The 114,279-nt window shown below is 55.2% G+C and carries 113 protein-coding genes (3 of these 113 running past the window's edge); 48 read left to right on the top strand and 65 right to left on the bottom strand.

The annotated features are described in order from the left end of the window. The 3 genes in view from holB to H9Q10_RS06345 are tightly spaced (at most 16 nt apart) and all read left to right on the top strand, a layout consistent with a single transcriptional unit that may run on beyond the window. A protein-coding gene (holB, locus tag H9Q10_RS06355; RefSeq protein WP_197903125.1) for a DNA polymerase III subunit delta' crosses the window boundary here: on the top strand, positions 1 to 596 show its 3' portion. 403 nt of this gene lie to the left of the window's left edge; only the last 596 of its 999 coding nucleotides appear in the window; the start codon falls outside the window, past its left edge; it ends in the stop codon at positions 594 to 596. 16 nt (positions 597 to 612) lie between these two features. Further along, positions 613 to 972: a PilZ domain-containing protein gene (locus H9Q10_RS06350; protein ID WP_197903124.1), complete on the top strand. Its 360-nt coding sequence runs from the start codon at positions 613 to 615 to the stop codon at positions 970 to 972. 6 nt (positions 973 to 978) lie between these two features. Further along, positions 979 to 1,746, top strand: a complete 768-nt coding sequence (locus tag H9Q10_RS06345) for a TatD family hydrolase (RefSeq protein WP_197903123.1) — start codon at positions 979 to 981, stop codon at positions 1,744 to 1,746. Positions 1,747 to 1,844: 98 nt separating this feature from the next. On the opposite strand, the gene ftsZ is transcribed toward H9Q10_RS06345, so the two are convergent. The 21 genes from ftsZ to H9Q10_RS06240 form a co-directional block, all read right to left on the bottom strand. Next, a complete protein-coding gene (gene ftsZ, locus H9Q10_RS06340; protein ID WP_197903122.1) occupies positions 1,845 to 3,017 on the bottom strand; it encodes a cell division protein FtsZ in 1,173 nt (390 codons plus the stop codon). 99 nt (positions 3,018 to 3,116) lie between these two features. After that, a complete protein-coding gene (gene ftsA, locus H9Q10_RS06335) occupies positions 3,117 to 4,358 on the bottom strand; it encodes a cell division protein FtsA (RefSeq protein ID WP_197903121.1) in 1,242 nt (413 codons plus the stop codon). A 36-nt stretch (positions 4,359 to 4,394) separates the two neighbouring features. Further along, entirely contained in the window at positions 4,395 to 5,159 is a 765-nt protein-coding gene (locus H9Q10_RS06330) for a cell division protein FtsQ/DivIB (protein WP_197903120.1), read from the bottom strand. Next, a complete protein-coding gene (locus tag H9Q10_RS06325; protein ID WP_197903119.1) occupies positions 5,143 to 6,063 on the bottom strand; it encodes a D-alanine--D-alanine ligase in 921 nt (306 codons plus the stop codon). Before H9Q10_RS06325 ends, H9Q10_RS06330 begins: the two co-directional genes overlap by 17 nt. Positions 6,064 to 6,141: 78 nt before the next feature. Next, positions 6,142 to 7,194 (bottom strand): hypothetical protein, encoded by a 1,053-nt coding sequence (locus tag H9Q10_RS06320; RefSeq protein ID WP_197903118.1) that lies wholly within the window; start codon positions 7,192 to 7,194, stop codon positions 6,142 to 6,144. Positions 7,195 to 7,319: 125 nt separating this feature from the next. Then, positions 7,320 to 8,720: a UDP-N-acetylmuramate--L-alanine ligase gene (gene murC, locus H9Q10_RS06315; protein ID WP_197903214.1), complete on the bottom strand. Its 1,401-nt coding sequence runs from the start codon at positions 8,718 to 8,720 to the stop codon at positions 7,320 to 7,322. 207 nt (positions 8,721 to 8,927) lie between these two features. Next, a complete protein-coding gene (locus H9Q10_RS06310) occupies positions 8,928 to 9,629 on the bottom strand; it encodes a hypothetical protein (protein WP_197903117.1) in 702 nt (233 codons plus the stop codon). A 96-nt stretch (positions 9,630 to 9,725) separates the two neighbouring features. Then, positions 9,726 to 10,820 (bottom strand): undecaprenyldiphospho-muramoylpentapeptide beta-N-acetylglucosaminyltransferase, encoded by a 1,095-nt coding sequence (gene murG / locus H9Q10_RS06305; protein ID WP_197903116.1) that lies wholly within the window; start codon positions 10,818 to 10,820, stop codon positions 9,726 to 9,728. A gap of 9 nt (positions 10,821 to 10,829) precedes the next feature. Beyond that, positions 10,830 to 11,984 carry a putative lipid II flippase FtsW gene (ftsW, locus tag H9Q10_RS06300; RefSeq protein ID WP_197903115.1) on the bottom strand — a complete coding sequence of 385 codons (1,155 nt, stop codon included), beginning with the start codon at positions 11,982 to 11,984 and terminating at the stop codon, positions 10,830 to 10,832. A 113-nt stretch (positions 11,985 to 12,097) separates the two neighbouring features. Then, positions 12,098 to 12,676, bottom strand: coding sequence for a hypothetical protein (locus H9Q10_RS06295; RefSeq protein WP_197903114.1), 579 nt, complete (start codon positions 12,674 to 12,676; stop codon positions 12,098 to 12,100). A 98-nt stretch (positions 12,677 to 12,774) separates the two neighbouring features. Continuing rightward, on the bottom strand, positions 12,775 to 14,118 hold the full coding sequence (gene murD / locus H9Q10_RS06290) for a UDP-N-acetylmuramoyl-L-alanine--D-glutamate ligase (RefSeq protein WP_197903213.1): 1,344 nt from the start codon (positions 14,116 to 14,118) through the stop codon (positions 12,775 to 12,777). Positions 14,119 to 14,289: 171 nt separating this feature from the next. Continuing rightward, the gene (locus H9Q10_RS06285; protein WP_197903113.1) at positions 14,290 to 14,592 is read right to left on the bottom strand and encodes a hypothetical protein; all 303 of its coding nucleotides are present in this window, start codon (positions 14,590 to 14,592) and stop codon (positions 14,290 to 14,292) included. A 63-nt stretch (positions 14,593 to 14,655) separates the two neighbouring features. Further along, positions 14,656 to 15,738, bottom strand: a complete 1,083-nt coding sequence (mraY, locus tag H9Q10_RS06280; protein WP_197903112.1) for a phospho-N-acetylmuramoyl-pentapeptide-transferase — start codon at positions 15,736 to 15,738, stop codon at positions 14,656 to 14,658. A gap of 169 nt (positions 15,739 to 15,907) precedes the next feature. After that, positions 15,908 to 17,044, bottom strand: coding sequence for an MBL fold metallo-hydrolase (locus H9Q10_RS06275; protein WP_238480153.1), 1,137 nt, complete (start codon positions 17,042 to 17,044; stop codon positions 15,908 to 15,910). Continuing rightward, on the bottom strand, positions 17,034 to 18,416 hold the full coding sequence (locus tag H9Q10_RS06270) for a UDP-N-acetylmuramoyl-tripeptide--D-alanyl-D-alanine ligase (protein ID WP_197903111.1): 1,383 nt from the start codon (positions 18,414 to 18,416) through the stop codon (positions 17,034 to 17,036). Before H9Q10_RS06270 ends, H9Q10_RS06275 begins: the two co-directional genes overlap by 11 nt. 126 nt (positions 18,417 to 18,542) lie before the next feature. Then, positions 18,543 to 20,042, bottom strand: coding sequence for a UDP-N-acetylmuramoyl-L-alanyl-D-glutamate--2,6-diaminopimelate ligase (locus H9Q10_RS06265; RefSeq protein WP_197903110.1), 1,500 nt, complete (start codon positions 20,040 to 20,042; stop codon positions 18,543 to 18,545). A 20-nt stretch (positions 20,043 to 20,062) separates the two neighbouring features. Next, positions 20,063 to 21,799, bottom strand: coding sequence for a peptidoglycan D,D-transpeptidase FtsI family protein (locus tag H9Q10_RS06260; protein WP_197903109.1), 1,737 nt, complete (start codon positions 21,797 to 21,799; stop codon positions 20,063 to 20,065). 70 nt (positions 21,800 to 21,869) lie between these two features. After that, a complete protein-coding gene (gene ftsL, locus H9Q10_RS06255; protein ID WP_197903108.1) occupies positions 21,870 to 22,133 on the bottom strand; it encodes a cell division protein FtsL in 264 nt (87 codons plus the stop codon). Continuing rightward, positions 22,126 to 23,082: a 16S rRNA (cytosine(1402)-N(4))-methyltransferase RsmH gene (gene rsmH / locus H9Q10_RS06250; RefSeq protein WP_197903107.1), complete on the bottom strand. Its 957-nt coding sequence runs from the start codon at positions 23,080 to 23,082 to the stop codon at positions 22,126 to 22,128. Before rsmH ends, ftsL begins: the two co-directional genes overlap by 8 nt. Continuing rightward, entirely contained in the window at positions 23,079 to 23,534 is a 456-nt protein-coding gene (gene mraZ / locus H9Q10_RS06245; protein WP_197903106.1) for a division/cell wall cluster transcriptional repressor MraZ, read from the bottom strand. Before mraZ ends, rsmH begins: the two co-directional genes overlap by 4 nt. A 29-nt stretch (positions 23,535 to 23,563) precedes the next feature. Beyond that, positions 23,564 to 23,725 (bottom strand): hypothetical protein, encoded by a 162-nt coding sequence (locus tag H9Q10_RS06240; protein ID WP_197903105.1) that lies wholly within the window; start codon positions 23,723 to 23,725, stop codon positions 23,564 to 23,566. Between the two features lie 67 nt (positions 23,726 to 23,792). Between H9Q10_RS06240 and H9Q10_RS06235 the strand changes: the two genes are divergently transcribed. Continuing rightward, positions 23,793 to 24,944: a class I SAM-dependent methyltransferase gene (locus H9Q10_RS06235; protein WP_197903104.1), complete on the top strand. Its 1,152-nt coding sequence runs from the start codon at positions 23,793 to 23,795 to the stop codon at positions 24,942 to 24,944. A 395-nt stretch (positions 24,945 to 25,339) separates the two neighbouring features. Here H9Q10_RS06235 and H9Q10_RS06230 read toward each other — a convergent pair whose 3' ends face one another. Both H9Q10_RS06230 and rfaD read right to left on the bottom strand, forming a co-directional pair. Further along, on the bottom strand, positions 25,340 to 25,777 hold the full coding sequence (locus tag H9Q10_RS06230; RefSeq protein ID WP_197903103.1) for a GNAT family N-acetyltransferase: 438 nt from the start codon (positions 25,775 to 25,777) through the stop codon (positions 25,340 to 25,342). Positions 25,778 to 26,173: 396 nt separating this feature from the next. Then, the gene (gene rfaD, locus H9Q10_RS06225; protein WP_197903102.1) at positions 26,174 to 27,175 is read right to left on the bottom strand and encodes an ADP-glyceromanno-heptose 6-epimerase; all 1,002 of its coding nucleotides are present in this window, start codon (positions 27,173 to 27,175) and stop codon (positions 26,174 to 26,176) included. Between the two features lie 120 nt (positions 27,176 to 27,295). Between rfaD and hslO the strand changes: the two genes are divergently transcribed. Both hslO and H9Q10_RS06215 read left to right on the top strand, forming a co-directional pair. Beyond that, positions 27,296 to 28,186, top strand: coding sequence for an Hsp33 family molecular chaperone HslO (gene hslO / locus H9Q10_RS06220; RefSeq protein ID WP_197903101.1), 891 nt, complete (start codon positions 27,296 to 27,298; stop codon positions 28,184 to 28,186). A gap of 657 nt (positions 28,187 to 28,843) precedes the next feature. Further along, entirely contained in the window at positions 28,844 to 29,779 is a 936-nt protein-coding gene (locus H9Q10_RS06215) for a dihydroorotate oxidase (RefSeq protein WP_197903100.1), read from the top strand. A gap of 84 nt (positions 29,780 to 29,863) precedes the next feature. On the opposite strand, the gene trpS is transcribed toward H9Q10_RS06215, so the two are convergent. Further along, entirely contained in the window at positions 29,864 to 30,871 is a 1,008-nt protein-coding gene (gene trpS, locus H9Q10_RS06210) for a tryptophan--tRNA ligase (protein WP_197903099.1), read from the bottom strand. A gap of 247 nt (positions 30,872 to 31,118) precedes the next feature. Between trpS and H9Q10_RS06205 the strand changes: the two genes are divergently transcribed. The 21 genes from H9Q10_RS06205 to H9Q10_RS06105 all read left to right on the top strand — a co-directional run bounded on the left by H9Q10_RS06205 (position 31,119) and on the right by H9Q10_RS06105 (position 54,975). After that, positions 31,119 to 32,039, top strand: a complete 921-nt coding sequence (locus H9Q10_RS06205) for a ParA family protein (protein WP_218042256.1) — start codon at positions 31,119 to 31,121, stop codon at positions 32,037 to 32,039. Next, positions 32,036 to 33,652, top strand: a complete 1,617-nt coding sequence (locus H9Q10_RS06200; protein ID WP_197903098.1) for a ParB N-terminal domain-containing protein — start codon at positions 32,036 to 32,038, stop codon at positions 33,650 to 33,652. The genes H9Q10_RS06205 and H9Q10_RS06200 overlap by 4 nt, the downstream gene beginning before the upstream one ends. Beyond that, the gene (locus tag H9Q10_RS06195) at positions 33,645 to 34,247 is read left to right on the top strand and encodes a DUF2857 family protein (protein WP_049258594.1); all 603 of its coding nucleotides are present in this window, start codon (positions 33,645 to 33,647) and stop codon (positions 34,245 to 34,247) included. The genes H9Q10_RS06200 and H9Q10_RS06195 overlap by 8 nt, the downstream gene beginning before the upstream one ends. Continuing rightward, a complete protein-coding gene (locus H9Q10_RS06190; protein WP_049258595.1) occupies positions 34,244 to 34,996 on the top strand; it encodes a hypothetical protein in 753 nt (250 codons plus the stop codon). The genes H9Q10_RS06195 and H9Q10_RS06190 overlap by 4 nt, the downstream gene beginning before the upstream one ends. Before the next feature lie 17 nt (positions 34,997 to 35,013). Next, positions 35,014 to 36,615, top strand: coding sequence for a hypothetical protein (locus tag H9Q10_RS06185; RefSeq protein ID WP_197903097.1), 1,602 nt, complete (start codon positions 35,014 to 35,016; stop codon positions 36,613 to 36,615). Between the two features lie 352 nt (positions 36,616 to 36,967). Next, a complete protein-coding gene (locus H9Q10_RS06180; RefSeq protein ID WP_197903096.1) occupies positions 36,968 to 38,068 on the top strand; it encodes an AcaB family transcriptional regulator in 1,101 nt (366 codons plus the stop codon). Further along, the gene (locus tag H9Q10_RS06175) at positions 38,046 to 38,591 is read left to right on the top strand and encodes a hypothetical protein (protein ID WP_197903095.1); all 546 of its coding nucleotides are present in this window, start codon (positions 38,046 to 38,048) and stop codon (positions 38,589 to 38,591) included. Before H9Q10_RS06180 ends, H9Q10_RS06175 begins: the two co-directional genes overlap by 23 nt. A 164-nt stretch (positions 38,592 to 38,755) precedes the next feature. Then, positions 38,756 to 39,046: a hypothetical protein gene (locus H9Q10_RS06170; protein WP_197903094.1), complete on the top strand. Its 291-nt coding sequence runs from the start codon at positions 38,756 to 38,758 to the stop codon at positions 39,044 to 39,046. Positions 39,047 to 39,170: 124 nt separating this feature from the next. Next, positions 39,171 to 39,410 (top strand): FitA-like ribbon-helix-helix domain-containing protein, encoded by a 240-nt coding sequence (locus tag H9Q10_RS06165; protein ID WP_049258600.1) that lies wholly within the window; start codon positions 39,171 to 39,173, stop codon positions 39,408 to 39,410. Continuing rightward, complete coding sequence (locus H9Q10_RS06160) at positions 39,407 to 39,835, top strand: type II toxin-antitoxin system VapC family toxin (protein ID WP_049258601.1); 429 nt, start codon at positions 39,407 to 39,409, stop codon at positions 39,833 to 39,835. The genes H9Q10_RS06165 and H9Q10_RS06160 overlap by 4 nt, the downstream gene beginning before the upstream one ends. 123 nt (positions 39,836 to 39,958) lie before the next feature. Further along, positions 39,959 to 40,390 carry a single-stranded DNA-binding protein gene (locus tag H9Q10_RS06155; RefSeq protein ID WP_197903093.1) on the top strand — a complete coding sequence of 144 codons (432 nt, stop codon included), beginning with the start codon at positions 39,959 to 39,961 and terminating at the stop codon, positions 40,388 to 40,390. A gap of 58 nt (positions 40,391 to 40,448) precedes the next feature. Next, entirely contained in the window at positions 40,449 to 42,938 is a 2,490-nt protein-coding gene (locus tag H9Q10_RS06150; protein ID WP_197903092.1) for a TraC family protein, read from the top strand. Between the two features lie 20 nt (positions 42,939 to 42,958). Continuing rightward, complete coding sequence (locus H9Q10_RS06145; RefSeq protein ID WP_049258604.1) at positions 42,959 to 43,531, top strand: TrbI F-type domain-containing protein; 573 nt, start codon at positions 42,959 to 42,961, stop codon at positions 43,529 to 43,531. Between the two features lie 11 nt (positions 43,532 to 43,542). Then, positions 43,543 to 44,064 (top strand): S26 family signal peptidase, encoded by a 522-nt coding sequence (locus H9Q10_RS06140; RefSeq protein WP_197903091.1) that lies wholly within the window; start codon positions 43,543 to 43,545, stop codon positions 44,062 to 44,064. A 115-nt stretch (positions 44,065 to 44,179) separates the two neighbouring features. Beyond that, the gene (locus H9Q10_RS06135) at positions 44,180 to 45,091 is read left to right on the top strand and encodes a TrbC family F-type conjugative pilus assembly protein (protein ID WP_197903090.1); all 912 of its coding nucleotides are present in this window, start codon (positions 44,180 to 44,182) and stop codon (positions 45,089 to 45,091) included. 13 nt (positions 45,092 to 45,104) lie between these two features. Beyond that, on the top strand, positions 45,105 to 46,337 hold the full coding sequence (locus tag H9Q10_RS06130; protein WP_080984511.1) for a TraU family protein: 1,233 nt from the start codon (positions 45,105 to 45,107) through the stop codon (positions 46,335 to 46,337). Between the two features lie 10 nt (positions 46,338 to 46,347). Further along, positions 46,348 to 47,400 (top strand): tetratricopeptide repeat protein, encoded by a 1,053-nt coding sequence (locus tag H9Q10_RS06125; RefSeq protein ID WP_197903089.1) that lies wholly within the window; start codon positions 46,348 to 46,350, stop codon positions 47,398 to 47,400. Positions 47,401 to 47,412: 12 nt separating this feature from the next. Then, positions 47,413 to 48,378, top strand: a complete 966-nt coding sequence (traF, locus tag H9Q10_RS06120) for a conjugal transfer protein TraF (protein ID WP_197903088.1) — start codon at positions 47,413 to 47,415, stop codon at positions 48,376 to 48,378. A gap of 12 nt (positions 48,379 to 48,390) precedes the next feature. Then, positions 48,391 to 49,923, top strand: coding sequence for a conjugal transfer protein TraH (locus H9Q10_RS06115; protein ID WP_197903087.1), 1,533 nt, complete (start codon positions 48,391 to 48,393; stop codon positions 49,921 to 49,923). A gap of 182 nt (positions 49,924 to 50,105) precedes the next feature. After that, positions 50,106 to 54,635 (top strand): conjugal transfer protein TraG N-terminal domain-containing protein, encoded by a 4,530-nt coding sequence (locus tag H9Q10_RS06110; RefSeq protein ID WP_205229550.1) that lies wholly within the window; start codon positions 50,106 to 50,108, stop codon positions 54,633 to 54,635. A gap of 10 nt (positions 54,636 to 54,645) precedes the next feature. After that, positions 54,646 to 54,975 carry a lysozyme inhibitor LprI family protein gene (locus H9Q10_RS06105; RefSeq protein ID WP_197903085.1) on the top strand — a complete coding sequence of 110 codons (330 nt, stop codon included), beginning with the start codon at positions 54,646 to 54,648 and terminating at the stop codon, positions 54,973 to 54,975. 46 nt (positions 54,976 to 55,021) lie between these two features. Here H9Q10_RS06105 and H9Q10_RS06100 read toward each other — a convergent pair whose 3' ends face one another. Next, positions 55,022 to 55,486 carry a hypothetical protein gene (locus H9Q10_RS06100; protein ID WP_197903084.1) on the bottom strand — a complete coding sequence of 155 codons (465 nt, stop codon included), beginning with the start codon at positions 55,484 to 55,486 and terminating at the stop codon, positions 55,022 to 55,024. A 340-nt stretch (positions 55,487 to 55,826) separates the two neighbouring features. Here H9Q10_RS06100 and H9Q10_RS06095 point away from each other — a divergent pair, with 340 nt between their 5' ends. From H9Q10_RS06095 to H9Q10_RS06085, 3 genes are all read left to right on the top strand, one after another. Continuing rightward, entirely contained in the window at positions 55,827 to 56,537 is a 711-nt protein-coding gene (locus H9Q10_RS06095) for a lytic transglycosylase domain-containing protein (RefSeq protein WP_197903083.1), read from the top strand. A 64-nt stretch (positions 56,538 to 56,601) separates the two neighbouring features. Then, complete coding sequence (locus H9Q10_RS06090; RefSeq protein ID WP_197903082.1) at positions 56,602 to 57,543, top strand: tyrosine-type recombinase/integrase; 942 nt, start codon at positions 56,602 to 56,604, stop codon at positions 57,541 to 57,543. A gap of 41 nt (positions 57,544 to 57,584) precedes the next feature. After that, positions 57,585 to 57,950 (top strand): hypothetical protein, encoded by a 366-nt coding sequence (locus H9Q10_RS06085; protein ID WP_152907633.1) that lies wholly within the window; start codon positions 57,585 to 57,587, stop codon positions 57,948 to 57,950. Between the two features lie 70 nt (positions 57,951 to 58,020). Here H9Q10_RS06085 and H9Q10_RS06080 read toward each other — a convergent pair whose 3' ends face one another. Next, positions 58,021 to 58,719, bottom strand: a complete 699-nt coding sequence (locus tag H9Q10_RS06080; RefSeq protein ID WP_197903081.1) for a recombinase family protein — start codon at positions 58,717 to 58,719, stop codon at positions 58,021 to 58,023. A 197-nt stretch (positions 58,720 to 58,916) separates the two neighbouring features. On the opposite strand from H9Q10_RS06080, the gene H9Q10_RS06075 reads away from it, so the two are divergent. The 4 genes from H9Q10_RS06075 (at position 58,917) to H9Q10_RS06060 (ending at position 65,706) form a co-directional block, all read left to right on the top strand. Continuing rightward, complete coding sequence (locus tag H9Q10_RS06075; protein ID WP_064087635.1) at positions 58,917 to 59,099, top strand: hypothetical protein; 183 nt, start codon at positions 58,917 to 58,919, stop codon at positions 59,097 to 59,099. 329 nt (positions 59,100 to 59,428) lie between these two features. Then, complete coding sequence (locus tag H9Q10_RS06070) at positions 59,429 to 62,866, top strand: TonB-dependent receptor domain-containing protein (RefSeq protein ID WP_197903080.1); 3,438 nt, start codon at positions 59,429 to 59,431, stop codon at positions 62,864 to 62,866. Positions 62,867 to 63,099: 233 nt separating this feature from the next. Next, positions 63,100 to 64,062 (top strand): Slam-dependent surface lipoprotein, encoded by a 963-nt coding sequence (locus H9Q10_RS06065; RefSeq protein WP_197903079.1) that lies wholly within the window; start codon positions 63,100 to 63,102, stop codon positions 64,060 to 64,062. Positions 64,063 to 64,224: 162 nt separating this feature from the next. Further along, positions 64,225 to 65,706, top strand: a complete 1,482-nt coding sequence (locus H9Q10_RS06060; protein WP_197903078.1) for a surface lipoprotein assembly modifier — start codon at positions 64,225 to 64,227, stop codon at positions 65,704 to 65,706. An 83-nt stretch (positions 65,707 to 65,789) separates the two neighbouring features. On the opposite strand, the gene H9Q10_RS06055 is transcribed toward H9Q10_RS06060, so the two are convergent. The 28 genes from H9Q10_RS06055 to H9Q10_RS05920 form a co-directional block, all read right to left on the bottom strand. Then, positions 65,790 to 66,263, bottom strand: a complete 474-nt coding sequence (locus H9Q10_RS06055; RefSeq protein ID WP_064087639.1) for a hypothetical protein — start codon at positions 66,261 to 66,263, stop codon at positions 65,790 to 65,792. Between the two features lie 145 nt (positions 66,264 to 66,408). After that, complete coding sequence (locus tag H9Q10_RS06050) at positions 66,409 to 67,167, bottom strand: DUF1281 family ferredoxin-like fold protein (RefSeq protein WP_064105327.1); 759 nt, start codon at positions 67,165 to 67,167, stop codon at positions 66,409 to 66,411. A gap of 133 nt (positions 67,168 to 67,300) precedes the next feature. Further along, positions 67,301 to 68,071: a hypothetical protein gene (locus H9Q10_RS06045; protein ID WP_064087641.1), complete on the bottom strand. Its 771-nt coding sequence runs from the start codon at positions 68,069 to 68,071 to the stop codon at positions 67,301 to 67,303. A 290-nt stretch (positions 68,072 to 68,361) separates the two neighbouring features. Further along, positions 68,362 to 69,471: a DUF6094 domain-containing protein gene (locus H9Q10_RS06040; RefSeq protein WP_064087642.1), complete on the bottom strand. Its 1,110-nt coding sequence runs from the start codon at positions 69,469 to 69,471 to the stop codon at positions 68,362 to 68,364. Between the two features lie 219 nt (positions 69,472 to 69,690). Continuing rightward, complete coding sequence (locus H9Q10_RS06035; protein ID WP_197903077.1) at positions 69,691 to 72,045, bottom strand: helicase-related protein; 2,355 nt, start codon at positions 72,043 to 72,045, stop codon at positions 69,691 to 69,693. A gap of 96 nt (positions 72,046 to 72,141) precedes the next feature. After that, positions 72,142 to 72,492, bottom strand: coding sequence for a hypothetical protein (locus H9Q10_RS06030; protein ID WP_064087643.1), 351 nt, complete (start codon positions 72,490 to 72,492; stop codon positions 72,142 to 72,144). Further along, a complete protein-coding gene (locus H9Q10_RS06025; RefSeq protein ID WP_064087644.1) occupies positions 72,489 to 72,821 on the bottom strand; it encodes a hypothetical protein in 333 nt (110 codons plus the stop codon). The genes H9Q10_RS06030 and H9Q10_RS06025 overlap by 4 nt, the downstream gene beginning before the upstream one ends. A gap of 235 nt (positions 72,822 to 73,056) precedes the next feature. Further along, positions 73,057 to 73,650 carry a hypothetical protein gene (locus tag H9Q10_RS06020; protein WP_153717618.1) on the bottom strand — a complete coding sequence of 198 codons (594 nt, stop codon included), beginning with the start codon at positions 73,648 to 73,650 and terminating at the stop codon, positions 73,057 to 73,059. A 6-nt stretch (positions 73,651 to 73,656) separates the two neighbouring features. Continuing rightward, the gene (locus tag H9Q10_RS06015) at positions 73,657 to 74,232 is read right to left on the bottom strand and encodes a DUF3275 family protein (protein ID WP_064087646.1); all 576 of its coding nucleotides are present in this window, start codon (positions 74,230 to 74,232) and stop codon (positions 73,657 to 73,659) included. A 219-nt stretch (positions 74,233 to 74,451) separates the two neighbouring features. Next, entirely contained in the window at positions 74,452 to 74,685 is a 234-nt protein-coding gene (locus tag H9Q10_RS06010) for a hypothetical protein (protein ID WP_064087647.1), read from the bottom strand. A gap of 234 nt (positions 74,686 to 74,919) precedes the next feature. Further along, positions 74,920 to 75,246 carry a hypothetical protein gene (locus tag H9Q10_RS06005; protein ID WP_064087648.1) on the bottom strand — a complete coding sequence of 109 codons (327 nt, stop codon included), beginning with the start codon at positions 75,244 to 75,246 and terminating at the stop codon, positions 74,920 to 74,922. 32 nt (positions 75,247 to 75,278) lie between these two features. Then, positions 75,279 to 75,893 (bottom strand): hypothetical protein, encoded by a 615-nt coding sequence (locus H9Q10_RS06000; protein ID WP_064087649.1) that lies wholly within the window; start codon positions 75,891 to 75,893, stop codon positions 75,279 to 75,281. Positions 75,894 to 75,974: 81 nt separating this feature from the next. After that, entirely contained in the window at positions 75,975 to 76,178 is a 204-nt protein-coding gene (locus H9Q10_RS05995; RefSeq protein WP_049258627.1) for a hypothetical protein, read from the bottom strand. Between the two features lie 877 nt (positions 76,179 to 77,055). Continuing rightward, positions 77,056 to 77,211, bottom strand: coding sequence for a hypothetical protein (locus tag H9Q10_RS05990; protein WP_153716077.1), 156 nt, complete (start codon positions 77,209 to 77,211; stop codon positions 77,056 to 77,058). Continuing rightward, positions 77,208 to 77,474 carry a hypothetical protein gene (locus H9Q10_RS05985; protein WP_197903076.1) on the bottom strand — a complete coding sequence of 89 codons (267 nt, stop codon included), beginning with the start codon at positions 77,472 to 77,474 and terminating at the stop codon, positions 77,208 to 77,210. Before H9Q10_RS05985 ends, H9Q10_RS05990 begins: the two co-directional genes overlap by 4 nt. Before the next feature lie 136 nt (positions 77,475 to 77,610). Continuing rightward, complete coding sequence (locus tag H9Q10_RS05980; RefSeq protein ID WP_231105384.1) at positions 77,611 to 78,276, bottom strand: DUF3577 domain-containing protein; 666 nt, start codon at positions 78,274 to 78,276, stop codon at positions 77,611 to 77,613. A gap of 57 nt (positions 78,277 to 78,333) precedes the next feature. Then, positions 78,334 to 78,912, bottom strand: a complete 579-nt coding sequence (locus tag H9Q10_RS05975) for a YcbK family protein (RefSeq protein WP_081258968.1) — start codon at positions 78,910 to 78,912, stop codon at positions 78,334 to 78,336. Between the two features lie 2 nt (positions 78,913 to 78,914). Next, complete coding sequence (locus H9Q10_RS05970) at positions 78,915 to 80,822, bottom strand: DNA topoisomerase 3 (protein WP_238480152.1); 1,908 nt, start codon at positions 80,820 to 80,822, stop codon at positions 78,915 to 78,917. A gap of 53 nt (positions 80,823 to 80,875) precedes the next feature. Further along, entirely contained in the window at positions 80,876 to 81,205 is a 330-nt protein-coding gene (locus H9Q10_RS05965) for a TrbC/VirB2 family protein (protein ID WP_064087651.1), read from the bottom strand. A gap of 48 nt (positions 81,206 to 81,253) precedes the next feature. Next, positions 81,254 to 81,865, bottom strand: coding sequence for a TraV family lipoprotein (locus H9Q10_RS05960; protein ID WP_081258969.1), 612 nt, complete (start codon positions 81,863 to 81,865; stop codon positions 81,254 to 81,256). Beyond that, the gene (locus tag H9Q10_RS05955; RefSeq protein WP_153717237.1) at positions 81,862 to 83,133 is read right to left on the bottom strand and encodes a TraB/VirB10 family protein; all 1,272 of its coding nucleotides are present in this window, start codon (positions 83,131 to 83,133) and stop codon (positions 81,862 to 81,864) included. The genes H9Q10_RS05960 and H9Q10_RS05955 overlap by 4 nt, the downstream gene beginning before the upstream one ends. A gap of 4 nt (positions 83,134 to 83,137) precedes the next feature. Then, complete coding sequence (locus tag H9Q10_RS05950) at positions 83,138 to 83,950, bottom strand: TraK domain-containing protein (RefSeq protein WP_197903075.1); 813 nt, start codon at positions 83,948 to 83,950, stop codon at positions 83,138 to 83,140. Between the two features lie 14 nt (positions 83,951 to 83,964). Continuing rightward, the gene (locus H9Q10_RS05945) at positions 83,965 to 84,855 is read right to left on the bottom strand and encodes a TraE/TraK family type IV conjugative transfer system protein (protein ID WP_064106238.1); all 891 of its coding nucleotides are present in this window, start codon (positions 84,853 to 84,855) and stop codon (positions 83,965 to 83,967) included. Next, positions 84,855 to 85,160 (bottom strand): type IV conjugative transfer system protein TraL, encoded by a 306-nt coding sequence (locus H9Q10_RS05940; protein WP_049258635.1) that lies wholly within the window; start codon positions 85,158 to 85,160, stop codon positions 84,855 to 84,857. Before H9Q10_RS05940 ends, H9Q10_RS05945 begins: the two co-directional genes overlap by 1 nt. Then, positions 85,157 to 85,678, bottom strand: a complete 522-nt coding sequence (locus tag H9Q10_RS05935; RefSeq protein ID WP_153716080.1) for an OmpA family protein — start codon at positions 85,676 to 85,678, stop codon at positions 85,157 to 85,159. The genes H9Q10_RS05940 and H9Q10_RS05935 overlap by 4 nt, the downstream gene beginning before the upstream one ends. After that, complete coding sequence (locus tag H9Q10_RS05930; protein WP_197903074.1) at positions 85,675 to 86,079, bottom strand: hypothetical protein; 405 nt, start codon at positions 86,077 to 86,079, stop codon at positions 85,675 to 85,677. Before H9Q10_RS05930 ends, H9Q10_RS05935 begins: the two co-directional genes overlap by 4 nt. Beyond that, entirely contained in the window at positions 86,060 to 86,722 is a 663-nt protein-coding gene (locus H9Q10_RS05925) for a thioredoxin domain-containing protein (protein ID WP_064106241.1), read from the bottom strand. Before H9Q10_RS05925 ends, H9Q10_RS05930 begins: the two co-directional genes overlap by 20 nt. Continuing rightward, a complete protein-coding gene (locus tag H9Q10_RS05920) occupies positions 86,722 to 88,023 on the bottom strand; it encodes a GspE/PulE family protein (RefSeq protein ID WP_197903073.1) in 1,302 nt (433 codons plus the stop codon). Before H9Q10_RS05920 ends, H9Q10_RS05925 begins: the two co-directional genes overlap by 1 nt. Before the next feature lie 710 nt (positions 88,024 to 88,733). Between H9Q10_RS05920 and H9Q10_RS05915 the strand changes: the two genes are divergently transcribed. From H9Q10_RS05915 to H9Q10_RS05900, 4 genes are read left to right on the top strand one after another with little or no spacing between them, the layout of a single operon-like run. Then, positions 88,734 to 89,210 (top strand): hypothetical protein, encoded by a 477-nt coding sequence (locus H9Q10_RS05915; protein WP_153717240.1) that lies wholly within the window; start codon positions 88,734 to 88,736, stop codon positions 89,208 to 89,210. Next, entirely contained in the window at positions 89,201 to 91,747 is a 2,547-nt protein-coding gene (mobH, locus tag H9Q10_RS05910; RefSeq protein ID WP_153717241.1) for a MobH family relaxase, read from the top strand. The genes H9Q10_RS05915 and mobH overlap by 10 nt, the downstream gene beginning before the upstream one ends. Beyond that, entirely contained in the window at positions 91,748 to 93,796 is a 2,049-nt protein-coding gene (traD, locus tag H9Q10_RS05905; protein ID WP_197903072.1) for a type IV conjugative transfer system coupling protein TraD, read from the top strand. After that, entirely contained in the window at positions 93,789 to 94,523 is a 735-nt protein-coding gene (locus H9Q10_RS05900) for an IncC plasmid conjugative DNA transfer DtrJ family protein (protein ID WP_064087660.1), read from the top strand. Before traD ends, H9Q10_RS05900 begins: the two co-directional genes overlap by 8 nt. A gap of 190 nt (positions 94,524 to 94,713) precedes the next feature. Here the strand turns inward: H9Q10_RS05900 and H9Q10_RS05895 are convergent, their stop codons facing one another. Beyond that, the gene (locus H9Q10_RS05895) at positions 94,714 to 95,601 is read right to left on the bottom strand and encodes a LysR family transcriptional regulator (RefSeq protein WP_238480151.1); all 888 of its coding nucleotides are present in this window, start codon (positions 95,599 to 95,601) and stop codon (positions 94,714 to 94,716) included. 113 nt (positions 95,602 to 95,714) lie between these two features. Here H9Q10_RS05895 and H9Q10_RS05890 point away from each other — a divergent pair, with 113 nt between their 5' ends. After that, positions 95,715 to 96,296 carry an NAD(P)H-binding protein gene (locus H9Q10_RS05890; protein WP_197903070.1) on the top strand — a complete coding sequence of 194 codons (582 nt, stop codon included), beginning with the start codon at positions 95,715 to 95,717 and terminating at the stop codon, positions 96,294 to 96,296. Positions 96,297 to 96,437: 141 nt separating this feature from the next. Here the strand turns inward: H9Q10_RS05890 and H9Q10_RS05885 are convergent, their stop codons facing one another. Then, positions 96,438 to 96,809 carry a hemerythrin domain-containing protein gene (locus H9Q10_RS05885; protein ID WP_197903069.1) on the bottom strand — a complete coding sequence of 124 codons (372 nt, stop codon included), beginning with the start codon at positions 96,807 to 96,809 and terminating at the stop codon, positions 96,438 to 96,440. A gap of 126 nt (positions 96,810 to 96,935) precedes the next feature. Between H9Q10_RS05885 and hemC the strand changes: the two genes are divergently transcribed. The 3 genes from hemC to H9Q10_RS05870 all read left to right on the top strand — a co-directional run bounded on the left by hemC (position 96,936) and on the right by H9Q10_RS05870 (position 99,286). Continuing rightward, entirely contained in the window at positions 96,936 to 97,874 is a 939-nt protein-coding gene (gene hemC / locus H9Q10_RS05880) for a hydroxymethylbilane synthase (protein WP_197903068.1), read from the top strand. A 255-nt stretch (positions 97,875 to 98,129) separates the two neighbouring features. Then, positions 98,130 to 98,882 (top strand): hypothetical protein, encoded by a 753-nt coding sequence (locus H9Q10_RS05875; RefSeq protein ID WP_197903067.1) that lies wholly within the window; start codon positions 98,130 to 98,132, stop codon positions 98,880 to 98,882. Between the two features lie 8 nt (positions 98,883 to 98,890). Next, entirely contained in the window at positions 98,891 to 99,286 is a 396-nt protein-coding gene (locus H9Q10_RS05870) for a hypothetical protein (RefSeq protein WP_197903066.1), read from the top strand. A 174-nt stretch (positions 99,287 to 99,460) separates the two neighbouring features. Here H9Q10_RS05870 and H9Q10_RS05865 read toward each other — a convergent pair whose 3' ends face one another. Beyond that, entirely contained in the window at positions 99,461 to 100,585 is a 1,125-nt protein-coding gene (locus tag H9Q10_RS05865; protein ID WP_197903065.1) for a polyamine ABC transporter substrate-binding protein, read from the bottom strand. 333 nt (positions 100,586 to 100,918) lie between these two features. Here H9Q10_RS05865 and H9Q10_RS05860 point away from each other — a divergent pair, with 333 nt between their 5' ends. The 4 genes from H9Q10_RS05860 to H9Q10_RS05845 all read left to right on the top strand — a co-directional run bounded on the left by H9Q10_RS05860 (position 100,919) and on the right by H9Q10_RS05845 (position 103,980). Then, on the top strand, positions 100,919 to 101,647 hold the full coding sequence (locus H9Q10_RS05860; protein ID WP_197903064.1) for a metal ABC transporter ATP-binding protein: 729 nt from the start codon (positions 100,919 to 100,921) through the stop codon (positions 101,645 to 101,647). Continuing rightward, entirely contained in the window at positions 101,632 to 102,024 is a 393-nt protein-coding gene (locus H9Q10_RS05855) for a hypothetical protein (protein ID WP_197903063.1), read from the top strand. The genes H9Q10_RS05860 and H9Q10_RS05855 overlap by 16 nt, the downstream gene beginning before the upstream one ends. 46 nt (positions 102,025 to 102,070) lie before the next feature. Further along, a complete protein-coding gene (locus H9Q10_RS05850) occupies positions 102,071 to 102,943 on the top strand; it encodes a metal ABC transporter permease (protein ID WP_197903062.1) in 873 nt (290 codons plus the stop codon). 122 nt (positions 102,944 to 103,065) lie between these two features. Next, entirely contained in the window at positions 103,066 to 103,980 is a 915-nt protein-coding gene (locus H9Q10_RS05845) for a metal ABC transporter solute-binding protein, Zn/Mn family (RefSeq protein ID WP_197903211.1), read from the top strand. Between the two features lie 211 nt (positions 103,981 to 104,191). Here H9Q10_RS05845 and H9Q10_RS05840 read toward each other — a convergent pair whose 3' ends face one another. From H9Q10_RS05840 to ilvD, 7 genes are all read right to left on the bottom strand, one after another. Further along, the gene (locus H9Q10_RS05840; protein ID WP_197903061.1) at positions 104,192 to 104,722 is read right to left on the bottom strand and encodes an SH3 domain-containing protein; all 531 of its coding nucleotides are present in this window, start codon (positions 104,720 to 104,722) and stop codon (positions 104,192 to 104,194) included. 172 nt (positions 104,723 to 104,894) lie between these two features. Then, positions 104,895 to 105,449 carry an SH3 domain-containing protein gene (locus H9Q10_RS05835; RefSeq protein WP_197903060.1) on the bottom strand — a complete coding sequence of 185 codons (555 nt, stop codon included), beginning with the start codon at positions 105,447 to 105,449 and terminating at the stop codon, positions 104,895 to 104,897. A 128-nt stretch (positions 105,450 to 105,577) separates the two neighbouring features. Further along, positions 105,578 to 106,138 (bottom strand): SH3 domain-containing protein, encoded by a 561-nt coding sequence (locus H9Q10_RS05830; protein ID WP_197903059.1) that lies wholly within the window; start codon positions 106,136 to 106,138, stop codon positions 105,578 to 105,580. A 134-nt stretch (positions 106,139 to 106,272) separates the two neighbouring features. After that, the gene (locus H9Q10_RS05825) at positions 106,273 to 106,812 is read right to left on the bottom strand and encodes an SH3 domain-containing protein (RefSeq protein WP_197903058.1); all 540 of its coding nucleotides are present in this window, start codon (positions 106,810 to 106,812) and stop codon (positions 106,273 to 106,275) included. 137 nt (positions 106,813 to 106,949) lie between these two features. Next, the gene (locus H9Q10_RS05820; protein WP_197903057.1) at positions 106,950 to 107,795 is read right to left on the bottom strand and encodes a hypothetical protein; all 846 of its coding nucleotides are present in this window, start codon (positions 107,793 to 107,795) and stop codon (positions 106,950 to 106,952) included. A gap of 98 nt (positions 107,796 to 107,893) precedes the next feature. Then, positions 107,894 to 108,799, bottom strand: a complete 906-nt coding sequence (locus tag H9Q10_RS05815) for a DUF4299 family protein (RefSeq protein WP_197903056.1) — start codon at positions 108,797 to 108,799, stop codon at positions 107,894 to 107,896. Positions 108,800 to 108,915: 116 nt separating this feature from the next. After that, a complete protein-coding gene (gene ilvD / locus H9Q10_RS05810) occupies positions 108,916 to 110,775 on the bottom strand; it encodes a dihydroxy-acid dehydratase (RefSeq protein ID WP_197903055.1) in 1,860 nt (619 codons plus the stop codon). Between the two features lie 442 nt (positions 110,776 to 111,217). Here ilvD and nhaC point away from each other — a divergent pair, with 442 nt between their 5' ends. Further along, a complete protein-coding gene (gene nhaC / locus H9Q10_RS05805; RefSeq protein ID WP_197903210.1) occupies positions 111,218 to 112,585 on the top strand; it encodes a Na+/H+ antiporter NhaC in 1,368 nt (455 codons plus the stop codon). Between the two features lie 356 nt (positions 112,586 to 112,941). Here nhaC and H9Q10_RS05800 read toward each other — a convergent pair whose 3' ends face one another. Beyond that, positions 112,942 to 114,279, bottom strand: the 3' portion of a protein-coding gene (locus H9Q10_RS05800; protein WP_238480150.1) for an anaerobic C4-dicarboxylate transporter. Its footprint extends 3 nt past the window's final position; only the last 1,338 of its 1,341 coding nucleotides appear in the window; its start codon lies off the right edge, out of view — the gene reads right to left on this strand; it ends in the stop codon at positions 112,942 to 112,944. Further along, positions 114,262 to 114,279, top strand: the start of a protein-coding gene (locus H9Q10_RS05795) for a hypothetical protein (protein ID WP_197903054.1). The gene runs 252 nt beyond the window's last position; 18 of the gene's 270 nt are visible here — the first part of the coding sequence; it begins with the start codon at positions 114,262 to 114,264; its stop codon lies beyond the right edge, outside the window. The genes H9Q10_RS05800 and H9Q10_RS05795 overlap by 21 nt on opposite strands.

Genomic DNA, 114,279 nt, shown 5'->3' with positions numbered 1-114,279 from the left:
TGAAAATGCTGGAAGAGCCGCCCGCCGCCGTGGTGTTCCTCTTGGTTACCCACAACAAAGACCGCCTGCTGCCCACCATCAAAAGCCGCTGCCGCCCCTTCCTGCTGCCCGCTCCGAGTGCCGAAGAAGCCCTAGGCTACCTGAAAACGCACGGCTCACACGATGCCGCCCAAGCCGAAGCCCTGCTTGCCTTTCACAGCGGCGCCCCCCTGTTTGCCGCCGAGCCCGAGCAAGACGCCCTGCGCGAAGAATTGTGCCAACTGCTGGCCCGGCCCCGCCTGCTCGCCATGCTGGATTACGCCGCCGCCTTCGACAAGCAAAAATGGCCGCTCGCTGTGTTCCTGGATTGGCTGCACAAATGGCTGGCCGACACCGCGCTCGCCCAGCAAAAGCTGCCCCCGCTATATTACCCGCAACACCAAGCCGCCCTTTTTCAGGTAGCCTCCCGCACAGCAGGGCAACCCCTGTTCGGCCTAGTGCAGCGCCTCAACCGCCTCAGCCCTTACGGCCGGCACACCTTAAGTGTTAGAATGCAGATTGAAAATTTGTTAATCGACTATCTCGCCTTCTGGCAAAACAAACCCTCTACTTACTAAACAACAAGGAAACACCATGAGCACACCCGCCGAGCAAGCACCCGGCCGCATGATGAGCGTCAGCCTCAAAGACAAAGCCACCGCCTACTACAGCTACATGCCCTTTTTAGAGCATGGCGGCATCTTCGTGCCCACCAACGACCAATTCACCATGGGCGAAGAAGTGCTGCTGATTCTCGAACTGCTCGACCAGCCGGAAAAACACTTCCTGCGCACCCGCGTGGTGTGGATCAACCTCAGCCGCACCACCAACGGCCAGCCGCAAGGCGTCGGCCTCGCATTCGGCGACGACGAAACCGCCATCAAATGCAAAAACTACATCGAAGACCAACTGCCCGGCCTGCTACACACCGACCGCGCCACCTACACCATGTAGCCATCCATGCTCATCGATTCGCACTGCCACCTCAACTTCCCCGAGCTCACCCAAAGGCTACCTGAAATCCTCGGCAACATGGCCGAAGCCGGCGTGGGCAAAGCCATCGCCATCAGCGTGAGCCGCCAGAGCTTCGAAGAAGTACACGCCATCGCCCAAGCCCACCCCCTCATCTACGCCACCGTCGGCATCCATCCCGACGACCCCGCAGCCGAAGAATTCAGCCTGGAAGAACTACTGGCGCGTGCCGCCCTGCCCAAAGTGGTCGGCATCGGCGAAACCGGCCTGGACTACCACTGGTGCCAAGGCGATTTGGCCTGGCAGCACCAACGCTTCGCCCTGCACATCGAAGCCGCCAACCGCAGCGGCCTGCCCCTCGTGGTGCACACCCGCGATGCCGCCGACGATACCATGCGCCTGCTGCGCGAACACCAAGCCCATGCCGGCGTGATCCACTGCTTCACCGAAGACGTGCGCATTGCCAAGCTGGCCTTGGATTTGGGCTTCTACATTTCCTTCTCCGGCATCGTTACCTTCAAAAACGCCACCGCCATCCAAGAAGCCGCCCGCTACGTGCCGCTTGACCGGCTGCTGGTGGAAACCGATTCGCCCTACCTCGCCCCCGTGCCCAAACGCGGCAAAACCAACGAGCCCGCCTATGTGCGGCACACCGCCGCCTTCGTGGCCCAACTGCGCGGCGACAGCCTGGAAAACATCGCCCGTGCCACCACTGCCAACTGCCTGCGCCTGTTTCACAAAATCCCAGCGGCTTGATTAGCCCGATTCAATCGGCTTATCGGCTCAAAGGTATGGACACAATAAAAGGCTACCTGAAAATTTTCAGGTAGCCTTTTACTATAAACCAAACCGGCTTAATCAGCCTGGCGACGGATAACCGCCGGAATCTCGAAATCGTCCAGTACAGACTGGTTGGCAAAATCGGAAGCGGCCAGATTCATGGTGCGTGCAGTGCGACCGGAACGGATCACGCTGTCGATTTCCGGGAAGCCGCCGTCGGTGCCAGTGGCCTGGGCGGCTTTCACCATGCGCAGGTTGCTGCTCTGGCTGTTGTCGCCCTGCTCTTTCAGGCCGGTGGCAATGATGGTGACGCGGATTTCGCCGTCCTGCATGTCGGCATCTTCCGCCGTGCCGTATTTCAGCTCGGCATCCGGATGGGCGTATTCGCTCACCACCGACATGATTTCTTTGTATTCTTTCATGGTCAGGCCGTCGGGGGCAGTAGTGATGTTCACCAGCACGCCGCGCGCGCCTTCCAGCGTTACATTATCCAACAGCGGGCTGGCAATCGCCTGCTCGGTGGCCAAGCGGGCGCGGTCGATGCCCTGTGCGAAGCCGGAACCCATCATGGCCATGCCCATGATGCCCATCACGTTGCGCACGTCGGCAAAGTCTAAGTTGATCATACCCGGGCAGGTAATCACTTCGGCAATACCGGCCACGGCGTTGCGCAACACATTATCCGCCGCACGGAATGCCTGGCGCACGGTCACGTCTTCGCCCAATGCGGTCATCAGTTTGTCGTTCGGGATAATGATGAGGGAATCCACTTGGTTTTTCAGGGTTTCCAAGCCTTCTTTGGCAATCTGGATGCGTTTGCCTTCATGCTCGAACGGGCGGGTAACCACGGCCACGGTAAGGATGCCCATCTCGCGGGCGATTTCGGCCACCACCGGAGCGGCGCCGGTGCCGGTGCCACCGCCCATGCCGGTGGTGATGAACAGCATATTGGCGCCCTGAATGGCATCGGCAATGGTTTCGCGGTCTTCCAAGGCGGCATTGCGGCCGGTTTCGGGGTTGGCGCCTGCACCCAAGCCTTTGGTCAGGTTGGTGCCCAACTGGATGCGTTTGGGCGCTTTGTTGCTCTGCAATGATTGGGCATCCGTGTTGGCACTGATGAATTCGACACCCTGTACCGTGTTGTCAATCATATTGTTAATGGCATTGCAGCCGCCGCCGCCAATACCGATAACCTTAATGACCGCAGGACTGGCTGCGGATTCGACAACATCATAAACCAATTGCATTTAACACTCCTTTTGTGCCCCGGAAGGCTACCTGAAAACTGAAATCGCCCGTATTATAAAGGTTTGAACGGATTTTGTGTGCAAGAATAAGCAAAAAGGCTAGAAATTGTTTTTCAGCCATTCTTTCAGGCGGTAAAAGACAGAATCTCCCTCGCCGCCCTGCCGGCCGGCGGGATGGGCGGCATGCTGGCTGCTGCTGTGTTCCGCCGCAGTCTGCAGCAGGCCGATGGCGGTGGCGTAGCGCGGGTTGCGGATGCGTTCGGAGAGGCCGCCCATTTCCTTCGGCACGCCGATGCGCGCGGGCAGGTTGAACACGTCTTCGGCCAACTCCACCACGCCGGAGAGCAGCGATGCGCCGCCGGTGAGCACCACGCCAGAAGTGAGCACTTCTTCCGGGAAGCCGGAGCGGTGCAGCTCATTGCGGGTCAGCTCCAAAATTTCTTCCACACGCGGGCCGATCACGCTGGCCAACACGCGGCGCGAAATCTGGCGCGGGCTGCGGTCGCCCACGCTGGGCACTTCGATCATTTCGTCTAAGCCGTCGCCGGTGGCTAGGGCCACGCCGTGGTTGATTTTGATGTATTCGGCCGCGCTGTAGGGCGTGCGCAGGGCTTGTGCCAAGTCTTTGGTAATCAAATCGCCGGCCACCGGGATCACGGCGGTGTGGCGGATGGCGCCGTTGGTGTAAACCGCGATATCGGTGGTGCCGCCGCCGATGTCGATCACGCACACGCCCAATTCTTTTTCGTCTTCCGTCAGCACGGCGCGGCCGCTGGCCAGTGGCTGCAAAATCATGTTGTCGATGTGCAGGCCGCAGCGTTCGATGCATTTCTGGATGTTCTGCATGGCAGTAACGGCACCGGTAACGATGTGGATGCGCGTGTCCAGCCGCACGCCGCTCATGCCGATAGGCTCGCGCACGCCGGGCTGGTTGTCGATGATGTATTCCTGCACCACGGTATGCAGAATCTGGTGATCCGGCGGGATGTTCACGGCTTTGGCGGTTTCGATGGCACGGTCGATATCGGCCTGCATCACTTCGCCTTCTTTGATTTTCACCACGCCCTGCGAATTCATGCTGCGGATATGGTTGCCGGCAATGCCGGTTACCACGCTGCCGATCTGGCAATCGGCCATCAGCTGCGCCTCTTCCATTGCCTGGGTGATGGCTTGGGCAGTGGCATCGATATTGGTGACCATGCCGGCTTTCAGGCCGTGTGAGGGTGCTTGGCCGAAGCCGATGATGTGGATTTCGTCGTCGTCCTGCACTTCGCCGATCAAAACGATGGTTTTGGAAGTGCCGATGTCCAGCGCGCCTACCAGTTGTTTGTTGTTTGCCATGATATTTGTCTCGCTTGTTGCTTAATGGTGGAATGGTTAGTCGGCCGCCTGATTGCGGGGTGTGGTTTCGTTGTCGTTGTCGTTGCCTTCGTTATCTGCGCCTTGCCGGTAGCGTACGGCAAAGCCGTCGCGGTAGCGTAAATCCACGTAGCGGATGTCGGCGGCACGTTCTTTCAGGATTTCGTGCCAGGCCTGCACAAATCGGCGCAGGCGCATGGGTGCGTTATTGCGCCCCAGATGCAGCCGGATGCCGTTACTCAGGGTCAGCACCCGCGATGAGCGCGAGCTGTAATCCATCCGGGCAATGCTTTGGCTGGCCGGTGCCAAAATGGCCTGAAATTCGGCAAATTCGTCTACCATAATTTTACGCATTCCCGGCGTGCCTGCAAATACGGGGAAATTTTCGTCGCTTGGCGCATCGAAGCCCCTGCCTTCGCTGTCCACCAGGCCGCCGCCTTCCCAACGCGCCACCGGCTTGCGCTCCACCACATGAATCTGCACCGTGTCCGGCCACAGGCGGCGCACTTCAGCTTTGGCCACCCACGGCAACGCTTCAAACGCTTGTCGCGCTTCATTTAAATCGGCTTTAAAAATATTGCCGCGGATGTGCTGGTGCGCGGTTTGCTGCAGCTGGGCGGCGCTCAGGCGCTGGAGTTGGCCATCGATTTTCACCAGTTTAACAGGGAAATACGGCGAATTCATCATCCACATCACCGCCGCCGCCACCAAGCCGATGCCGGCCAGGAGGTAGAGGCTGCTGTTGATGCGTTTTAACGCGCCGGCATTATCCCAAAGTCGCATGGCTCAACACTTCAACGCATAAGTCGGCAAAATCCAAACCGGTTTGCGCGGCAGCTTTTGGCACCAGGCTGTGGCTGGTCATGCCGGGTACGGTGTTGATTTCCAACAGATACAGCTGGCCTTCCTTGCTGCGCAGGAAATCTACCCTGCCCCAGCCGCGCCCGCCGATGGCTTCGAAACCGGCTTTGGCCAAGCGGCGGATTTCGGCTTCGCCCGCCTCGTCCAAATCGCTCGGGCATTGGTATACCGTGTCGTCGCGGAAATATTTGGCGTCGTAGTCGTAGAACTCGGTGGCGGGGATGATGCGGATGCTGGGCAGCGCCTGTTTGCCGAGCACGGCGCAGGTGTATTCGCCGCCGTCGATAAAGCGCTCGGCAATGATTTCGCCGTGCAAGTGGCGTTCGCGCAGCTCGCGGTACACTTTGGGCAGCTCGCCGGGCTGCTTCACTTTCACCACGCCCACGCTGCTGCCTTCGGCGGCGGGCTTCACAAACATCGGCAGGCCGAGCCCGGCCTCCACGGCGGCAAAATCGCTGTCGTCGTGCAGCACGGCGAAATCGGGCACGGGCAGGCCGAGCGAGCGCCAAATCAGTTTGCAGCGGTATTTGTCCATGCCCAGCGCGGAGGCGGCCATGCCGCAGCCGGTGTAGGGGATGCCGATGGAATCGAGCAGCGCCTGCACGGTGCCGTCTTCGCCGTAGGTGCCGTGCAGCACGTTGAAGGCTACCTGAAAACCCTGCGCCTTCAGTTGCAGGATGTCTTGCTCTTTCGGATCGAACCGGTGGGCGTCGATACCCCGGCCCTGCAAGGCGGCCAACACGGCGGCGCCGCTATCGAGCGACACTTCTCGCTCAGTGGAAAACCCGCCGTTCAACACGGCCACTTTGCCAAACTGCTTATTCATTTGCTTTGCTTCTTTCTTACTGACACTTTTTCAGGTAGCCGCTTAGCCGAGCGCCCGCCCGGCAGGCTACCTGAAAACTTAAAACCGATAATGCCGCCAGTTCGGATCGTATTCGCAATCCGCCTGCGGGCCGAGCTGCGCGAAACGTTCGCACAACTCCTGCGCCTTGGGCATCAGCCGCTCCGGCTCGCCGGTGGCGGCAAACACGGTGCGCTCGCCGCGCGTGAGATTGGTAACGGACAGGGTAACGATGCCCTGCTGCCGGTGGGCGGCTTCGGCATCGAGCTCGTCTTGCAGCTGATAGGCGGCGGTAAGCGCCTCTTCGCCGTTGATGCTGCACCGTATCGACACCACCCAGCCCATGTCCGCGCGGCCGAGCAGCCCGTTGGCCGATTCGTTGCGCAGCAGCACCAGCGCGTCGCGGCCGGCTGCTTCGTCTTCGTCGCACTGATAGGCGGCAAACTCCCATTCCGGCTCGGGGTAGAGCGCGTCGCGCCCCAAGGCCTTCCACAACTCGTCCAACTTTTCAGGTAGCCTGTTGAGCGGCACCGTATCCGGCGGCACGTTATCCGCAAAATCCAGCACGCCCACTTTCACCACCGCGTCCCATTCGCCCAGCACATGGTCGAGCATGATCAGCGCCAGGCGCTGCGCGGTTTCCCGATCTTCCTCTTTCGGCGGGGCGGCCAAGGCCATTTCCAGCGCCGGCAGGCCGTGCCATTCTTCGCAGCGCACCAAAATATCCTGCGCCCGCAAATCCACGCCGCCCATGCGGACGGCAAACTGGTCGGGCGAGCCCACCCGCTGCCGGAAACACACCACCGAGCGCTGCGTACCCTCCGCTGCTTCAGCCACCAGCGCCAATACCTGCGGGAAGTGCTCGATGATGCCGTTGGCGCTGAACACCAGCGCGCCATTGGCCGGCTCTCCATCCAGCTCCACCACCACATCGGGGCAGTGACGGTGCAGCAAGCCGTTGGCCTCGGTCACAAAGGCCACGGCATCGGTGAGCGCAGCCAGCCGCGCTTCCTCCTGCCGCCAATCCGCCCAAAAGCGGCGGGCCTTGTCGTTTAACTCATCCAAACGCACGCTGCGGGAGCGGGCGTTGCCGCTAGGCTCTGATGAACTCATGTTTTGTCCTTGCAAAGGCTACCTGAAAATAATGTGTTAACGACTCCGAAACTACGTTTCGACGGAACTAAAATTCAGGGCTACCTGAAAAATATCCATGCCGTTTTACCGCCGCCACGGGGCAACTAAGCCGCGCCCGCCAAATCGCGCAATGCCTGCGGCACTTTGTTGATGCTGCCCGCGCCCATGTTCAGCAGCAGGTCGCCGTCTTGCAGCAGGGCGAGCAGGGTGCTCGGCATATCGGCCACATCGGCGCAGTAAATCGGCTCCTGCCGGCCGCCCACGCGCAGGGCGCGGGTGAGCGCGCGGCTGTCGGCGGCCACAATCGGCTCTTCGCCGGCGGCATACACATCGGTGAGCACCACGGCGTCGGCGGTGTTCAGCACGCGCACGAAGTCTTCAAACAAATCGCGGGTGCGGGTGTAGCGGTGCGGCTGGAAGGCCAGCACCAAGCGGCGTTCGGGGTAGGCACCGCGCGCGGCGGCCAGCGTGGCGGCCATTTCGGCGGGATGGTGGCCGTAGTCGTCGATCACTAAGGCGCTGCCGCCCTGGGGCAGCTTGATTTCGCCGTAGCTCTGGAAACGCCGCCCCACGCCGCCGAAACCGGCCAGGCCGCGCTGGATGGCCTCCACGTTGGCGCCGCATTCCAGCGCCACACCGATGGCGGCCAGCGCATTGAGCACATTGTGCCGCCCCGGCGCGTTCAGCCGCACTTCAAACGGCGCGATATGGCGGTTTTTCAGGTGCACGGTGAAGCACATCTGCGCGCCTTCGTTGCGCACTTCGTCGGCATAAATATCCGCTTCGGGATTGAAGCCATAGGTGGCGAAAGGTTTTTGGATTTGTGGCAGGATGGCGCGCACATGCTCGCTCTCGATACACAAAAACGCCTTACCGTAGAACGGCATACGGTGCACAAACTCCACAAAGGCCTGGTGCAGCTTATCCACGCTGTGGCCGTAGGTATCCATGTGGTCGGTGTCGATATTGGTTACCACAGTGATCACGGGCGTGAGGTAGAGGAAGGAAGCATCGGATTCGTCGGCCTCGGCCACGATGTATTGCCCGCTGCCCAGCTTGGCGTTGGTGCCGGCCGCCATCAGGCGCCCGCCGATGACGAAAGTGGGGTCGAGGCCGGCGGCAGTGAGGATGGAGGCGGTGAGGCTGGTGGTGGTGGTTTTGCCGTGGGTGCCGGCGATGGCGATGCCTTGGCCGAAACGCATGATCTCGGCCAGCATCATGGCGCGCGGAATCACCGGAATCTTGGCCGCGCGCGCCGCCAGCACTTCGGGGTTGTCGGGCTTGATGGCGGTGGAGGTAACCACCACGTCCACGCCCTCGATGTGTTCCGCCGCGTGGCCGTTGAACACCTTGATGCCCATATCGGCGAGCTGGCGCGTTACCGGGCTTTGCGCCTGGTCGGAACCGGATACGTCGAATTCTTTATACAGCACCTCGGCCAGGCCGCACATACCGGCGCCGCCGATGCCGACGAAATGGATGCGTTTGACACGTTTTTTCATAATCTGCCAACTATTTTTGTCTCGCGGCCGCCGCGCGGCAGCCGGTTTGGGGAAAAGCGTTATTGTAAATGCCGCCGCCCAATCATGCCATGTTTTCCGGCAATGAACCTGCGGCCGGAGAGGCTACCTGAAAATACAGGCTTCAACACATTACCATATCCCGGGCCCAATCCGGCCATCCCGATTTTTCAGGTAGCCTGCTGCCCGTTATCACCCCGCGATAGCCAGAACGGGAGCCAACGGAATCAGCACAACCGGAATCAGCACCACGCCCGCCACGCCGCTGATAATCGGCCGTACGGTGCGCTGTTTGGCAACGGTGCTGTATTGCATATTCACCGCCAGAGGCCGCGCCAGCCGCCCCCGCTGCAGGATTTCCGGCCGGTTTTCAACGCGGACGGTTTGGCCGTAAAACCCGATTTCGGCGTAATACAGCCCGTCGGCGCTGATCTTCCGCCCGAGCACGGCCGAAAGCCGTTCGGCATCCTGCGCTTCCGCCAAAGCCAGGCCCACGTGCTGCTTCCTCAGCGCGTCCGCCTGCTCGCGGCTGAGCCGGCGGTAGGTGCGGAAACGGCCGCTGATTTTGTTTTTCGCCCCGCCCTCAACGTTCAATTCGGGAATTTCTACCGCCACGGCGGCTTGGCGCGTGTCGTCGGCCAGCATCCAGTTGAGGGTGCTCATGCATACTTCGTAAACCGAGAGCGACATCTCCCAGCCCGACCCGCCTTCAATGCCGCTGTTGCACGGCAGGGCGCGGTAATCGAAATGCTCGCCCAAGGCATAAACACTGTTGTCATCGCGGGAATAAAACAGGCCGCTGACCTGCTCCCCATATTCCACACGGGAAACGGTTTCATAGCTCACGCAGGCGGCCAGGCAACAAACGACAATCAACAACAGAAGGCGTTTCATCGAATCATCCCCAATCGGCTTGAAAACAGCTTACCCATCATATTCCCAATGCACCGCATCAGCAGCAAAAGGCTACCTGAAAATCCGACGCCGCTTCTATTTTTCAGGTAGCCTCATCCGGCAATCAGCCACGGCCGCCAGCGCCGCTTCCGCCACTTTGGCCGCGCTATCCGGCTTGGCCATCTGCCGCGCGTGTTCCGCCCATTGGCGGCAGGTGCTGCGGTTCAGGCCGGCCAGGGTGGAGGCCAGCTTCTGCGCCGTGAGCTCGCCCTGCGGCAGCAGCAGCCCCGCCCCGCCGGCGGCCACGAAGCGCGCATTGGCGGTTTGATGGTCGTCCACCGCATAGGGATAGGGCACCAGCAGCGCGCCCACGCCCGCCGCCGCCAGCTCGGCGATGGTGAGCGCGCCGGAGCGGCACACCACCAAATCCGCCGCGCCGTAGGCCGCCGCCATATCATCGATAAACTCGCTGCATTCGGCCTGCACGCCCGCCTCGGCATAGCGCTGCTGCAAACCTGCCAGCTTGCCACGCCCGCTCTGGTGGCGCACCTGCGGGCGTTGTTCTTCGGGCAGCAGCGCCAGCGCTTCGGGCAACAGGCGGTTCAGGATATCCGCACCCAGGCTGCCGCCGGTAACCAGCAGTTTCAACCTGCCCTCGCGCGCAGCAAAACGCTCCTGGAGCGCGGGCAAGGCGGCAATATCGGCACGCACCGGGTTGCCCACCAGCCCGTCTTCATCGGCAAAGGCCTTGGGGAAGGCATACAGCACACGGCTGGCCAGCTTGGCCAAAATGCGGTTCGACAATCCGGCCACCGCGTTTTGCTCGTGAATCACAATCGGCACACCGCAGAGCTTGGCCGCGATGCCGCCGGGCACGGTTACAAAACCGCCGAAGCCGATCACGCCGTCGATATGGTGCTGCCGGATAATCCGTTTGGCTGCGCAAACGGTGCGCCACAGCGTGAACGGCAGCGCGAGCTTGCGCTTGAGGCCGTTGCCGCGCACGCCTTTGATGGCCAGCGTTTCGATTTCAATGCCGTGCTGCGGTACGATGCGCGTTTCCATCGCGCCCTCGCTGCCCAGCCACAGCACGTTCTGCCCGCGCTCCTTCAGCGCGGCAGCCACTGCCAGCGCCGGAAAGATATGCCCGCCGGTGCCGCCGGCCATCAGCAAAAATGTTTTGCCGCCCATATTCGTCCTTTACACATTAAACCCGCGCATTTTGCGGCGGTTTTCATAATCCACCCGCAGCAGCAGCGCAAGCGCGATCAGCATCGCCCACAAGGCCGAGCCGCCGAAGGAAATCAGCGGCAGGGTGAGCCCCTTGGTGGGCAAAAGGCCGATGTTCACGCCGATGTTGAAAAAGCTTTGGATACCCAACCAGATACCCACGCCGCTGGCCACGAAGGCACCGAAAAACTGCTCCAGATCGCGCGCCATCTTGCCAATGGAAAACGCACGCCACACCAGCCACAAATAGCAGGCGGTGAGCACCATCATGCCGAGGAAGCCGAATTCCTCGCCGATGACCGCCGTGATGAAGTCGGTGTGTGCTTCGGGCAGGTAGAACCGTTTTTCCAGGCCCGCGCCCAAGCCCACGCCCGTCCAGCCGCCGCGGCCGATGGCCATCAGCGCGTGTGTGAGCTGGTAGCCGCTGCCCAGCGGGTCGGCCCACGGGTCGAGGAAGGCGGTTACGCGCGCCATGCGGTAGGGCGAAATCAGCACCAGCGCGCCCATGCCGCTCAAACCCGCCAGCACCACCACGATAAACCAGCGAAACGGCAGCCCCACCAAAAACAACAGCCCGATGCTGATCACCGACACCACCACAAACGAGCCGAAATCCGGCTGCAACATAATCAGCCCCAGCCCGCCGCCCACCGGCAGCGCCACCCAGCACACCTTCTTCAAATGCTGCAACACTTCCGAGCGGCGCATAAAAAAACCCGAAAGATAAAGGATTACCGCCAGCTTGAAAAACTCCGTGGGCTGCAAATTGATCGGCCCCACATGAATCCAGCGGCGCGCGCCGTTGATTTCGCGCCCCACCACCAGCACCACCATCAGCAGGATCAAGCTGCCCAAGAGCAGCGCCATCGAATATTTCTGCCACACCCGCATCGGCACCAGAAACGCACCCCAGGCCAGCAGGCCGCCGCCGGTGATATAAGACGCCTGTCGGATGAGGAAAAACCATTTGCTGCCGTTGGCCTGCCCGGCATAAGCCACCGAGGCAGAATACACCATCACCAGGCTGAAGCCCAGCATCAGCACCACCAGCCACAGCAGCGATTGATCGACAGTGTAGCCGTGGCGCAGGATTTTGCGGTCGAGGAGTTTGGATTCGGTAATCATTCGGGTGTTTCGGGTTACTTCATAAATCAATGGGAAAACTTTTTCAGGTAGCCTTTGCGGCTGCGGAGGAGGCTACCTGAAAAGTCCGCTGCACTTTGTCAGCCTGCGGCAGGCTAACTGCAAGGATACTGCTTCGGATTTTTAATCGCTTCCGCCAGTAGGACAGCCTGCCGAGCAACTTCCTTATCCTCGGAAGATGCGAAGCCTACTATCAAGGCTTGGTTTGCCGCAAACATTTCTAAAATAGACACATGCAAATAATGCCTGTCTAATGTTTTGGTTATTTTAAGAAATTCATCATCCATCGCGCCATCGAAGGCGGGGTCGAACAATTTTTCTTTAAATGCTTCATATTTCAGCGCTTTGCCCTTGGTTTCTTTAAATGCTTGGGTCTGCGGGGATTGAGTGCTATAGTTTGCCGCCTCAAACAGCGTGCGCATTCCTTTGAGCAGCAGGGCTTTATTCGGCTTATCTTCTGCCAGCAGCGCCAAACAGAGCTTCAGCCCCCAAGGCGACAACTTCACCAGCCAAGCTTGAGATTCCAAGCTGTCTATCAGCTGCTCATAATCCTTTTCTGCAGCCGAACCTGCCAATATATTCAAAATATTCTGCTTTACCCCTTTAGCATGGGATTCATAAGGCGTGGCAAACCGGCGCCATGGGAAGTTTTCTAAAAAGGTGTGTAATACCATTTGTGTTTTCCCAGATATTTAGTTCGTCTGAGAGCACATTATTTTTCAGATAGCCTGTTCAGGTTTCGGCAGAGGCTACCTGAAATTCAACCACCCGCCTACAGCGCCTCAAACGCCTCAATAAACACCTGCGAGCGGTGCGCGTAGCCTTTAAACATATCGAAGCTGGCGCAGGCGGGGCTGAGCAGCACGATGTCGCCGGGCGCGGCCTGGCGGTAGGCGGTTTGCACGGCTTCCTGCAAGCTGGCGCAGTCAATCATCTCCACGCCGCAGCCGGCAAGGTCGCGGCGGATTTGCGGCGCGTCCACGCCGATGAGCAGCACGGCGCGGGCCTTGCCGGGCAGCACGTTTTTCAGCGGGGTAAAGTCCTGCCCTTTGCCCTGCCCGCCGGCAATCAGGAAGAGCGGGCTTTGCAGGCCGGCGATGGCGGCTTCGGTGGCGCCCACGTTGGTGCCCTTGCTGTCGTCGATAAACACCACGCCGTTTTTCTCGCCGATTTTTTCCACGCGGTGCGGCAGGCCTTTGAAGGTGCGCACATGGCGCAGCAGTTCGGCGCGCGGCAGGCCGACGGCTTCGCACAGGGCGAGCGCGGCCAACACGTTGGCGGCATTGTGCAGGCCTTGCAGCGGGATGTCGGTGGCGGCAATCAGCGTTTCCGTGCCGTGTTTCAGGCAGCCCGAGGCGGCGTCAAACCAATAATCGGCCTGCCCTTGCAGCGAAAAACGGCGCACTTCGCGCCCGCTGCGCTTCATGGCGCGGCACAGGGGGTCGTCGGCGTTGAGCACTTGCACGCCGCTGCCGCGGAAGATTTTGTCTTTGGCGTGGGCGTAATCGAGCAGGTCGTCGTAGCGGTTGAGGTGGTCTTCGGAAATGTTGAGCACGGCGGCGGCGGCGGCGTTCAAGTGGTCGGTGTTTTCCAGCTGGAAGCTGGAGAGCTCGAGCACCCACACGTCGGCGCTTTGCTCTTGCCGGTCTTCGTAGGCTTCGAGCACGGGCGTGCCGATGTTGCCGGCCACCACGGTATCGAGCCCACATTCGCGGCATAGGTGGCCGACCAGGCTGGTAACGGTGGTTTTGCCGTTGCTGCCGGTGATGGCGATGATTTTGTCGCGCCTGCCTGCGAGCTCGCGGGCGAGGATTTCCACGTCGCCCAGCACGCGGCCTCCGGCTTGCTTGAAGGCTTCGATTTCGGGCGCGCGCTCGCTGATGCCGGGGCTGAGGGCGAGGATGCCGAAGCCTTCGGCCAGGGCGTTTTTCAGGTAGCCTGTGTGGCAGGCGAGGCCGGGGAAGCGCTGTTGCAGCGCGGCCTGCTTATCGGCGGGGAAATCGGCATCATAGGCGGCGACTTGCGCGCCTTTGCGGCGCAGGAAGTTGAGCATGGAAACGCCGCTGCCACCCATGCCGGCCACGAGGATTTTTTGGTTTTGCCATTCGCTTTGCATTTTGTTCTCCATGCCGCCCGTCTTGGCTGCGGGCGGCCGCGTTCTCACTTTAGTTTTGATTTAGCCTATTTTTAGCTTCGCTGAAACCCAGCCTCGGCTGCGCCGCAACAGAGTTTTGACTTCGCTGAAGCTGCGTTTTAGCTTCGCTGAAGCGGGCGCTTTCAGGTAGCCTTACTGCCCGCTCGCGGCGGCTATCAATTTCAATAGCAGCAGCCACGGCAGCATAATCCCGCCGATGCACACCATCAGCCACAAAATCAAACTGTCCGCCAGCCGCCGCAGCAAGGCGAAATAGCCCCATGAATACAGGCCCCAAATCACGGCGGAAAGAGCTGCCGCAATCAGGCTGCCGCCGAACAGGCTGAGTAGGAAGGTTACGCCCGCAAAAGCCAGTGCCCACTGCCAGGCATACGATTCTTCAACGAAATCCTGCAATTTGGCGAAAGCCAGCAAAATCAGCATTTGCAGCAGCATAACGGAACCCTCCTTTTATTTTTCAGGTAGCCTCTTAGCCTGTTGAGGCTACCTGAAAACCGTTTAGCGGATTTTCAGCGTGCTCAACCCCACCAGCACCAGCACGATGGTGATGATCCAAAAGCGCACCACCACCTGCGTTTCCTTCCAGCCCTTCTGCTCGAAATGATGGTGGATCGGCGCCATCAGGAAGATGCGCTTTTTCGTCCTCTTATACCAGCCCACCTGCAGCATCACGCTCAACGCCTCCGCCACAAACAGCCCGCCCATAATCACCAACACAAACTCCTGCCGCACAATCACCGCCACCGTGCCCAGCGCCGCGCCCAGCGCCAGCGCGCCCACGTCGCCCATAAACACCTGCGCCGGCGCCGCGTTAAACCACAAAAAACCCAAGCATGCCCCGCACATCGCCGCGCAAAACACCATCACCTCGTTCGCCCCCGGCACGAAAGGCAGCTGCAGGTAGCGCGCAAACTGCCAGTGCCCCGTAACATAGGCAAACACCGCCATCCCGCCCGCCACCAGCACCACCGGGAAGGCCGCCAGCCCGTCCAGGCCGTCGGTGAGGTTCACCGCATTAGAGGTGCCCACAATCGTGAAATACGACAGCACCACAAAGCCCGCCACGCCCAGCGGCAGCGCCACCTGCTTGAAGAAAGGCACAATCAAAATATTGTTGGCCGCATTGCTCGCCACATAAAACAGCAGCAGGCCCGCCGCCAGCGCCACGCTGCTCTGCCACACCATCTTAAACTTGGCCGACACGCCGTGCGGGTCTTTATACACCACCTTGCGCCAGTCGTCGTAGAAGCCCAGCGCGCCCGTGCCCAGCAGCACGCCCAGCAGAATCCAGATATACGGGTTCGACACATTGCTCCACAGCAGCGTGGACACCGTGATCGACACCAAAATCAGCACCCCGCCCATGGTGGGCGTGCCCGCCTTGGCCAAGTGGGTTTGCGGGCCGTCGCTGCGGATGGCCTGCCCTGCCTTCAATTCCGTGAGCTTGCGGATGGTCCACGGCCCCAGCATCAGGCTGAACAGCAGCGCCGTGAGCGCCGCCATCACCGCGCGGAAAGTGGTGTATTGGAAAACATTCAGCGCCGAAATCCAATTGCTGAGCTTGGCCAACCATAAAAACATAAAACTTCCTTAAAATCGTTTTGCGATCAGGCTGCCTGAAACCAAAGGCTACCTGAAAATTATCGTGTATCAGAGCGCGGCAAACAGCACAAACTGCCAAAAGGCGGCATTATAAACCAAGCCGCCGCCCGAAAGAGGCCACCTGAAACCTTTCCCGCCCTTTTCCCCGTCAAATTTCTTCCCACCAAAACCGCGTTTCCGTATCCACGCCAAACACCTGCCCCATCAGCGGCGTGAGCACCGGCAGGCCGCGCGACTGCGCCAGCGGCATGCTGCGGCGCACCGGCTCGTCCCAATCATGCAGCGCCAGGCTGAAGGCGCCCCAGTGGATGGGCATCAGGCGGCGCGCGCCCACGTCGATGGCGGCCTGCACAGTCTGCTCGGGAAACATGTGGTTATCCGGCCAGCGGCGGTCGTATTGCCCGTTTTCCACAAAGGCCAGGTCGAAGCCGTCGAAGCGCCGCCCAATTTCGGCAAAGTGGCTGCCGTAAGAAGAATCGCCGCTGAAATAGAAGCGCTGCCCACCACCTTCGATCGCCCAGCCCGCCCACAAAGCGCGGTTGCGGTCAGCCAGGTTACGCGAGCTGTCGTGGCGGGCGGGCACGGCGGTAAACCCTACCGCGCCAACATGATGGCGCTGATACCAATCCGCCGTGAGGATGTTGCCCGCCGGCACGCCCCAGCGCCGCAGCAGCACTTCCATGCCCAGCGGCACGATAAACCGCACCCCGCTGCGTGCCACACGCCGCACGAAGGCTTCTTCCAAGTGGTCGTAATGGCTGTGGCTGTAGAGGATGACATCCAGCGGCGGCAGCTCTTGCGGCGCGGCGGGCGGCGGCTGGAAACGGCGGAACATGCCGTTGTGCGGCGCGGCGCTCATGCCGAATACGGGGTCGGTGAGGATGTTCAGCCCGGCCACGCGCAGCAGCAGGGTGGAATGCCCGAACCACACGAAACGCGCCGCCTGCTCATCGGCCTGATGTGCGCCAAGCACGCCCTGCCCTTTTTGGAGAAACCCGCCGCGCTCGTTTTGGCGAAACTCGCTGCACTCGTTTTGGCGAAACTCGCTGCGCTCGTTTTCAGGTAGCCTGCCGCCCGCCTGGCTGAAGGCGGAAAAATCCGGCCGCATAAAGGGCAGCGGCCGCGCGGGAAAACGGCCTTGGCGGCGGAACATTTTAAACGCGCCGGCAAAATCCAGCGGCCGCAGCAGGCGTTGTGGCTCGGGGTTGAAAAACCGGCGGCGGACCGGGTCGTAGTGGTCGCTGGCCGGATAGGGCGGGTAGCCGCCCGCGCTCCTACGCTTCATCGCCCTGCAAGGCCTGCACCACGTCTTCCATCGCCATAAAACGCGAGCCTTTCACCAACACCGAAGCACGTTCCGGCAAATCGTGCGCGAGTACCTGAATCAGCGGGTCTTTGGCGGCAAACCACAAACCGGCCGCGCCGAAAGCCTCCGCCGCCTCCACGCTGAAATCGCCCACAAAATAGGCGGCTTCGATGCCCTTGTCCCGCGCATAGCGGCCGATTTCGGCGTGCATGGCCGGCGCTTCATCATCGCCCAGCTCGCCCATGTCGCCCATCACGAAAATGCGCGGCGCGGGCAGCGCGGCCAGCACGTCCAGCGCGGCCTTCATGCTGTCGGGGTTGGCATTGTAGGTGTCGTCGATCAGGGTGGTGCCGCGCAATCCGGCTTTGCGCTGCAAACGGCCTTTGATGTTGGCAAAATCGGCCAGCGCGGCGGCAATTTCAGGCAGGCTCACGCCCGCCTGCACAGCCAAAGCCGCGGCGGCCACGGCGTTGGCCACATTGTGTTTGCCCGGCACAGGCAACACCACCGCCGCGCGCTGTTGTTGATAAACCAAATCGAAGCGGCAACCCAAGGGCAGCAGTTGCACGTTGGCGGCGTGGATTTCGCCCTTTTCCACGCCGAACTCGATTTGCCGCACATTCAAGGCGCGGCAGGCGGCGCGGAACACTTCGGCGTATTCGTCTTCGGCCGGCACCAGTGCCGTGCCGTTTTCAGGTAGCCCGCGGTAGATTTCGCTTTTGGCGCGGGCAATATCGCCCACGCCGTCGAAGCCGCAGCCGATGTGCGCGCGCAGGGCGTTGTTCACCAGCGCGGCATCGGGGCGGGCAAGGCGGGTGAGCGCGTCGAGCTCGCCGAAGTGGCTCATGCCCATTTCGATTACGGCGTAACGGTGCTGCGGGCGCAACGAGAGCAGCGTGAGCGGCAGGCCGATGTGGTTGTTGAAATTGCCGGCGGTGGCTAACACGGCCTCTTCCCCGAAGCGGCGGCGCAGGATGGCGGCCAGCATTTCCTTCACCGTGGTTTTGCCAGAAGAGCCGGTGATGCCGAGCACCAGCGGGTTGACCGCTTCGCGCCAGGCGGCGGCCAGCGTTTGCAACGCGGCCAAGGTGTCGGCCACTTGCAGACTGCCTGAGAGTGCGGCGCAGTCGGTGCGCGACACCAGCGCTAAGGCACCCTGCTCCAGCACAGCGGGAACGAAATCGTGCCCGTCGTGCTTTTCGCCGGCCAAGGCAACAAACAAATCGGCACCGCGTTCGTCGGCAGCGGCGGCTTGGCGGCTGTCGGTGATTACGCGGCGGATGAGGGGGTTGCGTTGCGGCGCGGGCAGGTTTAGGGCGCGGCAGACGAAGGCTAAATCGAGTGTGGGCATGGGGATTTCCATTGAAAGTATTTGGGGCGGCGGGCTGGATCGGCAGGCTACCTGAAAATTTTTAACGGCTTCAGGCAGCCTGTATCATCATCAAAAGGCTACCTAAAAATCTGATGTGCCGGTTTTTCAGGTAGCCTTTGTCGTGTCAGCAAGCTCGGCCAATGCGGCTTCGGCGATTTCGAAATCGGAAAAGTGGTGCTTCTCGCCCTGCACATCCTGATAGGTTTCGTGGCCTTTGCCGGCAATCAGGATGATGTCGTGCGGCGCGGCGCGGCGGATGGCGGTTTCGATGGCGAGGCGGCGGTCGGCCTCCACCAGCGCGGGCTGCAGCACGGCGGGCAGGATGTCGGCAATGATGTCTTGCGGCTCTTCCATGCGCGGGTTGTCGCTGGTTACCACCACCTTGTCGGCGCCCTGCGCGGCAGCCGCACCCATCAGCGGGCGTTTGCCGCGGTCGCGGTTGCCGCCGCAGCCGAACACGCACCACAGCTCGGCGCCCTGAGGCTTGATTTCCTGCAGGGTGGCGAGCGCTTTTTCCAGCGCGTCGGGCGTGTGGGCATAATCCACCACCACCAGCGGGCGGCCGGGATGGCTGATGCAGTCCATGCGGCCGGTGGCGGGCCGGATTTGCGCCAAGGCGCGCAACACGTCGGCCAGCGCGTAGCCCTCGGCGCACAGCAGGCCCACGCAGGCGGCAAGGTTTTGCGCGTTGAAGCGGCCGAGCAGGCGGCTCGTCACTTCGCCGCTGCCCCACGGCGTATCGAAGGCCACCTGCATGCCTTGGGCGGAGGCGGCGAAACGGGTGATGCAGATATCGGCCTCGGAGTTGAAGCCGTAGCCGTACACCTTTAATTCAGGGCGCTCGGCACGTAGTTGGGCGGCCAGCTCGCGGCCAAAGGGGTCGTCGGTGTTGATGACGGCGTGTTTGAGGCTCTGCCAGTAGAACAGTTTGGCTTTGCTCGCGCCATAGGCGGCCATGCTGCCGTGGTAGTCGAGGTGGTCGCGGGTGAGGTTGGTGAAGATGGCGGAGGAGAAAGGGGTGCCGACCACGCGGTTTTGGTCGAGGCCGTGGCTGGACACTTCCATGGCTACGGCAGCGGCACCCTGCTGCTTGAATTGGTGCAGCAGGGTTTGCACGCGCACGGGGTCGGGCGTGGTGTGGGTGGTGGCTTCGAGCCGCCCCCAGAAGCCGTTGCCCACGGTGCCGATGATGGCGCAGGGCGTGCCGAGCAGGTCGGCGGCTTGGGCCAGCCATTGCGAAATCGAGGTTTTGCCGTTGGTGCCGGTTACGCCCCAGCAGGAGAGGCTACCTGAAAAATTGCCATACAGTTTGGCGGCAAGCAGGCCGGCATTCTGCTTCAGGTGCGGCACGCCGCAGTTGGCCACCTGCCACTCGGGGCGCCAGACAAAACCGTCGCCGCTGTCCCAAAACACCATCACCGCGCCATTGGCGATGGCGGCGGGGATATAGTTGCGCCCGTCGGCATATTCGCCCTGACAGGCCACAAAAATATCGCCGGGTCGCACCAGGCGGCTGTCCATACGCAAAATGCACCCCGCCGCCACAACGGGCGGCAGGGTGCAGTTGTCGGGCAGGGGAAACTGTTTGTCCTTCAAGCAATACATGGTCGGCTCCAGCAACCGATTTATTTGGCAGCCACACGCTGCACGGGTTTGGTGGGCGAAACGCCCAGGATGTTGAGCGAGCCGGCCATGATGTCTTTAAACACCGGCCCAGCCACAATGCCGCCGTAGTAGCCGTTTTGTGTGGGCTCGTCGATATTCACCGCCACAATCACGCGCGGATGCTCGGCCGGTGCGAAACCGATGAAGGTGGCCATGTGTTTGTTGTCGGCATAGCGGCCGTCCACCAGCTTGCGCGCGGTGCCGGTTTTGGCACCCACGTCAAACCCGGGTACGGCGCCGTGCGTGCCGGTGCCGCCCGGCTCGGTAACCGCCACCATCATGCGGCGGATGGCGCGCGCGGTTTCCGGCTTGATCACCTGTTCGCCCTGCGGCGCGGTGCTCTGGCGCAGGAAGCTTACCGGCAGCAGCTTGCCGTCGCTGGTGAAGATGGTGTAGCCGTGCGCCAGCTGCAGCAGGCTCATCTGCAGGCCATAGCCGAACGACATGGTGGCCTGCTCGATCGGCCGCCAGTTGCGCCAATCGCGCACCAGCCCGGGCGATTCGCCGGGGAAGCCGGAATGCATGCGGCGGCCGAAGCCCACTGATTGGTAGAAATCGTGCATTTCTTCCGGCTTAAACATGGCCGAGAGCTTGCTCACGCCCACGTTGGAAGATTTCTGCATGATGCCGCGCAGGGTGAGCGAAGGGTAGTTGTGCGTATCGCGCACGGTGGCCGCGCCGATATTATAAGTGTTGGTGTTGAACACCATGTTTTCGTTTACCTTACCCGAATCCAAGGCTTTGGCAATCGGGAAGGGCTTCATGGCGGAGCCGGGCTCCAGCATGTCGGTTACCGCGCGGTTGCGGCGCAAAGCACTATCGGCCTCGCCGGGCTGGTTCGGGTCGTAGTCGGGCAGGTTTACCAAGGCCAGAATCTCGCCGGTTTGCGCATCCAGCACCACGGCGGTGCCGGCTTTGGCCTGGTGGTAGGCCACGGCCTGCGCCAGCTTGTCGTGTGCCAGCGATTGGATGCGCTGATCCAGCGACAGCACCATATTGCGTCCGTCCACCGCCTCGCGGTTGCGCGGCGAATCTAGCGCGTCCACATAATTGCCCTTGTTGTCGCGCAGCACCACGCGTGCGCCGTCTTGGCCGCGCAGGTCGTCTTCGCGCGACAGCTCCAAGCCTTCCTGGCCTTTGCCATCGATATTGGTGAAGCCGATCACGTGTGAAAACAGGTTGCCCATCGGGTATTGGCGCTTGGGCTCGGTTTGGAAGGCCAGGCCATCGATTTTCAAAGCGCGCACTTTGGCCGCGGTTTCCGCCGTCATCTGCCGCTTGAGGAACACGAAATCGCTGTTGGTGCGCGCCAGGCGGTCGGCAATGGTTTCCACCGGCACGTCAATCAGCCCAGAGAGCTGTTCCAGCTGCTCCTGGCTCGGCATTTTCTCCATGGCGGAGGGCACAGCATACAGCGAATCGGTGGGCGCACTCAAAGCCAGCACGGCGCCGTTGCGGTCGGTGATGGTACCGCGGTTGGCCGGCTGCACCAGCGTGCGCACGAAACGCTTGTTGCCTTCTTCCTGCAGCCTGCTTTGTTCCACCGTGTGCAAATGCACGCTCCAGGCCACCGCCGTGCCGAATGCCAAGGCAAACACCATCAGCACAAAGGCAATCCGGCCGTTGGTGCTCACCGGCTTTTTCTGCCTGACCGGCTTCTGCCGCATCTGCGGCTTGTAGTCGCTTTTAATCAGCATAGTGTTTCCATTACTCTCTGTGCCGCTCTAAGGATGCGGCTGCTCGCAAGCATTATTTTTATGGTGTACTTCAATACGACAAACGGATGATTCTCGTATTCTGCATGGTGGGCGCCTGCAGCTGCTGCTTCTGCGCCGCTTCCTTAATAAAGTCGTGGTTGGCCAGCTTGGCCTGCTGCCATTGCAGGCGGCGGTATTCTTCTTCCAGATCCGCCTGCCGCTGGTTTTCCTTTTCCAGCGCGATAAACGATTCGCGCGAGCTGTCTTGCACCGACACCACCGCCAAGGCGGAAAGCACCACCAGCACAAACAACAAAATATTCAGCTTATTCATCGGCAAACTCTCCCGCCGTCCGTTCGGCCACGCGCAACACGGCGGAACGCGCACGCGGATTGGCAGCCACTTCTTCTGTCGAAGCCTTTTGCGCCTTGCCGATTTCCGACAAGGGCGGCATCTGCCGTTCGCTCTCGCGCACCATCACCCACTTGGGCAGCGGCGCCGGCCGGCTGTGGCGGCGGATAAACTGCTTCACTATCCTGTCTTCCAAAGAATGAAAGGCAATCACCGCCAAGCGCCCGCCGGTTTTCAGGTAGCCTGAAGCCTGCGGCAGCACGGCGGCTATTTCTTCAAGCTCACGGTTGATGAAGATCCGCACGGCCTGAAACGTCCGCGTCGCCGGATCTTGGCCGCGCTCACGAGTACGGACGACTTGCGCCACAAGCTGCGCCAGCTGGCCGGTTGTAGCGATGGGGCGCTCCCGCCGCTGCTGCACAATCGCACGCGCAATCTGGCTGTTAAACCGCTCTTCACCATAATCTCTGATTACCTCGCGAATCTCTTTTTCCTCGGCCTCGGCCAGCCACTGCGCGGCGGTTTGGCCGCGCGTGGTGTCCATCCGCATATCCAGCGGTGCATCGTAGCGGAAGCTGAAACCGCGTTCGGCATCGTCGATTTGCGGCGAAGACACGCCCAAATCAAACAGCGCGCCATCTATCTCTTCAATGCCCAGCTCTTTTAAGGCTACCTGAAAACCCGCAAAGCCACCGTGCACCACCTGCACGCGCTTATCGGTTTCCGCCAGCTGCCGCGCCACGGCCACCGCCTGCGGGTCTTTATCGAACACCACCAGCCGGCCGTGTTCGCCCAGCTTCGACAAAATCAGGCGGGAATGCCCGCCCCGGCCGAAAGTGCCGTCCACATAAATGCCGTTCGGCTTCACCGTCAAGGCATCCACCGCTTCATGCAGCAGCACGGTCACATGCGCCCATTCCTGCCGGCTCATAAGCGGAACCCGGCCTTATCCAACTGTGCGGCCAATTCGTCCGGATCCATATCCAGCACCGCGTTCATATTGGCCTCCCACTGCTCGCGGTTCCACAATTCCAGGCGGTCGGCGCGGCCCACCAGCGTTACTTCCTTATCAAACTGCACGCGGCGGCGCAGGCTCGGCGGCAGCAGGATGCGGCCGGAAGCATCCAAATCCAACGTTTCGGCGTGGTTCAGCATCAAATCGCGGAACATCCTGGCCGCCGGATTGCCCGACACATTCATCGCCTGCAGGTTTTCCGCCGTTTTCTGCCATTCCGCCTCCGGATACATCACCAGATGCGTGCGCGCCTCCACGGTTACCACCAAAGACGGCGTGTAGTGGCGCGCGAGCAGGTCGCGGAACTTGGCCGGAATCGCCAAGCGCCCCTTGCTGTCGATGCTCAATTCATGTACGCCGCCAAACACTTTGCCCCACCTTCAATCGATTTCTGGAATTACAAAGGCACTTTGCCCCACAATTCCCCACGAAACGACACTATACGCAAAGCAGCCGAAACGGTCAATTGCAAATCTCGTAAAAATGTAGGATTAACAAACTGTTTTTTAAAAAGATAGTCTGATTCAGCCGACCCGCCGCCGATTTTATTGGCATCCATCGTTTCGCCTCCTGCCGGCAAACCTTTATAATCCCGAATGTTTTCCGATTTTTCATGCAATTACTCTATGAACTGCCCTGCCCTGCCCGAACCCTCCGCCGAAGAAAGCGCCACCTCACAGGCACTGTGTGGCTTGATACAACAGCGCATCCAAGAAAATAACGGCTTCCTGCCCTTTGCCGACTTCATGCAGCTCGCCCTCTACCAGCCGCAATACGGCTACTACACCGGCGGCACGCACAAAATCGGCGCCGGCGGCGACTTCATCACCGCCCCCGCACTCACCCCCCTGTTTGGGCAAACCCTCACCGCCCAGCTGCTGCCCCTCTTGCCGCAAACCGCCGGCAACGTTTATGAATTTGGTGCCGGCACCGGCGCGCTGGCCGCCCAGCTGCTGCCCGAAATTTCAGGTAGCCTCAAGCATTACCACATCATCGAAGTCTCCCCTGATTTAGCCGAACGCCAGCGCCGCCACCTCGCCGATGCCGTGCCGCAATATCTGCATAAAATCAGCTGGCTGGCCGAATTGCCCGCCGAGCTCGACGGCATCATCCTCGGCAACGAAGTGCTCGATGCCATGCCCTGCGACATCGTGCGCCGCGAAAACGGGCAGTGGCTGCTGATGGGCGTGAGCTTGGATGAAGCCGGGCAATTCCAATGGCAAAGCGCCCCCCTGCCCGCCGAGCTCGCCGCCGAAGCCCAAGCCTGCCTACCCGCCATCGACGGCTACACCAGCGAGCTGCACCTGCGGCAGCAAGCCTTCGTGCGCACCCTCGCCGCCCGCCTCACGCGCGGCGCCCTGCTCTTCCTCGACTACGGCTTCGATGCCGCCCAGTATTACCACCCCCAGCGCAGCGGCGGTACCCTCATCGGCCACTACCGCCACCATACCGTGCACAACCCCTTCGAGCGCGTCGGCCTCACCGACCTCACCTGCCATGTGAACTTCACCGCCCTCACCGAAGCCGCCGTGCAATCCGGGCTCGATCTCATCGGCTACGCCACCCAGGCCGCCTTCCTGCTCAACCTCGGCCTCACCGAACGCCTCGCCGCGCAGGGCAGCCCCGAAAGCGAAGCCTACATCCGCGCCGCTGCCGCCTGCCAAACCCTGCTCGCCCCGCAGGAAATGGGCGAGCTGTTCAAAGCCATCGCCTTCGGCCGCCACATCGACCCCAACTGGCAAGGCTTTGCCATCGGCGATTTGTGCCACAAGCTTTAGCCGCCGCTTAAGCCGCTTTGCAGCAGCCGCTTTCAGACAGCCCGATCCCGCACTGCCGCACAAAAAACCGCTTGCAGAACATCATGCTGCAAGCGGTTGGTTTGGCTGGCCACAGTTAATCCAACCCGAAAGGCTACCTAAAATCCGCCAAAATTTTTCAGGTAGCCTGTTCGCACCTTCGGGCTACCTGAAAATGGCAAATCCAAACAGAAACATCCAACGGAGCGCAGGCTGCCCGCCCGCATTTTGCCAAACCCAAACGCAACGGCAGCCCATTTGCCCTTTGCAGGCAAGCGCCTGAGCCGCATTCGGTGAACCCCTTCGGCGTACCCGAATGTTTTTCAGGTAGCCTCTGAGCGCTTAGAGGCTACCTGAAAACCTATAATCCGGCGTATTTACACATCCAGCCGGTAGAAGTTGAAATCCTCAATCCGGTGGAAGCCGGTTTTCGGATAGAGCGCGTTGCCCGGGGCGTTGGTTTTGGCGGTGTCCAGAATCACGCCGGCAGCGCCGGTATCCTGCGCCAGGCGTTTGGCTTCGGCAATCAGCTTGGCGCCGCAGCCGTGGTTGCGGCATTCTGGGCGCACAAACAAATCGTTCAGCATCCACAAGGGCTTGAGCGCCAGCGAATCAAACAACGGGTAGAGCTGCATAAAGCCCACCGCCTGCCCGTTTTCTTCGCACAGGTAGAGCCGCGAATCGCCGTTTTCCAGCCGCTGCCTGAGGAAGGCGCGGGCTTTTTCGGGCTGCGATTCCACTTGGTAAAACACCAGGTAGGCGGCAAACAGTTCGGTTAAGGCATCCAGGTCTGTCAGGGTGGCGGCACGGATCATGTCTTTCTCCTTTCGTTTACGGGGGTTGGCCGACGGCCGGTCTTGAGATGATACGCCTGCTCCGCGCGCCGAACCAGCGGGTAAATCAAAATGGGTTCAATTTGGCCGGGGGTTGCGTTTGCAGCCAGCCCACCTATGCGCTGAGGCTACCTGAAAATAATCAATCGGCACAAACCGCCAACGGGGCGCAGGCTGCTTGCCCGCACTTTGCCGGCCGAAACCGCCCGCTTTTCATACGAAACCCATCTCCGCCGCGCCAGAAAGTTTTTCAGGTAGCCTTTTGCGCACCAAAGGCTACCTGAAAATAATCCGGCACAAGCTTTCAGGCAGCCCGGATGCCGTTCAAGGCTACCTGAAAACCTGAATTGCCGCGCAGTTAAAACCAAACGGCGGCCCTTAATCCTGCTCGGCCAGCCAATCCACATAGCGGCGCACGCCGGCGGCCACGTCATAAAATGCTTCGGCATAGCCGGCATCGCGCAGGGCGCTGATGTCGGCCTGGGTGAAGCTTTGGTATTTGCCTTTGAGCGCCTCGGGGAAGTCGCTATACACGATCAGCCCTTGCGCCACCAATTCTTCCAGCGGCAGCTCGGGCTGGCCTTCGCGGGCGCGGCAGGCGTTTACGGTGGCGGCGGCCAGCTCGTTGAAGGTTTGGCTGCGCCCGGTGCCGCAGTTGAAGATGCCGGAGATGTCGGGGTGGTCGTAGAAAAAGAGGTTGACTTTGGCCACGTCTTCCACGCTGATGAAGTCGCGGCTTTGCGCGCCGGCGGGGTAGCCGTCGTAGCTGCCGAAGAGGGTCACGCGGCCGTGCTCGCGGTATTCGTGGAAATGGTGGAAGGCCACGGAGGCCATGCGGCCTTTGTGCTGCTCCTGCCGGCCGTACACGTTGAAATAGCGCAGGGCGACCACCTGGCTGTGCAGCCCCTGCGCCAGGCGGCGGCGCAATACTTGGTCGAACAGGAATTTGGAATAGCCGTATATATTGAGCGGGGCTTCGAGCTCGCGCTGTTCGCGGAAGGTTTGGCCTTTGCCGTATACGGCGGCGGAGGAGGCGTGGATGAAGCGGATGCGTTCGTCTTGGCACCAGTCGAGCAGGTCGAGCGTGTATTGGTAGTTGTTGTCCATCATATACACCCCGTCGTGGCACATGGTGTCGGAGCAGGCGCCCTGGTGGAAGATGGCTTCGATGCTGTCGCCGTTGATTTGGTGGGCGCGCACTTGGCGGATGAATTCGTGTTTGTCGAGGTAATGGGCGATGTCGGCGTGCACCAGGTTGCGGAATTTGTCGGCGCGGCTGAGGTTGTCCACCGCGATGATGTCGGTGATGCCGCGCCGGTTGAGCGCGTGCACGATGTTGCTGCCGATGAAGCCGGCAGCGCCGGTAACGATGATGGTCATGCGTATCTCCTAATAAACGGTTGGCGCATATTCTAACCGATTTCAGGCTACCTGAAACTTGATATTCCACCGCCGGCAACCATATTGCAGCCCAAGCCGAATAATAAACAAGGAAACCTCATGAACACCCATCCCGCCGCCAACCTGCGCACCCGCTTTATTTTCGACGACCAGCCCATACGCGGCCTGCATGTCCACCTGCAAAGCGTATGGCAGCACATCGTGCAGCGCAAACACTACCCCGCCGTTATCCAAAGCGCGCTGGGCGAGCTGCTTGCCGCCGGCGCCCTACTTTCCAGCAACCTCAAGCTGCCCGGCAAGCTGATCTTGCAAATCCAAGGCCAAGGCGACCTCAAAATGCTGGTGGCCGAAACCGACTCCAACCACAGCTGCCGCGCCACCGCCCGCTGGAACGAACAGGCCAACCTGACCGACGGCCGCAGCCTCACCGAGCTGCTCGGCGAAAACGCCATCTTCGGCATCACTCTCCAGCCCTACGACGGCGAGCCCTGGCAAGGCATCGTCCCCCTCGAAGGCGGCAGCATCGCCGACATGCTCACCGCCTACATGCGCCGCTCCGAACAGCTCGACACCCACATCACCCTCGCCGCCTCCGAGCACGCCGTGGGCGGGCTGCTGCTGCAAAGGCTGCCTGAAAAACAAATCGATGCCGACGCTTGGGCACACTACACCACCCTCGCCGACACCCTCACCGCCCAAGAGCTGCTCGATCTGGATGCCCAGCACCTGCTCTACCGCCTCTTCCACGAAACCCCGCCGCGCGTATTCGAGCCCGAAGCCCTCGAATTCGCCTGCACCTGCTCGCGCGGCAAAGTGAGCGACATGCTCCTGCTCCTAGGCGGGCAGGAAGTGGGCGGCATCGTGGCCGAACAAGGCAGCATCGCCATCGACTGCGACTTCTGCGGCGAAAAATACGTGTTCGATGAAACCGACATCCAAAGCCTGTTCGGCATGGAAATCGAAGCCATGACCGGGCAGCAGCTGCAATAACGCCCGTGCCGTTTTCCCGCAATCAAGGCTACCTGAAAACGGAGCTTCCGAAGGAAGCGGAGTTTCTGCAAAGCTAAAACGATGTCTTGGCGCAGCCAAGGCTGAGTTTCTGCGAAGCTAAAACTAATTTTCAGGTAGCCTTTGCCATCCGCAAACTCCAAACAGAACTTTCACCACAAACGCGCAATCCTTCGCCACCCTGCTGGCGCAGCCGAACGGAGCGCGGTTTTTCGGGGAACAAGGGCACGCCCTGTCCGAAGCGGCGTAGCCGCAAGTTCGGGCCCGCCCGAAAAACCGCGCGGAGTGAGGGAAGTTTGGCGAAGCCAAACCTGTGCCCGCAGTCGCCTTTCTTTGCTTCCTTTCTTTGGCGAAGCAAAGAGAAAGGAAGTGCCCGCGCCGGCATAAGGCGCAAAGGTGAACGGAGTGCAAGCAGGAAAGGCTACCTGAAAAACATTTATCTCAACCCAAAAATACCATCGAAAGGCTACCTGAAAACGAGCAAAGCGAGTTTTGCTAAAACGATGTCTTGGTGCAGCCAAGGCTGAGTTTCTGCGAAGCTAAAATTTTCAGGTAGCCTTTCCCTTGCCCTGCCGCAAGCCAAGCCCCCGCCGTTCAGGTACAATACCGGGCGTCCCGCCACCAACCCAAGGAGCACCCATGCCCAGCACACAAACCCAAATCGCCGGCTTTCAGTTTAACAACTGCCTGATGAACGCCGCCGGCGTCGCCTGCATGACCATCGCCGAGCTCGAAGAAGTGAAAAACTCCGCCGCCGGCAGCTTCGTCACCAAAACCGCCACCCTCGAGCCCCGCGCCGGCAACCCCGAGCCGCGCTACCGCAACGTACCCCTGGGCAGCATCAACTCCATGGGCCTGCCCAACCACGGCCTCGCCTACTACCTCGACTACCTGCTCGACCTGCAAAACCGCGAGCCCGAGCGCACCTTCTTCCTCTCCCTCGTCGGCATGTCGCCCAACGAAACCCACACCCTCCTGCGCCAAGTGCAGGCAAGCGGCTTCACCGGCCTCACCGAGCTCAACCTCTCCTGCCCCAACGTGCCCGGCAAACCCCAAATCGCCTACGATTTCGACACCACGGAAAAACTCCTCAGCGAAGTGTTTGCCTATTTCAGCAAACCCCTCGGCCTCAAACTGCCCCCCTATTTCGACATCGTCCACTTCGACCAGGCCGCCGCCATCTTCAATAAATTCCCCATCAAATTCGTCAACTGCGTCAACTCCATCGGCAACGGCCTCTATATAGAAGACGAAACCGTCATCATCCGCCCCAAAAACGGCTTCGGCGGCATCGGCGGCGAATACATCAAGCCCACCGCGCTGGCCAACGTGCACGCCTTCTACCAGCGGCTCAACCCCGCCATCCAAATCATCGGCACCGGCGGCGTGCTCACCGGCCGCGATGCCTTCGAACACATCCTCTGCGGCGCCAGCATGGTGCAAATCGGCACCACCCTGCACAAAGAAGGCATCGCCGCCTTCGCCCGCATCACCGAAGAACTCCAAGCCATCATGGCCGAAAAAGGCTACGAAACCCTGGAAGACTTCCGCGGCAAATTGAAATACCTCGGCTAAACCCAAGCCGCCGTTGCAACGACAAAAGGCTACCTGAAAATTTCAGGTAGCCTTTTGTCGTTTCGCACCAAATGATTATGCAGATTAGCGCAATGCGCGGATGCCCACGGCGTCGCGCACTTGATCGAGCAGCTCGCGGGCTTGTTTGCGGGCTTTAGCGGCGCCGGCCTGCAGGATGTCTTCGATTTGCGCGGGGTGGGCAGTGAGCTCGTGGAAGCGTTCGCGTTTGGGTGCAAGCTCGGCGTTGAGCTTGGCGCCGAGCAGTTTTTTGGCTTCGCCCCAAGCTAGGCCGTCGGCGAGCATTTGGGTGAATTCGGCGGTTTCGGCGGGGGTGGCGAAGGCTTTGTAGATGTCGAACAAGGGGCTCTCATCGGGGCTTTTGGGCTCACCAGGTTCTTTGAGGTTGGTGATGATTTTGTTCACGGCTTTTTGCAGCTTTTTCTCGCCTTCAAACAGGGGGATGGTGTTGCCGTAGCTTTTGCTCATCTTGCGCCCGTCGAGGCCGACGAGGAGCTCGACGTTGTCGTCTACTTTGGCTTCGGGCAGCACAAACAGTTCTTTGAAGCGGTGATTGAAGCGCTGAGCGATGTCGCGGGTCATTTCCACGTGCTGGATTTGGTCGCGGCCCACGGGCACTTCGTGGGCGTTGAACATGAGGATGTCGGCGCTCATGAGGATGGGGTAGCTGTAGAGGCCCATTTCCACGCCGTGGTCTTGGTCGGTTTGGCCGGCGTCGAGGTTGGCCTGTACGGCGGCTTTGTAGGCGTGGGCGCGGTTCATCAGGCCTTTGGCGGTGATGCAGGTGAGTATCCAGTTGAGTTCGGGCACTTCGGGGATGTCGCTTTGGCGGTAGAAGGTGGTGCGCTCGGGGTCGAGGCCGCAGGCAAGCCAGGTGGCGGCTACGGCTTGGGTGGAAGCGTGGATAACTTCGGGGTCGTGGCATTTGATGATGCCGTGGTAGTCGGCGAGGAAGAGGAAGGATTCGGCGGCGGGGTCGGCGGCGGCGGCAATGGCGGGGCGGATGGCGCCGACGTAGTTGCCGAGGTGGGGGATGCCGGTGGTGGTCACGCCGGTGAGGACTCGTTTTTTCATGGTGGAGCTTTCTGTGGTTTGATGGGAATTAGGAGGGGCAGCGCATGCGGCCGGAAAGTGGGGGATTATAGTGCAAGGGCAGGTGGCGGTCATGCCTGCGGCGGGATGGTGAAGAAATTTTTTAGCTTCGCAGAAACTCGGCTTTGGCTGCGCCGAAACATCATTTTCCGTAAGTTCAATAGATGCGGTGCGATAGGTTTTAACTGTCCTCAAGCGAATATGCTTTTGATAGAAAAGGATATTTGCTATGGTAATTTTAACTGTAGTCTCTACCAAAGGTGGCATTGGTAAGACAACTGTAACCGCCAATTTGTCGGCTGTGCTGGCCGATATGGGGTTCAGAGTGTTGATGATCGACACTGATACCCAAGCATCGCTCAGCAAATTCTACCCAATACACTACCGTGCACCAAACGGTGTAGTAGAACTCTTGTTGGGTAAAAACGACGAATCCGTCATTCAATCGACCATCTCCAATACGGTTTATCCCAATCTGGACATTGTCCTGTCCAACAATATCCGTGACGACGTGCAAAACAAGGTGCAGAACCGCCCCGACCGAGCCTTCCTGCTGCGCAGCAAGCTGGTGCACCCCTGCATTGCCGAGAATTACGACGCAGTGTTAATTGACACCAAAGGCTCGGTCGGCGTGATTCAGGATGCAGCCTGCTTTGCTGCCAACCTGCTGCTCTCGCCGATCATGCCGGAAACACTGAGTGCGCGGGAATTCGTTTCAGGCACACAAGAAGCTTTAGATCGGCTGGCGCATGGCGCGGTGATGAACTTGCCGATTCCACCGCTGCGGGCGTTGATTTATGCCCGCGACCGCACTAAAGATGCGCGCATCATTACCGAGGGCATCAAGGCCTATTTCAACCAGAGCTTGGACGGTAAAAAACAGCTACTGCCTTTAGAAATCCCCTATGCCAAAGCCTACAAAGAAGCAGCCACGCTGCGAATTCCAGTGCATTGCCACGAATGGAAGCATTCGGGCAAATCGGAATCTGCCCGCCAACAGATGATTCGGTTGGTATACGAACTGTTCCCGCCGATTCAAGAACAGCAGGTGGAATGTCATCTGTTCGGCGAACATCTGGAAAATCTGTTGCCTGAAGAAACAGCAGCCGATACCGGTACGGATAATATGTCAGCAGAGGTGCGATCATGAGTAGCAGCAACCGTTCTGGCACAATAAAACGTACTGGGCCGAAATTGCAGCTGAATGCCGAAACTGCATTCGCCAGCCTGCTAGTCGCTCCTCCAGCACAAACTGGAATGGACATTGCGCCCAAGGACGATGTGTTTCCTGGGCTGTTTATGAATGTATCAATACACGAAATCGATTTCTTCGATAAAAACCCGCGTATCCACCATGACCCGGAGCAATACGGTCACATCAAACAGTCCATCCGCGAAACCGGCGTGCAGCAGCCGGTACATATTACCCGCCGCCCCGGCGACAGCCGCTTCGTGCTGGCTCAGGGCGGCAACACCCGTCTTAAAATTGTACAGGAACTATTTGCCGAAACCGGCGACGAGCGTTTCGCCGTCATCCCGGCAATCTTTGCCGAATACACCTCGGAAGCTGATATTCAGATTGCCCATCTGATCGAGAACGAACAACGTGCGGAGATGTGCTTTTGGGACAAGGCACAGGCCTATGTCGCGATACGGGGAATGTTTCAGGCTGAAAGTGAGAAACGGCTCAGTCTGCGTGAGTTGGAACAGCTCTTTCTAACACATGGATTGTCATTATCTTACAAAACATTAGGATTGATGTTCTTTGCTGCTGATCATCTCAATGACCTAGGAATACTGGCGCAGCATCTGTCCAATCCCAAGACCTTTGATATCCGCAAACTTTACAATCAATTCCAAGATGCCCTTAAAACTATTGGCTCACTTCCACAGTTAGATGGTTTCTGGAGCAGCAACCTGAGCGCATGGGCGATCGAGCAGAGTGGTACAGAGACGCGGGAACTGGATATAGCCTCCCTGAATCGTTATCTGCAACAGCGTTTTGCTGAAACATTTGGCGATATGGCACTGCAACAGATACAGGGGCAACAAGCTGCAAAAACCACTCCCAATTCGGGACTACCTGAAAGTGACAACCATACCATCAAATCTGCTGTCACAGCAGCAGATACCGTCAAACCGGCTGAGACGGTATCCAACGTGCCAACCACACCGGATACTACTACCACCGTTGTGCAGCCGCTCGATGCGGTGGCACAACGGCATGATGCCCGTTCGGCTATAGCAACTGCCGCCACTTCTCTCTATGCCAACCGTGAGACAGCACTTCAAGCCCTGCATCACGCCGTACGCGGCCTGCTATCAATGGTGGGATTGGAAGACTGCTTCCACGGACACCAAGCTTTCCCTTACAGCTTCTATCTCGAATACCCTGATTTTCAAAATATCCCTCAGACCAACCCGCAGGCAGTATTCGCCATCGACCACCTACACGAAGAGGCAGGTAACGTATTCGCCTTTTTGTGCCGTGTTTCCGGTCAAGATATGCTGATGGGCAGTGCCTTTATGGAAGCAAAAAATCCTATCCTTATGCTGCCTAAAACCTCAGCTGTGCGAGCGGCCTATCAGGATGCCGACATCTTGGACGAATACAGTACGATGGGTATCGGCGAACGGGTGTACCTACTAGACAGGGTCTTGGAGTGGCAGACTGCTGATACCCCCTACACCGCGCCGGTGGCAGCCATTTTAACGGCCATGCGTGCTGTTCGTGCTTTTGACATGGGAGGTAGCCATGCTTGAAGCAAAAGTCTACCGACTAAGTTTGGATAACCACTGTCCGCTACATGGCCAAATACTAGCATTGCTGATTTCCACACTAGTCCTGCCTAAAAGCAAAGCTGAACAGGCAACCAACGCCGATATCCTGAACAAATATACCGACACCTTTGACCTGTTGGCACACCTACCACCTGAGCAGCTGCATGCGGTGGCCGGGTTGCTGGATGGTGCAGCAGAAATCCATTTATCACCATCCGCATTGCACAAAGCAGTGCATGAAGTGGTTGGTAGTCAAAAACGACACCAATACTACATGCAACGCTGTGAATGGCTGATCCGCCACGGCGGCAGCAACCGCATGATCCTGCTGCTGTGCCCAGTGCTCTGTGCTGATGACGTTCGGCAAATGCGCCAGCGGTTGTGTATTCCAGTCAATAAGGGCAGATTACCGGCATTGCCATTGGAAACTCAGCTATCAGTGGCCGCCGATTGGAAGGCAATGGTTGATGAGCCTGATACCTTCCTACGTTATCAGCGCTTATCCGAACTCTATCCAGACTATACGCTTGGCCAGCTGTACAGCACAGTTGCCGCTATTGAAGGGGGCTGCCCGTGAAACCCGCAACCAGCGAACTAGTCGCCACTCTGCCGCCTGAGTCGTTTGGCAGCGGATACCCGTATTTGGACATCCGCAATACCGCCTACTTGGCTGCATTGTGGGAAGAACCAGTTACCTATGTGGTGCAATTCGCCCAAGCTTTAGATTCAGTGACAGCAGGCTACTTCCTTAGTTGTTATATTGAGCGTTACCGTCCGGATGAATGGGTTAGTCTGAACGAAGATATTGTTCGACAGGAAACCGGATTGGGAAGAGGACGTTGGTACAAGGTACGCGATACCCTACTGAATGCTGGAATCCTGACCAACGAACGTGATATCGGTGTGTCAATGTACCGGTTGAACGGAGATAGACTGGAAAGCTTGCTACGCCAACATGCAGATTTATCGCTGTGCGCTATTGCAGCCGCACCAGTATCGCTCAACCGCCTACATCTAAAAACGCTGTTGCACCATGGTCTATCTTTCAAAACCTGCCTGCTGCTCGCAGTAGTACAGGCAGATACACCCCACACCGCATTGGCCGATAGACAGGCTTACAGCCCATGGGTGCCGTTACCGGAGCAAGTGGTTACCGAACGTACTTTTCTGAGCCGTACCGAACAGCGGCGAGCCGCTGAAGACTTGCGCAATATCGGTGTATTGGAAACTAAATACGACGGTTTCCCACGTATACGCCACTGCCGTTACAGTTTGCAGCGGCTAGCGGAGCTAAGTGACAGCTATATGCAGACCATAACGATCTGATGGCACAAGGGATAACTGTGAAACTACCCGCCCCCGCCCAATTCAATCGCGATATCATGCGCTGCAAGCAGGCATTGCAGGGTGGGCGAACTATTGCTGTCTATAAATCTTTGGTTGACATAACTGGTTCGATTAAAGCAGCGGTGTTCCTGTCGCAATTAATTTATTGGACACGACACGGTGTGTCAGTGGTAGAGCGGGACGGTTGGTTGTTCAAATCCATTGCTCAAATGGAGGAAGAAACCGGCCTGAACAAGCGCGAACAGGGTACCTGCAAACAGAAACTGCTGGAGCGTAACCTAATCGAAACGCGCCGCTTTGGCTTCGGTGCCCGGCTTGAAATGCGGGTAAATTTACCAGCCTTAGCCACCGCTCTCTGCCATGCTAACAGCAGCACTTCTGACTCAACCATTGATTTGGCTACTTTCCGGCAACCATCCGATCTATTCTTTCTGCGTTATTTCAAAGAACGTATCGCCTACCATCGAGATTTAGTCACCCTGACTGGCTGTATCCACTCGGCCATTATGCTTTCCTTTATTATGCAACAGAGCGTGGCTAAGGGGGTGGGTTCGGAGGAACGCTGGTTTGTCAGTTTTGATATCCATGCTTGGCAGCGCCATTTATTGTTGCCCTATAAAACCCAGCTGACCGCCCGCAATAAGCTGAAGAACATGCAATTCATTATCGAAAAACATTTCTTCGCTTCACGCCGCATCTTTACTCTCCTCAATGGTAGAGCCATCTGGTCAGCATTAGAACAGAGTATCTGTGATGAGCGGAACACTACACTCGCCCTAGACTCACCTGAAATCCAATCAGACCCCTATCCCTTTGATTATCGCAGAAAGAACAAAAGGGAAAATACAGGAGTGCATTTTCAGGAGAATACTGACAATGCAGAGCCTAATCCAGTAGTCACAAAACAAGAGAACAGAAACGACAAAAGGGATAATACAGCTGTAACAAAACAGGAAAACGAGAAACAACAAAAAGGGAAATTAGGAAACTACAAAGAAGAAAATACGGAAGGTACAAAAGGGAAAATTATTATAGATTGTGATTACTCCCAGTTCCCTATCGGGAACAACTACAACATAACCTCCGACCCAAACAGGCAAGCGGTAGAGTGTGTGGCAGATGTAGGAGGAGTGTCTGCTTCGCAAGATGAAAACCCCGCCACCATTTCAACACAAAACCGCTTCGACGGCCTAGTTTACCCACAGAATTTTGGTAGCAGCTTAAAAACACAAAGCCGCAAGCTGTTCGATAAACTGCTACCCACCGCTACCAACGAAACCCTGCAGGAGATATTGGATGAGATCGCTGGCCAAACCAAACCCGTAACCAGCCCCCTCGGCCTACTGACCGTGCTCTGTCGCAAAGCTGCTGCTGGCGAATTACTCTGCATCTTGGCTCCGTTAGTACGCGAGAAACGAGAAAAACAACAAGCTTGGGAGCAATTCAGGTTGGAGCAGGAACAATCACTGCAAAAGCAGGGTACTGCGACAGCAGGTAATACAGCAGGTAATGATGTAAAACGTACCACAAACACGGAAGATTTACGTCGTTCGGTATTGCGTACGGTTGGAATACGATCTACAGAAAATAGCAGTTAGTGCAGGTGATGGGCTTTAATAGCTCGCCGTAAGGATATTTTGTGCGACAAAAGCCTTTTAAGGGTAAGGGGGAACTGGGCCAACGATAATCCAAGCGAACTGGCATTTGTGACCACTGGTCACAAACTAGAATTGGTGGGATGACAACGCCAATAAAGAAGAGGATCTTTCCCAAAGTCCCTGAGGCAGAAATCATGCTTGTATTAAACCAGGCCGCCCGACAGTTGTGACCACTGGTCACAAACCATTAGCTTAGAGCACAACTCACTTTTCCAAAACTTAGTAACCGGATCCGAAAATATTAATCTTTATTTTGCGGTCACCAACCGCACAACAGATAGGAGTATTCAGCATGTCCCGCAACAAACAGAAGTTGGTTATCAAACCAAAATCCATTCAAGTGGCCCAAACTTTCGATGCTCCCTTCCCAACATCTGAGCAATCGGTATTCTCAAACGGCTACGACTGGTTGCGGGAGCGCTCTCGCTTGGCGGCTACTGCCAATGGAGATGGCGACGGAACCGATGCTGCCGATTTGGCAATATTGGCAGAACACGAATTGTTGCTGAAGCAGCACATCATGCGTTTACGTATTCATTCAGGGCGGGCACGTTCCCGCTCTCCCTCTTCGATTAATTTGGACGATTACGAGGTTTATTTATCTGAAGACCAGGCTTTCGATGACATGGGTAAGCTGAGCGGCAGCGGTGACACTTTCGAATTGCAGACCAAACATGCAGTGCGAATGTGGGAGGGGCAGAATGACCGAAAAAGCCACCGCTGGCCTGGTATTCGATATGGTATGGCACTGTCTGGCGAACTAGTACGTGCGGCCAAACAGGATAATCCGTTCGCTCACGCTGAACTGCTGACTTTCGAGCAAGATTTGGCAGCAGTGGCAACTTACCTAGAAGAAGAAACCGGGAAGATGAGGCAGCAGATTGCTGATTACGCGGCCACCGGCATCCATATTGCTGTCATGGCTAATCGTGATCCACTGTTGATCAAGATAGATTCCATGCGTGGATATGGTTTCAGGTTACTGCAACTTTTGATGTCCTACGATATGTTGGTGCGTTTAGCTCTCACGATGGGCAGCAAAGGTTTGACCAGTAACACTGAAAGCAATCGGATTATTTACGAAGGTGGCCGTAGGATACGTTCCTTGTTACAAGGGCTGTATACTGCCGCCATGAAAATGCGGCAAATCCAGGGGGTAACGAGACAAACCCTACTGGATGATCCGAAAATGTCAGCCAAACTGTCTGCTGCCGTGGCTGCTAGAGCATTACCGCCATTACCAGAAGCAGTGCTGTTGTATCGTGTATCACCGGCCTATGCGTTTATTGAGCAAGTCATAACCGATGAGATAGCGTTGGCTGCATTGAAAACCGCTGCATTCGAATCAGGATTGACTGAAGCAGCTGCCGATGTTCCGGCTGCTGATAAATGATAACTTCGAGGCAGTTATGGGCGATTTGTTTTCTGATAGCAAGGATGTAGTGTGTGGCCAATTAAAGGTTAGGGCACCAACGGCTGTAGCAATGGAAATTGCTTCCATCGAAGGGAGAATATACAGACTGGTAAGTGAAGCCAAGCAGTTTGTGCAGTCGGCTCGGCAAATGGGTCTGGTGCGTCGTGTAGCCTACCGTGCCACACCGGTAAACCATGCCTCTCTGCCAGCATACCCCAGTAAAGACTTTCATGTCCCAAGTATTTGTTGGGCGGAATATATCGGCAAACAACGTAAGGACATTACAGATTGGGCCACGATTGCAGCACAGCTAGATGCCGCCAATGCCTCATATGACGAAAGGCTGCTGCATATGCGTGTGCACCTAGCCATGAGGCAGTACCATGATGAAGTAAAACGGATGCTGGAGCAGTTGAAATCAGATTACGCTTTTTTAAATGAGTTGGAGTTTATGTCGGCGTCACAAAATATTCCGGTGTCGGTGGTGGTTGGTACAAAGTGAAAGGAACATAAAGATACACAGGACATTGAGATGCAGATAGAAAGAATTGAATTAGGAAAAGATGGATAAAATATTTATTCTAAGTACGTTTTTTGGCAATTATGGGTTTGTGCAGTATAACAGCATTAACAGAGGTTAAGACTTATCATAATTTGGAGTACATCATGGAAGAAAAAGAAAATCTGAATGGATTATTATCTAAAACCTATGAACTAAGAGATGGTTTGAAGAAAGATTATAGATTTGCATTATTAATGGAGATTATATCGATATTGTCACTTATTTTAGGAATTATTAAGTTAAATAGTGATGAATGGGTATTGCCATTTGTTTTAGTGCTTCTTGGATTTAGTTTATTTTTTGGGTATATGGTTGTGAAAGGTTTCAGGTTATTAAGAAAAACAATGGCTGTTATCAGTGCATTAGAATATAAGATAAAATCAGAAGAAAAATGATGAGGATATAAACATAGGCTAACAAACCTTCCGATCCGTGGTTGGTTGCTGTTCAGTATGGTTGCTATCAGTTTTAAAAAATGATAGCATTTCAGCATTCCGTATTCCCGCAAAGGAGTCTGTCATGGCCGCCATTACCATCCGCAACCTGTCTGATGAAACTCACCGTGCCCTGAAAGCTCGGGCGGCTTTGTCCGGGCGCAGCACCGAGGCGGAAATCCGTCTGATTCTGGAGCAGGCTGCCCGTCCCGAGCGGCGGGTTAAATTGGGCTCGCTGCTGACCGGTTTGGGCCGGCAGGCCGGCGGGGTGGATTTGGAAACCGTCCGTGATCCTTCCGTCGCACAACCGGTGTCATTCGAATGATTTTAGTCGATACCAACGTCATTTCCGAGACCCTTCGGCAGCAGCCCGATCCTGCCGTTGTGCGCTGGATGGATGCCCAGTCGATCGAAACGCTTTATCTGTCGGCCGTGACGGTGGCCGAACTGCGCTACGGCATTGCCGTACTGCCGGAAGGCAGGAAGCGGCAAGTGCTGCATAACGGGCTGGAGCAGTCAGTACTACCCCTGTTCGAGGGGCGTATCCTGCCTTTTGATGGCGCAGCAGCGATATCGTATGCCGAATTGATGGCTGCTGCCCGCCGTCGGGGACGGGGGGTATCGGCAGCCGACGGTTATATTGCCGCTACCGCCCATGCCGCCGGTTTGATGGTGGCAACCCGGGATACCTCGCCGTTTGAAGCAGCCGGTTTGGCGGTAATTAACCCTTGGCTGTTTGATGCTGGGTAAATACCCCACTTGACAGACCTGTCATGCCAGACTACACTCCCCTTACCCCCATCTGCAACAAAACGGGTTGATTGCCAATCTGTTATTCACAATTCGGCCGTTTCCCACGTGGAGACAGGCCGTATGTCTATTTCTATCATTGTCCGAGGTAATCTCGGACAGTCTTTCGAACTCAAAGAAATCAATCGCAGCGACGGCGAAACCAGTACCGTCCTGAACTTTTCTATTGCTTCCAACCGGTTCAAACGGCAAAAAGTTGACGGTCAGGACCGCTATGTAGCGGCCGGACCGACTGAGTGGCTGGAGTGCGAGTATTGGAATCGTCGTGCCACACATCTGCACAACTTATTGGCTAAAGGTATGCCAGTGGTGGTGGAAGGCGAAGAGTTGTCCGAAACCTACGAAAAAGACGGACAAACAATCAAGACTCGCAAAATCCGAGTGGAAAACATATACCTCAATCTCAATTCCGAACGCATCGCATCCATTACCCTGAATCCGTCACGTACATCGGATCAGGCTGCAGCTGCGGACGATAATAACAACCCCCTCTGACCCATTCTGCGGCAGCTTGCAGAATGCGGCTGCCGCTTAGCGAGATGCACACAGCGGTATGAATATTTTCCAATCAAATGAACAGCGCGATGTTGGCTGGCAATATGTATCTTTAACCGCCGGCAATGACGAAGACGGCATTTTCTATTGTGAAGCGGATAATGCCATCGGTTCAGCTTGCATGTTTCCCCCTTTAGCTGGCTGGGATGATAAAACCCCGGATGCAGCATCGGTGCTGCTGAATGAGCCTTATCCCGGCGGTACCATCATGCAGTTCATTCATTTCGGTTCACCTTATATCCGTCCAGTTACCGAAGCTTATACTCAGGCACGTTTCGGCATATTCGGTGATGCAGCGGTACAAACCGCCCAATACGGAGTACGCGAGCGAGCTGCCTTTATCGAGCGCGGTAGCCGCCATCGGCTGGTACCAACCACGGAAACGCGTATTTTGGGAAGTTACTGCCTGTGGACTTTCAAAATTCCACTTAAAACGCAGAATCCGTTTTCAGGTAGTCCGAAAGAAACGGATGCCTTCCGCAAGGAGTGTGATGAGTTTTTGAAGTTGCGCAACCGCGTGCTATCGCAGCTGGCTGTGATGGGTATCGAGGTAAACGTATTATCTACCCCGGCACTGATGGGTGTGTTGCGCCGCTATTTCTCGGTGTATGAAGATTGGGATACCGGTGTGGAAGAGGAAACACCTTTGAACGAACAGTTGTTCCCAGTCGGTTCTCGCATGAACTGGGACAACCGCCGTCACGACTTACTTCATTGCTCTGGTTTTTCTTATTCGCATGAACGGCAATATATCGGTCTGCTGGCTATCGATCGCTATCCAGGCTCGGAGAAGCCTTTCCACTTTTCACGCATGATTGAACTGTTAGGCAATCCGCCAGGGAAAGGACCACAGATTGGTATGCCCTATGCGTTGTGCACTACCATCCATTTTCCGGAACAGCAGACCAAAGCAGCCAAAGTGCGTGCCATGCAGGGTCAAGTGGAGAAATCCGCCAACCAGCTGATGCTGAAATGGTCGCCGAAACTAAAGAAAAAACGCGAAGGCTATCAGCAGCTGGCTCAGTTGATGGTCGAGGGAGGCAACCTGGTGGAAGTCAGCACCAGTCTTTGCTTATTCAATGCGTCAGCCAACGCCATTCGCGGTGCTCAATCCACCTTATCCTCCTATTACAAACGGCTTGGTTTCGTGATGCGGCCGGAGCGCTATATGCCGGAAGTATCTTTCTTCAACCAGCTGCCGCTGAACGCTTCTCCTGAATCCATTAAGAATACCCACCGTTTTAAAACCATGGGCGGCAGCCATGCGGCTCACTTGTTGCCGGTTACCGACGAATGGCAGGGTTTCGGCAACGAGATGCTGCTGACCACCCGCATCGGCCGCCCGTTCCGCTATGCCCTGTTTGACCCGCGCAACCTCAACTACAACTGGGTTTGGACCGGCGGCTCCGGCACCGGTAAAACCTTTGCCGTGCAGCGCCTAATCCAAGACCAGCTGTCAATGGGCACTAAAATTTGGACGCTGGATACCGGTTCATCCTATTTAGCGGCCGCTCAGGCAGCCGGTGCACAAATCATCGACTTCGATTTCCATTCGGAAGTCAGCCTGAACCCGTTTACCAAAATTTCCGACATAGATCGCGAAATCGAACTGATCCTGCCGATTATCGGCAAGATGGCCAAACCGCTGGAAGGTTTGGACGACACCCAGCGCGCGCTGGCCGAGGAAGCGGTCAAGTCGGTGTATGCCAACAAAGGCAACCAGGCCGAGATTACCGACGTGATCCAGTTTTTGAACAACCAGACCGGCCGCATGGCCGACCAGCAGCACCAGTTGGCGATGCTGCTGTCGCCCTTCGGCTCGACCGGCTCGATGGGGCGCTGGTTCCGGGGCGAAAACAATTTCCGCACCGAGGCCGACTGGACCGTCATCGAACTGTCCGGCCTGACCACCAACAAGCACCTGTGCGACGTGGTGCTGATGATGCTGTCCACCACCATCGCCCAGGAAATGTTTACCAGCCGCGACGGCCGCCGCCGCATGCTGGTGGTGGAGGAAGGCGGCGACCGGGTGACCGACGAGCCGTTTGCCAAATTCATCGCCCAGCTGAACTCGAAAGTGCGCAAGGAAGACGGCTCGGTCGGCGTGGTGGTGCAGACCTTCGCCCAGATTTACAGCACGCCGCACGGCTCGGCCATCATGGCCTCGGCGCACACCAAATTCCATATGCAGCAGACGCCGGAGGCGATTGCCGAAGCGGTAACGAAAAAATGGATCCAGGTGGATGCCTACACCGAACAGTTGATGCGCGAAGTACAGACGGCCAAAGGTCAGTACAGCGAAATTTTGGTACGCAGCGGCAGCAGTGCCGGCATCGCCCGCCTGATCGAAACCCCGTTCAACCGCGTGCTGTTCAATACCGAAGGTGATCTGTTTAAAGAGTTGCAACGACGCGTGCGCGGTGGTGAACAAATCACTCATTTGGTCGAAGCCGAAGCCAATAGGCTGTACGGCGACGGCACTTCCTAAAGGTCATAAAAGGACGAATCATGACAGAACAACATCCCCAGGCCGACAGCCCGGTCGCTTCCACACACGCCCCTGCCATCAAAACAGAGGAGGCTTCTCCGTCGCGCCAAACCGGCGGCAATGGCAATACCCTACTGACTGTGTTGGTGGTGCTCGCAGTACTACTGGGCGGCTACAGCTTTTACCGCACCATTTTCCCCAGTCACGCTGCCGGCGGCATCGCCGTAGTCGACTCAGACCGCCTGGCTGCCGCCTACCTGCAGGAGGCATTGGCCAATATCCAATCTGACAGCCCGGAACAGGCACAGCAGAAACTAGCGGCACAGCTGGCCGGCATCCAAACCAAATTAGATGAATTGGCCGCTGACGGTCGGATTGTGGTTCGTAAATCGGCAGTGTTAACCTATCCACCGGAAGCCGACATGACTGAACAGGTGGCGGCTGAGTTAGGTATCAAACTGTCGCCCATACCTGCATCTGCCACCACACCTGCACCCGCACCGACACTTTCTTCTCCTGCCATTACCCCTGTCGGGCATGATGCTCTACCCGCAGCAGCTTCTGAAGGACGGCTGGGTAGCCAATTGGATTAAGGTGGCAGCGTATGCCGAAACAGGCTTTACCGCCACTCAAAATTCGTTTACTGGTTTCTGCTATTGGCATAGCAGTTTTTACTGCTGCTTGGGCGGCACGCCCATTATTGCAGCAACGTGGTGCTTTGTTATTTGAAGCCAAAGTGCAGGGCTGTCTACCTTGGCAACTGTACTGGTATGACAAACAACAGGAAAGACGACCTCTGCAGCGTGGTGACATCATCCTGTTTCCGGCACGCGGTATGGTACCGGTGATCGCCGACGGCCAGCCGATCGGCAAGATGGTGGCCGGACTGCCCGGCGACGAAGTGCGCATTGCCGGCGGCAATGTCTACATCAACGGTCGGCTGATTGCCGATGTACGCTACGGTGCGGCCAAACTGGGCAAACCGCCGACCTTTTGGGACAAGACTTACAGATTGGATCGAGATGAAGTTTTCGTATTCGGCTCCGAACAGCATTCTTGGGACTCGCGCTATTGGGGGCCTTATCCGCTCTCTATGGTGCGCGGCCGTCTGGTGCCTGTATTCTAGCCATGCCGCAGCTGGAGAAGGCAGTCTGCAAAATCTGTTAGAGGTGCAGCACCGGCGTGCGGCACAGTTTTCAGGCAGCCTGAACGGTCTGCCACTGCGCCCCAATGAGATGCTGATGCCGTCTGGACAGAACCCTGCCATGCGGCAGCTGGCTGAGGTAAAGACTGTGGTATTCGTTTCCCGCGCTATGCCGGAAACGGATTTGTTGAAGCTGCTGACGCAAGGGGCAGGTCGTAAAGATACGGTTTTTCTATACCGGGGCTGGGGTAGCGGCGGGGCAGACAAAGCTTTCGATTATGCCGAACACCTAGTGCGCAAACTGCCTGAAGCGGCCCGGCGCAATCCGCCCAATATCATGGTCATGCCACAGGCATTCCGACAATACCGCATCGGATACGTTCCTGCCATGCTGCACTTGGATGGTGGCAAATGGTATCTGGTGCAGGGTGTACCTGATTTAGCTACTGCCATACGGGCGGTAAAAAGAAAAGAATTCAACCGTCGGCTCGGTCGGCAATGGCGCGTGACTGAGCCGGATCAAGCCGAAGTGATGCGCTCGGCTGCCGCCCGCTTTAATTGGCGATCGCACGCCCGCCAAACCTCGCAGGCACTCAACCGGCAAATGGCAGGCACAATGGATTTACCAACAGCTACCACCATCAGTAACCGTCTGTTTACCCCCTATGTGGCCGCCGACCATGAGATCCGCCATCCTTCTACTGGGGCGGTAGTCTACCCGAAAGGCACACGGTTCAACGTACTGGCGCTAGACCCGGCCGGTCACCGCTCCATATTGGTTATAGATGGCCGTGATGCTCGTCAAGTACGTTATGCACAACGGATTATGCGCGAGCGGCCGCAAACCATCCTGTTTTATACCCGCCTGGGTGGCCTGGCCGATGCCGGCCTGCCAGCTTCGCCGTTGACTCCCCCTCTAGCCGGTCGACTTAACCTTCGTACTGTGCCGACCTATATGCAGCAACAAGGAACCGCTTGGCGGATGGTTTCTGTTCCGCCGTTTGATTAATTGAGGCCACATCATGCAGATCAGATACTTTGTTATAAGCCTGGCTGCCGTACTGTTGGGATTTTCAGGTAGCCTGAACGCCACCGGAACAACCGGATCAAGTGGAGGCACCCCCCAAAACAGTGGCAGTACCCAAAGCGACGATTCAGATAGCGGCAGCTGTTCGAATGCCGGTTATAACGCTTTGATGAATTTCAACTATGATTCAGGTTTCCCTTTGCGGATTATGGGCAATACCACCGTGGCTGGCAGCGATGTGCCACATCCCCCCGGCGCAACCAACCAGTCTACCTGCAAATGCGGGCAGGAACCTTATGCGGTGTACGGCTACACACGCGGTATGTGGCTGCCAACCCGTTTTGTTGAGGTGGTACGCCGCGCCGACTGCTCGCCGGTGTACGGCGCATCAGTCAAACCTATGCTGAGCCAAATGGCACGATTATCCGGCACGCTGAAACCGGTTACGTTACAAACGGCCGGCGAAGGATCGGCAGGCCGTTACGACACCTCATTCCGCCATTTCCACAGTTGGGAGTTCCCATTTAACCCCTATAACTGGAGTCCGCGCTGCTTCCATAAAGGCGGCAATTTGGAAACCTCAATCACACAACCCACTTGGTCGGCTAAAGATCCGGTATTTATGAACCTGCTGTATCCGGAATGGATGGCTATCGGCAACGTGGTCAACAACCCGCTGTTCGACATACCGGCACATACTGCTTCTTGCGTAGCCAATACCACCGGTATCGGCTGGGGGCCGGCCGATGATGCTGCCTACTGGCTGGGTGGTTGTATGGGCAACAATTTGCCGGCAGCCGGCTCGATGTCAGCTGAGAAAAACAGCATCATTGGCACGTCCACCATCCTCAATCGCTCAATCCTGTTGTCCAACCGCACTGGAGGTTTCGCCTCGGTATCCACCGTAGGGGATAAAGCATTGTGCACCCCGGTGCCCGTGCCGTTTCCATCCAAATCCGAATTCAAAGCTACCATGCTGTTCCCTTACCCTGAAGCACAGTCAGCCAACAGCAGTGCCGCAGGCAGTGGCATTGACAACGGTACGCTGTTTGGCCAGCTGAGCGGAGAAGTGGCCAATTTCTTCAATCTGAATAGTAAAGGTGCGCACCGACTCGGTGCCAGTGATTTTTCCTGGGCCATTGGGCGTAGCGATCAGGCTTTAAACAATAACGACTCCGATGCGGTTTACCTGCTGTGGCGCTGGGTGGACTGCTGTGAGTTCAATTAGGAGCAAACAGATGTCCACTAAGTACAGGATGGCAGTTACGGCGGCGATATTGTGCTGCCTGCCCTCCCTATCGTTCGGTACGCCGGCAACCAACCCCAACCAAGTATTCGGCAACAAGGGTTTGGCTGGACAGGCCAATACCAATACTGCCCCCCGTACCCAAGCGGCCCGGCCGGAAAGCCGGCAGCGGATGTGGCAGCGTGATCAGGAGTTCGCCCTTAGCATGTACCGTCGGGTCATCGGCGGCGACAGTGCGGCTGCAACCGATCTGAAAAATGCTGCTAACCAAGGTAACCGCTGGGCAGCATTGCAGTACGGCTACCTAGCACACACCGGCAAACTGCCTGGACTGGGTGGCCGTCCTGACTATGCCACTGCCGCTCGTGCCTACAATCTGGCCTCCAAGCGTATGGATGGCGGACGGCTGGCAGATATTAACGGTAATTATGCAGCCGCCTATAACATGGGGTTGATGTACTACTACGGTCAGGGCGTACCTGCCAACGGTGCGGAAGCATTGCGCTGGTTTCGAGCAGCTGAAAGTGCCTATAAAACTGGTGGTCAACACAAGGCTTTTTGGCCAGCTACTGTCTATATTGCGCAGATCTTGGAGCGGGGCTACGGCGTAGCAAAAAATGAACGTGAGGCATTGGAGTATTGGGAACGTTCAGCACGAGCCAACGAAGCTGAGGGGCTGTACGGCTACGGCATGGCTATCTTGAATGGTCGTGGCGGCGTTCAAAACCCCTACCGCGCTTATCCGTTGCTGGTACAGGCCGCCGACCGCTGGCATGTTGGTGCCATGTTGGCGCTGGCCGACTACCAGGGCAGGGGCGATCGGCTGCGTGAGGCTAACCCGGTGGATGCCGCCAAATGGCTGATGATTGCTGCCGTAGCCGACCGCCGGCATAACCGTCGAGCAGAACGGGCATTGGCAGCACTGCCGTCGCCAAAGCAGCAACAGGTACGTTCACAAGTGCGCAGCTGGCTTGGTACGCACGGTACTGTTCCTAAGGTTTTTGATTGGAGACAGCCGATTAATGACACCATTCCGCAACGTTAAATAGGGAAGGCAATGCGATACCGACTTAAAAATATCCTGATTGCTGTTACGGTGGCCACCTTGGTGACTGTGCCGAGCGTTTATGCTGACAATGCTTATCGGCGCGCCGCGCCACGCGGCTGGCTGTGGTATGAAGAAACACCGGCGCAGCCTAAACCGGTACCTCGACGGCCTCCTGCTCCGCAGCCAGCCGCTCCGGTCAGAGCCGCACAGCCGGAATCTACTGGTCCTGAGCTATTTTCGGCCGCTTGGGTGCGACAGCAACTACCAATTTTGCTGGATCGCGCCATGACCAACCCGACCGAAGAAAATGTGCGTGCCTATAAATATATGGAGCGAGTGGCATTGGATATGTCCACCAACTACGCCAATATGAGCGAACAGGTGGTACGCACCGATCCGATGTTGGACGAGTCGGTAAGGTTTCCGATTTCATCAATGGCCAGAGCGCAGGCCTTGTCGCAGATCAGCCGTGCCCGTGAGGGCATTATCCGCGATCTGAGAAGTAAAGCCGGCCTATGGCTGTTCTTCGATTCACAATGCCACTTTTGCCACAGCCAGTTTGCGGTTACCCGGATGTTGTCGCAGAAATACGGCCTACCGGTGCGCTATATCAGTACCGACGGCGGTGTGATCCAAGGTATGCCTGCCACACAGCTGTTATATGACCGTGGTGCGTCTCGCGCCCGTTCTTTGGGTATCAAACTGACCCCAGCCGTAGTCTTGGTTGCTCCTCCGGACAAAATGGCGATTGTGGCACACGGCGCGATGTCTCAAGCCGAGTTAGAAGAAAAAATCGTATTGGCGGCCATCGATATGCAGATTGCCAATCCCGAGTTGAGTAACATCGCCAAACTGCAAGACAGGGGTATCCTGACACCGGGTGACATGGCTGATGTACGGCGGCGGATACGTAACCCGAACAACACCGATGAACTGGTTAAGATGTTGAATGAAATGATACAGCGCAGAATGTAACGGGAGGAAATCATGAAAAATTATTTGGGTACTAGAAAATACGTCATACCGACCATGCTGGCCTTATCACTATGGCTTGGTACAAGTGTTACAGCACAAGCTGACGTTTCTGGTGGCATGGATGCTATGTGGAACCAAACAGCTCCCTCCGTGGGTGCAGTCAACGATAATTACGGCGGCACTTTGGGGGGGCTATCGGTCCGCACACCGGTACGCAGTTTCAATGTAATGGCCTTTGATCCGCCGCGCGTCGGAGCGGGTTGCGGCGGCATTGATGCCTATTTCGGCAGTTTTTCCATGATCTCGGAAAAAAACATGCAAAACTTAGTTCGTGCCATTGTGGCTAACGGTACAGGTTATGCCATCAAGATTGCCCTAGATAACCTCTGCCCACCTTGTCAGAACATCATGTCCGGCCTGCAAGATTGGACCACCAAAATCAACAGCCAAGCCAAAAATACCTGCCAACTCGGTACCATGGGAATCGACTACCTACGTGGTAACCGTAACCCATCTGCCTTCGGTGACGACAGCAAGGGGCAGGCCGAAGCCGCAATGGCTGCTTCTTCCGGGAAAGCGAAAGACTATGCTGCCGCGAACGATAGCCGCACCTACGATGGTCGCAATGCCAATCGGCCGACGGATGCGGCAGATCAGTCTACCGAATATGGCAACAATATGATGAATACCTTGGTTTCCGCCGGTGTATTCAAATCTTCCGGTGATGGTGCGATTGATACCCGTCCGTATGGTGGCGATCAGGCTTTTCTGCAAATGGCTATGAGCCTGTATGGTACGCAAATTATCTTAACCGGCGATAAGGCGACTTCCTCCTCAACTGGTGGTCAATTCGTCCAAGGATCCTCTGAGCGCGTAGACAAAGACCTGGCTCCAATTTGGTCGTTTAAAGACTTAGTCAATGGCGCACCAACCGGTGCAGCACTTAGCGAATACCAATGTAAGGATTTCGATATCCATAAAGCAGACAGCTGCCAAGAAGTAGTAACTAACGACTCAAAATATCCTGGGACCCACCGCTACATTCTCAATCTTCTGATTGGCAAACAGACCGCCTTCGGTGATGGCAATAAATTAGGCGATTCGATACCGTCCCAAATTCAAGAAGGTTCAATCATGGCTTATTTTATCGATAATAACCAACAGCTGACTGAACAACAAATCGCCTTCCTTAGACGGCTGCCTAAAGAGACTCTTGATGTGCTCAGTCAAGCAGCACGCAGTGGTACGCAGACAGCTATCCAAGCAGCCGATGCCGCCGCACACCTGTACGGCGAGCAGATGGCAGCAGAGATGGTGATGGCAATGAATAAAACCGTCTCTATTGCCTATTCAGCCAATATTACCTCCAGCGGAAAACGCATCGTCGGCTTGTCACCCAATCAACAGAAACAGCTGGCAGAGCTAACGGCCCAAGCTGAACGTTATGCCGACAGCAGTACCCGTGCCGCCGCACACCGGAATTTCGTAACTATGGTACGAGGGGCGGTCTTGCTGGCCGGCAATAGCTCTGGATTATCTCAATAACAAACACACCAAATATGCCAATAAAGGGAAACATCATGTCTAGCTGCCCCCACCTCATCCGCTCCATCCTGAATGTAGCCATCTCGCTACTCAAACTATCTAAAGGGACAATAAGCGGACTTCTCTGCAAGAACCGGTTTACCGGGTGGTTGCGGTATGGCCGTAATCGACTCGGGAAAGTCATGATGTTGATAACAATGCTGTTGATCCAGATACCAGCGGTGGCTGATGCATTACCGGCATCTATTGATGCGGGGGCGGATCAGGACATCACAACTTTATGGGTAGTAGGCGACATTGATGTACTGGCTAAGGGACTGAATGCAGTTGCCATGTTCTTCAACGGTGCAGGTACAGGATCGCCCCTAATCAGCCTGCTGCAACTGGGTGCAATGCTGGCACTAACTTCGATGTTGGTACAGTTTATTACCAAACGAACCATGCAGCCGTTCAATACCTTTCTGATGATTATCATCGTATCAGCATTGTTCATTCCCAAAACCTCGGTATGGGTTGCTTCCTATTACGATGCGAAAGGCGGAGCCACGGGGGGAGCGGTCGGATTCCGCAAAGTGGACAACGTACCAATTGGGGTAGCCTATCCATTGGGGCTGTTTTCCTACGTTTCCAAGCGGCTGACCGAACAATACGACACTGGAATGCAGGTTATGCCAGATAGCACCATGACTGGAGGTACTACCGCACCGGAGGGGGGCATACTGACTCACGGCGCAGAGGGTTATTTCAGCCCCCTGAAAACTGTATTGAGGCTTCGGAATCAATTTTCAGGCCCGGAAAATGCCTTGTTATTACACAATCTGTCTGAGGCATCCAAAGTGTGCAACTGGGGGAGCCGCTGGAGCGAGGCTGATAAAGGAGGTATTTTCAATGTATTAACACGCGGGAATCAATCCGGGATGGTTAGGATAGTTTTGCCTGGGGCTAAACCTGGGGAGCCAATGGTGGAAGGATTGGTCGGTTGCTCTGATGCAGGGAAAATTATTTCTCTGATGATGGTTCAGAACGTTGTTAATCTGCCCGGGAAAAACTACTCACCTACTGCCGTCAGTGTCACTAGCAACCGTAACTTATCTGCCATCAAAGGCAGCAGTATCAACAATAATCAACATTACGAACGTACGCAGGCCGAGTTGGATCAGCTGCCGGTAGCCATGGCGGCAGCAGCTTGTCGCGATGCTGAAGGACGCTCTGTCAGCAGTAATGCCAATTGCGTTACTGACCGCAGTGGTGCGGCGATGGGGATTAGCGACCCGGCTACTATTCTCAACACCGTACGTAGCCAGATTCAACAAGGTCAGGTACAGCCTGCCGCCTTGGCTCAGGTATTTACTGCTGGCAACTCGGTCAGTGCGGCCGAAATCGAAGCTAATATGATTTTTTCAAATATTGTGCACAGCTGTATCGGCGGCAATGATGGCGAGTGTGCACGACAAGCGTTTATGCTGTCCGAAGCACGCAATCGTGCCGCTATTGATGCGGCTGGCGAAGCTTCTGCATTCCAGACTTTCATGGGGCACAGCATGAATATACTGATGTTTATTTATATCGTGATGGCTCCGATCATGATTTTCATCATCTTGGTTATGGGTTGGAACGGTATCCGTGTTATGGGGAGCTACCTGATGTTCGCAGCTTGGATCAATTCCTGGCTGCCGCTGAATAGTGCCATTGCCTACTATATGCTCCAGAACTATAACAACCGAATGCACGATTTGATTTTGGCTATTGCCGCATCTGATGAACCGACCAGGATATATTCGCCTACTGTGATCAATGGTATTTTTAACAGCACGCAAGATATGTTGGCTTCAGCCTCCACGATGATGTCATCCGTACCACTGGTTATGCTGTCATTCATGGGCGCGTCTATCTATGGTTTGGTACAACTGGCGCAGCGTGCCAACATGGTTGGTAAGGACTTTATTGATGAGGATAAAGCTGCACCGAAGTTGGATCAGTCGGAAGTTATCGGTACTGCTCGAATGATTGCCAATAGTTCAGCCGGTGGAGTGTTGACTACTGATAATTTCAACCAAAACCTTGTTCATAATGCAGATGCCTCTAATCCTGGATCTATTAACTTACAGACTAGCCAAGACTCTATCGAAAGTGCTCGCCATGCGATCTCGTCTAAGATACAGATGATGGAAGGCGCAACAGAAAGCCGTACATTAGCGGAAATTGACAGTGATGGCGTAGTGAAAACCACCGGCATTGTGTATGCAAAAACTGAGAGTGGTGAAGATATTGCACGTATTGCCCGTCAGGGTGATCATGCTGTTCAGTCGGGAGAGTCGTTTGTAGTGGGTGCCTCAGGCGGGAAAATCATTACTGCCGGTGTTGGTGGTGAGGTTAAAGATACAGTTACCTATACCGACAGCAATGGTCAAAGCCATGATATGAAAGTTGGTACTAGATTAGATGATACTGAGGGTATTCAGACTGCATTCGGTAAGCTTGACTCTCATCAGATTAGTCACTCTGTTCAACAAGGCTTGTCTGATGCTAGGGAAGAAATGCGCAGTATCGAACATGCAACTAGTAGCACCACTAGTCATGGGTTCAGTAGTAGTATCAATCGCACTGCATTTGACTCGTTGCTTGAGCCCACTAGTGCAGCTGTTACACAAAATCGCTTGTCCGCAGGTGCGACCGAAGCAGCTAAATATGATAGGGCTGCTGGGGCTGCATTGCAAAATGCTATTGGTAATAATAGCGAATACTTCAACACATTAACCCGTCTGTACACTGGATCAAGCAACGAACAAGCAGCTGCTCTTGCTGCCATCCACGGTATGACATCTGCTAATCCATCAGCTCATGCCCAAGCCTACCATAATCTATCCGCAGGGGCATTGGCTGTACATACAAATGCAAATACGTTGCACAGTAGTAACCAAGAGGCCATTGATGCTCAAATATCTGCTGACCGAGCAGAAGGTATTGGCAAATTTGCTGCACCGCTGGGCAATAAGGAAGCACTGGAAGAAGCCAACCCTCATGGCCGTACCGAATCGGCATTTGCAACACGCCATAATAGTGATGGCAAGGAGCAAAATAATCTGTCATTGGAGGATAGACAGAAAATTTTGGCCTATAACCGTGCCAAAATGGCAGAGATGACTGAATTTAACAATAATGTTGCGAAGGAGCTCAGTGAACGAGGTCCTGTACGGAAGTTCTTGGATTACTCCCAGACAGGCGCATGGAGTGCATGGCATAGCGCAGGAGAACAGCTGGAACAAGGAGATTACGTTGGTGCCACGTTTGGCTATGCAGTCAGCGCATTAGATGCAGCATCATTAGGTGGTGGTAGGGTTTTGCGGGATATGTTCGGTAGCACCCAGGATAGTAAAGACGGGATGCCGGCAGCTACCCTTGATCCTGAGTTGAATGAAAAAATCAACCAAGTGGCTGCCAATAGAAGAATGATGGAAGGATTCAGTATGTCCGATGCAACGAAGACAATTGATGGTAAACCAATTGAGGAGGTTATCGGACATAAGCTAACGCCTCAAGCAGACTCTTCGCAGGCAACAACATCAAGATCACATGAGCCTACCGGGACAGAACATTCCCCCGCTAATCAGCATGCTTCAGCGCACGGTAGATTGCATAAGAACACTTCCGCATTAGACAATAGAGTGGAACCAGAAAAACATAACAGCCAATCCAATGCCACTTATGCCAAACTTGATGCCGCATTCCAAAACCGGCATGACCACGGATTTACCTTTAGAGAATATGCAAATGGCCATATGACAAAAGAGTGGCAGGGGCATAAGAGATTTGGTGATGGGGATTGTGCATTGAATGTACGCATGATACTGGATGATAGTGGTATGAACCCATTCGGCAAGGGCACAGGATTGGGGGATGGGAAAAATGTTGCAGCTAGATTGCTTTCTACCAGTCAATATGAACGTGTTCCTTTTGATCGGAATATGCAATTCCAACATGGCGATGTAATTTCCCTTGTTAACCCAAGGAACCCTAATGCTCCTGGTCACGTAGCCATTTATAATGCACATACTGGAAAATGGGTTTCTGATTTCGAACAGGAGCGTAAATGGGGAGCGCCAGGGAAAACATATGAGGATGCCATAGCGTCAGGCAGAATTACGCCTGTAGTAGCTCGATTTAAAGGTTTATCTAATACGACTGTACCGTTAGATCACCCAGCTAATCCAAGTTCACAACACTCATATGCAACCAATATCAGGGGATTTACACCTGAAAAAGCTGCAATAATTGAACGAGTGGCTAGGAATATAGGGGCAAACCCTAATGATTTGGCTGCTGTTATTTCTTTTGAAACAGTAGGAACATTCAGTCCGAGCATAAAGAACCCTCATTCATCTGCAACAGGCCTGATCCAGTTTATGGAATATACAGATGGAAGAAAAGATGGGCTATATTTTGGCATGACACGGGATCAGTTCGGCGCCCTATCATTTGAGAGACAGATGGGCTTTGTTGAAAACTATTTCAAAGATCGTGGATTTAGAGCAAATAAACCAACTAATATTGCCGATCTTTATACTGCCGTATCTGGATATGGGTATAGGAAAGGATCAGCAGCATACGAATTGAATTCTGTATGGGATACCAATAGAAATAACGTGATTGAAAAAGGCGAGATGGTTGAAGCGCCTGAATTCAAACAGCATCGCAGAAAATATTTCCTTTAAAGGAGGATCGATGAGCAAAAAAGTTTACTTTTTACTATTACTCACTCCGCTTAGTGCTTTCGCTGGTCCAAGCGTTGGCCCTAATGAACAACTGCGGCAATTAGAAAATGCTTACAATCAAACAAAAATACAGATGAACCGTATATACCAGCAAATGCGACAGAGTATGCCGGTTGCTGAGGTTCAAGGATTTGATGCTGTTCAGAGAAAGTGGATTGATTATAGAGATGCTAATTGCCGATATTATGGAAGAAATGTTACTGGGCAAATAGAATGCCTTACAAATATGAATGCACGTAGAGCTAAGGAAATGCAGGAAATTTTAAATAATTACAGATAAAATAAACCCGAATATCGAGAAAGATATTCGGGTTTAACTAAATAATCTATTCAACCCAAAACTTTGGGGTTGTTTTGCAGTGAATGCGGGAAATTATTCTATTTTTATTTCTATTTCTATTTCTGATAATAATATATCCTTTACTACGGTTCTCACGAAAGCTATCATAATCGAAGTGGATCTGGTATTTTAATCCGCCTTGCGTGAATAGATAGTCCATTTTGACATTGCCATCCTCTACATAATCATACGAACCCCTGCGCAGCTTAATCATAGATTCCCCTTGCCCAATATCTGCTTGCCAAGAATATCTTGAATAATTATTAGGGATAGGATGTACGAGTAAGTATCTTCCATCCTCCAGAGTGCAGGCAACGTGGTCGATGACCAAGTCTCCACGCTCAGATTGTTTTGTGCCATCCGAAATACTTTTGGCTACTACACACAACGGAACAACACATAATGCAATCACAATAGTGCTAGATAAATACTTAAATTTTCGCTTTAACATTTGGCACCCATTTTTTGAATCTATTAATATTATTAAATTTAGTTAGTTAAGCAATATTAAAAATATGATGATATCAACGCCAATGCAAGCGCTGATAATAGTGCATATCGCAACCATTTATTATTGCCTAGGGTATCTATAATCTCTTCCAGTCCTATTCTTTGTGGTTGGCCACCAAAGGACTTTATTATTCCCCGACGAGGTAGGTTGGAGTAGCTAGAGTTGGCAATATCGACGTTTCTAAATGGGTTGGCATTTGTATGGTACCAAATATTATGAGACTCGTGAGAAAAACTCTGACTGGTATGCCGATTCATATCTAACGAACTATGATTAAAAGATGAAGAATTATTCTGATCAAACATTTAAAAATCCTTTTTTGTTCACAAAGCCAAGCTACATTTGGCTCGCTCTACTATTACTTTTTATTAGCTATCCTGCCTTATCGGATGGAGTTTCAAATTGCCTGAAAGGTTTTTCAAACGCGCCAGACTGCCGACGTATGATTGCGAATTATTGGCAGCACGCTCCAGCCATTGAACGCATTGCCAGACAGGAAGGTGTAGAACCGGAGTTATTAAAAGCCCTGATCGCTTACGAAAGCAGGTATAACCATCAGGCGGTATCTCCTGCCCAAGCTAGTGGGCTAACCCAAGTCATGCCGACAACTGCTTTAGGGATGCACGTTCATCCATCGAGCCTGTTTATTCCGGAAGTCTCTATCCGCACCGGAGCGCGTTACCTGCGTCAAATGTATAATCAATTTGGTCGGTTAGACCTAGCTCTTGCTGCCTACAACGCCGGTCCTCGTAGGGTAAGTCGGGCAGGAAATCGCGTACCTAGGATTGCTGAGACACAGCACTATGTCCGTAATGTTACCGCGTTGTACGTGGAGTTCAAACGAAAGGCTGCTTCTTCAGCTGCAAATCATGTAATCCCCCATGCCTCAGCTAATCTCCATGTTGCACAGGTTGGAAAACCACGGTACAGCCAAACCAAGTCTGAGACAGGTAGCAGCGTATATCAGTCACATACCAGCAATATCTACTGAAACTACTTAGACTGCATATTGGTAAATATCTGCCACTTTCTTTAATTATTACAAGGAAGCCAATATGTTAAAGTCTGAAATATCTGCCCAACTGCATCAGCATCTTGAATCGTTCCTAGACTATTGCCAGACTAGGTGTATGGCAGATGGGACAATTGAAGGGTATCGAAATAACCTGAGGCAGTTTGCTGCATTATTAGAAGCATGGCCGGACAGCAAAACTTTCTCTAATTTTCCGGAAATCTGTACTGAGTCTGCTTTGTTGAAAACGGTCGTCATTAAACAAAGCAACAACCCTGACTTAAGTGCACACACCATCCGACGTTATATCTGCGCTTGGCGCAGTTGGATCCGATACCTGGTCAAGACCGATGTTTTGAATATTTCTTATGATCGGTTCAAGTTTGACTTACCGAAACTACCGGAAACGCTGCCTAAAGCAGTAGACATGCCAATACTGGACAAGATTCTCGACACCCCTCCTATACGTCGACAGTCTCAATGGATGTACTTGCGTAATATCTGTATGTTCGAATTAATGGCTTATTCCGGATTGCGGGTTTCTGAGGTAACTTCTCTAACTTTATCCGATCTTTATTTCAGCCAAAAACAAGTTAAAGTGACTGGTAAGGGTAATAAAACAAGACTGGTACCAATTACGGACTGTGTTATTCAACGAATCAAAGAGTATCTGCAATCGCGCAGTAATTCTCTGGTCAAGGTCAAAGTAAACTATTTATTTACAAATCGTTATGGCAATAAGATTACGAATAGTACCGTCCGACTGCATTTGCATAACTTGGCAAACGAGTTATTAGTAGATAAGCTTCGGCTAACTCCGCATATGCTCAGGCATTCTTGTGCCACTCATTTTATCCGGCAGACACATGATTTGCGTTTTGTGCAAATCCTGCTTGGCCATAGTAGTGTGGCCACCACGCAAATGTATACTCATTTGGATAATGATTTCGTTAAGGCAACGTTTTATCAACATTTAAACAGATAATCACTGCATTATTGTTTATCCGCACTTAAGGAGGCGCGCCCATGAAACTGAAGTACACGGCATCTATCTTTTTTTTGGCACTACTGACAGCCTGTTCTACCAATCCAGACGGCAGCATCAACTGGTCGGATAACCCGCTCAATGCGGTTGCCACTCGAGTTGATAAAGGTGTACAGAACCTCAACCGCCAAACAGATCGTGTTTTCCCCAATGCCGGCCCACATTGCAATACCTGTGATCCACACGGCGTAACCCATCAACAGATGTTAGAGTGGGGTTACATTCGACGTAACCCTGATTATCCGAGGTACTCCAGCCAGCGTTATGTCTTTACTTCAAAAAACTGTGATCGGACACGCCAGGCGTTATGTTTCCGTCCGAGCAAGGATGTTGCAGAGCGACCATAATCAACTCTACGTTCAAACAAGGCAGGCAGAGACCTTATTCTGTCTGCCTTTAATTTAGATTTGTGACAGGCTACCTGAAAATACCAGGCTGGTTTTCATCAAGCGTACCCATTCTTTTCTTGTGTTGCCGGCTGACCCGGTTTACTGTGGATACGCTGCAGCCAAGTGTCTGCGCAGTTTGAGTAATACTGAATCCCTGTAGGCGCAGTTTAATGATTTTCTCATGTAGCGACTTGTCAGGTTGTCGTCCCCGATAACCACCGCGCCGTTTGGCTAAGGCTATTCCCTCTTTCTGCCGCCGTTTGCGCACAGCCCAGTCCTGGTGCGACATATTTAATGCAATACGTAGGAACATCTTTTGCAGAGCGGCCAATAAGGGTTGTAACAAATAGCCAGGTAGTGAGCCATCTTGTTCAAAGAAAACACCCAGTTCTTCAAAATCGAAAATTTCCGGAACTTGGATTTTTGCCCCCTTGGCAGTGATCTCATCAATCAGCCGTTCTGCCTCTGCAGGTGGCAATCTGGTAATGCGGTCGATACTTTCAGCGATTACCCAGTCACCGGTTTGCAGATCGTTAATCAAGCGGCGCAATTCTGAGCGATCAGGATTAACGCCAGATGCTTTTTCTGAGTAAATACCGGCAATATAAAATCCTTGTACCTTTGCTCGCTCAATCAACTGATGCTGACGTTCTAAATTTTGCTCGTCAGTTGAAACCCGGAAATAGATCCGGGCCGTCTTGCTAATACCTGTATTTTTTAAGTCCATAATTTATGCTACTACTTTTTAAGTACGGATGCAATACAAAAAGAACTGTTTTTTTCAATATTCTTTTTGAGTATACCTAAAAAGTAGCAGAAATCAGACACGGGTAGGCTTCGTTGCTGGCGAGTATGCTAGAATGAAAAATATAGTTCTGAATACCGGCCTCTTTAAGAAGGTGCAGCATAGTCAAAGGACAACCCATGAATACCGCCATACTGGACTACCGCATTTCCGAGTTTGACACCCGACAGCAAGCCGACGATTACGGCGCTTGGTTTCGCAAAAAGGTTGAAGAAGGACTGAAATGTGAAACCTACCATACGCATGACGAGGTGCTGGGGAAGTTGCACCAACGCCGTGCGGAGCGTCAGAAATCATGCTGAACGTCATTTGGCGGGATACGGAGTAGAAAGAAAGACTGGAGATTCGGCAGCCTGAGAATGGCTGCCGAATCTGTTTAAGTGTGCCAAATAAAGTGGCTGCCCTCAAGGCAGCTGTCTTCCACCGGCCAGTATGCACCGGCATCAAGAATAGAGACTGCTCCCGTCCAGCCATTTGAGCAATCGCGGCAGCAACTAGCGGGTAGCGCCATAGCCTTAGCTTTTATTGAAAATAATTCTTACTTCTATTATTATCCATACACCGTATCACTTCGGCTATATCCCTATAAACAATAGGGAATTTAATCTTTCTTCTGTTTCTCTTCCCTCATATGACAACCCAATCTTTTTGCCCCAAGCTATTGGTCGTGCTGCTGACCGGTGCCTTTGCCCACATGCAGGCCGCCGCCGACACCCCCGCCGCCAACGGCAGGGAGCCTGCCTCCGCCGAACTGGAAACCATCGAAATCAAAGGCCGACGACCCGATCAGCGCGGCGCCGACGACGTATACCGCAAAAACGTCTCCAACGCCTATATCGGCAAGGAATACCTCGAACGTTATCGGATCAATGCCGCCGGCGACGTGCTCAAAGGCCTCAACGGCGTGTACAACATGAACACCCGCACCGCCGGCGGCGCCATCACGCCCAACATCCGCGGCATCACCGGCAAGGGCCGCATCCCCGTTACCGTAGACGGCACCGAACAAACCGTCGACGTGTGGATGAACAACTACGGCGTGGGCGACCGCAACTATCTCGACCCCGCCCTGTTCCGCAGCATCGCGGTGGAAAAAAGCCCCGCCCTCACGCGCGGGGTGAAATCGGGCGTCGGCGGCGCGGTCACCATCCGCACCATCGAAGCCGACGACATCGTGCCGGAAGGGCAGAAATTCGGCTTCCAGCTGAAAACCGAGTTTGCCAACAACAGCACCCGCCCGGCCAACAACCTCAACCAATGGCTGGGCTGGGAAGACTACAGAACCCTGCCCTTCGGCGCGACGGCGGACGGCGCGGGCGGCGGTTTCGACCCGCTGACCGGCCAGCAAAGCCCGCAGGCACTGGTGGCCGACGGCCTCACCCCGCCCGCACACAAAAGCGGCCGCGACAATTGGCGCTTCGGCGGTGACCGCAGTTATATGGCTGCCGCCGCCTTCAAAACCGAACTTTCAGACGGCCTTGCCGCCTACAGCTACCGCAACAAAGGCAACTACTTTGCCGGCACCAAGGGGGCGGAAGGCTACCTGCACAATCCGGTATACGACCTGCAACGCTGCTACGACCAAGGCGGCAGCGATTTCAACTGCAAAAACTCTGCCACCTTCGTGCCCAATATGGCCAAGGTCTACCACCCCGGGGTGGAAGTGCTCAACAGCAACACCGAAACCAAAACCCTACTGTTGAAAAACAACTGGCACCTGCCCGGCAGCCACAACCTCGGTTGGCAGTATATGCGCACCGACGTGCGCTTCGGCGAAATCAACCCCTTCCACACCACCTATGTGATGAATATGGAAGAGCATAATCCCAGCAGCCGCCCCAAAGAACTGTCGCCGCAGATGCAGAGCATCGATTCCACCATCCGCACCGATACCTACAAACTCGGCTGGGCCTGGAAGCCGGAAGGCAGCCGCTGGATCGACCTGCAGGCCAACCTGTGGCGCATCAAAACCAACTCTACCCGCCACCAGAGTGGCGGCATGGATTTGTCTTCCGCCCGCCCCGATCCCTTCTACGACGTTTGGTATTGGTGTACCCAACGCGGCCGGATACCGCCCGAGCACGTCGACAACTACAGCAGCTGCAACGACCTGATGAATGATTTCGGCGTCAACGGCCTGACCAAAGAACAGGTGTTGGCCATGACCCCGAACGACAACGGCCAATTCCGCGTGCTTTCCGGCGCCGAGCAGAAAACCCGCGTCAGCCGCACCGGTTTCGATATCAGCAACCGCTTCCGCCTCAGCGACCGCCTGAGCATGACCTTGGCCGCCGATTATCAGAAAGAGAAACTGGCGGAGGAAGTGGAAATCGTCAATTCAAAAGACCTGTTCAATCTGGCCGGTATGGCCACCGGCCTGACCAAGCTGGCCGGGCCCAGGGGCGGCGAGCGGCGCGAATGGGGCACCAATTTGGTGTTCGACTGGCAGGCCACCGACCGCCTGAAAATCTCCGCCGGCATCCGCTACCACAATTTCAAAGGCTTCGACCGTGCCTTGGCCGAAGGGCGGGCGCGGCATGATCCGCGCTATCGGGCGGGCGGGCCAGGAGGGAACAGCATATATAGGGCGGGGGCCTATCTACCTTATATGGAATTGGTAAGCGATCAGGAACAGCGCGACTGGGATGCGGTGGCCGAACAGCGCCGTCAGGCTTACCAATCGGGCAATACCGCCGCCATTGCCGCCGCCGAGCAGGCCATACAGGCACATGGTGCCAGGTATAACTTGCCCAAATACCAAAATTCAGACGAATACTACACGGACGCGTATCGCCGGATTGATAGGAATGGGTTTGTAAATCACTCCTACCATTTATCAGGACCTCCTCTTACTCATCCTGATGTCCCTTTGTATCGGGTTCATCCGGTGTTCGTCCCCTATGTCAATGGCAAACTGGACAGCAGGGTATGGGATCAACACCACCGCTTCGGTATGTTTGAAGAAAAAGTAGACAACCCGCAGGGATTAAACGGCAGCTACAACCGTTATTGGCTGCACGGAAACCGCTTTCCCCATGCCTCAGGTTATTACGGTTGCGAGAAAGACATCCCGGGCTGTGCCATGCTTCGGCGTAAATTAAGCGATAGCAGTGAAGGCACACTAGTCCCGGGCTTGGATCAAGGCATAGTGACCCGCAGATACACCGAAGAGCAATACTGGGCAATGCCCAAACCGATACGGGCGCATGCCTGGGCGCCGACCATTGCCGTCAGCTACGATTTAACCGACAACAGCCGCTTGTTCGCACGCTACGCACAGATGACCCGCTTCCCCAGTGTGTATGAGGTTGGCAGTTTTTATAATGATGTGGCTTATGTCGGCAAGCCGACAGCGCCGACTTTCCGCTTCAAACCCGAACGCAGCCGCAGCTGGGAAATCGGCTACAGCTTTAATTTCGCCCCCTATTGGAGCAAGTTGCGCGCCGGCGATGTGCGCCTGACCTACTACCGCAACCGGATTGAAAACGTAATCGAAACCACCGATTATTTCCGCACCACCCAATACGACCGCAAAGACACCGCCGGGCTGGAATGGCAGAGCCGCATCGATACCGGCCGTTTCTTCGCCTCCCTCGGTGCTACCTACCGCCTGAAACAGCAGATGTGCGACCGCGATATGGCTTTCGATTTCGACCCCTACGGCTATAAAGGCGTGCCGGTCTGCATCGAGGGCGGCTACGGCAGCACGCGCGGCTATCAGGCCTTGCAGCCCAAATATTCGATTAATCTGGATGCCGGTGTGCGCCTGCTGGGCGAACGGCTTGAACTCGGCCTGCGCGGCATCTACCATAGCAGCGTCAATACCAAGCAATACGACGCCCTGTTACAAAAAGAATTGGGCTATATTTTCAACACCAGCGGCAAGCCTTACCATTGGCGCCCTTCCCTGACTTGGGACGTGTACGGCCGTTACCAGCTGCACAAAAACCTCAACGTCAATCTCGGCATTACCAACCTGACCAACCGCTACTATCTCGACCCGATGTCCAACGTGCCCGCCCCCGGGCCCGGCCGGACGGTTACTTTCGGCCTCACCGCCAAATTCTAGCCATTAAGGCTACCTGAAAAACACCGTTTGCTATACAGCCGGAATTTTCAGGTAGCCTGACCGGCACACCGGCCGAAAACAGGTCGGCAGAACGATAACGATACAGACGCATCACGGAACCACACAAACCCGACCACCCCCGCCTTTCGGGGCAATGGTTTTTACCGTTTTTTCCGCCTTCGGGCGGCAACAAAACGGGGTTTCTCGTTTAATCTTTTTATAAGGAGACAATTATGTCTATGCGTAATCAAACCTTGTTGGCCGTATTGTTGTGCGGCGTTTTCGGTGTGGCTGTGGCAGCACCCGGTATCCGAGAATACGGCGGTTCTTCCGAGCTGGATAATGTAGACCCTGGTATGTCGGAGGCACTGCCTTTCGGAGCCGGCGAGGCCGGTTTGCGCTTCACCAGCGGCAACCACTGGTCAACCAGTATCAATCTGGAAAAAGGTCCGGTACAACATATCCGCGCCAAATATAATGACCGCAATAAGACACCGATACCAATTAACGGTACTGATCCGTATGCCAACGTCAATGGCACACGTAATCCGCAATATCTGACGTTGCGCGATGTCGCCCCGGTTATCGGCTGGTTCTACAATCCGAAACTAGGTCAGGTGTGGTATGAAAACCGCCACAACAACACCGAAGTGTACAGCGTGCGCCAGATAGCTAACCCGGCAATCCCCGCTGCGCCCAAGTTCGGTGGCCTGGTGATTGCCAAAGTGCCGGGTATGAGTGAAGGCAACAACGTGTTCTTTGGTGAATGGGCGCCGCGCGCCGGCAACCCGCCGCAAAACAGCACCGACCTGAATATGGCGGATGGTAAACGCACCGTTTGGTATGTGGGCGACAATCCGACCCAAAATATGCCGGTACTGTCCGGAGCCACTTATAACGTGCTGGGTGTGAATAAGCATACCCCGGGTCAGAACGACTTCTATACCGGCGTGCTCACCGCCAGCTATGGCGCAGGTAAAAACGAACTTTCCGGCAGCATTTCCCGCCCCGGCGACAGCGTGAAATTTGACGGTACCAATATTCGGAGCAACGGTACGTTTGACAACGGTAAGGCTGACGAACGCATTACCGGCCGCTTCTACGGCAGCGGTGCGGAGGCTCTGGCCGGTATTGTGGATCGTACGGGTGTCGATAGGGACATTGCCTTCGGTGGTAAGCAAATCCCGCCGCAATAATCCCGTGTGTTAGACCCGTAAGATGGGAAGGGCGGTCTCTGAAGTACTTCGGACCGCCTATCGCCAATCGAATAAACAATCAATCAAACCAATGTTCAAACCGTTTTCAGGTAGCCTTTTCCGGAAGAGGTTACCTGAAACAAAATGCCGAAAGCCACGTCCATGAACAAGCCGCTCCTCCTCGCCTTGTGCCTGCTGCTGCCCGCCCTTGCCCATGCCGACGATCCGGCCGACGAACGCCGCCGCCTGCTTGACGAGGGCACTCGCGAAACCCGGCAATACCGCGAAAGCGGCTGGCTTGGCGGGCAGGATGCCACCGTGGAAAACGACAGCGGCTACATCAAGATAGGCGGACAGGTTTATGCCGTCGGCGATACGGCCGAAGAACTGGAAAGCGCCCTGTATTACGCCGTCAACCAGCAGCAATGGCACAAGGTGGAACAATTCGCCGCCCGCTACGCGATGTTGCCGCAGCACAAACCGGCGTTACTTGACTTGGCCGCCGGCCTGCAGGCGCGCGCCCGGGGCGATTACCGCCTGGCTGCCGCGCGGCTCAAACGTGCCGCCGCTGCCGAACCCGGTAACGCCCGCATCAGCCTCGAACTCGCCCGCGTCTATACCGAAGACAACCAAAACCGCGAAGCCGCCGCCGAGTTCCACCGTGCCGTAGACATTGGGCTGCCCGAAGAAACCCGCGCCTTAGTCGGGCAATATCAGAACGAATTGGCCAAACGCCGCGCCTGGCACGGCCAAATCAGCATTGGCTACGGCCACAACGACAACATCAACCAGGCCGACGGCGGCCGGCAGTGCGTATGGCAAATCGCCGGCATGTGCCTGCTCGAACGCCTGTTGCCCGAACCTGTCGGTTCAGCCATGTGGCAATACAGCGCCACCGCCTTGCGCACCATCCCGCTCGCCGGCCACCACGGCCTCCACCTGCGCGGCTTGGCCTACGGCACCCGCTACCGGCGCGAAGATCCCCAACAGTCAATCGCGCCCGACTACAGCTACCACACCACCGCCCTGTATGCCGGCTACGATTATGCCGACATCCGCAACCACTTCGCCCTGCTGCCTTATTTCGAACACGACTTCCGCAACCGGCACACCCATTACCGTGCCTGGGGCATCGATGCCGAATGGACGCATACCCTTTCCCCGCGCTGGCGGACCAGCCTGCGCGGCGGTGCCAAACGCCATCATTACAGCGGGCAAAACCGCCGCTATTTCGATGACTACAGCCAATACGAAGCCGGCCTCGGCGCCGAATGGGCCGCCGGATCAAGCTGGGGGCTGTTCGCCAATCTGGACGCCGTCCGCAAGGCTTATGCCGAAGAAGCAGCTTCCAGCCGCGAATACGCCGTCCGCCTCGGGTTCTACAAAATGTTCGGCCAAACCGCCTATGCCAATCTGTTGCTGATGCACCGCCGCAGCCGCTATGATGCGGCCAGCTTCATCAGCAACGGCGAGCGGCGCCAAGACAAACAATACACCGCCGTTGCCGCGCTGGGCTTCCCACGCTGGCAGTGGCACGGCATTTACCCCGAGCTGCGCTTCAAGCACACCGTAAACCGCAGCAATGCCGACTACTACCGCTATCGGCAAAACGAGGTGCTCGTGAACCTGCGTTATCGGTTTTAATGGTTCTTTGTATTACTAAAATCCGTTATTGGGAAACCCATTGATGGTAATACAGACGGCTGCCTTAAAGGCAGCCGTCTGCTTTATTGCCCGGGTTGCGGCCGGTTTTCAGGCTGCAATCCCAGTCGTTCCTTCAAATACTGGTACAGGTCGCGACCGTCCTCCACCGGCCAGTATGCGCTGGCATCGAAGGTATAGTCCGTTCCCGTCCAATCATTGACGAACCGCACATAGAAAATCAGGCAGCCGTTTTGACCGTACGAGGTAATTTCCAAACGGCTCTGACGCAGTTTTCCTTCATAACCGTCCGAATAGACGGCGATGCCGATGGCGACGTGCTCGAACAGCCACGGGTGTGCGCGGACAACGGCCAAAGCCTGATGCAGTTTTCCCATATCGATTTCGATACAGGCATCGGGTAACTCGAAGTCGTGCTCGTCGCTGCGCCAAAAGTCGTCCAATTGCGGGCTGCCCGGAGGCAGGTGCAGGACCAGCTTTTTGCGGCCGTCGTACGAATCGGTTTCCGCCGTGAAGCGGGGTTGCTTATCGGTTGTCATAGGGTTTCTCCTAAAACAGGCAGGAGAAACCCCGGCGGGGCTTCCCCGCCAAGGGTTGAAAAAAAGAAAAGGGCTGTCGTCAGACGTACCTGGTTTTTGCTTTGCAGAAGCTCGCGCTGTCTGCTTTCAGGCGGCCTTTCCGGCCTTACTCCTCATCGTCGTCTTCCGAATAATCCCAGCCGAAATGTTCTTCGGCGAACATGCGGAATTCTTCATCGGAACAGGGATAGTCGTGCAATATGCCGTCTTTGATTTCGTAAGTGCCGGCAAAACCGCCGCCTTCGTCGATGTAGCGGATTTCCAGCTGCAAATCGGGAAAGCGCTCGGCAATGGCTTCGTACACCGGCTCCGGCGGCGACCAGGCGGTATCGAACTCGAGATACAGTTCTCCCTCGTCCAGATAGCCGATATGCTGATGGTAGGCATTCCACTTGGTGCCCCAGTTGCGGTTACACCATTCGTACCAGGTCGGGCTGCCGTACAGTTCGATATTGCGTTTGATCTGTTCGGCGTAGTGCAAGTCGAGCCCGCATTGTTCCGCCAATCCCGGATGCTGCCCGAACACTTCTTTCAGGCGGCCTACGGTGGCGGTTTCCCAGTCCAGATGGCCGGCCGTCAGTTCCCGGATACGGTCGATGCAATACAGCTTGGCCGCCTCTTCGCCGGCAACCGGCAGAACGTCGGCCAAGGCATTCCATATCTCCGCCCGGTAGGTGGCAGAACCGAATTCGAGATGCAGGGACGCCGGCATCGGGAGGATGCCGTTGAAATCGACGATTACCTGAGGCAGGTCATCGCGGCCGTAACTGTCGGCCTCACCTGGAACCAGCAGGGCTGCCCGGAAGGCGGCCAGTGATTCGGCCGGACCGGTGACGGTGATTTGGTTGGTAACATGGTTAGGCATGATAAAGCTCCTATAAAAACGGAGCCGGTCCGCCCCGAAGGGCGGAAACGGCCCCTCGGGGTGGAAAAAAGTTACCGCCGGACAACCGGCGCACATTTCAGGTAACAAGTGCTTTCAGAAAAATCCAGACAGCCTATTTCAGCTTGTCCAAGTAGGTTTTGACGGTATCGCAGGCCCAGCGGTAAACCAGTTCCCAACGGACTTTTTCAGGTTGTTCCAGCACCACGTCGGCGTTATAGCCGAAGTCGTGCAGGGCCAGTCCCCGGTTCATCATCCAGTTGAATACGGTTTCGCGGTTGCGCGCGTACAGCCATTGCGCATCCGCTACCGACAGGGTCTGCGCCAGCACGGTGGCATAGTTGCCCTCGGCGTATTCCACGTCTTTGAGCAGGTAGGCCAAATCGTCGTAGCCGGGCAAAGCGGCTGCCGGAACCAGCAGGAAGGGATCGTTTTCGTCGGGCATGGCGGATTCGACGGCGCAGACGGCCAGGCAGTAGCCGAGCGTCCGGCCTTCCATCACGCCGACGAACACTTTCGCCGCCTCTTCGTCCGACAATTGCCGGGCGAAGTCCGGCCGGCAGAAAGCATCCAGCCAGGCCCGGGTATCCGCCTGCGGCGGGATGAACACCGCTGCGGTATAGCTGTTATAGCAGCGGCTCGGCCCGGAGCCGTGACGGTTTTCATTGGCCACGTACTCGGCCACGGGCTCGAGTACGGACAGCAGGTTTTCGGCATAGCCGAGCGTACGCAGCCTTTGGCGGACAAGGTCCTCAGGGGATTGTCCGGGCTGTAAGGGCGGCAGGGATGTACCGTTTAAAGCCTCGGCGGCAGCTTCGGCGGTTTCATACTGACTGTCGAACCAGACGATATAGCTGCCGGGTTCGTAGGTTGCAGACGGTTGCATGGCAGGTCTCCGATGGAATAAAAGCGGGAAACCTGCCCGTTGCGGGGCAGGCTGTGCCCCGCAGGGTTGATAAAAAAACCGTGGCCGCACGGATGCGGGCGGTACTGTTTAACGGTTGTACCGAAGCAGTTGCGGACTGCCGGCCGGATTGCCGAAGCAATTCATGCAGACGGCCTGGGTGTCAAGCAAGCAGCCTGCATGAAGTCCCTCGCAGGGTTGATGAAATTTTCAGGCAGCCTCAAAAGAGGCTACCTGAAAATACGGGTTGGAAATATCAGACCTGTCCAGGCCTATTTGATGGTCAGCACATCGCCGAAACCGTCGCTGCCGATGGTCAGGTCGATAGCGCGGATACTGGGGACGAAACGATCGAGCGCGGTGGTGGTCACGGTAATGTTGCCGTCGTCGCCATGCTGCTCCTCTGCGGTCGTTACCTTGGTCTTGTAGGTGCTGCCTTTGACCAACAGGCGGCGGCCGTCGGCGGCGGTCACGATACCGCTTACCTGGCCGGCGGCCAGCGCCAGGGCGGCGTGCCATTGGCCGAGCGCGCACAGCGGCCGGCGTTTGTCCGGCGACAGGGCTTCGGCAAACCATTGCCCGAAATGCGGCCACAAGGTCTGCGAACCCAAGGCGGCCAGTTCTCCGGCCAGGCCTGCCGCTTCCACCTTGAAGCTGATGGGGCGGAACGGCTTTTCCGGCGAAGGCGGCACTTCGTAACAGCAGTCGGCTGCGGCTTCGCGTATCGGCAAGGCGTTTTCAGGCTGCATCAGCACTGCCTGCTGCCGTTTGGCCAAAGACCGGCCGATGTCGGCGCGCAGGCGCGGTTTGATGCCGAAGATGACTACCTGTTTGTAGGTGTCCACGGCCGCGTGGTACATCCGCAGTTCCGTAAAGCGTGAGGCGATTTCCCGGGTAAAGGATTCGCTCAGCGACTGCACCGGCACGATCAGCACCAATATACCGCCTTCCTGCAACACGTGCATGGTTCGGTCGAGAAACACCTGTTCCAGCCGCCGCCCGCTTTCGGATGACAATTGGTCGCGATTGGCATAACCGTAAGGCGGATTGAGGAACAACAGGCCGACGGTCTTGGGCTGCAACAGGCAGTTTTCGATATCGGCACGGACAACGTGACCGAGTACGGCCGAAGCATCGGCCGCACGTTCCGCATCCAGTTCCACGCCGAAACTGCGGCACAACGAACCGCAGGCCGACAGATGCTCGGACAGCTTGGCCAAAGCCGCACCGGTACCGCAGCAGGGATCGAAAATGCGGATATCGCCGCCGCCGATATCGAGCCGTGCGGCAATGCCGGCCAAGGTTGCGTCATCGGTCGGGAAATAGCCGTTGTCGGCATGGTTGTTGGCAACGCGAGGGTGCATCAGATGGTTTTGAGACATGGGGAAGGCTCCTGTAAAAAAACGGGAGCCGCACGGGAGCGGGCTCCCGTGGTTGGGGGAAGAAAACCGTAACCGCACGGATGCGGGCGATACTGTTTAACGGCTGTATCGAGGCAGTAGCAGACTGCCGACTGTGGAAACAGGCTTTTTCAGGCAGCCTTATTCAAAAAACTGCCTGAAAAAGCCCGCTTGCGCGGGTAAAAGGATCGGCGTGTTGTATCAGTTTGGGCGTTCCACCAGCCGTTTGGCCAGCTGCACCTCAACCGAATCTTCGGCTTGGTTCAGGATGTCCAACCCTGTATCGGGCATGTCGCCGGAAGTGGATTGCGCTACAGCGATTTTCTGCCCCATCAGTTCCAAGCAGATTTGCTGAGCAGTATCCATGTAACCGGCAAAATACACCTCTACAGGTTCACGCTGACCGATACGCCAGGAACGTCTTGATGCTTGCATCAATGAATAGACGTTGTAGCCTGTCTGCATGAAGTAGATAGTTGGAAAGGCTAACAGATCAAGGCCGGTTTTAACCAGTTCTGGATTGCAGATGACAACCTGACAACCTTCATCCAACCGGTCATTTACCCAGTCCTCTCGGGCATCAGCTTTAACTGAGGCTCGCATCACGGCGGCGTGGATACCGTGCCGTTTCAGAATGGCTTGTAGGCGGGATGTGGTATCACGGCTGTCAGTATATGTGGAATAGACTAGGCAGCGCCGACCTTTGGCCAACTGCTCCTGTACCAATTCCAGCATATCTGCCTCTTTGGGAGATAGCTCGTCTTCACCGAATACTGCACCGGTTTCAAACAAAACCTGATTGTTGCTTCGCCAGTACACCTGTTCGGCTTGAAAACAGCAATCCGGCCAGGCCAGGAGAGCGTTGGTTACGACCCCTGTCAGTGTGTTATTGCCTTTGGCCAATGCTGCTTTCAGGTAGCTTCTCAGCGTAGACGACATTTGCCGGTATACAGCTTCCTGCTCGTCGCTCATCGCCACTGGGCGGAAGGTTTCGGTGTAGGAAGGCAATACGCCGGCATCAATGTCCCTCAGCTTCAGGAACACCGTAATCGGCAGCACATAACGCATGATGCCTAGCGGCGAGAAACCCGGTGCTTTAGCAGTGCGTACTTGGCTGCGCTTAGCTCGCGCGCTGACAAACGAACCCTGGCTGTATTCGCTACCTGAACCGTATGTCTTGACGATGTCTTTTAACACGCCATGTTGGCGCATGAATGACATCGAAGCAGCGGCCAGCGAACCGGATTTGTTGTAGCCGAAGCCGTCTTCCAACATAGCCTGCGGATAGAGCCGCCACAGCAGGTAGAACAGGTCTTCCGCGTAGCCGCCCATCAGGGTACCGGTCAGGCACAGCACTTTGCGGGTGCAGCGTGCCAGCACGCCCATGGCCTGCCCTTGCGCGGTGCCGTAGTTTTTATACTCGTGCCCTTCGTCCACCACCATCAGGCCGAAATAGTTTTTCGGCAGGTAGCGTTTGATGAACTCGGTCGGCTGGTAGCCGCCTTGGCCGAGCGAGAACTCGGTTTTGCCCAAGGCACGTTCCAACCGGGCGGCATGGCGGTCGTCGAAGACGAGCTCGCCTTCGCCGTCCAACAGGTTGGAAAAGGCCTGCACGTTGTTTTCCAAAATACCGGCCAACATTTCTTCCCCGAACTGCTCGAGCAGCTTCTGCGCACCTTTGCGGCCGATACCCGGCAGGCCAGAGACGGTTTTCAGCACCTTGTCGTACACGGTCGATGCCGTAGCGGTATCGGGTCGGCACAAGGTCCACAGCGGCTCGCCGCACGGTTTGCCGTGCAACTTGTTGCGGCAGTAGCGGCGCTCTTTGGCCAAATCCGCTTGGATGGAAGCGTCGAAGCCGTAAGGCTCGCCTTCATCATCCAGGATTTCGCCGCCGCATTTCGGGCAGCAGAACACCGGCACGGTGCCGTAATCGGCCTCCAAGCGTTTGCCGGTGCGGTAGGCCGGCCGCCAATGGAAGCCCATCCGCATCCGCACGCGGCCGAGGATGAAGAATTCCGGCACATCCGGCTTCTGCTGCATGGCGCGGATGCGCAGCAGCTTGGCCAGCGTGTCGGTACCGTTCAATATCCAGACCCGCGCACTGGGCACGGTTTGCAGGATTTCCCGGCGCCATTTGTACACCAGGTGCGGCGGGCTCAGTACCAGCGTGCGGCACAGGCCTTCGGCATGGGCGACCGCTGCGGCCGCGATGGCCATCATGGTCTTGCCGGTGCCCATTTCCGCATTGATAACGGCGGCCGGCTTGCCTTCGACCAGCAGCTGCTGATTGACGGCACGCACCACTTCGCGTTGCGCGGCAAACAGTTTGCGCGACAGGCCGTCCAGCACACGCTCGTGCAGCGAGTACTGCTGACCGTGGTACACCGGGCGGTTCTGCTCGGTTACGGCGGCAAACAGGCTGCCGCCGAAGTCGGCCAAAAAGTCGGATAAGGACAGTTCGTTGGCGGGTGTTTCCGCAGGAAGGCTGTCTGAAAGAACAGCCGTATCTTGAGACAGCGTTTCGCCGTAAGAAGAAATTTCGGGGTTTTGCATGGTGGTTCTCCATAAAAAATGGGCGCAAAACCCCGCGAACGGGGCATTGCGCCCCGTTGGGGTGGAGGATCCAGGAGGATCGGATAAAAAAACGGATCAGCCCAGCACATTATCCGCCCACAGGCGGTATTGCTCGGGCAGAGGTTCGGTGCAATGGTGGATGGCTACGGCCAGGCAGTAGTCATCAGTTTCCTGTGCTGCCTGACCGAATGTCATCCCGCTGCCGACATAATCGTCGAACGCACAAACCTGATAAACAGAAGGCTCGCTGTAGCTGGCTTGTGCCTTCAGGGTGGCCACGGTGTCTTCCGTAACCAAAGCATCGGCATCAAGCTCGGCAAATTCGAAGCAAGCGGCCATATCATTAGATAGGCAGATGACATCGCTGCGGTGGTAGTCGGGATAATGCTGCTCGACAAATTCCCAGTTCAAACCAAGTTGGTTCATGACTCATCCTCCTCTTCATTGTCAGTCAGTTGAAAGAACTGCCAATAGTCGCGGATGTCGATACCATTTACAGAAAAATGGCTATCGGTGGCATTGACGAAATAATCCACCTGCCAATCCGGCCAACGCTGATTAACGGCCTCTTTCAGACGACCTAATACTGTGTGTTGGCAGAGATTACCGAAATGGGGAATTTCGTCGCAAAGACGAGCTCGTTCCCACACATCGTGCAGCAGCGAGTCTTCCGCTTCCGGCTGGAGCCTGTAGAGGATTCGCTGCCACTGATCCAGCGCAGGGCTGGTTCCGTCGTAAATAAATCGGGCATACATGGTGTACTCCTGAAAAAAGCGGCAACACCGTGCCCGACGGGGCGCGATGCCCCGCAGGGTTGAAAGAAAACCGTAACCGCACGGATGCGGCTGATACTGTTTAACGGCTGTATCGGGGCAGAAGGCAGTCTGCCGGCTGTTGGAACAGGTTTTTTCAGGTAGCCTTTTCCCAAATAAGGCTGCCTGAAAAAACCTGCTTGGAAGCAGGTTCGGAAACAACCGCAGGGCGGCGGGTTCAAACAGGCGGCAATTGCCCGCTTTTCAGCCAACCGCCGAGCATCATATCGAAGTCATGCGGCAAGCTAATGCGGCAGGCTTTGATGCCAACCAGGGAAGCTTCGCTGCCCATACCGGGCCGGAAGTATTGCAGGCTGCCCGCTTCCTCCAGTCGTGTGGCTACAAAACCTGCCCAGGCATCATCCAACGGAATGTCGGAGAGGCGGTTGAGACAGGCCCAGACCAATGGCTGCATATCAGCCGACACATCGTCTGCCACCACCCATGCGCTGCGGCTGTCGCGGTCGGGTTCGACCAGCTCGCCGCAATACAGGAAGGTGTGCAGCAGCACGCCGTACTGCCGGGTGTGCAGCTTGGTGGTGCGCCTGTGTAGGTTGGAGAAATGGCGGGCGGTGCGGTGTGCCGGATAGTATGGCCGGTCTTCAGGTAGCCTGAAACTGATCGGTTCCTGGTCGCCCTTATTGAGCCGCGCCAACAGCGACAGCATATTGGCATCGCGGCCGTACAGCGAAGCAAACATCAGCCGTTCGTGCAAAATGAAGAAGGCATCGGCAAACAGGTCGCCACCGGAAGTCTGATACAGCTGCATCATTCCTCCTTACGCCGCCTGGGGCAGAAACCAGGATTGGTTGTTACCGTCGAAACGGTAGCCCGCCTCCTTTAAAGCGTCGCGCAGTTGACGGAACAGGGTTCTGTCCTCAATCGATGCGTCGAGCTTGATGTAGGCAGCATGGTCGGCCAACAAGCGTTGCAGCGTAGCCATATCGGCCACCGCCTCATCGTCGTCCATCGGCGGTGCGGCTTTGGCAGCAGGCTCTGCCGGAGTGGCAGCCGCTGCGGCCGGCGGGTGGGTTTCTTCGTCTTCGCCAACGATTTCGGCCACCGCCATCGAGGTGCTGACCTGCACCTGCTCACTCTGCGCCATAATCTGCAAAGCATCCCAGTCCAAATCGGCACACAGGCTGACCCAAATCTGTCCTTTGGAAAAGTTAGACTGGTTGTAGATGCGGGTAACGATAAACACCCCCGAATACGCACCCTGGTCGAACTGTTCCAGCACGCGGTGCTTGATTTTGAACACGCCGACATCGGTATTCAGTTCGGCCACGGTAAACGGTCCGTTGCGGCCGTTGCGCTCGATGACGTTGAGGGTTCCGGGTAAAGAAAAAGACATATGCGCCTCCTAGGCAAGATAAAAACGGGGACGCATACCCGCAGGTATGTTCCCCACGGGGTTGGAAGAAAACCGTGGCCGCACGGATGCGGCTGATACTGTTTAACGGCTGTATCGGGGCAGAAGGCAGTCTGCCGGCTGTTGGAACAGGTTTTTTCAGGTAGCCTTATTTGGGAAAAGGCTACCTGAAAAAACCTGCTCGGAAGCAGGTTCGGAAAATCAGGGCTGCGGCCAGTTTCCGGCATCCAGCCAGGCCTGCGCCTCCTGATGGGTTTCCCAGTATATACTCTCGCGGGAGTAGGGTTGTGGCCAATCGGGCATTTCGAGGTCGAAACATTCGCGGCCGATATAGAAACCGGCGGTAGAATGCAGCACGCACGGCCGACGGGCAATATAGACTTGGCCGTTGTTGTCGAAAACGAAATCCGAGGCGGGGAAAAGATGGGTATTCATGATGCAATCTCCAAAAGAACAGGGGTACACCCTCCCTTTTGGGATGTGCATCCCCAAAGGGTTGAAAGAAAACCGTGGCCGCACGGATGCGGCTGATACTGTTTAACGGCTGTATCGGGGCAGAAGGCAGTCTGCCGGCTGTTGGAACAGGTTTTTTCAGGCAGCCTGCAATCAGATAAGGCCGTCTGAAAAAACCTGCTCGAAAGCAGGTTGGTTGGAACAGAAACCGTCCAGTTAAGCGTAGTATCCAGCCTCTTTGCGTAAGGCTAACTCGGTTCGCGCCTGACGCATGGCATCGGAAAGCTCGACCAGACCAGGGAAGTTTTGGTACACCCACCTTCCCGCCTGACGCAACTCCTCAGTTTCGCCGCGTTCGGCATATTCGGCCAGCATCGCCAGCACCGTATCGGTGTATTCGCGATCCAGGCTCCATAGCACTTCGCCGGCGGAAAAAGCGTGGCAGGGGTCGTACAGGGACAAGATGCACTTGGCCAAGGCGATCTGACCGCTGGTTCCGGGATGTTTGCGCACCAGCTCGAAACCTCGTGTATAAGGGCTCATCGGGGATTTCTCCTTGTCGGTTTTCAGGCTGCCTAGGCAGCGGGTTGGTAATAGCAGGAAGTCCAGGCGGAACTGCGGAACGACATCCGCGCGGCAAAACCGGCGGTATTGGCCAAGATGCTTTTCAGCCTGCGGAATACCGCCTGCATTTCGCGGTGCAGCCCACCACCCTCAATCGAACGGATGGCCGAAGCCCAACGTGCGCGCTCGGCAGCCGTACAGGCCTGCCAGTCGATTAAGCCGTATTTCCGTTCCGGAAATAGCGGGTTGTCGGACAACACAACATGGATTTTCTCCTGCCATTCGGCATTGGGGGTGACTACCAATGCAATGCGGTCGCCGTAATAAGTCGGTGCAGCAATTACGGCCATACGGCCGCATTCGCCCAGCAATTCCTCATGGCTGTTGAAGCTGCTCCTGCAGACATCGTGTTGATAGCGGTAGCATGGTTCGGTAAAACCGTTCAGGTATTCCAGCAGCAGGCTGCGGATATCCTCGCGGATGCTGTCCTGAAAATCCGGATCGAAATCCGACAAGTCTTCATCGCGTGCATATCCCCACTCGTCCACATAAACCATCAGGTTGTATTGGTCGGAATGGTCGTCGCGCAAAATAGGGGAAGAGTAAGAGTAGTTTCCGGCACCCATGGTGCACCTCCGGTATGAAAACGGGGAGACGCCGGCACCCTTGCGGGGACAGCGTATCCCCGGCGGGTTGGAAAAAGACGATTAGGCTTCGTTAGTGTCGCAGGTGGCAAAAGCCAGCAGCAACACGGCAGACAAAACCATCATCGAGAGAGAGGCGGTACGGTCGGATTCAGGCCCCCACAGGGCAAACGACATACCGAAAAACAACGATAAGCCCATAAACAGGCCGATCAGCATGGGGCAATACCGCACGATGGCGGCGGTCAGTACAGATTTGCGGAACATATCCGTCTCCTTGAAAAAAAGGGGATGTGCCCCGCATGGGGACGTAATCCCCATAGGGTTAAGAAAAAACCGTGGCCGCACGGATGCGGCTGATACTGTTTAACGGCTGTATCGAGGCAGAAGGCAGTCTGCTGGCTGTTGAAACAGGTTTTTCAGGTAACCTTAATTGGGAAAAGGCTACCTGAAAAACCTGCTTGAACACCGTTAGGCGATGAGGAAGCCCACCCTCAGAAGAGGGTGGGAAAAGGTTTACGGTACACAGCGTGAGCAGTGTAGGGAGAAGGCAGTCTGCCGACTGTCGAACAACTTACCATGCGGCTCTTGCGTGCAAAACCGCATGGTAAGTTGCCCGTAAAACGGGCAACCCTTGTGAACAAAGGCGTTTAAGCCAAAATATCAAGTTGTACCAATCCACAGTTCCTGTGGAAAAGTACAGGTAAAATGTATTGAAGTACCGATTGTTAAAGAACAAAAGCATCAAGCCTAAAATTTAGGCAACTGCTATTTAACTGCTTAGCAGTACCCGCCCGAGAAGACGGGCACGAATAAACAGTCAAATTTATGGTTGTAAGCCTGCGGTTGTGAAGGGAGCCGCCACCCTGTTTCGGAAAAATGGCTGAATGCCGATGATGCTGACCACAGTACCGTCGCCGACCGTACTGTGGTCAGCATCATCAGGCAGCTAGAGAGGAGGAGGGATTTTTCCGGCGGGGCCGGATAAAAAGGGGAATTTAAAGAATTTGGTTTGAGGAAAGCCTGCGCCGCCGGGGCAGCGGTACGGATTCAGGCAGCCGTACGGTGCGATAGGTTTGCCAAGCGTTACTGTATCAATACGGCTTGGCAAACCCACCGGAGTGGGTTTGAAAAGGGTTATCGGTTAATCCAGTTTGTCTAAATGATGTCTGGCACGAAAAGCTGCCTTTTCTTCTTCGCTCATGCTATCAGAGATTTTTTTACCCTCAATAAGCATATAAGCTACAAAAGACAAGCCTATGCAAGCCACCATCAGGGTCAGAAATAGCTGAATCATCATTTCCATCCTTTCAGGATAAAAGCAGTCGTCCACAATATAGCACAAAGAACTAGGCTGAGTAAAAGAACTATTATTGCCAAGCCAAAATGCCAATCGTATTTGGTTAAACCAAACCAAGCTTGTGTAACAAGAAAAACACCGAGAATATCGAGTTTTGCTGCAACTGCATCGGTTTGTTTCCCAGTCCACTGATTTCTTTCCAGAAACAGAAAAATGCGATCTTTGGATTTCCGATGGGATTCACGGAAAAGGTTCAGGTTCATAATACTACGCTCCAAAAATACAAGATAAAAGCCGGAGCAAACGAACCCGAAAACCGGGGATGTTTGCCCCGGCGGGGTGAAGGAGAGGAAGTTTTCACTTCCCCTCAGGCAGACGGACTGCAGGTTGAAACGTTACTTAGGCGGCAGCATTTTCAGATACTGGGGCTTGGGTATCGTTTTTTTCAGTGTACCAAACTTGGCGATTGACCTTGATGAACTTGAATTTCAACAACCGGGCGTCAATAGACGGGGTGTTTACTTTTACAGGCTCGTTTTTGTCATTTTTCGAGTTGGTCTCAAAAACAACAGGGCGAAGGTCACCAACACGGAACCCAACAAATACGGTGGGGCGGCGTTTGTAGTCGCTACTGAGCAAATCCGGAAATTCTTCCAGCAGCTTGGCAAACAACTCTTTAGCTTTCCCGCCGACGATACGCACGTCAAAACGTGATTTTTCGTCAGCATCTCCGTGAAGGGCTTGGATGGTACAGGAAAAGTACTCGGAACCTCGTTTGCCTTGAACCACGCGAGGGCGGTTCATAAAACCGACACCGTCGGCGGTCAAATCGAAGTAGGCGGGTACGTTCTGAACTTGGTTAGACATGATGTAATCTCCAAATAAACAGGGGATACACCACGCCCGTTTGGGGAATGAGTATCCCCAAAGGGTTAAGAAAAGAATGCCTGCTTGAGGCAGATTGAAAAAACCGCAAAACCGACGAATCGGTTTGTGTGCTTGAGCGGCTGCACACCTTTGCTTTTTGAATGAAAGCAACAAAACATTGAAATACGGTTTAATCATGCTACTGCTCGCTGGTTTTGTCAAGCACTATCATGATGTTTTATGTTCCTATCTTCATTACCCTCGCCAATTGCGTACCCTGCCTGTATCCAGGTGGATAAAGCTGCTGTAAATGCCAATACCTCCAGCATTGAAGTGCGCTGCCATGGAAGTTAGTTGATTCAAGCTAATACCACGCATGGTCAAATCAACGGCTCTGCCATAAATATGCATAGAATTTTGTGCAGCCCCTTCAATGGTGGCATTGCGCCGTCGGGTGCGGTATGCGCTGTTGATCTGCAGTAATGGATTGGACTTGCCCGCAATTCGAGCCCATTCCTGCAAGCCATATAGCAGGTTAAGTAAACCAATATCGATATTGGTTATAGCATTGCCGTCTTTGGCATCACGTAGCAGCCAACGGGCGGCCATGTAGCCGTTTTGCAGGTAGCCTTGGCCAGCCGCGTAGAAGCGTACGCTTCTACGCTCGCCGGTGTCGGTACGCCGGATATCGATCAGGCGGTCGCGCCGCCAAAAGTCACCGTTATCTACGGCCAATGCCTCGTCGGAGAACAAGACTGTGCCCGAGCAGAGCGCTAGAGCAGGGGCAGTTCTGATAACTGTACCGAGAAACTGCCGACGGTTGAGGACGTTCATGATTATTTCTTTCTATCAGTCGGCATTTCCGCCGGAGCAGACTTCTTTTTGCTTGCTATATCAGCCTTGGCTTGTGCCACCTGGCGGCTGATCCAGGCAGACTGATGGTGCATAAATTCCGCCAAACCGAGCTTCCCGGACTCAATGCCGCCGAGAGCCAGTTCCCATTTGGCGGTGGTAACCGGATCGGCCAATGCTTCGGGTATGAGGGAAATCAGCCGTTTCCCTTTGTCAGTGGCCGAAACCTTGCGCCCCTTTTTCTCCAAATATCCCATTTCATACAACCGCTTCAAAATATTGGCCCGGGTGGCTTCCGTGCCCAATCCTTCCGTGGCGCGCAGCACTTTTTTGATTTGTGCGTTGTCCACCGTTTTCAAAAAATCGGACAAGGTCTGCATTTCGTCCAGCAGCGAGGGTTCAGTAAAGCGTGGCGGCGGGACGGTCTTTTTGTGGGCGGCATCGGCGGAACGGCAGCGGACGGCTTCGTTTTCGTCGACCGGCGGCAGGGCAGCACTGTCTCCTTCTTCATCCCCTCCCGCCACTTCGTCTTCCGCCTCTTCCCCCAGCAGGCTTTTCCAGCCCGGTTTGACCGGTTGCCGGCCGACGGTACGGAAGCGGTGGCCGCAACATTCGACTTCTATCGTGCTGGAGTCGTATTCGCAATCCGGATAGAACTGGGCGATATAGCGGTTGCGGATCATCAGGTAGATATCGCGCTCCGCTTTGCTGAGTTTAGATAAATCGATCCCGGCCTGGGTGGTCGGAATGATGGCATGGTGCGAGTGTTTGTTGACCTGGCCGTCGTTCCAGACCCGAGAAGCCCGAGCCGGATCGGCCTGCTTCAGCACATTGCCCAAAGAAGGATCCAATGACAGCATGGCGGCAAATACGGCCGGCACTTCGGCCTGCTGCGATTTGGGCAGGTAGCGGCAGGGAGAACGCGGATAGGAAGTGATTTTGTGCTTTTCGTACAGTGCCTGAGCGATGTCCAACACCTTATCGGGGCTGAGACCGAAACGGTTGCCGGCGGCCTTTTGCAGGGCAGACAGGCTGTAGGGCAGTGGTGGCGGGCTGTGTTTGCGTTCGGTTTTGGCGGCGGCGATGCGGCCGCTGCTGTCCGGCAGTGTGGCCGCCAACTTGTCCACAGCCTGCTGGTCGGTACACAGGCCGTCTTGGTTTCTCAGGGCATCAGGTATCTGCCACAGCGCCTCAAAGCTGCCGGAGGCTACCTGAAAAACCGCACGCAGGGTGTAGTAGGGATAAGGTTTGAAGGTATCGATGGCCGCATCACGGCGTACCACTAAAGCTAAGGTCGGCGTTTGAATGCGTCCGACCGACAAGGTATGTGCTTTGCCCCGGCCTTCGGCATAGGCAGCGGTATAGGCGCGGGAGAGGTTCATGCCCACCAGCCAGTCGGCACGCGAGCGTGCCAGGCCTGCCTGATACAGGGTTTCGGTTTTGCCGCCGGGCATGATTTTGCCCAATGCCTTTTTTACCGAAGCCGCATCCAACCCACTGGTCCAGAAGCGGGACACTTTACCGCGATAGCCACAATACTCCAGAATCTCGCGCCCGATGACCTCACCTTCGCGATCAGCATCGGTAGCAATAACAACTTCATCCGCTTCGGCCAGTAGGGTACGAATGACCTTAAATTGTTTGGCTGCAGAATCGGAGACCTCCATCAGCCATTTGTCAGGCAGTAATGGTAGAGCATCTGTGTTGCCGAAATCGGCATAAATCTCCCCATAGGCGGCAGGCATGGCATTGGCCAACATGTGGCCGAAACACCAGGTAACAGCCGTGTTCCCTTTGCGGAAGAAACCGTTATCCCGACCGCCCAATACACCGAGTACTTTGCCGATGTCTTTAGCCTGAGAAGGTTTTTCACACAAAAACAGCTTCATCATTATGCCGTTTGCACAATGCAGGTTAGGCTACCTGAACACTGTATCCATCTGAATCAAAAGGTTGCCGTGAAGAAACCGATAACAATGGCACCACCCAAAGTTGCGCCTACCACTACAACCAATACCGTCAAAAAGGCCGAGAATTTGCCCATCATGGATGAAATAATGGCGATAACTAAGGCGATGATGGCGATCAATGCCCCCATGGAACCGGTCAATTTGTCATTTACCCAATCGACCATAGTAGAAAAAGTGGTATCTGAACCAGCAAAAGCTGGAGCGGCCATCAGACCGGTCAGCAAGAATAGAAATACCTGCCGGGCTTTGTTCTGCCAATGGCCAACGAAGTTGCACAAATTGCGAAATAGTTTGAGATTTTGCATGATGTTTCCTTTATGAAAGTGTGGCCTCAATTGCACTGAGAGGAAGAGTTATTGCAAAGGGGGTGGTAGAGTGCCAGGTGGAAGCGTATCCGGCTGGGTAGTCGGAGCGGGAGCGGTAACAGGTTCTGCCCCTTCTCCTTCCGCTGCGGTTGCTCGCGCATCGCTGCCTTCCACTCCGGTTGCAGTAGCAGGTGTTGCCTCCTCCGTCGGCGCAGTGACCGGGTTGGCAGCAACCAACGGAGTAACAGTACGAGACGACTGAATCATCTGTGCAGCGGAATAACCAACATTCCAGCGACGCGGGGTGACTTCAGAGAACACCCGGGTTGGGTAAACCAAATTGCCGTTACTGTCCTCATAGGCATTAACCCACACTCGGAGCACTTGGGCTGGCATCAGTAGCGGCTTTGGCTCATCGATAGCTGCCATATTAGGTACGGGATCGGGTAAAAATGGGGTAATCCCGCCGCTTTTGCTGCCAGATGGTGCAGCATGATCCTGCGGCCGATAATCGCTACTGGCTTCCCAGGCTTGGCTCATGCTCATGCAGCGCCCCCTATTAGCCGTTCCGCAGGATAATTCGGTAGAACCGGTATTCATCATGGAGGAACAGCCGCCCAGCAACAACAGGAGTGGTAACAAACGGGTTGTCGATCTCATCTTCTATCCTTTACATATTCCAATGAAATGCCCTCCTGCAACAGAATGTCGCCGGTACGCATTGGCTGGATTTCCACTACTGGGAAAGATTGCTGGGCATATTTTTCATAAATGCCGGCCACTCGCCCGAAAATATCGTTGATTCCTTGAGCTGCACTGTTCAAGGCCACCTGACCAGGCGTGCCGGTGCCAATATTAATGCTGTTACCGCTACCATCCCGATGACCGATACGAGCCGTACCAGCCAATGCCACCGAGCCTTGTCCAAATGTGTTGAGCATACCGATTTTAATCATTTGCGAAATGGCTCTACCGTCGCGCGATACTAGACGGCCGCGCCAGCCTGGTTTGCCATCCTCGCCGATGACGGTTCCCTTCATCGTTGCCTCAACTGCCACACCATCGGAACGGATGCAGGTAATCGACTTAGTACGTACATAGGCGCGTTCATCGGCTAGCTGCCCATAGGCGTTGGCAATGATGACGCAGTCTGATAAATCCGAACGAAAACCGTTAGCCATCGTTGCCAACCCTTTCACACGCAGCAGGATAGGCATGGCATTCTCGGTACCTCCACCTACTGCTTCACCGGTGGGGGCATTAATGCCAGAAACTGCAATAATCGACAGTTGCGAGCCTGCCGGCAGGTAGGTTTTGGTATCGTGAGCGCCATTTTTCCGATTACCGGCGGTACGATTTGTTCCAGCCGGCTTATTATCGGCTGGAGCAGCTTCGGAAGCGGCACGGCTTGATGGGGCATTACCACTATTACTGGTATGTGACTGGTAGGGGTTGCTGTCGACCTCTTCTGCAGGAGTGTCGTTGCTGCTACCAAAATTGCCCCCGCCTCCCAACGGAGGGGCGCCGCTGTCACCCGGCAAGGTTCCCGGAGGAATGAACCCTGGTTCTGACGCAGACAAAGGCCCGGTGCCCGAACCTATCCGGGAGGCTTCATGCTCTGCAATCATTTGTCGCACTTGCTCGGCAGTCAGGGCTGACGGATTGGCAGTCTGATTGGCCTGCTGCTGCTGCATTTGCTGACGCAGGGCGTAGATTTCGGCAGCTAGACTCTCTACCGTCAGGTTGCGCTGATTCGGGGTAACCACCTGGGTAACTTCGGTCTTGGTGCGACCAAATTTAGTGCCCCTGATGCTATCGGTAATCATGGCTGCAATAACCAGCACGATGAGCCCGCCACATACGCCGATCAGTACAGTATTGCGTTTCTGTTTGCCGGTTTTCTGATTCCAGTTTTCACGGATACCCATTTCTTCACTGCTCCCGTCCAACCATAATCAATACATCGGTACTCTCGCCCGGGCCAACTTGGATTTTTGGATAGAAGGCCACGGCGACCACACGCGGATTGGCACCAAACATTTCTTCAGAAAGGATCTGCCGTTGACGGCTGTTATTTTTCAGGCGGTAACGGTAGATATCGAACTCATTGCCGCTGTAGCGTTCAACTGGGACGACTTGCATGCCGTTCCCCATGGCAAAGGTATTCTGCAGCGGACGTACACTGTACCCCGCTGGGATTTTCAACATCACGATATCCCGAATAACCGCCGCCAACTGTTGCGAGAACCCGCCGTCGTTGTCGCGGGCTCCAGCGCCCTGTCGACCGCCCAGTGACACAGTAATGGTTTGCGAATCCAAACTGGCAGAAGGAACCAAGGTCAGGGAAATGGGTATCCCGGTTGGGTTATCCGCATCGGTAATAGATACAAAAAACGGTTTGCTAGTTTTTGGGGTAACCAGTAAGGCTGAGCCGTTTGAGCCTAGATCGTAGTTGGCCTTTAGCCCGACCGCATGAGCTCGGGCAAACGGGGTGTTGATGATGTTGGGATGATTGCGGGAAACCCGAATGCGGTGGTTTTCTCCATAGGAAGACACTACTGTCTGTACGCCGCGTATTCGACCTTCCTGGATGTTGCTGTTGATCCGTTCCAATCCGACAGGCGAGGTAACCTGTACCACACGGCGACGGGCATAGTTACTTCTATTCGGAATGTTCTCGGCTATTGCCGGCCACATAATCGTAACCAACAACAGGGATAAAGAGGCTAACGCTATCTTTTTCATGATTGTTTTATCCTTTACAGCAAATCACTCTGGCTCTGTCCGGCCGGTGGAGCGGTCTCTGTTTCTGCTGGTTGGGTGGTTTCGGTTGCCGATGGAGGCATCACGACACCCGGAATATTTCCCTGTCCAGGCGTAATGGGTATACCTGAAGCCGGTATCGGTGCGGCCGCTGCGGAAGCGGTACCCGGTTGCGGCACAGGCTGAGCATCCTGCGGGAAACTGATTTCACTTTCGGGAACAGTCGGTAAGATCTGTATCTGTGCCTGCCGATCCTTAGCCTCCTGTTCGGCTTTATCGGGATAGCGATCAGCCCATTTGAGTGTGTGCGGCTCGCCGGGGTAGACATACCAAGATTTGACCCTAGGCATACCGTCCACCATCTGGATAATCACTTCGTAAGTTACGTCTACTGCACCTAACTGGGTCATCGCCCCCTTACTGTAGGCGGAGGAGACAATTCTCCCAGGGATAAAAATTTTCCCAGTTTTAGGTTCGTAAATCAGGTTGGCAGTTGGCGTAAAGTTGCTGACAGGGTTAATGCCAATATAGTTTGGATTGTTTTTGACTGCCAATAACTGCGGCTTGATTACCTGCCACAGTTGTGGGTCAAACAGGGGCTCCATTACCTTGGCGGTGTAATCCACTGTATTGGGGGTGGCGGAAGACATAGAGCCAACAATATAGAGGGCAAAGGAATTAAGATATTCCTGCGAAGCATGATCCCAGCCAATAATGACTTCTTCGGATAAGGCACCTGGCGGCTTCAATGCAATACGTTCATGTTGACTATTAATTTTAATCTGCTGCAATACCGCTACAAACAGCAGGCCTAAGCATACAAGGCCTAGGATGGTGTTACTTTCCAAAGCCTTACGCAGTTTGGTTTTGAATGTTGGCCACTGCATCAGTTATCCACCCTTTTGGTTAAACCGTTCGGATAACGGTCGTTAAGCGGGAATAGGCCGGTTAAAGCGTACACCATGTGTACCAGCGTACCGGGCAAGGTGTTGCGCTTGAATTTGACGTACTGGTAAGACAGCCATACCCCCAGAACAATACCGGCCATCATGCCGACCGGGCTGCGGGAGGCATATTGCAGGATAACCCCGACAATCATGCCGAAAATAAAGATGGAGATATCGTCGGATTCCAGAAATAGGAATTGGGGCAACGTATCGACATATTCAGGAAAAATTACCGCTTTGCTCATTCAGTCCTCCATTCGCATAATTCGCTATTCGGCAGACGGGTTTCGCCAAATACACACTCTCGGTTGACCGTGACACCTAAATGCCCTAGATAGGCTGCCACACTGTCTATACGGCGTTTGGCCAATCGGTTGTTGTAAGCCGTGCTGGCACGCGGATCAGCATAGCCAGACAAGGTTACTCCCTGTGTGCGCAATACTGGCACCATCCGTGTCAACCGCCGTTTCTCAGCAGTACTCAGTACAGCTGAATCAGTTTTAAAGTAAACCGTGTGTAGTAGTTTGTGCTGTCCATCAGCATCGTTAAAGCTCAGATTTATGCCAAAGGGGCTGATAGCCTGAGGCAGCCAGATATACGTCCCTTCTTCCTCATCAATCCAAGCAGCATCACTGTAAGTACTCTGCCGAAGCACGACTAATTCTGTGCGCTGTGCCAACGGTGGCTCAGGCGGCTCCTGTTGTGAGGTACAGGCAACCAGTAGGCCGACTGAAAACAATAAGGATAAACTTGTCTTTTTCATGCGCTATCCTGTTTGGTGTCGGCAATGCTATGCCGACGGTTGCGGTAATGCCGGAATAATCTCCGCAGCAGCGACAGTATGCCGCTGAGTAACAATAGTGTGCCGACAGTAAAACGTTGCCTATCAAAAATATGGTAGGAGTGCTCCTGCAACGCCGTTGCCGTGCTGGGTGTCCAGCCAAAACCAGATGCGGTTTCAAACCTGCCAAAGCAGGTAGGCTGCCATCCGGCGGAAATGACAAACTGTAACGTGGCTATAATCGGTTGATGGATTTCCTTGCCGGTATAACGCATCGTTTCCGTCTCGTCCGGTAATGGGCATTTCGGTGGCAGAGGAATATTCAGCAGCAGTAATGCGTACAAGCACAAGGCTGCTGCCGGCTTACCTGTTTTGGACCACATTGGATACCAAGCCGTTGAGAAGCTGAGTTAGCATCTGATAATTGCCGCCGGTAAAACCTGCGTGTGTGGTATATCGTCCGCCAACAGCAAAAAATGGGGTAGCCGTTACCCGATAACGGCGCACTAGGGTCATTGCCCGTGCCATGCGTTCCTGTGTCAGCTGTTTTCTCACAGAAGCATTAATTGCCTCTCGGCTGAAGCCCATGCGATAAAGCACAGCTATAAAATCCCGTTCGTTCTTTGCCGTCCGAGCCGCCTCAAAGGTCAGTCGCTGATAGTCAGCAATCCTGGTCGGAGCCAGGTCTCGCACGATGTAAAAACCGGTGGCTGCCGCATCAAGACGTTTGTTGCCGGTATAAATGGGTACATAGACAAAGCGGAATGGATCAGGCAGCGTACGACCCCATTCACCCATGCCATACCATGTTTGTTCACAATATGGGCATTCGTAGCTAAGGAACATATAAACACGATACAAGTCTTCACGGTACGGGCCGACAGTAAGGTAAGGTTTAACTGTATCGGCAAGATTATTCCGCTGCCCATCCTGTCCAGGTAGGCTGAAATCATCTGCTGCTGCACGAAGAGATAATCCTGCAGCTGCACAGGCTAGTAAGAAATCCCGACGGTCGAGATGCTGCATTATTCAGCCTCCTTAGATAGACGGTCGATGGCCAAACTGCCGATATGGCATGCCTCGTCAAAATCCACCAGCCCGGCTGCCGACATTTCTAATGCGGCTTCGCTCAGTGTTCGATAGGAAGGCTGCTGCAACAATGCGTTTTCCATGGCTTGGCTATCGCCATTAATCAAGGCCAGCCGTACTTCCGGTGAATTCAGGGCAAATTCCATTACTGGAATACGTGATATGTTGCCTTCATGGTTGCATTCATCGCAGCCTGCGCTATTGCGCCGAAAATATTTCTCTGCCGGAAACCGAGTCGGCAGTTTCTGTGCGGCATCAGGCGTTACCTCTATCCGACAGTGTGGACACAAACGATTCATCAGCCGCTGTGAAAAAAAGGCCAGCATCACATCGGCCAACAGGTATGCCTCCACACCTAAGCCAACCAATCGAGATAAGGCCAGTGCGGCATCATTGGCATGCAAAGTAGATAAAATTAGATGACCGGTATTGGCGGCAGTTACAGCGGTTTGTGCTGTTTCTAAATCACGAATCTCTCCAACTAGGATGACATCAGGGTCATGCCGCAAGAAGCTGCGCAGTACACGTGCAAACGGACGGTGCACTGGATGGATGCTGACTTGGTTTGCACCTTCCACTGGATATTCAATCGGGTCTTCCGCTGTACATAAATGGATGTCTTCCCTATTGATGTGGTTGAGGCAGGCATTGAGGGTAAATGACTTGCCCGATCCGGTCGGACCACAAACCAAAATCATGCCCTCATTACTCTCTAAGGCCTGTTCCAGCGCGTGTCGCACATAGTCCGGCATATAAACTGCATCCAGACCGAAACCAGCATTTTCCTGATTTAGGATGCGGCAAACTGTACTTTGCCCATAGCGAGTTGGCAGGATGCTGACCCTAACATCGACCATGCTGTTGCGTTCTTGGTCCAGCAACCAAAACGAACCATCCTGCGGCGATTCGCGGTCGCTACTACTGATATTGCATTTGGCACGAATCTTTTCGTCAATGGTTTGAGCCGCCATCCTACTGAATAGCCAGCTATTCACCATTTGCATTTTGCGGTTGCGCAAGCGTACTTGGCAGCCGTTTTTCTGATCACGAAAATGGATATCGGAAGCCTTAATAGAGGCTGCATAGGGAAACACCCAATTCAAAAAAGCTACTGCCGCCTCATCTCCCATTGAAGTGGAAATGAAGCGGGCAGCTACGTTTAAGTCGTAAGATTTACCCTTGTCTTGCAACAAGCAATCCATAGCAGCTGGCAAGGCAGAGTTTGGGACGTTTTCCATTATGCTGTTTGGACAATATGGTTAAAGATATACCGCATACTCTCCGGATCGGATAGTCTCGGCGCGGTGCGATATGCGCCGTGCTTTTGGTGGTGGCAAAGCATTGACTACCCGATCCGGAAAATACGCGGCTCCGTGATTGAAGCCGTGTGCGGCGGATGCCCCCATCTGCCCACAATCCGGCTGTTTCAGTTAATCATGCCGGAACAACCTAATGGCTATTCCGACCCGCGCGATATTGTTAGGCAAAAAAGCTGTTAGGTCACGTAACAATATGAAAAATAATAAGTTATATTGTTTCTTGACATTTGGTGCATGAATGTGAAAAACTGTGAAATTCACCATTACAAGCGAATTTTGCATAAATATATGTTTTATAAACAAATAACGGTAATGGCGCTTATCAGAAAAGCCAAAAAGCGATATGCTTAAATTACGCATATCGCTTTTTTTTAACAGCCCAAATGGAAAGGGCAACAGCCTAAATGGGAAAAGGAAAGGCAAAATGGCCAACGGAGAAACGCCTAAAGGGAAGAATATTTGTTATTTATTTTAAATAACAAATATTTAAAAAAGGAAAAGCAGCATCTTGCTGCTAGCACAAGATGCTCAGGAAGGCAAGCATCAAAAGGAATCCGCTTTTTTCCAATTGTTACTTGCCGCAAAGGGAGGCTTTACGAATACTGCCCGCATTTCAACTAGGATTCCGTATGCCGATGTTCCCTTTCTGTTTCTGGCAACTGCAACAGTGCCTGACACGCTTCGGCAGCCTTTCCAACCATTGGCCGGCAGTCTTGGCACACCGTATCGTTCAGTGCAATGGATTTTTGGAGCAGCTGACTCTGTCCGAAGAGTGCACTGCTAATTGGCTGTGTGATAAGACTATCTCGTTGTTTGAGACTTTACCGGATGACTCGAACGATGCCGCAGTCATTCAACTGCTAGCCACTGAATTTGAGGGGTTTCATTGTCACGCAGTGGTCTATGATGGCAGCCTCGGTAGTGTGGTGGATAATGCTTCAGAGAATACCTGGGTTGAATACTGGAACAGCCTGCATGAGCCTTTTAGCACCTTTATCGGTCGCCATCCTGAGGCAGATCTCTTTATCGGGGAGCAGGCACATACGTCGTCTGCTGATGCAGCATCTTGGTTTGCAGCGGCACTGGGTATGCACACATGTCATTAATTTGGTATGCGGCAGCCGCAATGGCAGCCGCACTTGTTCTGCTGTTTTTATTTTATCGTCCCCAAGCTCCGTCAAAGTCTTCCGGTAAGGCTGTATCGACTATATCGGAAACTGTCACATCCCCGAATATTGTCGGCGACAAACTTCGGGTTCTTTCTGCTGAAGAACTTATCCATGTTCTTAGCTTATCCCCCCAACTGGCCAACATCCGAGCTAACCTCGGTCTATCCGACGAAAACTGGCATAAAGACGCACTCCCCATGCTGCACGAGTACATTACATTCGTGCAGCGGCTGCCTGCCTCCGAATCGCACCACCACGCAGGAGACGGCGGATTGGTTCGGCACACATTGGATGTGGCTGCTCTGTCATTAACGGCAGCAGCAGCATACAGCTGGCCGCCTGATGCCGAAACAGAAGATATCGCCCGATTGGGAGTGGTTTGGCGGTTCGGCATTATGGTGGCTGCTCTACTACACGATATTGGAAAAACCCTGACTGGGTTTAATGTGGAACTGTTCGAACACCCAAATCAAAATCATGGCAGCCGGTGGATGCCGGATGCCGGAAGTATGACACTGAGTGGTCGAAATTATTACCGTGTTTCATTTCCGGACAAGAAAGCCGCTTATACCGAACATACCGAAATTGCTTGGGTATTTTTTCAAACCATTGTACCCGCCCATGTCCGACGCTGGATGGGCGACAGTGATCCAAAGTTGATTTTGGCATTGAGGCAATATCTGACCGGTCACACTGATCACAGTCCATTCGGCAAAATCGTCCGTGAGGCAGATATGGCTTCCACCGCGCGCGACCTCAAATCTGGCACTCGCCAACGTTTTTCTACTGCCAAACGTACTCCGCTAATTGAAACTGTAATGGAAACATTACGCGAAATGCTGGCCGATCGTGGCCGCTGGTTCAGCATCGCTACTCGTGCAGGTGGAGATTTGTTCCGGCAGGGGAATACGGTTTACATGGTCTCCAAAAACGTGCCCGATTTCATCCGTGAATTTCTACGCAGTAATAATCATCCCGCTGCCCCCTCTTTCCCGAATGACAATCAGCGCATTTTCGACACTTTGCTGGAATATGGTGCGGTACTCCCCAATCCGCAGGACGAACACCGTGCCGTAACCTCCGTTGATATCTGTTTTATGCGCCAAGACGGTGAGGTTAAAGCACAACGCTTTACTGTACTGGCCTTTAAGTTGGAAACCTTGTATCCGGACGGAGTATATCCAGCAGAATTTTCAGGTAGCCTGAAAGTTTCTGCGGATCAAAGCAACCGACCGCGTAAGACGGCAGGGGAAGAAGAGATTGAAACTGGAGCAGCAACAGACGACCTAGTTGATACCGATACAAAAAATACCCAAGAACTCATTGCACCGGAAGTGGCCGCAGCTATTCCGCCACCGCCACGCAGACGTGAAACTGAGGCAGTAACCGAGCCCCCTTCTAATTCCGAGGTAATACCACAAAAAACAGAATCAGCCGTTCCGGCAAGCGATTTGGTAACTGAGGCAGGGGATATTGATGCTTTATTAGAAAAACATGGGTTATTGGATATTCTGGATGAAACCGCGACAGAAACTGAAGTAACTGTTAATACGACTACTGAAGCACTGCAACCGCAAGCCCAAGATGCTGCGGTTAGTAGTGAACCCATAACAGAATCGCCAGATGTTGCCAGAACCGATGATCAAGTCACTTCACCAGTCAAAAATAAAAAAACTGGCAAAAAAACAAGTGGTAATAATCCAGCCGGATTGAATATCCTGAAAGAGATATTTGCTGATAACGATGCTGTAGCCAAACCGGCTGATGCCGAACTACCACAACAGGAAACAGCTGATGCTGGCTTGGCAGAAATCCAAAGGCAGCGGCAAGCTGGTAAGGCTGAATCACCGCGACCTGTTGCCGTGCATCATGTTGCTGATACAGCGAACGTAGACGCTTTGGTCGCAGAGTCTATTTTGACTGAAGATTTGACCGAAGACATCACAGCGGAGGAAAGTGCACAACCGGAGATCGAACCCGTGGCGAATAGCGAAGTAGCCTCCGGTGCTTTGTCTGATATTCGCCAGCGACAGCAGCAGGATGGTCGTCATTTCTGGCGCTGGCTGGCCGATGGTTTAACCGACGGCAGCATCGCCGTCAACCAACGAGGTGCACCAGTACATTTCGTACCTCAAGGAATGCTGCTGGTTTCTCCCGCTATCTTTCGGGATTATGCCGGCGGTGTGTTCAACAAGAATGACGAAAACTGCCCAGGACTGAGGGCGCAGCGGGGTTTTGTCAGCCTGAAGCTACATCAACGCGGCAAAAAAACCGCCCTGTTTAATGTCGAAACCAATAAAGGCTCTAACAAAGGTGTCCGGCGGCGGCTGTTTTGCTGCTATCTGATTCCAGAGAGCAACCTACGGCATATTGTTCGTGCCGATGGTCGCCCGCCCAATAATACCGATATCAGCATTGCCGAATATGATTTGCTGGCCGCTGGCCTGCCGTCTGAAAACCGACAGGAGACATAAATGGGTGTAACCATCCAACCACCAGAAAACGTCTACCGCAAACCCTACGAGTTCGTCAGTAGCAGTGCCTACCTAGTCGGTGCATTAAGCTTGGTTTTCCTGCCAATCCCCTCTATGACAGCATATGCCGGCATACCGCTGCTGACAGCATTGGCCAGCTATCGTTGCAAACAAGGGCTACGCATTCGTCGCTATCGGCGTAATTTAAGCCGCCTGAGCTTCTATGCGCTGACTCCACAGCAAATCCCTGTATCCGACAAGGCATTATTCCTAGGACGTGGTTTCAAATGGACGCAGACACACACACAACGCCTGCTGATGGCTAGGCTACCTGAAAACGAATCCTTACGTGAACCTGGCCGTCTGTATCGCTGGGCGCGGCAGCAGGAAATCCGTACCGCTGGACAGTCCTTGCTAACCCGGCTGACCGCTAGGCAGGCATGGTGGAACCCTGTTGCTCCGCTGCCACCGGTAGGCGGCGCACCTGAATTGCACGGTGTGGAACCTTACGAGCGGGATATTTACTCCGCCCTATCGGAACGGGTTGGGCACACCATCGTGCTGGGTACCACCCGTGTCGGTAAAACCCGACTGGCGGAAATCTTGATCAACCAGGATATCGCGCGCGGCGATACGGTTATCACTTTCGACCCAAAGGGCGATGCCGAACTGATGCTGACGCATTATCTGGCCGCCAAGAAGGCGGGCCGACCGTTTTATATGTTCCACCTCGGCTTCCCCGACTTGTCCTGCCGCTACAATCCGGTCGGTGACTTTACCCGTATTACCGAAGTGGCGACCCGTATCGCCAACCAGCTGCCGGATGAGGGGCAGTCGGCAGCATTCCGCGATTTCGTTTGGCGCTTCGTCAATGTATTGGGCAAGATGATGGCGGCCCTATCAATCAAACCGAGCTATCTGTTGATTTACCGATGTGCCGTCAATGTTGATGATCTAGCAGCACAATACTTTGCCTCTATCCTGAACCAGAAGTGCCCGGGTTGGGAAAATGATTTTGATGATTTCGATTTATCGGATGCCGAGAAGAAGCAAGTTAGCAAAACTGGGCGCAGCATCGATGCAGTACGCTTATCTGCTTTCCTGAAGCAAAAAAACCTAAATGATGCAGTAAGTGATGCAGTAACCGGTATTTTGGGCAATGAACGCAGCTATTTTGAAAAACTGGTTAGTTCGCTTTACCCTTTGTTGGAAAAGTTAACCAGCGGCCGTGTAGCTGAGTTGATCAGCCCGAATTTTGAAGACTTGACTGATACGCGCCCGATTATGGACTGGCGCAAAGTGATGGAACAGAACGCAGTGGTTTATGTCGGATTGGACGCACTGACCGATGCCGAAGTAGCCGCTGCTGTTGGTAATGCCATGTTCGCTGACCTGACTTCACTGGCCGGACAAATTTATAAGCATGGCCACGGCTATGGTCAGTCTGGTCCGACAAAAAAACGTATGGTTGCCATTCATGCCGATGAGTTTAACGAGCTAATCGGCAATGAGTTCATCCCTATGCTCAACAAGGCCGGCGGCGCGGGTTACCAGGTTACCGCCTACACCCAGACCTGGTCGGATGTAGAAGCTAAAATCGGTTCCAAAGCCAAGGCCGAACAGATGGGCGGCAACTTCAATACCATGATTATGCTGAGGGTCAAATTGGAATCGACCGCCAAAATGCTCACTTCCCAACTACCCGACGTGCGGGTGGTAACCGGTACGCTGGTATCCGGAGCGGGCGATGTTGCGTTTCCCGAAGGTTACGAAGACTTTACCAGTCACAACGAAGACCGCCTCAGCAGCGAAACCGTCCCCATGCTGATGCCGTCAGATCTGACCAACCTGCCAAAAGGGCAGGCTTTCGCCTTGCTGGAGGGCGGCAACTTGTACAAGTTAAGGCTGCCTTTACCTCTGCCCGATCCTACTGCCGACATCCCGCAGAGCCTGGCCGACATGGCTGAGCGGATGCGTGAAACCGTGCGCTTGAGCCGAAACACGGAGGAAGAGGAAACAGTTTTCATAGAAGGGCGAAGCTATGGCTAAAAACAACCGCCAAGACTTGATTGCTGAATCACTGGTACTGCGCTTTCTAACTGCACCGGTCAAGTTATTAAAAATAATCCTGCTGGTTATCGCCATTTTATTTGGCAGTTCCATCTTGCTACAAAGCTATTTCTACCGCCCCGATTTGCTACAGCAGGAAGTGGAAAATACCATGCAGCTGGGCAATCAAAGCCTATGGCAAAAATGGACAACAAACGATGGCAGGCTACCTGAAAACAAGAATCCGGATACTGGTATTAATCTTACTCTGACCCGTTATACCTATACCGCACTGAGCACTGTGTTGTATGAATGGATACCGTTGAATTATCTATTGGAAAGCAACCCTGGTGATACCGGCTACGGTATAAAAGAGCAATTCCTCGAGCCTAACCGTGACTATCTTGAGCGTTTCGATCAGGTAATCCGTGTTATTTCATTACGACTGGGCAACATTGCCTTTCTTAGTATCTTTGCCATTTACCTGTCACTGTTGGCCGTTATTGACGGTTTCGTGCAACGCCGCATCCGTCAGGAAAACGCCTCACGCGAGAGCGCAGGTATTTACCACCGAGCCAAATACTGGCGTACCGGCATTGTTTCTACCAGTTCAGTACTCTATCTTTCTACTCCATGGCCGTTATCGCCATTATGGCTATTGCTTCCAATCTGTATCGGCGCGGCTATGGTGTATCTCCAAGCGAAATATCTTAAAAAATATCTGTAAGCACTTGCCATTATTCATATGTTGGAGTAATCTTCAGCTACCGTGTATTTTTTTCTTACGGTATTCTTAAAAATTCTCTCAGCTGTTCCTTGTGGACAAGCGTCTAGTTGAACTTACATAAACATCATTTTAACTTCGTTGAAGCTGCACTTTCAGGCAGCCTTATCTATCTTTTGCCAATCTGTTCTCCCTACTCCTTCAAACACGCCACCAAGGCGGCAAACAGGGGCGAGTCTGCTCTCCTGTCGGAATAATATAAGTGGTAGCCAGGATAGCTGATGCGCCAATCGGTCAAAACTTCGGTTAGGCTGCCGCTTTCAAGTTCTGCCGACACCATATCCCTAGGTGACCACACCACGCCCAATCCAGCTTTGGCAGCGGAAACCAACACGGGGGAAGAATTGGCGGAAAAGCGCCCGTGCGAGCGGATTTTGACAGTTTTGCCCGTGAGCGGATCGAGAAATTCCCAAGTCAGCACGCCGCCTGCGGGCAAGGCGAGGTTGACACATTGATGCTCGGTCAGTTCGAACGGCGTTTTGGGTGTGCCGTGTATTTTCAGGTAGCCCGGCGAGGCGGCAGCACACATCTGCATATCAGGCGACACGCGCACGGCAATCATGTCTTTTTGCACATCGTCACCCAAGCGTATACCCGCATCGAATCGTTCGGCAACAATATCGGCAAAACGCGTTTCGCCGATTAATTCCAGCGACACCATCGGATATTGCTGCAAAAATCGGGTGAGTTTTTCGCGCAATACAACGTTGAACGCGTGTTCTGTGCCGTTAATCCGCAGCCTGCCGCGCACTTCGCCGCTGGTTTCGCCGAGAGCATCTATCGCACTGTCAATGCCCTCAAACAACGGCAAAAGCTTCTGATACAGCTGCTCGCCTGCTTCCGTGGTGGATACGCTGCGGGTGGTGCGCTGGAGCAGCTTGACTTTCAAACGGCTTTCCATGCCGCGTATGGTGTGGCTTAAGGCCGATTGCGACACGCCCACTTGTTGCGCGGCCTTGGTAAAACTGCCGGCCTGTGCCACGGTAACAAATGCACGCAGCTCGTTGAGGTTTTCTTTCATGGCTTGCTCCAATGATGAATTTCGTTCATAAGCCTAATCAAAAACCACCGTCTAATCAAGCACGCAAGCACAATTTATAATGCACGCATTCTCATCAACTCAGGAGCCATACCATGCAAAACATCCTTATCCTCGGCGCAAACGGCGGTTTGGCACAAAGCGTGATTCCCGTGCTTTTAAACGAAACCGATGCCAAACTGACCCTATTTTTACGCAACGCAACCCGTTTGAAACACCTGGCAGGCAGCCGTGTGGACATCGTTGAAGGCGACGTGATGGATTTAAGCGCGCTAACCGCCGCGATGCAGGACAAAACCATGGTTTATGCCAATCTGTCGGGCAACTTGAAAGCCATGGCGGAAAACACCGTCCGCGCGATGGATGCGGCCGGCGTGAAGCGGCTGGTGTGGATCAGCTCGATGGGCATCTACGGCGAAACGGGCGAAAACCACGGCGCGATTTTGGAGCCCTACCGTCAAAGTGCGGCGGTGGTCGAAGCCTCTGATTTGGATTACACCGTCATCCGCCCCGCCTGGTTTACCAATGCCAAAGAAGTCAGCTACCGCCTAACCATGAAAGGCGAGCCCTTCCAAGGCAGCCAGGTTTCCAAACGCAGCATCGCCGACTTCATCGCCAAACTGGTGCACGAACCTGAGCTTTATGTGCGGGAAAGCGTGGGGATTGCAAAGGTTTGAATATAGGGCCTGTTGGCGGCAACTGGTTTCCGCCTTGAACCTGCCGCTTTGGGAACAAAAATCCGATGGCAAAAGCAACACAACAAACTCTGATGGCTACCTGAAAAACAAGCCGTGAACAAAATGCTCACGGCTTGTTTTTCAGGTAGCCTCTTCCGGCAACACCTCCTGCAAAGCCTGAAACAGCTCCCGCTCTTCAAAACGCGCATGGCCGCGCAGGGTTTCGGCAAAGTTTTTCAACCAATCCGGATTATCCAGCTCGGGCGAGGCCAGCATTCCGCGCAGCAGCGCGTGGTCGCCCTCGAAACGCTCGCGCATGGCCGGCTGCGCCAGCTTGCCCCACCACGGCGCAAACAGCCGCTCTTCCTCGGCAAAGTGCGCCAGCAGATCAGCCCGGTGGCCGAGGAAATCGGCGCGGTGGTCGGCGGCGGGGTCGCGCAGAATGCGGGTGCACATGGCCAGCGAATGATGGTGGTCTTGCGACAGCGGAACCAGCAGCGGGTGGCGTTTCATGGGATGCAGCCTTTCAGGTAGCCTTCAAATCATGAAAACATTATAGCCAGCGCCGAGCAAATCCGAAACCGCCGCCCGTTTCGTGATAGACTGCCCGCCGTTTGCAACCTCGTTTCCCCTCACCGAATGACCCCGAACCGACTCGTTATCGCCAGCCGCGAAAGCACCCTGGCCATGTGGCAGGCCGAACACATCCAATCCCGCCTGCGCGCCCTCTACCCCGGCTGCGAAGTTTCCATCCTCGGCATGACCACCCAGGGCGACCGCATCCTCGATAAAACCCTCTCCAAAATCGGCGGCAAAGGCCTGTTTGTGAAAGAGCTCGAACAAGCCCTGGCCGACGGCCGCGCCGACCTTGCCGTGCACTCCATCAAAGACGTGCCCATGACCCTGCCCGAAGGCTTCGCCCTGGCCGCCATCTGCGAGCGCGAAAGCCCCTTCGACACCTTCGTGTCCAACCGTTACGAGCAGCTGCAAGACCTGCCCGACGGCGCCATCGTCGGCACCTCCAGCCTGCGCCGCGAAGCCCAGCTGCGCGCCCGATTTCCCCGGCTTCAAGTCGCCCCCCTGCGCGGCAACGTGCAAACCCGCCTCGCCAAGCTCGACCGCGGCGACTACGCCGCCATCATCCTCGCCGAAGCCGGCCTCAAACGCCTCGGCCTGCAAAGCCGCATCCGCCACACCCTCTCCCCCGCCGACAGCCTGCCCGCCGCCGGCCAAGGCGCGCTCGGCATCGAAATCGCCGCCCACCGCCGCGAACTCATGCCCCTACTCGCCCCGCTGAACCACGCCCAAACCGCCGCCTGCGTACGCGCCGAACGCGCACTCGCCCGCGCGCTGGGCGGCAGCTGCCAAGTGCCGCTGGCCGCCTACTGCACCAACCAAGCCGGCCTGCTCACCCTGCACGGCCTGGTCGGCCACCCCGACGGCTCTGTCATCCTGCGCGCCCAAGCCCAAGCGCCGAGCGAATACGCCGACGCCCTCGGCCGCGCCGTGGCCAAAAAGCTGGCCGACGACGGCGCACAAGAACTCATCGCCGCCGTACTGGCCGGAGAGGCTACCTGAAAACTGCCACATCAAATGCAGACGGTTTCCCCCTAAGCTCAAAATTTTTCAGGTAGCCTCAAATAAAGGCTACCTGAAAATAAGCAAGCAGAGATTGGGTTACCAAGCACAACAAACTTTTGGATTATCTGAAATGTCGGACTATGACCCAACAACCTGTGTTTGCTGACAAGGCAAACATCCGCTAGACAATTAGCAGTGCAGTCATCATAATTACTGAGTACGCATGGAAGTCAATATTATCAAGGACTAATCATGGAAAATCTCAGCCAAATCTTACAAGCCGCATATAAAATCCTAGCAGATATGCCAGGGAAACAAGGTCATATATCTGATATTGCTATTGAAGCTGTCCGGATAAATCACAACATGGGAATGGATTCGGAAACATTCAGCAACAAGCTGTCATCAGCACTCGCCGCCCATGTGAAAAAGAAAGATGCCGTCTTTACCAAGGTTGCCAGTAAGAAAGACGCGAAAGGGAAAGTCGTTTCTTACAAGCGCGGCGTGTACCGATTGAAGAAATTGAGAGTGGCTAACCCTACGGAGCAAAACATTGCTCCACCTGTGGATTCTGCCTTTTTAGGCAAAGCTGGTGAGATGGCCGTGATGAGCGAACTATTGTTTTGGGGGTTTAATGCTTCATTAATGGTGGTGGACAAAGGGATTGATATTATTGCCTCAAAAGAAAACATCTATTACCACATCCAAGTGAAAACATCTCAACCGCGTACCAACGGCAGCTTCGGCTTCAGCATCAATCAAAAATCTTTTGAAACTAATCACGGCGGCAATACCTACTATGTTTTTGCCTTGCGTGAACTCACAAAAACTTCTTTTGCCGTTATTCCGAGCAGCCACATTACTACGCTTAAAAACCGAGGCATCATTAAAGGTCAAGATTCGCTATCTATCAGCATCTCAATTTTAGATAAAGGGAAGCGGTATCTACTGAATAACAAAGATGATATTTCTACATTTATCAATAACTTTGGACAAATTAAATAGAGTGTGCCATGAAGAAACTGATATTCTATTATTCATTCCTTGCTCTATCTGCTATATCCCAAGCCCAACCCACCCCAGATCCTGATAGATGGGAGTTGTTCACAGAATCATATGATGGGACTACAAATGTATTCATTGATAAACAAACAATTGGCAGAGATAGCGCATGGTTTCTTTTGACTAATGCCGTTGATACAGCAGGAAGCAAGACTAATATGGTAGGGCATGTCTTCTTCCGTTGCGGCCAACATAAGATAGCTTTTGGCAGGCAATCCGTAATAGATATTACGACGGGAAGGGTTATCAAGGTTGAATCTGGAGACCCTAGCTATTTTGTGGATGTTTTCCCATCCTCAGTACAGGAAAACATATATATTTATTTCTGCAATAATTATTATCAGTAATAAAAAGGTAGCCCACACAATCCTTTCTCCCGTCTAGTCTTAAACATAACCTCTGAATATCCCCATCATATTCGTATTAACCTACCGTTTAAGCCATAAAATAAACAGCTTCCACACAAAAAGGCTACCTGAAAAATATTTTCAGGTAGCCTTTAGTGCAATCGGGCAATCCGCTTACTTAATCGCCATCAGCCTTTGGTAAAGCTGGGTCATCAGGCGGCTAGTGTGGGCATCTTTGGGCAGGATGACGAAGCTGCGGGCCATGGCTTCTTCGCTGGGGAAGATGGATTCGTTGTGCCGGTATTCTGCGGGCATCAGCTCGCGTGCAGGCTTACTGGCGGGGGCATAGGTAACGAAGCTGCCGTTGGCGGCGGCCACTTTGGGATCGAGGGTGTGGTTGATGTATTTGAGGGCGTTGGCGGGGTGGTGCGCGTCTTTGGGTATCATCAGGGAATCAATCCACACGGCCAGCCCGGTTTTGGGCACGAGCACTTGGATGTCGATGCCGTTGCCGGCTTCGATGGCGCGGTTGCGGGCGATGTTGAGGTCGCCGCCGTAGCCGATGGCCACGCAGAGGTTGCCGGCGGCCAGGTCGTTAATGTAGGTGGAGCCGGTGAAGAGGCGGATGTCTTTGCGCACGGCGCGCATCATGTCGGTGGCGGCCTGCAGGTCTGCGGGATTGGTGCTGTTGGGGTCTTTGCCCAGGTAGCTGAGTGCCAGCGGGTATTGTTCTAGCGGGCTGTCGAAATAGGAAATACCGCAGGATTTGAGCTTGGCGGTGTATTGCGGGTTGAACACCAAATCCCAGGGATTTTCGGGCAGGGGGGTATCACCTAGGGCTTTATGCACCATTTGGGTGTTGATGGCGAGCGTGTTGATGCCCCAGAAATAGGGCACGGCGTATTTGTTGCCGGGATCCACCTGCTCCATCAGCTTGAGCAGATGCGGGTCGAGGTTGCCATAGTTGGGGATTTGGCTTTTGTCGATGGGCCGGTAGGCACCGGCCTGGATCTGGCGGCCGACGTTGGCGATGGAGGGCACCACCAGGTCGTAGCCGCTGTTGCCGCTGAGCATTTTGGCTTCGAGGGTTTCGTTATTGTCGTAGTAGGCGGAGCGCACGGCGATACCGGTTTGCTTGGTAAACTCGGTGAGCGTGGCGGGATCAACGTAGTCTGCCCAGTTGTAGAGGTTGAGGATGTTGGCACCGTCGGCACCGGGCGCGGAAGCATCATTGCCTGACGAACCGCCGCAGCCCGCCAGCAATCCGACACACAACGAAACCAGAAGCAGTTTTTTCATTATCTTTCCTTGGTTCTTAAAAACGGGGATGCGCCCCGCCAGATTGAATTTCGGCTATTAAACTTGGAAACATCCGCCTAGGCAAGTATTTTCTTTATCCGAACAGCAGATTGGCACTTCGTGGCGCGGCATCCGCCCTTTGGCGGCACGGTATACCCGAATTTTCAGGTAGCCTCAACGCATGTTATAGAGTATCATGCCGCCCGTTACAACATAACACGGCCTGCACGCTATGCATTCCTGGTTACTCGACAGCCTTCCGCGCCGCCTGCTTTTGGCCGCCGCGCTCATTGCCCTGATGCTGGGCGTATTCGCCTGGACGGGTGCCTCGCTATGAGCATCGTATTCGACAACCTCACGGTGAGCTACCGCCGTCACCCCGCCGTACACCACATTTGCGGCGAATTCGCGCCCGGCAGCATGTGGGCGGTGTTCGGCCCCAATGGTGCCGGCAAATCCACCCTGCTCAAAGCCATCATGGGCCTACTGAAAACCAGCACCGGCGCCGTGCACTGGCAAGGCCTCTCCCGCCGCGACATCGCCTACCTGCCCCAGCAGTCCGACATCGACCGCAGCCAGCCCATTTCCGTGTACGAGCTGGCCGCCATGGGCCTGTGGTATGAAATCGGCTTTTTCGGCGGCGTCAAGCCTGCGCAGCGCGAACGGGTGCACGCCGCGCTGGAGCGGGTGGGTATGGCCGACTTCGCCCGCCGCGGCATCGGCCAGCTTTCCAACGGCCAGTTCCAACGCGTATTGCTCGCCCGCATGCTGGTGCAGGATGCCAAATTCCTGCTGCTCGACGAGCCTTTCAACGCCGTGGATGCCCGCACTACCTTCGAGCTGCTCGACGTATTGCGCCAATGCCACCAAGAAGGCCGCGCCGTGATTGCCGTGCTGCACGACTATGAGCAAGTGCGCGCCTATTTCCCCAACACCTTTTTGATTGCGCGCGAAAAAATCGCCAGCGGCGCCACCTGCGACGTGCTCACCGAAGGCTACCTGAAACAGGCCGCCCACGCCATGCACCATCATCCCGGCAGCCGTGAATGGTGCGAAGCCTGACTTTTCAGGTAGCCCTATTTTCAGGTAGCCCCATGTTTGCCGCCCGAGTAGTGCTTTTCCAAAACCGCCGCGAAGATTTCCCCGCCGGAGCCTTCCCGCAGCGCATCCGCAGCCGCGCGCACTTTCCCGCCGCAGGCTACCGCCCGCATTTCGCGCCCAAAGGCAGCCGCGAAATGTTCGGCATCGTGTTTGCCGCCTTTGAACACAGCCGGCTCGGCGAGCCGCTGCAAGCCGGGCTGGATTATCTCTACCCCGGCCGCGTGGATTATTCTGCCCTGCGCCCCGGCACGGAATTTTGGATTATGGAAGGCGGCACCGCCGTGGGCGAAGGCGTAATCACTGCCAACGATAAGCCGCCCGCCAAACAGGCTACCTGAAAGCCGTAAACCCGTTCCACCCAACACCCCAAACCAACCACACGCCATGACCCTATCCCAGCTCCTCATCGAACCCTTTGCCGACGATTTCATGCGCTATGCGCTCGCCTCCGTGCTGTTTCTGGCCGTGGGTGCGGCGCCGGTGGGCGTGTTTTTGGTGATGCGGCGCATGAGCCTGGTGGGCGATGCGCTCGGCCACGCGGTGCTGCCCGGCGCGGCGGCTGGCTATATTGCCGCCGGTTCGCTCAGCCTGCCCGCCATGAGCCTAGGCGGTTTTGCCGCCGGGCTGGCGATGGCGCTGCTCGCCGGCCTGGTGAGCCGGCACACGAATTTGAAGGAAGATGCGAATTTTGCTGCGTTTTACCTCTCCAGCCTGGCGCTGGGTGTAGTGCTGGTGAGCAGCTACGGCAGCAATGTGGACCTGCTGCACCTCTTGTTCGGCTCGGTGCTGGCGGTGGACGCGCCTTCGCTGGTGCTGGTGCTGTGCGTGAGCGCGGTGTCGGTGCTGATGCTGGCGGTGATCTACCGCCCGTTGATGCTGGAGAGTATCGATCCGCTCTTCCTGCGCGCGGTAAACGGGCGCGGCGGGCTGTGGCATGTGCTGTTTCTGATGCTGGTGGTGCTGAACCTGGTGGCGGGCTTCCAGGCCATCGGCACGCTGATGTCGGTGGGGGTGATGATGCTGCCGGCGATTACGGCGCGGCTGTGGGCGCGCAGCATGGGCGGGCTGATCGGGCTCGCGGTGCTGATTGCGCTCTCGTGCAGCTTCTGCGGGCTGCTGTTTTCCTACCATGTGGACATCCCCTCCGGCCCGGCGATTATTTTGTGCCTGGGCGGCGTATATGCCGTGTCGCTGTTTATCGGGCGCGAGGGCGGGATGCTGCCGAAATGGTGGCGCGGGCGGCATTTGCGGGCGTGATGTTTGGTGTACCCAACTGCACCCCGCCAGCTTTGGAGGCTACCTGAAATTTTCAGGTAGCCTCACGGAAGAGCCTGAAGGCTCGTTGATACAAGCAAATCAAAAGGAGCAAAAAGATGAAATTGAAACATTGGAAGCTCGGCATCGTGGCCGCCCTCTTTTCCGGCAGCCTGTATGCCGCGCCGCTGGAGGTCGTATCCAGCTTCAGCATTTTGGGCGACGTGGCCAAGCAGGTGGGCGGCGAGCGCGTGAACGTGAGCAGCCTAGTGGGGCCCGACCAAGACGCCCATGCCTACAACCTCACCAGCCGCGACATGCGCCGCATCCGCAGCGCCAAGCTCGTGCTGGTAAACGGCTTGGGCTTCGAGCAGGCCGCCGTGATGCGCGGCATCCGCCAAAGCGGCACACCCTTTGCCGAAGCCACCAAAAACATCCAGCCGATGCAGGCCGCCGACCACGACGACGATGATCACGACCATCACGGTCATGACCACGGCCACCACCATCACGGCCAGTTCGACCCCCACGTGTGGAACGATCCCGTGCTGATGAAAACCTATGCCCAAAACGTGGCCGACGCCCTCATCCGGGTCGACCCCCAAGGCCGCGCCTATTATCAGCAGCGCCTCACCGGCTACCAAGCCCGCCTCGATGCCATGCACCAATGGGCGCAAACCCAATTCAACAGCGTGCCCGCCGCCCGCCGCAAAGTGCTCACCGGGCATGACGCCTTCAACTACTTGGGCAAACGCTACCGCGTGGAATTCATCGCCCCGCAAGGCGTAAGCACCGAAGCCGAGCCATCTGCCCGCCAGGTTTCCGCTCTGATCCGCCAAATCCGCAGCCAGGGCATCCGCGCCGCCTTTAGCGAAAACATCAAAGATTCGCGCATGGTGGACCGCATTTCCCGCGAAACCGGCATCCGCGTAAACGGCAAGCTCTACTCCGACGCCCTCAGCCGCGGCGCCCCCGCCGCCACCTACGAGCAGATGTTCCGCCACAACGTCAGCTCGCTGGTGAACGCGATGAAGCAGTAGTGCTGCTTTGAATCCGGTTTGAACCGGGCATAGCAAAGGCTACCTGAAAATTTTCAGGTAGCCTTTAGTGTGCCCGCAGTAGCTTGGCATTCATGCCCTACAATCCGGCATATTGTTTGGAAAACGTCGGGCATCCATGTTCAGCCTATCATTTTCAGGTAGCCTCTTCCTACCAGAATACTCGAAGGCTGTCTGAAACTTTCTCCACCATTTATTGCCCCGTTTCCGGTCTAATCTGGCTTTTGTGCACATAGCCGTAATAACTGGAAATGAATACGCTCCATCTTCCAATCACACCCACGAAATGCCAGTCGCCTTTACGCTTGGCGGGGAATTCGATCAATCTCGTGCCGTTGGCGAAACGCCCTACCATACCAGAACGGTTGCCGGCTTTCCGGCGTATATTGGCCGAGCCGTCGGCGCCGTGCACGATGTAAACACGGCGCAGGCTGGCCTGGCTTTGGTGCACATAGCCGCTGATTTCGTGCCGCTGCGCCTGCGGCGGGGGTGAATACCAGACCAGCCGCACGCGGTACCATGCGCCGCTTTTGCCGAGGATGGCAGCTTCGCCTTGGTTGTCACACACAGCAAGCACGGCAGCGCGGGTGTTGGGTTGGGCGCGGATGTTCACTACCTCATCGCCGTCGGTAACCAAATAGGTGGCGACCTCGTCGGGCTCCGGCAGATTGCAAACGCCAGGCTGAACACGGGCAGCGGCGGTAGCAGACAGCGCCAGCAGCACGGCGCTGAGGGCGGCGGTTCGGATGATTGTGGAGGAAATTATGGGTTGGCTCCTGCATTGGATTAAGGGGGTCCATAACAGCGTTTCTTGCCGCCATTATAGCCAACATTGCGGCGGATAAATTTCAAGTAGCCTGCTGGGTGAGTCAGGCTACCTGAATTTTCTTTAGCGTTTACCGACCGGCTTTCGGCCTTATCTGGCTTTTGTGCATATAGCCGAAATAGTTGCTGTCGCTGCCGGGCAGCTCCACATAAAGCCAATCGCCTTTGCGCCCGGCGGGGCGTTCGATCACCCTCGTGCCATTGGGGAAGCGCCCCTCGTTGTCGGAATATTTGTTCGGTTCCAGACGCAGAATGGCCGAGCCGTCGGCGCTGTGCACGGTATAAATGTGACGCAGGCTGACCTGGCTTTGGTGCACATAGCCGCTGATAATGCGCGTCGGATCCCAGTTCACAGCCAGCCGCACTCGGTACCACGCGCCGCTTTTGCCGAGGATGGCGGCCTCGCCGAAGTTGTCGCACACGGCGAGCACAGCGGCACGGGTATTGGGCTGGGCACGGATGTTTACCGTTTCGCTCTTGCTGTCCTGGTCGGTAACCAGATAGGTGGCTAGCTCTGGTTCAGGCAAGTTACAGCTGTCGGGGATGACAGGGGCGGCGACAGAAACGGAAGCCGCCAGCAACACGGAGCTGAGGGCGGCGATTCGGATGCTTGGGGAGGGAATCATGAGTTGGCTCCTGAGTAAGTTGGGAAATCCGTGGCGGTGTTGCCTGCCGCCATTATAGCTGGCATGTGCCGGATAAATTTCAGGTAGCCGGCATGGTATGGCAGGCTACCTGAAATTTCCTTTAGCGTTTACCGACCGGCTTTCGGCCTTATCTGGCTTTTGTGCACATAGCCGAACAGCTCGCTGTCGCTGCCGTCGAGCGAGACATAGTGCCAGTCGCCCTGGCGGCGGGCAGGATATTCGGTTACCACCGTGCCGTTGGGGAGGCGTTCCTGCACTTCGGCGCGGCTGTTGGCTTGCAGGCGCAGGTTGGCCGAGCCGTCGGCACTGCGCACGATGTAGGTGTGGCGCAGACTGGCCTGGCTTTGGTGCACATAGCCGCTGATGAGGCGCCGCTCTTGCGGCTGGTTCGGGCGCAAGGCCAGCTGCACGCGGTACCACGCGCCGCTTTTACCGAGGATGGCGGCTTCGCCCTGGTTGTCGCACACGGCGAGGATGGCGGCGCGGGCGTTGGGCTGGGCGCGGATGTTCACGCCTTCGCCGTCGTGGTCGGTGGCCAGATAGGTGGAGGGTTTCGTGCTGTCGGGCAGGCCGCAGCTGTCGGGGGCAACATGAGCTGCGGCGGCAGCAGAAAACGCCAGCAGCACGGCGGCGAAGGCGACGGTTTGGGTATGCGGGAAGGAAATCATAGGGTGCTCCTGAAAGGTTTGCTTGGGAAAATCCGTGGCGGCACGGCCTGCCGCCATTATAGCCAATATTGTGGCAGATAAAGTTTCAGGTAGCCTGCATAGCGATACAGGCTACCTGAAAATTCCTTGAGCATTTACCACTCCGCTCTTGGTCTCAATTGGCTTTTGTGCACATAGCCGAAGAGGCTGCCGTCGGTGCCGGGTACTTCCACATAGAGCCAGTTACCTTTGCGGTTGGCGGGGTATTCAATCACGAGCTTACAGTTGGGGATACGCTGCTCTTCTTCGGAATGGTTGTTTGGTTTACTGCGCTGGATAATCGTGCCGTCGTTGCTGTACGAAGTATAGATGCGGCGCAGGCTGACCTGGCTTTGGTGCACATAACCGCTCATCGGTCTACCCCGCACAACCAAGCGCACGCGATACCACGCGCCGCTTTTGCCGAGGATGTCGGTCTCGCCGAAGTTGTCGAATACGGCGAGCACGGCGGCGCGGGTGTTGGGCCGGGCACGGATGTTCACCCTCTCGTCGCCGTCGGTAACCAAATAGGTGGTGGGCTCGGCAGGTTCGGGCAGATTGCATACACCCGGTTTGGCACGGGCGGCAGCGGTGGCAGACAGCGCCAGCAGCATAACGGAAAATGCAGCGGCTCGGATGGCTGGAGAGGAAATCATAGGCTTGTTCCTGATTGGAATTGGGGAAATCTGGCAGCGTTGCCTGCCGCCATTATATCTGACATGTGCCGGATAAATTTCAGGTAGCCTGCACAGTGATACAGGCTACCTGAAACTTCGATATGCACGGGCTGCGTTTACACGGCTCTCAACAACGGTGCAACATAATCCCGCCATTGCAGGGCAAGGCCGGCATTGATTTTGGTGAGATTGTCGAGAAAATAGAAAAACGGCGGGTCTTGCACGCCTTCTCGGCCGGCCAATTCTTCATTCCATGCGGCTTCCCACAGAAAAAAGCCCATGGCCCCTTCTTGGCGGCGCAGATGAGGGATACCGTTGAATTTGTTTCTTTGATGCTGCCAATGCTGCCTGCATTTTTTCGCCAGTTCGGCAGAGGAAATCCGGCCTTGGAAAAAAGCTCGCGTAGCGGCGGGATAATCGAACAACATTTGATGGCTTCGGCTGTAGGGGCGGATGTATTCCTCTAAAAAGCCCAGTGATTGCAATACGATTGCTTGCATCGGCACGCGTTCGAACAGTTCTGCTTCATCGCACCAATCTTCTACCAGAATGGTCTCAAACCCTGGGTATGCCTGCAATTCGGCCAGCTGTTCGGGCGTAATCGGCCAGATTGCACCGATATCGTTTAAGCGCATTTGGCGGTATTGGGCAAATGCTTCCGGCAATCTGGCATCGTATTGTGCCAATGCATGAGAAAAGGCTGGTTCGTGCAGCTCTTTGGCATAATCCCCGGCATAAGGTGCAAGGAAATTGCGTGCTGCGAGTAGGGCAGGCAAACCGCTGCCGGGCGGATAATGCGGTGCGGTATGGGTTTGCGTCCATTCGCTTTTGGGGCAGCGGAGATAGCCCCAAGCGCGTTGGTGGGCTTCATAGAGTTCGCTTGAATGCCATTTGCTGCCGCTATTGAGCAATGCGGTTTCAATAAAATCGAGGCAGATGCGTAGGTGGAAGGCGGCGGTCATGGCAGATTGCTAAATAGGGTAAAGCAAAAGCAGGTATGAGCTGGCAAAGGCTACCTGAAAATATTGGTACAAGCAAAAATCGGATTATCTGCTGGAAATTATTCCACACTTAGCTGTGCCAGTTCATTTTCCGTGAAGGCGTCTAACAAGATATAGGCGGCATCAATAAAGCGGTATTTTTCTTTTGGCAAGCGGGCAATAAAGGTATCGTAAGGCAGTTCGGTAAATGAGCCTTTGGTGCTGTTGTGCAGGGAGATTTGCCAGCTGCCGATATCGTTGTCGGACAGATCAAAATCGGGGTTGTATTCTAGTGAAGGATGGTAGGGCAGAATGGTGGGTAGATTGGGGCTTAAGGTGTAAAAACCGATGTATTCGCCCGTATCGTTTTCCCGTGCGATAATTTGCTGCGCGGAATAGGCGTCCAGCCATTGGATTTCCCTCATAAATCGGCTGAAGGCAGCCACCGGGTCATTATCTGCTAGGATTTTTTCACGAAACTCTTTATTCAAGGCTACGGGGCGTATAACACCATATAGCTTGTAGCTGCGCATATCGTCTTCACCTTCGAAAGGTACCATTGATATGCCGGCCTGCATATCGGATTTGAAATCGAAGGTTTGGATAGTATCGGCAGTGAATGTTTCTCCTGTTTCACACACTATGGGCTGCTTGAGCTTGCGGGACAAATCAGCAAGATATTGCAGGGCGATTTGCCAGTCTTCTAGCGTACTGGGAGTAAATTCGCGCACGGCATATTCCTGTGTTTGCCCGTCAAAAGACAACTCAAAACCCCTGCCGCTTTTTTCGTTTACGCCGAGCAACAGGCATTCGAAGTCTGATAAGGGTCGTGAAAGAAATTGTTGAAAATCAAAATGTTCATCGTATTCATTAAATGAAAATTGTGCCAGCTGCTGTGATGAAAGTTGGAAACATTCCCGTACAGTCAAAACAGACGCGTGGCGAAACAGTTTCTTCGGATTCTTGATGTAGAAAGAAACGCTCATTGGGATACCTTTTCAAGTTGTTAGTGAGCTGAGTGGATATGGATACTACTTGAATTTTTCAGGTAGCCTGCATGCAATACGGGCTACCTGAAAATTGTTTATGCCTTTAAAACCAATCAACGCTCAATCTGGCTCACATCCCGTACCGCCCCCCGGTCTGCCGAAGTCGCCATTGCGCCATAAGCCCTTAATGCGGCGGAGACGTAGCGTTCGCGGTTTTCCGGTTTCCATGCCTTGCTGCCGCGCGCTTCCATTTCGGCGCGGCGTCCGGCGAGTTCTTCGTCGGAAATCAGCAGGTTGATGCTGCGGTTGGGGATGTCGATTTCGATGGTGTCAAACTCGCGTATCAAACCGATTGCGCCGCCTTCCGCCGCTTCGGGCGAAACGTGTCCGATAGACAGGCCCGATGTACCGCCGGAGAAGCGGCCGTCGGTCAGCAGCGCGCAGGCTTTGCCCAAGCCTTTGGATTTCAGGTAGCTGGTCGGATAGAGCATTTCCTGCATACCCGGGCCGCCTTTGGGGCCTTCGTAGCGGATGATGACGATGTCGCCTGCTTCGATTTGGTTCGCCAAAATGCCTTCGACAGCGGTATCTTGGCTTTCAAACACGCGCGCGCGGCCGGTGAATTTGAGAATGCTGTCGTCCACGCCGGCAGTTTTCACGACGCAGCCGCGTTCGGCGATGTTGCCGAACAAGACCGCTAAGCCGCCATCTTGCGAGTAGGCGTGTTCCACATCGCGGATACAGCCTTTTTCGCGGTCGAGGTCGAGGGTTTTCCACATGCGGTTTTGCGAGAAGGCCTGCGTGGTGCGCACGCCGCCCGGTGCGGCTTTGAAGCGTTCGATGGCGACGGTGTTTTCGGGATTGGTAACGTCCCATTTCTCAATGGCATCTTTCAGCGTCGGCGCATGGATGGTGTACACATCGGTGTGCAGTTTACCTGCTTTGTCCAATTCTTTCAGGATGGCGAAAATGCCGCCGGCGCGGTGTACGTCTTCCATGTAGTAGTCGTGGTTGTTCGGCGCGGTTTTGCAAATGCAAGGAACGACGCGGCTCAAGCGGTCGATGTCCGCCATTTTGAAATCGACACCGGCTTCGTTGGCAACGGCGAGCAAATGCAAAATGGTGTTGGTACTGCCGCCCATTGCAATGTCCATGGTCATGGCGTTTTCAAACGCTTTTTTGGTGGCGATACTGCGCGGCAGCACGGTTTCGTCGTCCTGCTCATAATAGCGGCGCGTGATGTCCACAATCATACGGCCTGCTTCGAGAAACAGCTCTTTGCGGCCTGCATGGGTGGCGAGATAAGAGCCGTTGCCGGGCAGGGACAGGCCGAGTGCTTCGGTCAGGCAGTTCATCGAGTTGGCGGTAAACATGCCGGAACACGAGCCGCAGGTCGGGCAGGCGTTTTGCTCGACTTCTTCGATTTGCTTGTCGCTGACATTGTCGTCTGCGGCTTCAATCATCGCGTCCACCAAATCCAGACGGCGTTCGGGCTGGATGTTGGCAATGCCGATGACTTTGCCCGCTTCCATCGGGCCGCCGGAAACGAAAATAGTCGGAATATTCAGGCGCATGGCGGCGATCAGCATGCCTGGGGTGATTTTGTCGCAGTTGGAAATGCACACCAGCGCGTCGGCGCAGTGTGCGTTCACCATGTACTCGATGGAGTCGGCAATCAGGTCGCGGCTGGGCAGGGAATACAGCATGCCGCTGTGTCCCATCGCAATGCCGTCATCCACGGCGATGGTATTGAATTCTTTGGCAATCGCGCCTGCTTTTTCAATTTCGCGGGCGACCAGTTGGCCCATATTGTGCAGATGCACATGGCCGGGAACGAATTGGGTGAAGGAATTGGCGACGGCGATGATGGGCTTGCCGAAGTCGGTTTCCATCACGCCGGTGGCGCGCCACAATGCGCGCGCGCCCGCCATGTTGCGGCCGTGTGTGGAGGTTTTGGAGCGGTAGTCTGGCATTTTGGTTCCTTAGCTGGGGTATTGGTTTATAGAATAGTTGAGGCTACCTGAAAGTGTGTGCTTTAACGTTAGTTAAAACGGATAAAGGCGGTTTGTTTTCAGGTAGCCTTTCGGTTGGGCGTATTTTAGCCGAATAGGGCGGGCTTGTTGCAAGTGTCGCCGCAAAACCTTATGCGCAATTTACTTTATATTCATTCACAATTTTAGCAATTTTATTTCATAAACTATGTTTTCAATATGATTCTAAACTGTTTTCAGGTAGCCTGAAACACAAATCGGGCGAATCTGATGCTTCTTTAAAAGGGATGCTGCCTGCTCCGAGATTGCCTTGGCAGGCGGAAAATGATAGTTTGGCGGCCTCTTTACAAAATTTGTGGCACAAACTGCCAATGCAAAATTAGAGGAAACGGAAGTGAACGAAACAAAAGAAGCATTATTGGAAATGCGCCCGGGCGAAGCGGCGGTGATTGCCGCGCTGGTGGTGGCCGTGATGGGCATCACCATGATTCAGTTCGGCTGGGTGCCGCATTTGTCGGTGATTTTGGTGTTATGCACGCTCTTGGTGTTCGGCAAAAGCAAGGGGTTGGATTTCGGCCGTATGCAGCTGAGCATGGCGCGCGGCGTGCTCTCCGGCATCGGCGCGATTTATCTCTTTTTCTTCATCGGCCTGCTGGTGTCCGCGTTGATGATGGCGGGCTCGATCCCCACGCTGATGTATTACGGCTTCGAGCTGATTTCGCCGCGCATTTTCTATCTTTCCGCCTTCGTGCTCACTTCGCTGGTGGGTGTGGCCATCGGCAGCAGCCTCACCACCTGCGCCACCTTGGGTGTGGCCTTTATCGGCATGGGTACGGCGCTGGGCGCCAATCCGGCCGTAGTAGCCGGGGCGGTGGTATCCGGTGCGTTTTTCGGCGATAAAATGTCGCCCTTTTCGGATACTACCAGCATTGCCGCCTCCATCGTGGGCATCGACCTGTTCGACCATATCCGCAACATGATGTACACCACCGTGCCGGCCTGGCTCATCAGTGCCGTTTTGCTGTGGTTGCTCTCCGGCCACACCGCCAACGCCGATCTCGGCATGGTGGCCGCCTTCAAAACCCAGCTTCAGGCCAGCGGCCTGGTGCACGGCTATACCCTGCTGCCCTTCGCCGTGCTCATCATCCTCGCCCTGCGCCGTGTGAACGCGATCTACACCATCATCATCACCATCCTCGTGGCGCTCGCCCTCACCTACCTGCACAGCAGCCCCAGCATCGAGCAGCTCGGCGGCTACTTCTTCAACGGCTACCAAGCCCCCGAAGGCAGCGATTTGGGCGACGTGGGCAAACTGATTTCGCGCGGCGGCATCAGCAGCATGTTTTTCACGCAAACCATCGTTATCCTCGCCCTCAGCCTCGGCGGCCTGCTCAACGCCCTGGGCATCCTGCCCGCCCTGCTCTCCGGCATCAGCCACATGCTGGTGAACGCCGGCCGCGCCACCTTCACCGTGGCCGCCACCTCGCTGGGCGTGAACGTGCTCATCGGCGAGCAATACCTCAGCCTGCTTTTGGCCGGTAACACCTTCAAACCGGTTTACCAGCGGCTCGGCCTGCACCCGCGCAATCTCTCCCGCACCGTGGAAGATGCAGGCACGGTGACCAACCCGCTGGTGCCCTGGAGCGTGTGCGGCGTGTTTATCCACCACGCGCTGGGCGTGGCCGTGATCGACTACCTGCCCTACGCCTTCTTCTGCTACCTCAGCCTGCTGCTCACCCTGCTGTTCGGCTTCACCGGCCTCACCCTGAGCAAAAGCGAGACCGCGGCATAAGGCGCACAGCGGTATAAATGCATAAAGCAAAAGGCTACCTGAAAATCTTTAGCTTCGCAGAAACTCACGTTGCTCGTTTTAACTGCGTTGAAGCTTCGTTTTCAGGTAGCCTTCTCGCCCACGGGTCAAGCGGCTAATCCATCCAGTTTTCCAACCGCAAGCCTTCCACTCTGGCAAATTCTTTGGTGTTATTCGTCACCAGCGTTACATCCAAAGTCAGCGCGTGTGCCGCAATCAGCAAAGCCTGGTTTCAGGCTACCTGAAAATACGCCCGCCGTTTTTCAGGTAGCCTCTTCCGCACCAAAATCAAACCGCCCGGGCCGAAGCTCGGGCGGTTTCTCAAACGGACGAACCGTTCAACCCAAAAACATTTTGGCAAACATCAAGCCCAACACCAGGCTAAAGCCCATGCTCAAAAGCCCGGGCAGCATAAAGCTGTGGTTGAAAATATACCGCCCGATTTTCGTTGTGCCCGTGCTGTCGAAATCGATGGCCGCAATAATCGGGCCGTAGTTCGGGATAAAGAAATAGCCGTTCACCGCCACAAACGTGCCGATGATAATCGGTGCGGGCACGCCCAGCGCAATCGCCACCGGAAACAACGTGGCCACCGTCGCCCCCTGGCTGTTCACCAGCACAGAAAGCACAAACAGCGCAAAGGCAAACGCCCAAGGCGCACTGGCCACCAGGCCCGATACCGCCATTTTCACCTCCTCCAAATGCCCGTGCATCAGCGTATCGCCCATCCAAGCCACGCCAAACACCGCAATCACCGCGCGCATCCCGGCATGGAACACAGAACCTTGGGTAATCGCATTGCCGTCCGGCTTGCAGGTAACGATAATCAGCGCAGCAGCGGAAAGCATCACGATTTCAATCGTGTGCGCCATGCCCATCGGTTTGTCGCCAAACACCGGGCGCAGTGAAGGCAGCGCGCCCAGCAACACCACCAAAATGGCGGCAAACAGGAAAATCCCCACCGAAATCTTGGCCTTGGCGCCCACTTCCGTTTCTTCGGTGGAAGTTTCGCTTTCATACAGCTTGCGATAGGCCGGATCTTGCAGGCGACGCTGATATTCCGGATCGTCTTTCAGCTCCTTGCCCATTTTGTTTACCAGCACGCAGGCAATGCCGATGCCGATCACCGTGGAAGGAATGCTCACTTTCAGCACGTCCGCCATCGTGATGTGCTGCGGCTCCAAATAGCTCACGCAGGCCACCACCGCAGCCGCAATCGGGCTGGCGATAATCGCAAACTGCGAAGCAATCACCGCCATCGAAAGCGGCCGCTCCGGGCGGATGCCGTTTTTGCGGCTCACTTCCGCAATCACCGGCAGCACCGAATAAGCCACATGCCCCGTGCCGGCCAGCACGGTGAAGCTATAAGTCACCATCGGCGCGATAAAGGTGATGTATTTCGGATTTTTGCGCAGCACGCGGGTGGCAATTTTGATCATATAGTCCAAACCGCCCGCTGCCTGCATGGCCGCCGCCGCCGACACCACCGCCATAATCATCAGCATCACATCAATCGGCGGGCTCGTGGGCTCCAGGCCGAAGCCGAACGACAACACCGCCAAGCCGATGCCGCCGAACACGCCCAGGCCGATGCCGCCCACGCGCGCCCCGGCCAGGATGCACAACAGCACCACGGCAAACTGGATAAAGAACTGCATATGTTGGGCAAAGAAGTT

Origin of the sequence: Eikenella glucosivorans, assembly GCF_016025525.2 — a bacterium.
GTDB classification, from domain to species: Bacteria; Pseudomonadota; Gammaproteobacteria; order Burkholderiales; family Neisseriaceae; genus Eikenella; species Eikenella glucosivorans.
Note: the sequence above shows the minus strand (reverse complement) of the source record. Positions and strands in the feature narration are given on the sequence as shown.

Bases quoted from the DNA above. Each gene is read 5' to 3' on its own strand.
- H9Q10_RS06175 (WP_197903095.1), top strand. From the start codon at position 38,046: ATGTTCCGGCTGCTGATAAATGATAACTTCGAGGCAGTTATGGGCGAT.
- H9Q10_RS06130 (WP_080984511.1), top strand. From the start codon at position 45,105: ATGCAGATCAGATACTTTGTTATAAGCCTGGCTGCCGTACTGTTGGGA.
- H9Q10_RS05855 (WP_197903063.1), top strand. From the start codon at position 101,632: ATGGTGCGAAGCCTGACTTTTCAGGTAGCCCTATTTTCAGGTAGCCCC.
- H9Q10_RS06110 (WP_205229550.1), top strand. From the start codon at position 50,106: ATGATGTTGATAACAATGCTGTTGATCCAGATACCAGCGGTGGCTGAT.
- H9Q10_RS06285 (WP_197903113.1), bottom strand. From the start codon at position 14,592: ATGCTGCTGCAAATGCTGATTTTGCTGGCTTTCGCCAAATTGCAGGAT.
- H9Q10_RS06230 (WP_197903103.1), bottom strand. From the start codon at position 25,777: ATGATCCGTGCCGCCACCCTGACAGACCTGGATGCCTTAACCGAACTG.
- H9Q10_RS06090 (WP_197903082.1), top strand. From the start codon at position 56,602: ATGTTAAAGTCTGAAATATCTGCCCAACTGCATCAGCATCTTGAATCG.
- H9Q10_RS06125 (WP_197903089.1), top strand. From the start codon at position 46,348: ATGTCCACTAAGTACAGGATGGCAGTTACGGCGGCGATATTGTGCTGC.
- H9Q10_RS06015 (WP_064087646.1), bottom strand. From the start codon at position 74,232: ATGTCTTTTTCTTTACCCGGAACCCTCAACGTCATCGAGCGCAACGGC.
- H9Q10_RS06270 (WP_197903111.1), bottom strand. From the start codon at position 18,416: ATGCCCACACTCGATTTAGCCTTCGTCTGCCGCGCCCTAAACCTGCCC.
- ftsA (WP_197903121.1), bottom strand. From the start codon at position 4,358: ATGGCAAACAACAAACAACTGGTAGGCGCGCTGGACATCGGCACTTCC.
- H9Q10_RS06215 (WP_197903100.1), top strand. From the start codon at position 28,844: ATGCCCAGCACACAAACCCAAATCGCCGGCTTTCAGTTTAACAACTGC.
- H9Q10_RS06085 (WP_152907633.1), top strand. From the start codon at position 57,585: ATGAAACTGAAGTACACGGCATCTATCTTTTTTTTGGCACTACTGACA.
- H9Q10_RS05995 (WP_049258627.1), bottom strand. From the start codon at position 76,178: ATGTTCCGCAAATCTGTACTGACCGCCGCCATCGTGCGGTATTGCCCC.
- H9Q10_RS06105 (WP_197903085.1), top strand. From the start codon at position 54,646: ATGAGCAAAAAAGTTTACTTTTTACTATTACTCACTCCGCTTAGTGCT.
- H9Q10_RS06165 (WP_049258600.1), top strand. From the start codon at position 39,171: ATGGCCGCCATTACCATCCGCAACCTGTCTGATGAAACTCACCGTGCC.
- H9Q10_RS05915 (WP_153717240.1), top strand. From the start codon at position 88,734: ATGCCGATGTTCCCTTTCTGTTTCTGGCAACTGCAACAGTGCCTGACA.
- H9Q10_RS05900 (WP_064087660.1), top strand. From the start codon at position 93,789: ATGGCTAAAAACAACCGCCAAGACTTGATTGCTGAATCACTGGTACTG.
- H9Q10_RS05860 (WP_197903064.1), top strand. From the start codon at position 100,919: ATGAGCATCGTATTCGACAACCTCACGGTGAGCTACCGCCGTCACCCC.
- H9Q10_RS05955 (WP_153717237.1), bottom strand. From the start codon at position 83,133: ATGGGTATCCGTGAAAACTGGAATCAGAAAACCGGCAAACAGAAACGC.
- H9Q10_RS05980 (WP_231105384.1), bottom strand. From the start codon at position 78,276: ATGATTAAACCGTATTTCAATGTTTTGTTGCTTTCATTCAAAAAGCAA.
- H9Q10_RS05820 (WP_197903057.1), bottom strand. From the start codon at position 107,795: ATGACCGCCGCCTTCCACCTACGCATCTGCCTCGATTTTATTGAAACC.
- H9Q10_RS06135 (WP_197903090.1), top strand. From the start codon at position 44,180: ATGCCGTCTGGACAGAACCCTGCCATGCGGCAGCTGGCTGAGGTAAAG.
- H9Q10_RS06265 (WP_197903110.1), bottom strand. From the start codon at position 20,042: ATGTATTGCTTGAAGGACAAACAGTTTCCCCTGCCCGACAACTGCACC.
- ilvD (WP_197903055.1), bottom strand. From the start codon at position 110,775: ATGCCAGACTACCGCTCCAAAACCTCCACACACGGCCGCAACATGGCG.
- H9Q10_RS06320 (WP_197903118.1), bottom strand. From the start codon at position 7,194: ATGAGTTCATCAGAGCCTAGCGGCAACGCCCGCTCCCGCAGCGTGCGT.
- rfaD (WP_197903102.1), bottom strand. From the start codon at position 27,175: ATGACCATCATCGTTACCGGCGCTGCCGGCTTCATCGGCAGCAACATC.
- H9Q10_RS06160 (WP_049258601.1), top strand. From the start codon at position 39,407: ATGATTTTAGTCGATACCAACGTCATTTCCGAGACCCTTCGGCAGCAG.
- H9Q10_RS06080 (WP_197903081.1), bottom strand. From the start codon at position 58,719: ATGGACTTAAAAAATACAGGTATTAGCAAGACGGCCCGGATCTATTTC.
- murD (WP_197903213.1), bottom strand. From the start codon at position 14,118: ATGCAAAGCGAATGGCAAAACCAAAAAATCCTCGTGGCCGGCATGGGT.
- H9Q10_RS05890 (WP_197903070.1), top strand. From the start codon at position 95,715: ATGCAAAACATCCTTATCCTCGGCGCAAACGGCGGTTTGGCACAAAGC.
- H9Q10_RS05850 (WP_197903062.1), top strand. From the start codon at position 102,071: ATGACCCTATCCCAGCTCCTCATCGAACCCTTTGCCGACGATTTCATG.
- H9Q10_RS05930 (WP_197903074.1), bottom strand. From the start codon at position 86,079: ATGTGGTCCAAAACAGGTAAGCCGGCAGCAGCCTTGTGCTTGTACGCA.
- H9Q10_RS05945 (WP_064106238.1), bottom strand. From the start codon at position 84,855: ATGCAGTGGCCAACATTCAAAACCAAACTGCGTAAGGCTTTGGAAAGT.
- H9Q10_RS06205 (WP_218042256.1), top strand. From the start codon at position 31,119: ATGGTAATTTTAACTGTAGTCTCTACCAAAGGTGGCATTGGTAAGACA.
- H9Q10_RS05970 (WP_238480152.1), bottom strand. From the start codon at position 80,822: ATGATGAAGCTGTTTTTGTGTGAAAAACCTTCTCAGGCTAAAGACATC.
- H9Q10_RS05985 (WP_197903076.1), bottom strand. From the start codon at position 77,474: ATGAACCTGAACCTTTTCCGTGAATCCCATCGGAAATCCAAAGATCGC.
- H9Q10_RS06000 (WP_064087649.1), bottom strand. From the start codon at position 75,893: ATGGGTGCCGGAAACTACTCTTACTCTTCCCCTATTTTGCGCGACGAC.
- rsmH (WP_197903107.1), bottom strand. From the start codon at position 23,082: ATGAGCCGGCAGGAATGGGCGCATGTGACCGTGCTGCTGCATGAAGCG.
- H9Q10_RS06100 (WP_197903084.1), bottom strand. From the start codon at position 55,486: ATGTTAAAGCGAAAATTTAAGTATTTATCTAGCACTATTGTGATTGCA.
- H9Q10_RS05960 (WP_081258969.1), bottom strand. From the start codon at position 81,865: ATGAGATCGACAACCCGTTTGTTACCACTCCTGTTGTTGCTGGGCGGC.
- H9Q10_RS06260 (WP_197903109.1), bottom strand. From the start codon at position 21,799: ATGCTGATTAAAAGCGACTACAAGCCGCAGATGCGGCAGAAGCCGGTC.
- H9Q10_RS06065 (WP_197903079.1), top strand. From the start codon at position 63,100: ATGTCTATGCGTAATCAAACCTTGTTGGCCGTATTGTTGTGCGGCGTT.
- H9Q10_RS05815 (WP_197903056.1), bottom strand. From the start codon at position 108,799: ATGAGCGTTTCTTTCTACATCAAGAATCCGAAGAAACTGTTTCGCCAC.
- H9Q10_RS06275 (WP_238480153.1), bottom strand. From the start codon at position 17,044: ATGAAGCGTAGGAGCGCGGGCGGCTACCCGCCCTATCCGGCCAGCGAC.
- ftsW (WP_197903115.1), bottom strand. From the start codon at position 11,984: ATGATTACCGAATCCAAACTCCTCGACCGCAAAATCCTGCGCCACGGC.
- H9Q10_RS05975 (WP_081258968.1), bottom strand. From the start codon at position 78,912: ATGAACGTCCTCAACCGTCGGCAGTTTCTCGGTACAGTTATCAGAACT.
- H9Q10_RS06350 (WP_197903124.1), top strand. From the start codon at position 613: ATGAGCACACCCGCCGAGCAAGCACCCGGCCGCATGATGAGCGTCAGC.
- ftsZ (WP_197903122.1), bottom strand. From the start codon at position 3,017: ATGCAATTGGTTTATGATGTTGTCGAATCCGCAGCCAGTCCTGCGGTC.
- H9Q10_RS05895 (WP_238480151.1), bottom strand. From the start codon at position 95,601: ATGAAAGAAAACCTCAACGAGCTGCGTGCATTTGTTACCGTGGCACAG.
- H9Q10_RS06035 (WP_197903077.1), bottom strand. From the start codon at position 72,045: ATGCAAAACCCCGAAATTTCTTCTTACGGCGAAACGCTGTCTCAAGAT.
- H9Q10_RS05920 (WP_197903073.1), bottom strand. From the start codon at position 88,023: ATGGAAAACGTCCCAAACTCTGCCTTGCCAGCTGCTATGGATTGCTTG.
- H9Q10_RS06170 (WP_197903094.1), top strand. From the start codon at position 38,756: ATGGAAGAAAAAGAAAATCTGAATGGATTATTATCTAAAACCTATGAA.
- H9Q10_RS06330 (WP_197903120.1), bottom strand. From the start codon at position 5,159: ATGCGACTTTGGGATAATGCCGGCGCGTTAAAACGCATCAACAGCAGC.
- H9Q10_RS05830 (WP_197903059.1), bottom strand. From the start codon at position 106,138: ATGATTTCCTTCCCGCATACCCAAACCGTCGCCTTCGCCGCCGTGCTG.
- H9Q10_RS06325 (WP_197903119.1), bottom strand. From the start codon at position 6,063: ATGAATAAGCAGTTTGGCAAAGTGGCCGTGTTGAACGGCGGGTTTTCC.
- H9Q10_RS06060 (WP_197903078.1), top strand. From the start codon at position 64,225: ATGAACAAGCCGCTCCTCCTCGCCTTGTGCCTGCTGCTGCCCGCCCTT.
- H9Q10_RS06155 (WP_197903093.1), top strand. From the start codon at position 39,959: ATGTCTATTTCTATCATTGTCCGAGGTAATCTCGGACAGTCTTTCGAA.
- H9Q10_RS06040 (WP_064087642.1), bottom strand. From the start codon at position 69,471: ATGTCTCAAAACCATCTGATGCACCCTCGCGTTGCCAACAACCATGCC.
- H9Q10_RS06200 (WP_197903098.1), top strand. From the start codon at position 32,036: ATGAGTAGCAGCAACCGTTCTGGCACAATAAAACGTACTGGGCCGAAA.
- H9Q10_RS05865 (WP_197903065.1), bottom strand. From the start codon at position 100,585: ATGAAAAAACTGCTTCTGGTTTCGTTGTGTGTCGGATTGCTGGCGGGC.
- H9Q10_RS06020 (WP_153717618.1), bottom strand. From the start codon at position 73,650: ATGATGCAGCTGTATCAGACTTCCGGTGGCGACCTGTTTGCCGATGCC.
- H9Q10_RS05990 (WP_153716077.1), bottom strand. From the start codon at position 77,211: ATGATGATTCAGCTATTTCTGACCCTGATGGTGGCTTGCATAGGCTTG.
- mraY (WP_197903112.1), bottom strand. From the start codon at position 15,738: ATGTTTTTATGGTTGGCCAAGCTCAGCAATTGGATTTCGGCGCTGAAT.
- H9Q10_RS06295 (WP_197903114.1), bottom strand. From the start codon at position 12,676: ATGGTATTACACACCTTTTTAGAAAACTTCCCATGGCGCCGGTTTGCC.
- H9Q10_RS05925 (WP_064106241.1), bottom strand. From the start codon at position 86,722: ATGCAGCATCTCGACCGTCGGGATTTCTTACTAGCCTGTGCAGCTGCA.
- H9Q10_RS05870 (WP_197903066.1), top strand. From the start codon at position 98,891: ATGAAGAAACTGATATTCTATTATTCATTCCTTGCTCTATCTGCTATA.
- H9Q10_RS05940 (WP_049258635.1), bottom strand. From the start codon at position 85,160: ATGAGCAAAGCGGTAATTTTTCCTGAATATGTCGATACGTTGCCCCAA.
- H9Q10_RS06240 (WP_197903105.1), bottom strand. From the start codon at position 23,725: ATGGATGCCAATAAAATCGGCGGCGGGTCGGCTGAATCAGACTATCTT.
- nhaC (WP_197903210.1), top strand. From the start codon at position 111,218: ATGCGCCCGGGCGAAGCGGCGGTGATTGCCGCGCTGGTGGTGGCCGTG.
- H9Q10_RS06010 (WP_064087647.1), bottom strand. From the start codon at position 74,685: ATGAATACCCATCTTTTCCCCGCCTCGGATTTCGTTTTCGACAACAAC.
- H9Q10_RS06180 (WP_197903096.1), top strand. From the start codon at position 36,968: ATGTCCCGCAACAAACAGAAGTTGGTTATCAAACCAAAATCCATTCAA.
- H9Q10_RS05935 (WP_153716080.1), bottom strand. From the start codon at position 85,678: ATGAAAAAGACAAGTTTATCCTTATTGTTTTCAGTCGGCCTACTGGTT.
- H9Q10_RS06140 (WP_197903091.1), top strand. From the start codon at position 43,543: ATGCCGAAACAGGCTTTACCGCCACTCAAAATTCGTTTACTGGTTTCT.
- H9Q10_RS06235 (WP_197903104.1), top strand. From the start codon at position 23,793: ATGAACTGCCCTGCCCTGCCCGAACCCTCCGCCGAAGAAAGCGCCACC.
- traD (WP_197903072.1), top strand. From the start codon at position 91,748: ATGGGTGTAACCATCCAACCACCAGAAAACGTCTACCGCAAACCCTAC.
- H9Q10_RS06030 (WP_064087643.1), bottom strand. From the start codon at position 72,492: ATGAACCAACTTGGTTTGAACTGGGAATTTGTCGAGCAGCATTATCCC.
- H9Q10_RS05965 (WP_064087651.1), bottom strand. From the start codon at position 81,205: ATGCAAAATCTCAAACTATTTCGCAATTTGTGCAACTTCGTTGGCCAT.
- H9Q10_RS06145 (WP_049258604.1), top strand. From the start codon at position 42,959: ATGACAGAACAACATCCCCAGGCCGACAGCCCGGTCGCTTCCACACAC.
- H9Q10_RS06150 (WP_197903092.1), top strand. From the start codon at position 40,449: ATGAATATTTTCCAATCAAATGAACAGCGCGATGTTGGCTGGCAATAT.
- murG (WP_197903116.1), bottom strand. From the start codon at position 10,820: ATGGGCGGCAAAACATTTTTGCTGATGGCCGGCGGCACCGGCGGGCAT.
- H9Q10_RS06005 (WP_064087648.1), bottom strand. From the start codon at position 75,246: ATGAGCCCTTATACACGAGGTTTCGAGCTGGTGCGCAAACATCCCGGA.
- H9Q10_RS05835 (WP_197903060.1), bottom strand. From the start codon at position 105,449: ATGATTCCCTCCCCAAGCATCCGAATCGCCGCCCTCAGCTCCGTGTTG.
- H9Q10_RS06115 (WP_197903087.1), top strand. From the start codon at position 48,391: ATGAAAAATTATTTGGGTACTAGAAAATACGTCATACCGACCATGCTG.
- H9Q10_RS06310 (WP_197903117.1), bottom strand. From the start codon at position 9,629: ATGAAACGCCTTCTGTTGTTGATTGTCGTTTGTTGCCTGGCCGCCTGC.
- H9Q10_RS06075 (WP_064087635.1), top strand. From the start codon at position 58,917: ATGAATACCGCCATACTGGACTACCGCATTTCCGAGTTTGACACCCGA.
- hemC (WP_197903068.1), top strand. From the start codon at position 96,936: ATGACCCCGAACCGACTCGTTATCGCCAGCCGCGAAAGCACCCTGGCC.
- H9Q10_RS06045 (WP_064087641.1), bottom strand. From the start codon at position 68,071: ATGCAACCGTCTGCAACCTACGAACCCGGCAGCTATATCGTCTGGTTC.
- hslO (WP_197903101.1), top strand. From the start codon at position 27,296: ATGAACACCCATCCCGCCGCCAACCTGCGCACCCGCTTTATTTTCGAC.
- H9Q10_RS05885 (WP_197903069.1), bottom strand. From the start codon at position 96,809: ATGAAACGCCACCCGCTGCTGGTTCCGCTGTCGCAAGACCACCATCAT.
- traF (WP_197903088.1), top strand. From the start codon at position 47,413: ATGCGATACCGACTTAAAAATATCCTGATTGCTGTTACGGTGGCCACC.
- ftsL (WP_197903108.1), bottom strand. From the start codon at position 22,133: ATGAATAAGCTGAATATTTTGTTGTTTGTGCTGGTGGTGCTTTCCGCC.
- H9Q10_RS06195 (WP_049258594.1), top strand. From the start codon at position 33,645: ATGCTTGAAGCAAAAGTCTACCGACTAAGTTTGGATAACCACTGTCCG.
- mobH (WP_153717241.1), top strand. From the start codon at position 89,201: ATGTCATTAATTTGGTATGCGGCAGCCGCAATGGCAGCCGCACTTGTT.
- H9Q10_RS06050 (WP_064105327.1), bottom strand. From the start codon at position 67,167: ATGCCTAACCATGTTACCAACCAAATCACCGTCACCGGTCCGGCCGAA.
- H9Q10_RS06055 (WP_064087639.1), bottom strand. From the start codon at position 66,263: ATGACAACCGATAAGCAACCCCGCTTCACGGCGGAAACCGATTCGTAC.
- H9Q10_RS06070 (WP_197903080.1), top strand. From the start codon at position 59,429: ATGACAACCCAATCTTTTTGCCCCAAGCTATTGGTCGTGCTGCTGACC.
- H9Q10_RS05875 (WP_197903067.1), top strand. From the start codon at position 98,130: ATGGAAAATCTCAGCCAAATCTTACAAGCCGCATATAAAATCCTAGCA.
- H9Q10_RS06025 (WP_064087644.1), bottom strand. From the start codon at position 72,821: ATGTATGCCCGATTTATTTACGACGGAACCAGCCCTGCGCTGGATCAG.
- H9Q10_RS05825 (WP_197903058.1), bottom strand. From the start codon at position 106,812: ATGATTTCCTCTCCAGCCATCCGAGCCGCTGCATTTTCCGTTATGCTG.
- H9Q10_RS06095 (WP_197903083.1), top strand. From the start codon at position 55,827: ATGAAGAATTATTCTGATCAAACATTTAAAAATCCTTTTTTGTTCACA.
- H9Q10_RS05950 (WP_197903075.1), bottom strand. From the start codon at position 83,950: ATGAAAAAGATAGCGTTAGCCTCTTTATCCCTGTTGTTGGTTACGATT.
- H9Q10_RS06345 (WP_197903123.1), top strand. From the start codon at position 979: ATGCTCATCGATTCGCACTGCCACCTCAACTTCCCCGAGCTCACCCAA.
- trpS (WP_197903099.1), bottom strand. From the start codon at position 30,871: ATGAAAAAACGAGTCCTCACCGGCGTGACCACCACCGGCATCCCCCAC.